The sequence below is a fragment of the Amycolatopsis pretoriensis genome (assembly GCF_900107925.1).
Lineage (GTDB): Bacteria > Actinomycetota > Actinomycetes > Mycobacteriales > Pseudonocardiaceae > Amycolatopsis > Amycolatopsis pretoriensis.
This window is the reverse complement of the sequence record NZ_FNUJ01000002.1, coordinates 796,040-911,382: the sequence shown is the minus strand read 5'-3', so window position 1 is coordinate 911,382 and position 115,343 is coordinate 796,040. Positions and strand designations below refer to the sequence as shown.

The 115,343-nt window shown below is 69.7% G+C and carries 98 protein-coding genes and 3 pseudogenes (2 of these 101 running past the window's edge); 51 read left to right on the top strand and 50 right to left on the bottom strand.

Annotated elements, in window-relative coordinates; translation table 11 throughout:
- The 17 genes from BLV96_RS10905 to BLV96_RS50565 form a co-directional block, all read left to right on the top strand.
- Positions 1-769, top strand: partial view of an amino acid--tRNA ligase-related protein gene (locus tag BLV96_RS10905; protein ID WP_244180156.1) — the 3' portion only. 269 nt of this gene lie to the left of the window's left edge; the window shows 769 of its 1,038 coding nt (coding positions 270-1,038); its start codon lies beyond the left edge, outside the window; its stop codon occupies positions 767-769.
- 22 nt (positions 770-791) lie between these two features.
- Entirely contained in the window at positions 792-1,823 is a 1,032-nt protein-coding gene (locus tag BLV96_RS10900) for a TauD/TfdA family dioxygenase (protein ID WP_086676940.1), read from the top strand.
- Entirely contained in the window at positions 1,820-5,368 is a 3,549-nt protein-coding gene (locus tag BLV96_RS10895; protein ID WP_086676939.1) for an AMP-binding protein, read from the top strand. The genes BLV96_RS10900 and BLV96_RS10895 overlap by 4 nt, the downstream gene beginning before the upstream one ends.
- 27 nt (positions 5,369-5,395) lie before the next feature.
- Positions 5,396-11,896, top strand: coding sequence for a non-ribosomal peptide synthetase (locus BLV96_RS10890; RefSeq protein WP_086676938.1), 6,501 nt, complete (start codon positions 5,396-5,398; stop codon positions 11,894-11,896).
- Positions 11,893-18,957, top strand: coding sequence for an amino acid adenylation domain-containing protein (locus BLV96_RS10885; protein WP_086676937.1), 7,065 nt, complete (start codon positions 11,893-11,895; stop codon positions 18,955-18,957). The genes BLV96_RS10890 and BLV96_RS10885 overlap by 4 nt, the downstream gene beginning before the upstream one ends.
- A gap of 18 nt (positions 18,958-18,975) precedes the next feature.
- Complete coding sequence (locus tag BLV96_RS10880; protein WP_244180155.1) at positions 18,976-20,250, top strand: MFS transporter; 1,275 nt, start codon at positions 18,976-18,978, stop codon at positions 20,248-20,250.
- Positions 20,251-20,278: 28 nt separating this feature from the next.
- Positions 20,279-20,536, top strand: a complete 258-nt coding sequence (locus BLV96_RS10875) for an MbtH family protein (protein ID WP_086676936.1) — start codon at positions 20,279-20,281, stop codon at positions 20,534-20,536.
- Between the two features lie 16 nt (positions 20,537-20,552).
- Positions 20,553-21,491 (top strand): LLM class flavin-dependent oxidoreductase, encoded by a 939-nt coding sequence (locus tag BLV96_RS10870; RefSeq protein WP_086676935.1) that lies wholly within the window; start codon positions 20,553-20,555, stop codon positions 21,489-21,491.
- Between the two features lie 31 nt (positions 21,492-21,522).
- Complete coding sequence (locus tag BLV96_RS10865) at positions 21,523-22,875, top strand: DUF6002 family protein (protein ID WP_086676934.1); 1,353 nt, start codon at positions 21,523-21,525, stop codon at positions 22,873-22,875.
- 28 nt (positions 22,876-22,903) lie between these two features.
- Positions 22,904-24,037 carry a hypothetical protein gene (locus BLV96_RS10860; RefSeq protein ID WP_143050943.1) on the top strand — a complete coding sequence of 378 codons (1,134 nt, stop codon included), beginning with the start codon at positions 22,904-22,906 and terminating at the stop codon, positions 24,035-24,037.
- A 47-nt stretch (positions 24,038-24,084) separates the two neighbouring features.
- Complete coding sequence (gene asnB / locus BLV96_RS10855) at positions 24,085-25,905, top strand: asparagine synthase (glutamine-hydrolyzing) (RefSeq protein WP_086677016.1); 1,821 nt, start codon at positions 24,085-24,087, stop codon at positions 25,903-25,905.
- Positions 25,906-25,925: 20 nt separating this feature from the next.
- On the top strand, positions 25,926-27,566 hold the full coding sequence (locus BLV96_RS10850; RefSeq protein WP_244180191.1) for a DUF885 family protein: 1,641 nt from the start codon (positions 25,926-25,928) through the stop codon (positions 27,564-27,566).
- Between the two features lie 91 nt (positions 27,567-27,657).
- Positions 27,658-28,512 carry an aspartyl/asparaginyl beta-hydroxylase domain-containing protein gene (locus BLV96_RS10845; protein WP_086676931.1) on the top strand — a complete coding sequence of 285 codons (855 nt, stop codon included), beginning with the start codon at positions 27,658-27,660 and terminating at the stop codon, positions 28,510-28,512.
- A 125-nt stretch (positions 28,513-28,637) separates the two neighbouring features.
- Positions 28,638-29,144 carry a cobalamin B12-binding domain-containing protein gene (locus BLV96_RS10840; RefSeq protein WP_208608195.1) on the top strand — a complete coding sequence of 169 codons (507 nt, stop codon included), beginning with the start codon at positions 28,638-28,640 and terminating at the stop codon, positions 29,142-29,144.
- Positions 29,141-30,514 (top strand): methylaspartate mutase, encoded by a 1,374-nt coding sequence (locus tag BLV96_RS10835; protein ID WP_086676929.1) that lies wholly within the window; start codon positions 29,141-29,143, stop codon positions 30,512-30,514. Before BLV96_RS10840 ends, BLV96_RS10835 begins: the two co-directional genes overlap by 4 nt.
- A gap of 301 nt (positions 30,515-30,815) precedes the next feature.
- Positions 30,816-33,110 (top strand): S9 family peptidase, encoded by a 2,295-nt coding sequence (locus tag BLV96_RS10830; RefSeq protein ID WP_244180154.1) that lies wholly within the window; start codon positions 30,816-30,818, stop codon positions 33,108-33,110.
- A gap of 111 nt (positions 33,111-33,221) precedes the next feature.
- Complete coding sequence (locus tag BLV96_RS50565; RefSeq protein ID WP_244180153.1) at positions 33,222-33,998, top strand: helix-turn-helix domain-containing protein; 777 nt, start codon at positions 33,222-33,224, stop codon at positions 33,996-33,998.
- Positions 33,999-34,275: 277 nt separating this feature from the next.
- On the opposite strand, the gene BLV96_RS10820 is transcribed toward BLV96_RS50565, so the two are convergent.
- From BLV96_RS10820 to BLV96_RS10775, 9 genes and pseudogenes are all read right to left on the bottom strand, one after another.
- Positions 34,276-35,169, bottom strand: a complete 894-nt coding sequence (locus BLV96_RS10820) for a hypothetical protein (RefSeq protein WP_208608194.1) — start codon at positions 35,167-35,169, stop codon at positions 34,276-34,278.
- Positions 35,170-36,731: 1,562 nt separating this feature from the next.
- Positions 36,732-37,046 carry a 3-oxoacyl-[acyl-carrier-protein] synthase III C-terminal domain-containing protein gene (locus BLV96_RS10810; RefSeq protein ID WP_086676925.1) on the bottom strand — a complete coding sequence of 105 codons (315 nt, stop codon included), beginning with the start codon at positions 37,044-37,046 and terminating at the stop codon, positions 36,732-36,734.
- A gap of 3 nt (positions 37,047-37,049) precedes the next feature.
- On the bottom strand, positions 37,050-37,835 hold the full coding sequence (locus tag BLV96_RS10805; RefSeq protein ID WP_086676924.1) for a hypothetical protein: 786 nt from the start codon (positions 37,833-37,835) through the stop codon (positions 37,050-37,052).
- Positions 37,835-38,020 carry a hypothetical protein gene (locus BLV96_RS10800; RefSeq protein ID WP_086676923.1) on the bottom strand — a complete coding sequence of 62 codons (186 nt, stop codon included), beginning with the start codon at positions 38,018-38,020 and terminating at the stop codon, positions 37,835-37,837. Before BLV96_RS10800 ends, BLV96_RS10805 begins: the two co-directional genes overlap by 1 nt.
- A gap of 108 nt (positions 38,021-38,128) precedes the next feature.
- Positions 38,129-38,602 (bottom strand): cupin domain-containing protein, encoded by a 474-nt coding sequence (locus BLV96_RS10795; protein WP_086676922.1) that lies wholly within the window; start codon positions 38,600-38,602, stop codon positions 38,129-38,131.
- A gap of 22 nt (positions 38,603-38,624) precedes the next feature.
- A complete protein-coding gene (locus BLV96_RS10790) occupies positions 38,625-39,734 on the bottom strand; it encodes a hypothetical protein (RefSeq protein WP_091389027.1) in 1,110 nt (369 codons plus the stop codon).
- 152 nt (positions 39,735-39,886) lie between these two features.
- Entirely contained in the window at positions 39,887-40,636 is a 750-nt protein-coding gene (locus tag BLV96_RS10785) for a hypothetical protein (protein WP_091389025.1), read from the bottom strand.
- 34 nt (positions 40,637-40,670) lie between these two features.
- The gene (locus BLV96_RS10780) at positions 40,671-41,540 is read right to left on the bottom strand and encodes a L,D-transpeptidase family protein (protein ID WP_244180152.1); all 870 of its coding nucleotides are present in this window, start codon (positions 41,538-41,540) and stop codon (positions 40,671-40,673) included.
- 84 nt (positions 41,541-41,624) lie between these two features.
- A pseudogene (locus BLV96_RS10775) lies at positions 41,625-43,274 on the bottom strand (S53 family peptidase); the annotation flags it as partial.
- Between the two features lie 29 nt (positions 43,275-43,303).
- Here BLV96_RS10775 and BLV96_RS10770 point away from each other — a divergent pair.
- The 5 genes from BLV96_RS10770 (at position 43,304) to BLV96_RS50560 (ending at position 45,735) form a co-directional block, all read left to right on the top strand.
- Entirely contained in the window at positions 43,304-43,573 is a 270-nt protein-coding gene (locus BLV96_RS10770; protein ID WP_143050942.1) for a hypothetical protein, read from the top strand.
- On the top strand, positions 43,570-43,956 hold the full coding sequence (locus tag BLV96_RS10765; protein WP_244180151.1) for a hypothetical protein: 387 nt from the start codon (positions 43,570-43,572) through the stop codon (positions 43,954-43,956). The genes BLV96_RS10770 and BLV96_RS10765 overlap by 4 nt, the downstream gene beginning before the upstream one ends.
- A 251-nt stretch (positions 43,957-44,207) precedes the next feature.
- A complete protein-coding gene (locus BLV96_RS51530; protein ID WP_208608193.1) occupies positions 44,208-44,441 on the top strand; it encodes a colicin E3/pyocin S6 family cytotoxin in 234 nt (77 codons plus the stop codon).
- A complete protein-coding gene (locus tag BLV96_RS10755) occupies positions 44,438-45,016 on the top strand; it encodes a hypothetical protein (RefSeq protein WP_086678463.1) in 579 nt (192 codons plus the stop codon). The genes BLV96_RS51530 and BLV96_RS10755 overlap by 4 nt, the downstream gene beginning before the upstream one ends.
- Positions 45,017-45,066: 50 nt before the next feature.
- The gene (locus BLV96_RS50560) at positions 45,067-45,735 is read left to right on the top strand and encodes a barstar family protein (protein WP_244180150.1); all 669 of its coding nucleotides are present in this window, start codon (positions 45,067-45,069) and stop codon (positions 45,733-45,735) included.
- Between the two features lie 255 nt (positions 45,736-45,990).
- Here BLV96_RS50560 and BLV96_RS10745 read toward each other — a convergent pair whose 3' ends face one another.
- Complete coding sequence (locus BLV96_RS10745) at positions 45,991-46,461, bottom strand: hypothetical protein (RefSeq protein ID WP_086678464.1); 471 nt, start codon at positions 46,459-46,461, stop codon at positions 45,991-45,993.
- Positions 46,404-46,535, bottom strand: a complete 132-nt coding sequence (locus tag BLV96_RS51525; RefSeq protein WP_425266174.1) for a hypothetical protein — start codon at positions 46,533-46,535, stop codon at positions 46,404-46,406. The genes BLV96_RS10745 and BLV96_RS51525 overlap by 58 nt, the downstream gene beginning before the upstream one ends.
- 1,906 nt (positions 46,536-48,441) lie before the next feature.
- On the opposite strand from BLV96_RS51525, the gene BLV96_RS10730 reads away from it, so the two are divergent.
- Complete coding sequence (locus BLV96_RS10730; protein WP_086678465.1) at positions 48,442-48,789, top strand: helix-turn-helix domain-containing protein; 348 nt, start codon at positions 48,442-48,444, stop codon at positions 48,787-48,789.
- Positions 48,790-48,955: 166 nt separating this feature from the next.
- On the opposite strand, the gene BLV96_RS10725 is transcribed toward BLV96_RS10730, so the two are convergent.
- From BLV96_RS10725 to BLV96_RS10715, 3 genes are all read right to left on the bottom strand, one after another.
- On the bottom strand, positions 48,956-49,432 hold the full coding sequence (locus BLV96_RS10725) for a DivIVA domain-containing protein (RefSeq protein ID WP_244180149.1): 477 nt from the start codon (positions 49,430-49,432) through the stop codon (positions 48,956-48,958).
- The gene (locus BLV96_RS10720) at positions 49,429-49,857 is read right to left on the bottom strand and encodes a DUF6292 family protein (RefSeq protein WP_086678466.1); all 429 of its coding nucleotides are present in this window, start codon (positions 49,855-49,857) and stop codon (positions 49,429-49,431) included. Before BLV96_RS10720 ends, BLV96_RS10725 begins: the two co-directional genes overlap by 4 nt.
- A gap of 91 nt (positions 49,858-49,948) precedes the next feature.
- Positions 49,949-50,389 (bottom strand): Hsp20/alpha crystallin family protein, encoded by a 441-nt coding sequence (locus tag BLV96_RS10715; protein ID WP_086678467.1) that lies wholly within the window; start codon positions 50,387-50,389, stop codon positions 49,949-49,951.
- Between the two features lie 102 nt (positions 50,390-50,491).
- Between BLV96_RS10715 and BLV96_RS10710 the strand changes: the two genes are divergently transcribed.
- On the top strand, positions 50,492-51,103 hold the full coding sequence (locus tag BLV96_RS10710) for an HSP18 transcriptional regulator (protein ID WP_086678468.1): 612 nt from the start codon (positions 50,492-50,494) through the stop codon (positions 51,101-51,103).
- A 150-nt stretch (positions 51,104-51,253) separates the two neighbouring features.
- On the opposite strand, the gene BLV96_RS49765 is transcribed toward BLV96_RS10710, so the two are convergent.
- Together BLV96_RS49765 and BLV96_RS49760 are read right to left on the bottom strand one after the other, a co-directional pair.
- On the bottom strand, positions 51,254-51,442 hold the full coding sequence (locus BLV96_RS49765) for a hypothetical protein (protein WP_167379556.1): 189 nt from the start codon (positions 51,440-51,442) through the stop codon (positions 51,254-51,256).
- A 27-nt stretch (positions 51,443-51,469) separates the two neighbouring features.
- On the bottom strand, positions 51,470-51,790 hold the full coding sequence (locus BLV96_RS49760; protein WP_167379555.1) for a hypothetical protein: 321 nt from the start codon (positions 51,788-51,790) through the stop codon (positions 51,470-51,472).
- Positions 51,791-51,851: 61 nt separating this feature from the next.
- Between BLV96_RS49760 and BLV96_RS51205 the strand changes: the two genes are divergently transcribed.
- The gene (locus BLV96_RS51205) at positions 51,852-52,469 is read left to right on the top strand and encodes a TraR/DksA family transcriptional regulator (RefSeq protein ID WP_341866085.1); all 618 of its coding nucleotides are present in this window, start codon (positions 51,852-51,854) and stop codon (positions 52,467-52,469) included.
- Between the two features lie 173 nt (positions 52,470-52,642).
- On the opposite strand, the gene BLV96_RS10700 is transcribed toward BLV96_RS51205, so the two are convergent.
- From BLV96_RS10700 to BLV96_RS10635, 14 genes are all read right to left on the bottom strand, one after another.
- The gene (locus BLV96_RS10700) at positions 52,643-52,882 is read right to left on the bottom strand and encodes a hypothetical protein (RefSeq protein WP_086677721.1); all 240 of its coding nucleotides are present in this window, start codon (positions 52,880-52,882) and stop codon (positions 52,643-52,645) included.
- A 119-nt stretch (positions 52,883-53,001) separates the two neighbouring features.
- Positions 53,002-53,394 carry an STAS domain-containing protein gene (locus BLV96_RS10695; RefSeq protein WP_158104157.1) on the bottom strand — a complete coding sequence of 131 codons (393 nt, stop codon included), beginning with the start codon at positions 53,392-53,394 and terminating at the stop codon, positions 53,002-53,004.
- A 164-nt stretch (positions 53,395-53,558) separates the two neighbouring features.
- Complete coding sequence (locus BLV96_RS10690; protein WP_086677725.1) at positions 53,559-54,491, bottom strand: PrsW family intramembrane metalloprotease; 933 nt, start codon at positions 54,489-54,491, stop codon at positions 53,559-53,561.
- Positions 54,488-55,018 carry an STAS domain-containing protein gene (locus tag BLV96_RS10685; protein WP_086677727.1) on the bottom strand — a complete coding sequence of 177 codons (531 nt, stop codon included), beginning with the start codon at positions 55,016-55,018 and terminating at the stop codon, positions 54,488-54,490. Before BLV96_RS10685 ends, BLV96_RS10690 begins: the two co-directional genes overlap by 4 nt.
- Entirely contained in the window at positions 55,015-56,685 is a 1,671-nt protein-coding gene (locus BLV96_RS10680) for an FAD-dependent oxidoreductase (RefSeq protein WP_086677729.1), read from the bottom strand. Before BLV96_RS10680 ends, BLV96_RS10685 begins: the two co-directional genes overlap by 4 nt.
- Positions 56,682-56,945, bottom strand: coding sequence for a ubiquitin carboxyl-terminal hydrolase 14 (locus BLV96_RS10675; RefSeq protein ID WP_086677731.1), 264 nt, complete (start codon positions 56,943-56,945; stop codon positions 56,682-56,684). The genes BLV96_RS10680 and BLV96_RS10675 overlap by 4 nt, the downstream gene beginning before the upstream one ends.
- Positions 56,942-57,388: a thioredoxin gene (gene trxA / locus BLV96_RS10670; protein ID WP_086677733.1), complete on the bottom strand. Its 447-nt coding sequence runs from the start codon at positions 57,386-57,388 to the stop codon at positions 56,942-56,944. Before trxA ends, BLV96_RS10675 begins: the two co-directional genes overlap by 4 nt.
- Positions 57,385-60,015: an ATP-dependent chaperone ClpB gene (gene clpB / locus BLV96_RS10665; RefSeq protein ID WP_086677735.1), complete on the bottom strand. Its 2,631-nt coding sequence runs from the start codon at positions 60,013-60,015 to the stop codon at positions 57,385-57,387. The genes trxA and clpB overlap by 4 nt, the downstream gene beginning before the upstream one ends.
- A complete protein-coding gene (locus BLV96_RS10660) occupies positions 60,006-60,302 on the bottom strand; it encodes a chaperone modulator CbpM (RefSeq protein WP_086677737.1) in 297 nt (98 codons plus the stop codon). The genes clpB and BLV96_RS10660 overlap by 10 nt, the downstream gene beginning before the upstream one ends.
- Positions 60,302-61,207 (bottom strand): DnaJ C-terminal domain-containing protein, encoded by a 906-nt coding sequence (locus tag BLV96_RS10655; RefSeq protein ID WP_086677739.1) that lies wholly within the window; start codon positions 61,205-61,207, stop codon positions 60,302-60,304. The genes BLV96_RS10660 and BLV96_RS10655 overlap by 1 nt, the downstream gene beginning before the upstream one ends.
- A 6-nt stretch (positions 61,208-61,213) precedes the next feature.
- On the bottom strand, positions 61,214-61,771 hold the full coding sequence (locus tag BLV96_RS10650) for a nucleotide exchange factor GrpE (RefSeq protein ID WP_244180148.1): 558 nt from the start codon (positions 61,769-61,771) through the stop codon (positions 61,214-61,216).
- A 7-nt stretch (positions 61,772-61,778) separates the two neighbouring features.
- Positions 61,779-63,644 carry a molecular chaperone DnaK gene (gene dnaK / locus BLV96_RS10645; protein ID WP_086677743.1) on the bottom strand — a complete coding sequence of 622 codons (1,866 nt, stop codon included), beginning with the start codon at positions 63,642-63,644 and terminating at the stop codon, positions 61,779-61,781.
- Positions 63,644-64,153, bottom strand: coding sequence for a YflT domain-containing protein (locus BLV96_RS10640; RefSeq protein ID WP_086677745.1), 510 nt, complete (start codon positions 64,151-64,153; stop codon positions 63,644-63,646). The genes dnaK and BLV96_RS10640 overlap by 1 nt, the downstream gene beginning before the upstream one ends.
- Positions 64,154-64,163: 10 nt before the next feature.
- The gene (locus BLV96_RS10635) at positions 64,164-64,634 is read right to left on the bottom strand and encodes an Hsp20/alpha crystallin family protein (protein WP_086677747.1); all 471 of its coding nucleotides are present in this window, start codon (positions 64,632-64,634) and stop codon (positions 64,164-64,166) included.
- A 272-nt stretch (positions 64,635-64,906) separates the two neighbouring features.
- Here BLV96_RS10635 and BLV96_RS10630 point away from each other — a divergent pair, with 272 nt between their 5' ends.
- The 4 genes from BLV96_RS10630 (at position 64,907) to BLV96_RS49080 (ending at position 67,875) form a co-directional block, all read left to right on the top strand.
- Positions 64,907-66,595: a PucR family transcriptional regulator gene (locus BLV96_RS10630; RefSeq protein WP_086677749.1), complete on the top strand. Its 1,689-nt coding sequence runs from the start codon at positions 64,907-64,909 to the stop codon at positions 66,593-66,595.
- A gap of 6 nt (positions 66,596-66,601) precedes the next feature.
- Complete coding sequence (locus BLV96_RS49755) at positions 66,602-66,757, top strand: hypothetical protein (RefSeq protein ID WP_158104158.1); 156 nt, start codon at positions 66,602-66,604, stop codon at positions 66,755-66,757.
- Between the two features lie 99 nt (positions 66,758-66,856).
- Positions 66,857-67,075: a hypothetical protein gene (locus BLV96_RS49085; protein ID WP_143050941.1), complete on the top strand. Its 219-nt coding sequence runs from the start codon at positions 66,857-66,859 to the stop codon at positions 67,073-67,075.
- An 80-nt stretch (positions 67,076-67,155) separates the two neighbouring features.
- Positions 67,156-67,875 carry a DUF2267 domain-containing protein gene (locus BLV96_RS49080; RefSeq protein WP_143050940.1) on the top strand — a complete coding sequence of 240 codons (720 nt, stop codon included), beginning with the start codon at positions 67,156-67,158 and terminating at the stop codon, positions 67,873-67,875.
- Between the two features lie 47 nt (positions 67,876-67,922).
- Here BLV96_RS49080 and BLV96_RS49075 read toward each other — a convergent pair.
- Together BLV96_RS49075 and BLV96_RS10615 are read right to left on the bottom strand one after the other, a co-directional pair.
- Positions 67,923-68,000 (bottom strand): annotated as a pseudogene (locus BLV96_RS49075) (hypothetical protein); the annotation flags it as partial.
- A gap of 21 nt (positions 68,001-68,021) precedes the next feature.
- Positions 68,022-68,309, bottom strand: a complete 288-nt coding sequence (locus BLV96_RS10615; RefSeq protein ID WP_086678557.1) for a hypothetical protein — start codon at positions 68,307-68,309, stop codon at positions 68,022-68,024.
- Positions 68,310-68,439: 130 nt separating this feature from the next.
- Here BLV96_RS10615 and BLV96_RS10610 point away from each other — a divergent pair, with 130 nt between their 5' ends.
- Complete coding sequence (locus BLV96_RS10610) at positions 68,440-69,561, top strand: UbiA family prenyltransferase (RefSeq protein ID WP_086678558.1); 1,122 nt, start codon at positions 68,440-68,442, stop codon at positions 69,559-69,561.
- A gap of 54 nt (positions 69,562-69,615) precedes the next feature.
- On the opposite strand, the gene BLV96_RS10605 is transcribed toward BLV96_RS10610, so the two are convergent.
- Together BLV96_RS10605 and BLV96_RS10600 are read right to left on the bottom strand one after the other, a co-directional pair.
- The gene (locus BLV96_RS10605) at positions 69,616-70,791 is read right to left on the bottom strand and encodes a zinc-dependent alcohol dehydrogenase (protein ID WP_086678559.1); all 1,176 of its coding nucleotides are present in this window, start codon (positions 70,789-70,791) and stop codon (positions 69,616-69,618) included.
- The gene (locus BLV96_RS10600) at positions 70,788-71,777 is read right to left on the bottom strand and encodes an SRPBCC family protein (protein WP_244180147.1); all 990 of its coding nucleotides are present in this window, start codon (positions 71,775-71,777) and stop codon (positions 70,788-70,790) included. The genes BLV96_RS10605 and BLV96_RS10600 overlap by 4 nt, the downstream gene beginning before the upstream one ends.
- A gap of 141 nt (positions 71,778-71,918) precedes the next feature.
- Between BLV96_RS10600 and BLV96_RS10595 the strand changes: the two genes are divergently transcribed.
- Together BLV96_RS10595 and BLV96_RS10590 are read left to right on the top strand one after the other, a co-directional pair.
- Positions 71,919-73,073 carry a glutathione-independent formaldehyde dehydrogenase gene (locus BLV96_RS10595; protein WP_086678561.1) on the top strand — a complete coding sequence of 385 codons (1,155 nt, stop codon included), beginning with the start codon at positions 71,919-71,921 and terminating at the stop codon, positions 73,071-73,073.
- A gap of 1 nt (position 73,074) precedes the next feature.
- Positions 73,075-73,617 (top strand): type 1 glutamine amidotransferase domain-containing protein, encoded by a 543-nt coding sequence (locus BLV96_RS10590; RefSeq protein WP_086678562.1) that lies wholly within the window; start codon positions 73,075-73,077, stop codon positions 73,615-73,617.
- A 138-nt stretch (positions 73,618-73,755) separates the two neighbouring features.
- On the opposite strand, the gene BLV96_RS50280 is transcribed toward BLV96_RS10590, so the two are convergent.
- On the bottom strand, positions 73,756-74,052 hold the full coding sequence (locus tag BLV96_RS50280) for a hypothetical protein (RefSeq protein ID WP_208608192.1): 297 nt from the start codon (positions 74,050-74,052) through the stop codon (positions 73,756-73,758).
- A 611-nt stretch (positions 74,053-74,663) separates the two neighbouring features.
- Between BLV96_RS50280 and BLV96_RS50275 the strand changes: the two genes are divergently transcribed.
- Entirely contained in the window at positions 74,664-75,434 is a 771-nt protein-coding gene (locus BLV96_RS50275) for an Ltp family lipoprotein (RefSeq protein ID WP_208608191.1), read from the top strand.
- A 220-nt stretch (positions 75,435-75,654) separates the two neighbouring features.
- Here the strand turns inward: BLV96_RS50275 and BLV96_RS49750 are convergent, their stop codons facing one another.
- Entirely contained in the window at positions 75,655-75,798 is a 144-nt protein-coding gene (locus tag BLV96_RS49750; RefSeq protein ID WP_158104179.1) for a hypothetical protein, read from the bottom strand.
- 84 nt (positions 75,799-75,882) lie between these two features.
- Positions 75,883-76,716 (bottom strand): flavin monoamine oxidase family protein, encoded by an 834-nt coding sequence (locus BLV96_RS10575; RefSeq protein ID WP_244180146.1) that lies wholly within the window; start codon positions 76,714-76,716, stop codon positions 75,883-75,885.
- Between the two features lie 152 nt (positions 76,717-76,868).
- Here BLV96_RS10575 and BLV96_RS51200 point away from each other — a divergent pair, with 152 nt between their 5' ends.
- Entirely contained in the window at positions 76,869-76,991 is a 123-nt protein-coding gene (locus BLV96_RS51200) for a hypothetical protein (RefSeq protein ID WP_249026685.1), read from the top strand.
- A 197-nt stretch (positions 76,992-77,188) separates the two neighbouring features.
- Here BLV96_RS51200 and BLV96_RS10565 read toward each other — a convergent pair whose 3' ends face one another.
- Positions 77,189-77,767, bottom strand: a complete 579-nt coding sequence (locus BLV96_RS10565) for a TetR/AcrR family transcriptional regulator (RefSeq protein WP_086678564.1) — start codon at positions 77,765-77,767, stop codon at positions 77,189-77,191.
- Positions 77,768-77,871: 104 nt separating this feature from the next.
- On the opposite strand from BLV96_RS10565, the gene BLV96_RS10560 reads away from it, so the two are divergent.
- Positions 77,872-78,249, top strand: coding sequence for a VOC family protein (locus BLV96_RS10560; RefSeq protein WP_086678565.1), 378 nt, complete (start codon positions 77,872-77,874; stop codon positions 78,247-78,249).
- Positions 78,250-78,923: 674 nt separating this feature from the next.
- Here the strand turns inward: BLV96_RS10560 and BLV96_RS10555 are convergent.
- The 6 genes from BLV96_RS10555 to BLV96_RS10525 all read right to left on the bottom strand — a co-directional run bounded on the left by BLV96_RS10555 (position 78,924) and on the right by BLV96_RS10525 (position 85,363).
- Positions 78,924-79,103, bottom strand: coding sequence for a hypothetical protein (locus BLV96_RS10555; RefSeq protein WP_086678582.1), 180 nt, complete (start codon positions 79,101-79,103; stop codon positions 78,924-78,926).
- Positions 79,104-79,602: 499 nt separating this feature from the next.
- Complete coding sequence (locus BLV96_RS10545; RefSeq protein WP_086678583.1) at positions 79,603-81,126, bottom strand: cation:proton antiporter domain-containing protein; 1,524 nt, start codon at positions 81,124-81,126, stop codon at positions 79,603-79,605.
- Between the two features lie 90 nt (positions 81,127-81,216).
- A complete protein-coding gene (locus tag BLV96_RS10540) occupies positions 81,217-82,587 on the bottom strand; it encodes an NAD-dependent succinate-semialdehyde dehydrogenase (protein WP_086678566.1) in 1,371 nt (456 codons plus the stop codon).
- A 74-nt stretch (positions 82,588-82,661) separates the two neighbouring features.
- Complete coding sequence (locus tag BLV96_RS10535; protein ID WP_086678567.1) at positions 82,662-83,480, bottom strand: family 1 encapsulin nanocompartment shell protein; 819 nt, start codon at positions 83,478-83,480, stop codon at positions 82,662-82,664.
- Position 83,481: 1 nt separating this feature from the next.
- Positions 83,482-84,033: a hemerythrin domain-containing protein gene (locus BLV96_RS10530; protein WP_086678568.1), complete on the bottom strand. Its 552-nt coding sequence runs from the start codon at positions 84,031-84,033 to the stop codon at positions 83,482-83,484.
- A 172-nt stretch (positions 84,034-84,205) separates the two neighbouring features.
- Positions 84,206-85,363, bottom strand: coding sequence for a permease (locus tag BLV96_RS10525; protein ID WP_244180145.1), 1,158 nt, complete (start codon positions 85,361-85,363; stop codon positions 84,206-84,208).
- A 59-nt stretch (positions 85,364-85,422) separates the two neighbouring features.
- Here BLV96_RS10525 and BLV96_RS10520 point away from each other — a divergent pair, with 59 nt between their 5' ends.
- Together BLV96_RS10520 and BLV96_RS10515 are read left to right on the top strand one after the other, a co-directional pair.
- Positions 85,423-85,791: a DUF5313 family protein gene (locus tag BLV96_RS10520; RefSeq protein WP_244180144.1), complete on the top strand. Its 369-nt coding sequence runs from the start codon at positions 85,423-85,425 to the stop codon at positions 85,789-85,791.
- A gap of 494 nt (positions 85,792-86,285) precedes the next feature.
- A complete protein-coding gene (locus BLV96_RS10515) occupies positions 86,286-86,837 on the top strand; it encodes a hypothetical protein (RefSeq protein ID WP_143050939.1) in 552 nt (183 codons plus the stop codon).
- On the opposite strand, the gene BLV96_RS49070 is transcribed toward BLV96_RS10515, so the two are convergent.
- Positions 86,831-87,217 (bottom strand): hypothetical protein, encoded by a 387-nt coding sequence (locus BLV96_RS49070; RefSeq protein ID WP_143050938.1) that lies wholly within the window; start codon positions 87,215-87,217, stop codon positions 86,831-86,833. The two genes, BLV96_RS10515 and BLV96_RS49070, sit on opposite strands and share 7 nt — an antisense overlap.
- Positions 87,218-87,327: 110 nt before the next feature.
- Between BLV96_RS49070 and BLV96_RS10510 the strand changes: the two genes are divergently transcribed.
- Positions 87,328-88,317: a hypothetical protein gene (locus BLV96_RS10510; RefSeq protein ID WP_143050937.1), complete on the top strand. Its 990-nt coding sequence runs from the start codon at positions 87,328-87,330 to the stop codon at positions 88,315-88,317.
- 110 nt (positions 88,318-88,427) lie between these two features.
- Here the strand turns inward: BLV96_RS10510 and BLV96_RS10505 are convergent, their stop codons facing one another.
- Complete coding sequence (locus BLV96_RS10505; RefSeq protein WP_086678572.1) at positions 88,428-89,483, bottom strand: hypothetical protein; 1,056 nt, start codon at positions 89,481-89,483, stop codon at positions 88,428-88,430.
- A gap of 252 nt (positions 89,484-89,735) precedes the next feature.
- On the opposite strand from BLV96_RS10505, the gene BLV96_RS10500 reads away from it, so the two are divergent.
- Together BLV96_RS10500 and BLV96_RS51195 are read left to right on the top strand one after the other, a co-directional pair.
- Complete coding sequence (locus BLV96_RS10500) at positions 89,736-90,527, top strand: hypothetical protein (protein ID WP_086678573.1); 792 nt, start codon at positions 89,736-89,738, stop codon at positions 90,525-90,527.
- Between the two features lie 180 nt (positions 90,528-90,707).
- Positions 90,708-90,836 (top strand): hypothetical protein, encoded by a 129-nt coding sequence (locus BLV96_RS51195; RefSeq protein WP_279627531.1) that lies wholly within the window; start codon positions 90,708-90,710, stop codon positions 90,834-90,836.
- Between the two features lie 141 nt (positions 90,837-90,977).
- On the opposite strand, the gene BLV96_RS10490 is transcribed toward BLV96_RS51195, so the two are convergent.
- Positions 90,978-91,658, bottom strand: a complete 681-nt coding sequence (locus BLV96_RS10490) for a TetR/AcrR family transcriptional regulator (RefSeq protein WP_244180143.1) — start codon at positions 91,656-91,658, stop codon at positions 90,978-90,980.
- A gap of 142 nt (positions 91,659-91,800) precedes the next feature.
- On the opposite strand from BLV96_RS10490, the gene BLV96_RS10485 reads away from it, so the two are divergent.
- The 9 genes and pseudogenes from BLV96_RS10485 to BLV96_RS10445 all read left to right on the top strand — a co-directional run bounded on the left by BLV96_RS10485 (position 91,801) and on the right by BLV96_RS10445 (position 106,608).
- On the top strand, positions 91,801-93,027 hold the full coding sequence (locus BLV96_RS10485) for an oxygenase MpaB family protein (RefSeq protein WP_086678574.1): 1,227 nt from the start codon (positions 91,801-91,803) through the stop codon (positions 93,025-93,027).
- Between the two features lie 8 nt (positions 93,028-93,035).
- A complete protein-coding gene (locus tag BLV96_RS10480) occupies positions 93,036-93,386 on the top strand; it encodes a group I truncated hemoglobin (RefSeq protein ID WP_086678575.1) in 351 nt (116 codons plus the stop codon).
- A gap of 37 nt (positions 93,387-93,423) precedes the next feature.
- Positions 93,424-94,634 (top strand): annotated as a pseudogene (locus BLV96_RS10475) (oxygenase MpaB family protein).
- Between the two features lie 17 nt (positions 94,635-94,651).
- Positions 94,652-96,910, top strand: a complete 2,259-nt coding sequence (locus BLV96_RS10470; protein ID WP_086678576.1) for a molybdopterin cofactor-binding domain-containing protein — start codon at positions 94,652-94,654, stop codon at positions 96,908-96,910.
- Between the two features lie 15 nt (positions 96,911-96,925).
- Positions 96,926-97,414, top strand: coding sequence for a (2Fe-2S)-binding protein (locus BLV96_RS10465; RefSeq protein ID WP_086678577.1), 489 nt, complete (start codon positions 96,926-96,928; stop codon positions 97,412-97,414).
- Between the two features lie 394 nt (positions 97,415-97,808).
- A complete protein-coding gene (locus BLV96_RS10460) occupies positions 97,809-98,252 on the top strand; it encodes a CBS domain-containing protein (RefSeq protein ID WP_086678578.1) in 444 nt (147 codons plus the stop codon).
- A gap of 16 nt (positions 98,253-98,268) precedes the next feature.
- Positions 98,269-99,561 carry an ArsB/NhaD family transporter gene (locus BLV96_RS10455; protein ID WP_086678579.1) on the top strand — a complete coding sequence of 431 codons (1,293 nt, stop codon included), beginning with the start codon at positions 98,269-98,271 and terminating at the stop codon, positions 99,559-99,561.
- Between the two features lie 269 nt (positions 99,562-99,830).
- Positions 99,831-100,268: an SRPBCC family protein gene (locus BLV96_RS10450; protein ID WP_208608189.1), complete on the top strand. Its 438-nt coding sequence runs from the start codon at positions 99,831-99,833 to the stop codon at positions 100,266-100,268.
- Positions 100,269-100,308: 40 nt separating this feature from the next.
- Complete coding sequence (locus tag BLV96_RS10445) at positions 100,309-106,608, top strand: SDR family NAD(P)-dependent oxidoreductase (RefSeq protein ID WP_091389015.1); 6,300 nt, start codon at positions 100,309-100,311, stop codon at positions 106,606-106,608.
- Positions 106,609-106,853: 245 nt separating this feature from the next.
- Here the strand turns inward: BLV96_RS10445 and BLV96_RS10440 are convergent, their stop codons facing one another.
- Positions 106,854-109,301 carry a glycoside hydrolase family 3 N-terminal domain-containing protein gene (locus BLV96_RS10440; protein WP_086670641.1) on the bottom strand — a complete coding sequence of 816 codons (2,448 nt, stop codon included), beginning with the start codon at positions 109,299-109,301 and terminating at the stop codon, positions 106,854-106,856.
- A gap of 187 nt (positions 109,302-109,488) precedes the next feature.
- Between BLV96_RS10440 and BLV96_RS10435 the strand changes: the two genes are divergently transcribed.
- Complete coding sequence (locus BLV96_RS10435; protein ID WP_086670639.1) at positions 109,489-110,517, top strand: helix-turn-helix domain-containing protein; 1,029 nt, start codon at positions 109,489-109,491, stop codon at positions 110,515-110,517.
- Here BLV96_RS10435 and BLV96_RS10430 read toward each other — a convergent pair.
- The gene (locus BLV96_RS10430; protein WP_086670638.1) at positions 110,510-114,178 is read right to left on the bottom strand and encodes a S8 family serine peptidase; all 3,669 of its coding nucleotides are present in this window, start codon (positions 114,176-114,178) and stop codon (positions 110,510-110,512) included. The genes BLV96_RS10435 and BLV96_RS10430 overlap by 8 nt on opposite strands.
- A 75-nt stretch (positions 114,179-114,253) precedes the next feature.
- Positions 114,254-114,673: a MarR family winged helix-turn-helix transcriptional regulator gene (locus BLV96_RS10425; protein ID WP_086670636.1), complete on the bottom strand. Its 420-nt coding sequence runs from the start codon at positions 114,671-114,673 to the stop codon at positions 114,254-114,256.
- 45 nt (positions 114,674-114,718) lie between these two features.
- Here BLV96_RS10425 and BLV96_RS10420 point away from each other — a divergent pair, with 45 nt between their 5' ends.
- Positions 114,719-115,343, top strand: partial view of a class I SAM-dependent methyltransferase gene (locus BLV96_RS10420; RefSeq protein ID WP_086670634.1) — the 5' portion only. 62 nt of this gene lie beyond the right edge of the window; only the first 625 of its 687 coding nucleotides appear in the window; it begins with the start codon at positions 114,719-114,721; its stop codon lies off the right edge, out of view.

Sequence of the window (115,343 nt, the reverse complement as noted above, 5' to 3'; positions counted from 1 at the left end):
GCAGTTCGCCCTGGAGTACGGCTGCCGGGTCGCGCCCGGTGGGTGCTACACGATCATGCCGTCGTTCCGCGGCGAAGACCCCGACGAGACCCACCTCGGCCAGTACACGCACAGTGAGGCCGAGCTCCCCGGTGACCTGGATGCCCTGATCGAGTACGTGACCGGCTACGTCCGGGCGCTGGCCGCGGCGATCCTCGACCAGGCCGGCGACCGGCTCGCGGCGACGCGTGGTGACGTCTCCCACCTCGTCCGGATGGTGGAGACACCGGGGAAGTTCGCGGAGATGTCGTTCGACGAGGCCGTTCGCGCCGTCTCCGACGTGGCGGGAACCGTTCGCGACGAAGGGGATTGGCGCACGCTCACCCGGAAAGGCGAGCAGGTGCTGATGCGCCGGGTCGGCGAGTTCGTCTGGGTGCACCACTTCGACAGCCTGGCCGTGCCCTTCTACCAGGCGTTCGGTGACGAGTCCCGCACCACGGCCAAGAGCGCCGACCTGTACTTCGGGATGGGGGAGGTCGTGGGGTCCGGTGAACGCCACACCGGCGCGGAGGAGCTGCGGAAGTCCATGGCGCTGCACGGGGTCGACGAGCGGGAGTACGCGTGGTACGTCCGCATGAAAGAGGATTTCCCGATGCTGACGTCCGGGTTCGGGATGGGCGTCGACCGGTTCCTGATGTGGGTGCTGAAGCACGACGACATCCGCGACATGCCGTTGATCTCGCGCACGGGCGAACCGAAGCCGTGGCCCGCGTCCGTCACCCGCCCGTGACCAGCTGATCTCGAGGAGCGACATGACCACCCCAGCACCGCTGAACTCACCGGCCGCGCGGCGGCGCGTGGCCGTCTCCGCCAAGGATCTGGTGACGGTCGAACTCGCCGGCGGCGGTGTTCCGGCCGTCGCCCGCCCCACCGTGCCGACGGTCGGCCTGGCCGCGTGGGTGCGGGACAACAAGCCGCGGATCCAGGAGGTCCTGAACGAGCGCGGAGCCCTGCTGTTCCGCGGGTTCCCGATCCGGGAACCCGCGGACTTCCAGGCGGTCGTCCGGGCGTGGTCGCCGGTTCTGCTCGGCTACACCTACGGTTCGACACCGCGCAGGTCCACCGTGGAGGGTGTCTACACGTCGACCGACTACCCGGCGGACCAGACGATCCCGCAGCACAACGAACTGTCCTACGCCAGGGTCTGGCCCAGGTACCTGTGGTTCTACTGCGAGACCCCGGCACAGGCCGGGGGCGCGACCCCGCTGGCCGGCAACCAGGGGATCAGCGAGCGCCTGGACCCGGCGTTGTTCGAGTCGTTCGCGGCCAGGGGCGTCCGGTACGTGCGCAACTACGGCAGTGGGCTGGGCGTCACCTGGCAGCAGGCGTTCGAAACCGAGGACCCGGACGAGGTCGAAGGGTTCTGCGAGACCTGGGAGATCGACTTCGCCTGGCGGGGGACCGACCGGTTGTGGACGTCCCAGAAGTGCCAGGCGGTGGTCGAGCACCCGGGCACCGGTGCCGAACTCTGGTTCAACCAGGCACACCTCTTCCACACCTCGGCATTGCCCGCGGACGTCCAGGCCTCCCTGCGCGACCTCGATCCCGGCCAGCTTCCCCGGCAGGCCTCCTACGGCGACGGCGAACCGATCGAAGACTCCACTTTGGACGAAGTGCGGGCGGCGCTCGAGGCCGAGACCGTCCGAGAGCCGTGGGAACGCGGCGACGTCCTGCTGATCGACAACATGCTCGTTACGCACGGAAGGGACCCGTACGAGGGACCGCGCCGAGTCCTGGTGGCCATGACCGACGAGCACGACGGACGCCTCGGAGTCACGCGATGACCGCGCTCGAGCCGGAAGTGACCGGTTACCAGCTGTCCCCGCAACAACAGGCCCTGTACCGCCGGCACGGCGGAGCCGGCCGGGTGTCCCGGCGGGTCCGGACGGACGGCACGATCGGCGTCGACGAGATCGCCGGCCGGTTGTCGGCGGTGGTGGCGGCGCACGAGGCGCTGCGCACCCGGTACGTCGACGTGGCCGGGTTGAGCTTGCCGGTCCAGGTGGTCGACGAACCGGACGGCGTCGCGGTCGAACCGCTTCCCGGGGGCGGCGCCATCGTGCGCGCCGGCGCGGTCTCGGTCGAGTACGTTCCCACCGCCGACGGCACCGACCTCGTCGTGGAACTGCCCCGGCTGAGCACGGATCCGGCGTCCTGGGAACTGCTCGTCGACACGCTGACGGGTGCGCCGGACGCGCCGGGCGAGGTGCTCCAGTACGCGGATGTGGCTGTCTGGCTGCAAGAACAACTGGTCGACGTGGTGTCGGCGGCGGCGACGGCGCGGTCGTACCTCCCGTTCGTGACGGCCGGCGGCAGCGTCTCGGAGTCGTCGTCGACCATCCCCGCCACGACGGTCCGACGGGTCCGCGAGGTCGCCGAAGAACTGGCGGTGGACGAGGCCGCCGTGGTGCTCGCGGCGTGGGAAAGCGTTTACGTGCGCTACACGCGCACCGAGGAGCAGCACGCGGTGGTCGTCACGGACGGACGTTCCGCGCCCGGCCTCCGGAATCTCGTCGGCCCGCTCGAACGGCCGGTGCCGCTGTCGTTCGAGATCGGCCAGGAGACGTCGTTCGCCGACGCCGTGAAGGCGGCGGACGCGGCGCTGACGGACGCGAAAGCTACCGAGAACGAGTTCGATCCGGTCGAGGTCGCCCAGCGGGCCACCGCCTTCGCGTTCCGGTACCGGAAGAACGGCCTGGCCGAGCCGCCGGACGTCCTGGCCGACCTGCACGTGGACTGCCTGTCCGGCCCCGAGGGCCTGCTGGTCACCGTGACGGCGAAGGGTGCGAACGCCGAGGATCTCGGTTCGCTCACCGAGGCGTTCGGTCATTTCCTGGCCGACGCGGTGACCGAGCCGGCGCGGCAGATCGGCGTCGTTCGCCTGGCGCCACAACCGGAGCGGGCACCGGAGCCGGTCAGCCGGCCGGAAACGGTCCTGCGCCGCATCCTCGCCCGTGCGGACGAGCGGCCGGACGCGCCCGCGATCGTCGGCGGCGCGGCCGCCGTGACGTACCGGGAGCTGGTCGACCGGGCTGGTTCGTTCGCCGATGTGCTGCGGGAAAACGGTGTCCGCCCCGGTGCGCTGGTGCCCGTGCTGGCCGAGACGGCGGTGGAGACCGTCGTGGCGATGGTCGGGATCTGGCTGGCCGAAGCCGCCTTCGTCCCGCTCGACCCGGCCTGGCCGCAGGCCCGGCTGGACACCGTCGTCCGCGACGTCACCGCCCCGGTGATCGTCACGCGCGGTCTTGCGATCCTGGACACCGAGCCGCAGCCGGAGCCCACGACCAGAGCGGGCGTGGCCTACGTCATCTACACCTCGGGAACCTCCGGGGCCGCCAAGGGCGTGGTCATCGGCCACGAGCAACTCGCGCACTACGTCGCCGGAAGCAGCGAGGTGTTCCGCATCGACCGCGGCACGCGGTCCGCCGCGATGACCACGTTGGCCGCGGACCTGGCGTACACGGCCATCTTTCCGGTACTGGCGAACGGTGGCTGTGTCCACCTGATCGACGGCGATGTGGCCACCGATCCGGCCGCGCTCGCGCGACGGCTGCGCCGGCACCCGGTCGACCTCATGAAACTCGTGCCGTCGCACCTGACCGCCTTGCTCGCCGCGGCGGACGACCCGGCCGCGGTGCTGCCGCGGGAAGCCCTCGTCCTGGGTGGTGAGTTCCTCCCGCCGTCGCTCGCGGACCGGCTCCAGGCGCTGGCACCGGACCTCCGCGTGTACAACCACTACGGAGCGACCGAGACGGCCATCGGAGCGACGTGCCATCTGGTCGGGACGGCTCGCGACGAACGGCTGAAGTCCGTTCCGGTCGGGACGGGTTTCGGCGGCAATTCCATCACCGTCGTCGACAGCGCGGGCGCGCTCCTGCCCTTGTGGTGTCCCGGCGAGGTCCTGATCAGCGGACCCAACGTGGGACTCGGCTATCTGACCGGCGGGCCCGGCGGCTTCGCCGGTCGGCGGTACCGGATCGGCGACGCCGGCCGGCGCGTGCCCGACGGCGGGGTCGAAGTTCTCGGCCGCCTCGACGACCAGGTCAAACTGCGGGGGCATCGGATCAGCCTCGGTGAGATCGAGGTGTCCGTGCGGCGTCTGTCCGGGGTGGTGGCGGCCGCCGTGGTCGCCCGGGAGGATGAGAACGGGCTGATCGGTCACCTCGACGCGTACGTGGTCCTCGACGGCGCCGCCACGGCCGCGGACGTCGAAGAGCTGCTGCGGCGCGACCTGCCGCCCGCGTGGGTGCCGGCCAGGTGGCAAGTGGTGGCGGAGCTTCCGCTCACCAGCAACGGCAAACTCGACCGGTCGGCGCTCACTCCGGTCGAGCCGCGGCGCACCCGGCCGGCGCGACCGGCCGACTCCGTCGAACAGCGCCTGCTGGTCATCTGGGAGGAGGTCGTCGACACCGTCGACATCTCCCGCGATGACGACTTCTTCGACCTCGGCGCCAACTCGCTGCACGCGATCAAGCTGATCGCACGGGTCAACCGGGCGTTCGGCACCAACCTGCCCATGGCGTCGATCATGCGGGCCCGGACCGTCGCCGCCACCGCGGACCTGATCCGCGGCGGGGAGTTCCACGACTCGAACCTCGTGCCACTGCGACAAGGAACCGCCACCTCACCGGTGTTCTGCTTCCACCCCGGTGGCGGAACGACGCTCTGCTACTGGGATCTCGCGCGGACGCTGCCGGCGGAGCACGAGGTGGTGGGCGTGGAGGCGCTCGGCCTGCACGGCAGTCCGCCGCACGACGACTTCGCCGTCATGACCGAGGACTACGCCGCGGCCGTCGCCGCCGGTGGTTACGGTCCGCCGGTGCTGGTCGGCTGGTGTTTCGGCGGGCTGGTCGCGCGCGGGACCGCGGACGCGCTCCGGCGCGCCGGGCACGACGTGGCGCTGCTCGTCCTGATCGACTGCCCGGCCCCGGGGTTCGACGACACCTCCGACGAAGCGCTCCAGGAGGCGCACCTGCTGACCGAGTCGAAGCTCGCCGGCAAGTTCGCGTGGCACTTCGAGCCCGACCTGCCGGCGGGCACGAGCGGGGACGAAGTGAAGAAGATCTTCGACGTCTACGCGGCGAACTCCCGGGCGTGGGAGGAGTACGCCGCCGGAGGCGTCGCCCAGGGCGCCGACTACCCGGTGCTGCTCGTGCGAGCCGAGGCGGACGGCGCCCTCGCCGGCACGGACCGCACGTGGGGCTGGGGTTCGCTGATCGGCCCGGACCTGCGGTTCGCGTCGGTCACCGCGGACCACCACAGCATCATGCGGCCGCCGGCGGTCGCGGAGCTGGCAGCCGTGATCACCCGGACCCGCAACGCCCAGTAGGCCTCTCTCCCGGAAGGTTGGTGCACCTTGACGGCCGAGTACGCCGCGCGACCCGAGCTCGTCCCGGCTCCGCGGCCGGAGCGTGTCCCGCTCTCGTTCGCGCAGCGACGGCTGTGGTTCCTCCAGCGCCACGGCGACGTCGGAGCCGCCTACAACGTGCCGTACCTGTGGCGGTTGACGGGATCCGTGGACGAGCACGCCCTGGACTCGGCGCTGCGGGACGTCGTCGCACGGCACGAGAGCCTGCGCACTGTGTTCCCCGAAACCGACGGCGAACCGGAACAGCGGGTACTGGACCCGGATTCCCGCGGATCACTGCTGACGACCGAGCGGGTTCCGGCCGGCTCGGTGCCGAGCAGGGTCCACGACCTGGTCTGGCAGGAGTTCGACCTGCCCGCGACACCGCCGATCCGGGCTCACCTCCTGATCGACGGTCCCGGTGAACGGACGCTCCTGGTCGTCGTGCACCAGATCGTGTGCGACGGGTGGTCGCTCGAACGGTTCGCGCGCGATCTCAGTACCGCGTACGCGGCCCGCGTGCGGGACGTAGCTCCGGACTGGGGTCCGTTGCCCGTGCAGTACGCGGACTACGCCCTGTGGCAGCGGAACCTGCTCGGCGAGGACGGGCACCCCAGCGCGCTCGCCGCCGAGCAGGCCGAGTTCTGGCAGCGGACCCTGCGCGGGGCGCCCGAGCAGCTGTCCCTGCCACTGGACCGTCCTCGCCCCGCCGCGTTCACCTACCGCGGCGAGGCCGTCGAGGTGGCGATCCCGGCGGATCTGCACCGGCGGTCACGAGCACTCGCCCGGTCCGCGGGCTGCACGTTGTTCATGGTCCTGCACGCGGCGCTGGCCGTGACGCTCTCGGCGTACGGAGCCGGCAAGGACATCCCGCTCGGCACCGCGTTCGCCGGCCGCACCGAGGAAGCGCTGGACGACCTGGTCGGGTTCTTCGTCGACACCCTGGTGCTGCGGACCGACGTGTCCGGCGATCCGGCCTTCACCGCGTTGCTCGACCGGATCCGCGACGTCGCCCTGGACGCCTACTCGCACCAGGACCTGCCGTTCGACCGGGTGGTGGAGGCGCTCAACCCGGAGCGCTCGCCCGCGTACCACCCATTGTTCCAGGTGTTCGTCGCGCTCGACGACGGCTCCGCGGCGGACCGCTTGCGGCTGCCGGGAGTGCGCGTGCGGATGCTGCCGCAGCCCGTGACCGCGGCCAGGTTCGACCTGGCGGTGAACTTCGTCGAGACCCGGGACGATGCCGGGGACCCCGCCGGGATCCGGGCGGTCCTGGAGTACGCCACCGACCTGTTCGACCAGGCCACCGTCCGCCGGCTCGCGGACGGACTGACCGCGGTCCTGTTCGCGGCCACGGAGAACCCCGCGCGGCCGGTCTCGGCGCTCACCGCGTTGTCGCCGGCCGAACGCGACCGGCAGCTGGTCGAGTGGACCGGGCCGGCGCGCGCGGAAGAGCCGCTGGACCTCGTCGCCTGGATGCGCCGGCGTGCCGGCGAGGACCCGGCGGCGGTCGCGGTGTCCTGGGCGGACGAGACCCTCGGCTACCCGGAACTCGCCACGCGGAGCGCCCGGGTCGCGCGCGCGGTGAACCTCGCCGGCTCCGGCACGGACGACCTGGTGGCGGTGCTCTCGGAACGCAACGGCTGGTACGTCTCGGCGATCCTGGGCGTGCTCGGCGCGGACGCCGGTTTCCTGCCGATCGACGCCGGCACACCCGTGCACCGGGCCGCCGAGATGCTCGCGGACGGCAACGTGCGGCTCCTGCTGGCCGACCCAGCGCTCCGGGAACGTGCCGACGAGATCGTCAAGGCCGCGTCCCACGAGGTGACGGTGGTCGACGTCGGCGACGACGACCGCCCGGTGCCGGCCCGCGGGCTCTCCGGCTCCGCCGCGTACGCCGTGTTCACGTCCGGCTCGACCGGACGCCCCAAGTGTGTCGTGGTCCCTCGTCGTGGACTCGCGAACCACCTGCACGTCGTGAGTGAGCTCCTCGGCCAGGACGAACACGACGTCCTGGCGTTCAACGCGCCGCTGACCTTCGACACCTCGGTCTGGCAGGCGCTGACCATGCTCGCCTCCGGCGGGCGCGTGCACGCGATGGACGACGACACCGCGCGTGACCCGGCCGTCCTGCTGCGCTGCTGCGGCGACCAGGGCATCACCATGCTGCAGATCGTGCCGTCGCTGTTGCGTGCGGTGCTCGACCTCGTGGAGGAGGCGCCCGAGCACCTCGCCCACCTGCGCAGCCTCCGGATGGTGATGGCGCACGGCGAGGCACTGCCGCCGGAGCTCATCACCCGGTGGTACCAGCACCTTCCCGACGTTCCGCTGCTGAACATGTACGGTCCGGCCGAATGCTCCGACGATGTGTCCATCGCCTGGATCGGCCCGGAGCGAGCCGACCGGGGCGCGGCCTCGATCGGCTCGCCGATCGCCAACACCCGCACGCTCGTGCTCGACCGCCGGCTGGGGCTCGTGCCGCAAGGGGTCGCGGGGGAGCTGTACGTCGCCGGCCCCGGGCTGGCGCGGGGGTACGCGGGGCGGCCGGGACTGACCTCCGAACGGTTCGTGGCGAACCCGTTCGGCCCCGCCGGCGAGCGCATGTACCGGACCGGCGACCTGGTTCGGTGGACACCCGAAGGGGAACTCGAGTTCCTCGGCCGAGCCGACAGCCAGGTGAAGATCCGCGGGCACCGCGTCGAACCGGCCGAGATCGAACGGATCGTCGCCGCCGTCCCCGGCGTCGGCCAGGTCGTGGTGGTGGCACGCGAGGATCGCCCCGATGACAAGCGTCTCGTCGCGTACTACGTCCTCGAGGACGCGGAGGTCGACGTGGCCGCCCTGCGGACCGCCGCGGAAGCCGCCCTGCCGAACTACATGGTGCCGTCCGCGTTCGTCCGCATCGACACGGTTCCCCTCACCCCCAACGGAAAGCTCGACCGCAATGCCCTGCCCGCGCCCGTGTTCGCGGCCGGCGAGCGCGGCCGCCCGCCGCGTACGCCGGAGGAAAGCCGGCTGGCCGAGCTGTTCGCCGAGGTCCTCGGGACCGCCCCCGTGGGCATCGACGAGAGCTTCTTCGACCTCGGTGGCCACTCCTTGCTCGCCACCCGGCTGATCAGCCGGATCCGCGCGGTCATCCGGGTCGAAGTGTCCACTCGGGACATCTTCAACCACCCGACGGTCGCCGGGCTCGCCACCGCGATGGCGGCGGCCGAACGGACCGCGGCGCGGCCGCCCGTGCGCGCGGTCGACCGTCCCGCCCGCCTCCCGCTTTCCTTCGCGCAGCAACGGCTTTGGTATATCGACCGGTACGAGCGGACCGGGGCGGCCTACAACGTCCCCCTCGTCTGGCACATCACCGGTCCACTCGATCCGCGCGCGCTCGCGCAAGCGTGCACGGACGTGGTCGTCCGGCACGAAAGCCTGCGCACGGTGTTCCCCGAGGTGGGCGGGGAGCCCGAGCAGCTGATCATCCCGGCCGGCGACATCGCCACCCCGCTGACCGTGACCGAGACGGCGCCCGGTGCTGTGGAACCGGCCGTCCGGGAGGTGGTGGGCCGCACCTTCGACCTCGCCGAGGACATCCCGATCCGCGCGGAACTCCTCGTCACCGGGCCGGAGCGGGCCACGCTCGTCGTGGTGCTGCACCACATCGCCGCGGACGGGTGGTCGATGCGCCCGCTGGCCGACGACCTGTCGCGGGCCTACGAGGCCCGTGTCCGCGGCACCGTTCCGCCCTGGCCGCCCCTTCCGGTGCAGTACGCCGACTACGGTCTCTGGCACCAGCGGTTGCTCGGGTCCGAGGACGATCCGGACAGCCACCGCAACGTGCAGTTCGCGTTCTGGCGGGACACCCTCGCCGGCGCGCCCCAGCGGCTGGAGATGCCCACCGACCGGCCGCGCCCGCCGGTGGCCGGCCACCAGGGCGAGGTCGTCGAGTTCACGATCGACCCGGGACTGCACGGCGAGCTCGCCCAGCTGGCCCAGTCCGAGGACGCCACGCTGTTCATGGTCCTGCACGCGGCGTTCGCGGTCGTCCTGACCGCGGTCGGCGCCGGTGAGGACCTTCCGCTGGGCACGGTCGTGGCCGGCCGCGGCGACGAGGCACTGGACGATCTCATCGGCTTCTTCGTCAACACGCTGGTGCTGCGGACCGACACGTCCGGCGACCCGGCCTTCCGCGAGCTGCTCGCCCGGGTCCGGGCCACCGACCTGGCCGCCTACGCCCACCAGGACGTGCCGTTCGAGCAGATCGTCGAACGCCTGAACCCCGAGCGTTCCCTCGCCCACCACCCGTTGTTCCAGATCTTCATCGCGCTCGACGACGGCTACGGGTCCGGCGCCCAAGCACTCCGCCTCGGCGGTGCGGCGATCACCGGCCGGCCCGACGCGACGGGCACCGCGAAGTTCGACCTCTCCGTCGACTTCTCCGTCCGGCACGACGAGCGGGGCCGACCAGGCGGGGTCGACGTCGTCATGGAGTACGCCACCGAGCTGTTCGACCGGCGGACCGTCGAAGCTCTGGCCACCCGGCTGGTGACCGTGTTCCGCACCGTGGTCGCCGACCCGGACCGCTCGCTGCGGCGCATCGACGTCCTCACCGAGCAGGAGCGGCACCGGCAGCTCGTGTCGTGGAACGGCCCGCGTCGCGCGGAACGACCGCTCGACCTGCCCGCGGCCGTCGCGGCGTGGGCTGCCCGGCGGCCCGGTGCCGTCGCGGCTTCGTCGCCGCTCGGTGGCCTCACCTACGCCGAGCTGGCGCGGGACGCGGCCGGTGTCGCCGGTTCGCTGGCGGCCGCGGGGGTTGCGCCCGACGATCTGGTGGCGGTGCTCTCGGAACGCAGTGCCTGGTACGTCTCGGCGGTCTTGGGCGTCCTGGGTGCGGGCGCGGGGTACATGCCCGTGGACGCCACCACGCCGGTGTCCCGCGTGGAGCGGATGCTCGCCGACGGGCGGGTGCGCTTCCTGGTCGCGTCCTCGGGCCTGCGTGCCCGTGCGGCGGAGATCGCGGCGGCGGCCGGGCACGACGTCCAGGTCGTCGACCTCGCGGTCGGCGGGCCGTCTTCGTTCCGGCAGCCGGATCAGGACCTCGTCGCCTACGCCGTGTTCACCTCGGGGTCGACCGGACGTCCCAAGGGCGTGCTGGTGCCCCATCGCGGGCTGGCCAATCACCTGCACGCGGTGATCGACCTGTACGGCCTGGACGAGCGGGACGTCATGGCGTTCAACGCGCCCCTGACTTTCGATGTCTCGATCTGGCAGACGCTGACCATGCTCGCCGCCGGCGGACGCGTGCACGCCATGGACGACGACACCGCGCGCGACCCGGCCGCCCTGCTGCGATGTTGCCGTGCCGAGGGGATCACGGTGCTGCAGATCGTGCCATCGCTGTTGCGCGCTGTGCTCGACCTCGTCGAGGCCGCACCGGACTTCCGCGAAAGCCTGGAGGGCCTGCGGCTGATGCTGGTGCACGGCGAGGAGCTGCCGCCGGAGCTGATCACCCGCTGGTACCAGCACGTTCCCGGCGTGGTCCTGATGAACGTCTACGGTCCCGCGGAATGCTCCGACGACGTGTCCATCGCCGCGCTCGCCCCGGTCGCGACCGGCCGGGCGTCGATCGGGAAGCCGCTGGTCAACACCGAGGTGTACGTGCTGGACGCGTACCTGCGGATCGTGCCGCCGGGGAGCGTCGGCGAGCTGTACGTGGCCGGTGCGGGCGTGGCGCGGGGTTACGCGGGCCGGCCGGCGTTGACCGCCGAACGGTTCGTGGCGAATCCGTTCGGCGAGCCCGGGGCGCGGATGTACCGCACCGGTGATCTGGTGCGGTGGAACGCCGACGGGGAACTGGAGTTCGCCGGCCGGGCCGACGACCAGGTGAAGATCCGCGGGTTCCGGATCGAACCCGCCGAGGTCGCCCGCGTGCTGGAAACCGTGCCCGGCGTGCGGGAGGCGGTCGTGGTCGTGCGCGAGGACCGGCCGGGGGACCGGAACCTGGTCGCCTACTACGTCAGTGACGGCCGGGCACCGGTCGACGAGAACTTTCTCAGGGCGGCCGCGGTCCGCGACCTGGCCCACTACCTGGTGCCGTCGGCCTTCGTGGAGATCGACGCGGTTCCGTTGACCCCCAACGGGAAACTGAACTCGAAGGGCCTGCCCGCGCCGGAGCTCGTCGTCGCCGACGAGGGCCGGAAGCCGCGTACTCCCCGGGAACAACAGCTGTGTGAGCTGTACGCGGAGATCCTGGCCCTGCCCGAGGTCGGCATCGACGACGGCTTCTTCGACCTCGGCGGCCACTCGCTGCTCGCCGCCCGGCTGCTGGCCCGGATCCGGGCGGTGCTGAACGTCGAGGTGTCGGTTCGCGATCTGTTCGACTACCCCACCGTGGCCGGGCTGACCACGTGCGTGGACTTCGAGGCCGACGTCTCCCGGCCGGCGCTGCGGCGCCGCACTCGTGAAGGACAGCTCCTGACCACCCCGAACTCCGCCGCAGCCGAAGGAGCACGGTCGTGATCCCGCTTTCGTTCGCCCAACGGGGACTCTGGTTCCTCCACCAGCTGGACCCGAAGGACACCGCGTACCACGTCCCGATGGTGTGGCGGTTCTCCGCTCCGCTCGACGAACCGGCGCTCGCCGCGGCACTGCACGACGTCGTCCTCCGGCACGAAAGCCTGCGCACCCTCTTTCCTTCCGTGCAGGGAGAACCCGGCCAGCACGTCGTGCCCGCCGCGGAGCTGACCCCGATCCTGACCTCCGTGCACGCCCCGGTGGCCGATCCGATCGTGCGTGATTTCGTGGAGCGCCCGTTCGACCTGACCACGGACATCCCGCTGCGTGCCAAGCTCGTCTGGACCGGCGCCGACGAGGGCGTGTTCGTCCTGGCGGCACACCACATCGCTTTCGACGGCTGGTCCGAGGACGTGTTCTGGCGCGACCTCGGCACCGCCTACGCGGCCCGCGCGGCAGGCGAAGTGCCGTCCTGGCCGGAATTGCCCGTGCAATACGCCGACTACACGTTGTGGCAGCACGAGCTGCTGGGCGACGGTGAAGAACCGGGCAGCGTCCTGGCGAAGCAGCTGGACCACTGGCGTGCCACCCTGGCCGACGCGTCCCGGGAAGCCGGCCTGCCGCTCGATCACCGGTCGCGGGACAACACCGCTCGTGAAGTCGCCTTCGAGATCGGACCGGCCGTACACCGGGCTCTGCTCGAGCTGGCATCGCGCACCGGCACCACGATGTTCATGATCACCCACGCCGCGATCGCGGCGCTGGTGACCCGGCTGGGCGGGCGCACCGACCTCTCGCTCGGCACCGTCGTTTCCGGCCGGTCGGACGAGGCACTGCACGATCTGGTCGGCTACTTCACGAACACCCTGGTGCTCCGCACCGACACGTCGGGTGACCTCACCTTCACCGGCCTGCTCAAGCAGGTCCGCGAAGTCGACCTGTCCGCGTTCGCGAACCAGGACGTGCCGTTCGAGAAGGTCGTCGAAGCCGTCAACCCGGTTCGGCTGCAGGACAGCACACCACTGTTCGAGATCTTCTTCCAGTTCGGCTCACCGCACCTGCCGAGCATCGACCTGGGCGGGATCGAGCTGCACGAGATTCCGTTCGAGAACGAAACCGCGACGTTCGACCTGAACATCTGCCTCAACGAGGAACCAACCGCGAACGGAGAGCCGGGAAGGATTCTGGGCACGATCACGTATCGGGCCGATCTGTTCGACGGCAGCACGATCACCACCATGGCGAAAGGACTCGTGCGGACGCTGGAGTCGGCGGCGGCGGACCCCGGTGTACGGATCCGCGCGATCGATGTGGTCGATCCCCGGGAACGTCACCGCTTACTGGAGGAATGGAACGACACGGCACGGCCACGCGGGGACTCGTCGGTGGCCGAACTCGTCGAGGCGCAGGTCGGGCGGACTCCGGAAGCCCCGGCCGTGGAGGACGATGGTGTCCTGCTGACCTACCGGGAGCTGAACGAGCGTGCCAACCAGCTCGCCGATGAGCTGATCCGGAGGGGAGCCGGGCCGGAGCGGATCGTCGCGGTGCTGGCGAATCGTTCGGCGGAACTGGTGGCCGCCGTGCTGGCCGTTCTCAAGGTCGGCGCGGCGTACCTGCCGATAGATCCGGCCTATCCGGCCGAGCGGATCGCGACCATGTTCGCCGATGCCGCGCCCGCGTTGGTGTTGACCACGACCGACGCCGCGGGAGACCTGCGCATCCCCTGCGCTCGTCTGCTGCTGGACAGGACCGCGACGGCCTCCGGCGCCGAGGGGAACCCGACGGATGCGCAGCGAGTGACACCACTCCTCGCCGAGCACCCGGCCTACGTGATCTACACCTCGGGTTCCACCGGTACTCCCAAGGGCGTCGTGATGACGCACGGCGCGTTGGTGAACCTCCTGACCTGGCGCTGTGCCGGAGCGTCGACCGGTCCGGAGCTACGTACCGCGATGTTCACGATGATCAGCTTCGACGTGTCCATCGTCGAGATCCTCGCCACGCTGCTGTGCGGCGGTTGCCTGGTGATACCGGACGACGACACTCGTCGCGACATGAGGCTGCTCACCCAGTGGCTCGATGCCCGCGAAATCACCGAATTCAATGCGCCGGCTCCGGTCATCGACGCTGTCTGTGAAGCTTCGATCAGTGCCGGTCTCGAACTGTCAGCACTGACGAACATCGTCCAGGCAGGCGAAGAATTCACGCTCTCCCGGTCGATAGACCGGGTTTGGCGATCGCGGCCCGGCCGGCGGTTGAGCAGCGAGTACGGCCCTTCGGAGACGCATGCGGCCACGCGGTTCATCCTGGATCCGGCAGGTGAACCACTCGTTTCCGTGCCGATCGGCCGGTCGGTGGACAACTCGCGTGCGTACGTTCTGGACACACGACTCTGCTTGGTCCCGGTCGGAGTCGTCGGTGAGGTGTACATCGCGGGCGCCAACGTCGGGCGGGGGTACCTGAACCGGCCGGGTCTGACCGCACAGAGGTTCGTCGCCAATCCGTTCAGCACTGCCGGTGAGGTGATGTACCGGAGCGGGGACCTGGCCCGGCGCGACGCCGATGGCCGGTTGTGGTTCAGCGGCCGCGCCGACAACCAAGTGAAGATCCGGGGTATCCGGATCGAGCCGGGCGAGGTCGAGGCCTCGCTCGCGCGGCATCCGGGCGTCGCCCAGGCGAGAGTCGTCGCACACGATGACCGGTTCGGCGGCAAGCGCCTGGTCGCGTACGTGGTGGGCGATGCCGACCCGGTCGAGCTGCGCCGATTCGCGGCCCGGACCCTGCCGCACCACATGGTGCCGGCCGCGGTGGTCACGCTGGACGAGCTTCCGCTGACCCGGAACGGGAAGCTGGACCGGCGGGCGTTGCCCGCTCCTGATCTCAGCGGCTCCGGGTCGTCCCGCAGGCCTCACGATGCGCGCGAGGAGATCCTGTGCGGGTTGTTCGCCGAGGTCCTGGGCGCGGGCGGAGTGGGTGTTGACGACAGCTTTTTCGAGCTCGGCGGGCATTCGCTGCTGGCGACTCGCCTGGTGAGCCGGATCCGCTCGGTGCTGGGCGCCGAAGTGGCTGTCCGGACCGTGTTCGAAGCACCGACCGTCGCGGCCTTGGCGCAGCGACTGGACGACGGCGCGGCCGTCCGGACTCCGCTGACGGTGGCGAACCGGCCCGAGCGGGCTCCGTTGTCGTTCGCCCAGCAACGGCTGTGGTTCCTGAGCAAGGTGGGGGAAAGTGCGTCCTACCACCTCCCGTTCGCGGTGCAGTTGTCCGGCGCGGTCGACATTCCCGCGCTCGAGGTGGCGCTGAGGGAGGTCGTCAACCGGCACGAGAGCCTGCGGACCGTTTTCCCGGAGCAGGACGGGCAAGCGTGGCAGAACGTGATTCCCGCCCAGGCCGTGCGCCTCGAACTGCCGGTGGTCGACACCACCGAAGCCAGCCTGAGCAAGGAACTGGCGGCCATGACGTCGCGGGAGTTCGATCTTTCCGCCGACCTTCCGCTGCGAGCGGGTCTGTTCACGGTGGCGTCCGACGAGTTCGTCCTCCTGCTGGTAGTGCACCACATCGCGTGTGACGGGTGGTCGATGAGCCCGATGCTGCGAGATCTGGCCACGGCGTACGAGCAAGGGCGGAAAGGGGGGGAACCGAAGTTCCCGCCGCTTCCGGTTCAGTACATCGACTACACACTGTGGCACCGCCGGTTGCTCGGCGACGAGCACGATCCGGACAGTGCGTTCGTCAAGCAGCTGGCCTACTGGCGGGAGCAGCTCGCGGGCCTGCCCGCTCGGCTCGAGCTGCCCTTCGATCACCCGGGTGCGACGACCGAGTCCGCCGGGGCACTGGTTTCGACCTCGTTACCACCGGCCGTTGCCGCGGGACTCGCCGAGATCGCCCGGAGCAACAACGCCACCCTGTTCATGGTGTTGCAGGCCGCCGTGGCGGTGCTGCTGTCACACCTGGGCTGCGGCACGGACATTCCGCTGGGAAGCCCGATCGCCGGTCGAACCGATGACGCTCTCGACAAGATGATCGGGTTCTTCATCAACACGGTCGTGCTGCGGACGGATGTCTCGGGAAATCCGCGTTTCTCGGAGCTGGTCCGCCGGGTGCGGGAGACCGACCTCGCTGCTTACGCGCACCAGGACGTTCCGTTCGAAGCGGTGGTCGAGGCGCTCAACCCGAGCCGGACCCGAGGTGTCACACCCCTGTTCCAGGTCATGATGAGCCTGCAGAACAACACCCACGCGGACTGGGAGCTCGCCGGGCTGCGGACCGAGTCCGTGAAAGCGGATTCCGATACCGCGCAGGCGAAATTCGATCTGACCTTCACCTTGTCCGAGCTTTTCGACACGGCGGGCGGGAACGCCGGCCTCGACGTCGAGGTGGAGTACCGAACCGCGCTGTTCGACCGGCCTGCTGTCGAAGGGTTTCTGGCCCGGCTTGAACGGGTGTTCGAAGCGGTCCTCGCCGACCCCGGCGTTCGGGTGGGGAACATCGATGTCGTCGGTCCCGCCGAACGTCACCGGTTGCTGGTGGAATGGAACGGCACCCGGAGCGTGCTGCCGGACGTGACCTTGACGGAACTGTTCGCCGATCAGGTTGCGCGGACTCCCGACGCGCCGGCCGTGTCCGGTGGCGACCTGGCGTTGACCTACGCCGAACTGGACGCGCGGGCGAACCGGGTCGCCCACGAGCTGATCCGTCACGGCGTCGGGCACGAGTCCGCTGTCGTCGTGTTGATGGAGCGTTCCGTCGACCTGGTGGTCGCGTTGGTGGCCATCGCCAAATCCGGTGGGTTCTACGTCCCCCTCTCGACGGCCTTCCCGGTCTCGCGGATGACGATGGCCCAGGCGGACACCGGCGCCCGGGTGGTGCTGGTGGACGAGTCGCTGAGCTCGCACGGCTTCGTCGCCGAGGCGCTGGCCGGCGGTGCGACCGTGCTGAGGACGGACCAGGTCGTCGGCGGTGCCGTTGCTCCCGGGCGCGCCCGCGATGCCAGGCAGCCGGCCTACGTCATGTACACGTCGGGCTCGACCGGGAAGCCCAAGGGGGTCGCGGTCACGGACGCGAACGTGGCGGCTTTCGTGCGGGAGGGCGTCGGCCGGGTCGAGGCCGGTGACCGGGTGCTCTTCCACTCGCCGCACGTGTTCGACACGTCGATCTACGAAATGTGGTCGCCGTTGCTCAACGGCGCGCACGTCGTGGTGGCGCCGGCCGGTGACCCTTCGCTCGGAGCGTTGAAGGAACAGATCGCCGACCGCGGAATCACCCATTTGATGATGACCGCCGGCCTGTTCGGCGTCGCCGCCGAGGAGCACCCGGAAATGTTCGCCGGTGTGCGTCAGGTGGAGACCGGCGGTGATGTGGCGTCGCCGGGGGCGGTCGCGAGGGTTCTCGACGTGTGCCCGGGAACTGTGGTGGTCAACGGCTATGGGCCGACCGAAACGACAATCATAGCAACCGCCGGTGCCTATCGGGGAGCCGATGGGATATCCGGTGTGGTGCCGATTGGCCGGCCGTTGGACAACGTGAGCGTCTACGTGCTGGATGAGCGGCTGTCTCCGGTTCCGGTCGGCGTTGTCGGCGAGTTGTACATCGCCGGAGCCGGCGTTGCGCGGGGCTACGTGAATCAGCCGGGCCGGACGGCGGAGAGGTTCGTGGCCGACCCATTCGGCTCGCCCGGCGGGGTGATGTATCGGTCCGGAGATTTGGTACGTTGGAACGTCGATGGCCGGTTGCGATTCGTTGGGCGCGTCGACGGCCAGGTGAAGATCCGGGGTTTCCGCATCGAGGTGGGGGAGGTCGAGGCGGCGTTGGTGCGGTGTCCGGGCGTGAGCCGGGCCGTGGTGGTCGCCCGGCAGGACCGGCCCGGCGAAAAGCGCCTCGTCGCGTACGTGGTGGGCGATGTCGATCCGGTCGAGGTGCGTCGTTTCGCGGGTGAAGTGCTGCCGGACTACATGGTGCCCGCCGCGGTGGTGATGCTGGGCGCGTTGCCGCTGACCTCGAACGGAAAGCTGGACCGGCGGGCGTTGCCGGCTCCGGATTCCGGTGGTTCGAGCCTGTCGCGGGCGCCGCGGAACCCCCGCGAGGAGATCCTTTGCGAGCTGTTCGCCGAAGTGCTGGCTGTCGGCGGCATAGGCATCGACGACGGGTTTTTCGACCTGGGTGGGCATTCTCTGCTGGCCATTCGCCTGGTGAGCCGGATTCGCTCCGCGCTGGGTGCCGAAGTGGGGGTCAGAACCCTGTTCGAAGCGCCCACCGTCGCGGACCTGGCGCCGCGGCTCGATGCCGGCCAGTCCGATTCGCTGGCCACGGTGCTGCCACTGAGGGCGGCTGGAGACCGCACTCCGGTGTTCATCGTCCACCCGGCCGGCGGACTGAGCTGGTGCTACTCGCGGCTGCTTCCGCACGTGCCCGGGAACCATCCGGTCTACGGCCTGCAATCCAGCGGGTACCTCGAACGCGCGGAGCGCCCCGGCTCGCTCGGCGAAATCGCCCAGGACTACCTCGCGCACATCCGGGAGATCCAACCGCACGGCCCCTACCTGCTGGCCGGGTGGTCCTTCGGTGGGGTGGTCGCCCAAGAGATGGCGGTAGTACTCGAGAACCTCGGCGAGGAGGTACCGGTTCTCATCCTGTTCGACGCCGCCCCCGCCGAGCGCGGGAACGGGCAGCCCGCGGAGGAACTGCCGGAAGATCTGCTCCAGCTGATCGAGCAATCGATCCGTGGCGCCGCCGAGGGCGTACCGGCCGAGCTGTCCGGCGACGAGGTGACCGAACTGTCGGCGATGACCAAGCACTGCATCCGGCTCCTCGACACCCATCAATCACAGCCGTGTCGCGGAAGAATCGTCAGCATCGAGGCGGCCGAGTCGCGGCGCGCCGAGGACGAACACCGAACGGGCTGGACCGATCTCGCTCAGGGAGGCGTGGAGTCTCACTCGATCGACTGTGCACACGACGACATGATGGACGCCCAGCCCATGCTGAGCATCGGAAGAATCGTGTCCGAGGTGTTCGCGCGGCTGTCCTGGCAGGAAGCAGCAGCAGAGCAACCTATTTCCCGTGTCTGACCGGAGGAATTTCTGAAAGTGCGTACAAAGGAACCTGGCAACTCGAAGGTGAAACTGGGCGGGCGCTTCCATCGGCTCTTTGCCGCTACGCTCGTGTCGGCCACCGGCACCGGTATGCACGCGGCCGCGTTGCCTCTGCTGGTCCTCCAAATCACCAACAGCCCCCTGGCATTGAGCCTGGTCGTCGTGGCTGTCGAGATTCCCTGGGTGCTGGTTTCGCTGTACGCCGGTGTCGTGGTCGATCGACTGGACCGTCGGCAGGTGATGGTGTGGGCGGACATCGTCCGTTTCGCGATCCTGATCGTTCTCGTCGTGCTGATCCTGACTGCGTGGGTGAACCTGGCTTGGCTGGTGCTCACCGCATTCGTCCTCGGTGTCGGGCAGGTCTTCTTCGACCTCGCGGCCCAGTCGGCCGTTCCCGATTTCGTGTCACGAGATCCACGGCAGCTGTCGGTGGCGAACGGGCGGATCGCCGCAGCGGAAATCAACGGTGAGGACTTCGTGGGACCGCCGCTGGGCTCCGCGTTGTTCGGTGTGTGGCACGTCCTGCCGTTCGCGGGGAACGCCTTGTCCTTCGCGGCCAGCGGCATGTTGATCCGGTCGATCCGGCCGGACACCGCGACCAAGGCGACGTCCGACGCTCCCCGCAAGAGCGCGCGAGCGGAAATCGTCGAGGGTATCCGGTGGTTGCTCGGTAATCGCACCCTCAAGGCGCTGGCCGCGATCAGCTGCCTCAGCAACATCGTCGCCTCGGCGCAGTTCGCGATGCTGGCGTTGCTGGCCAAGCAAGCTCTCGGGCTCCCGGACATCGGGTTCGGCTTGCTGCTGACCGCGACGGCGGTGGGAGCGACGGCCGGCGGATTGGCAGCCTCGGCCATCGGCAAGCGATTCGGCTCCGGCACGGTACTGCTCGCGGGGAAGGCCGGCGTGGGGGTGGCCGTTCTGGTGCTGGGGCTCGTCGCCAATGTCTGGGTCGCGGCTCTCATGATGCTGGCGACCGGCGCGCTGACGACTGCGCAGAATGTCGTGGTCAGTACGCTCCGCCAGCAGATTGTGCCCCGCAATCTCTTGGGCAGGGTGCTCTCGTCGAGTAGGATGGTGGTAATGATCGGAGGGCCGGTGGGTGCGGCACTCGGAGGCCTTCTCGCCGATTCGTTCGGTGTCCAGATCCCGTATGTGGCGGCAGGGATTTTTCTCATCCTGGTGACACTGGTTTTCTATCCCAGGCTGAACAACCGCGCGCTGGCCAGCGCAACGGTTGAGTCAGATGTGCTGGCGGAAGAATCCAAATAGGATCTCCGCTGGTGGAAGGACGGTAGTCGTGGAAAACCCTTTTGATGATCCTGACGGTCGATTCCTCGTACTGGTGAACCGCGAAGAGCAGCACTCGCTGTGGCCCGCCTTCGCCGAGGTCCCGGGCGGTTGGTCGGTTCGGCTCCCGGAGACTGATCGGCAAACCTGCCTCGACTACATCGAGAGTCATTGGATCGACATGAGACCGCGGAGTCTTGTCGAAAAGATGAGCATCCCGGCCGGCGAGGACGAGCCAGGGGCGACGCCGGCAAGTCGGTCGGCGTAAGCCAGGAGACGCGGGCGTGGCGAGCGTGCGGTTGGGTGCGGTGGTGCTTCCCGAGTACGAATGGGCTCGAACCCGGCGGATCTGGACCGGCCTGGAGCGGATGGGCCTCGACCACGCTTGGGTGTTCGATCACCATTCGTGGCGGAACCTGCGTGACGGAGCTTGGCACGATTCCCTCACGGTCTTGACCGCGGTGGCCGCCATTACCGATCGGATCAGGATCGGGACCATGGTGACGACACCGAACTTCCGCCACCCCGTGGTGCTTGCCAAGCAAGTGATGACTTTGGACGAGGTTTCGGGAGGGCGGTTCGTGTTCGGTGTGGGCGCGGGCGCGCTCGGCCCGGACGCACTGCTGCTCGGTGGCCCAGAACTGTCCGGGCGGGAGCGCGCGAACAGATTCGCGGAGTTCGTCGAGCTATCGGACATGCTGCTGCGCAACCAAGTGACCACTTACGCCGGCAAACACTTCACCGCGGTGGACGCTCGGATGATTCCTGGTTGCGTCCAACACCCTCGAGTGCCGTTCGCCGTTGCTGCCTCGGGGTCGCGCGGTATGGCTGTCGTCGCCCGGTACGCCGATGTGTGGGTCACTATCGGCGACACACGACAACCGGGGGCTCGGCCGGAGCCGGACAGCTGGGAGTTGCTCGGCAAGCAGATGCGCCGGCTGGAGCACGTCTGCGAGGAGGAGGGGCGTGACGTCCGCGAGCTGGCCAAGCTGGTCAACGTGAGTCGTGTGGTCTCCGAGCCGTACGAGTCGGTCGAGCGGTTCGCTGATACCGTCGGTCGCTGTCGCGAACTCGGTTTCACCGATGTCGTCGTGAACTATCCTCGGGCGGCCGGAGTGTTCAAAGGAACCGAAATGGCATTTGAAAACGCAGTATCGGCCGCAGTGGCCAGGGGGGAGGCAGTGCGTTACGGAAGCGCTGATTCGGCCGGTTCCCGCGAGTAGTCGTGCAACGCACTTGATTAGGAGTGATCCAATGACGTCGGCTGCGGACCAGACAGGCGCGGTCAATATCGTGCAGAATGCGCTCAGCAGGTACCACGAGCACATCCGGGCCGTCGCTCGCGTCGTGACTGCCGCTCGGGGCGGTGACCTGGCGATCCCGCTGGAGCCGCTGGAGGTCTTCGAAGAGTTCACCGACGTCACCGACATCGGGCTGAGCCAGGTCGGCGAGAACATGTTTCTCTTCGACCTGATGCGCAATCCCGGCGCAAGGACGACCAAGACGATGGCGTCGCTGCTGATGGTCTCGCGTGCGGTCAGCCACATTCGGCGTACCGGTGAGCGGATCCTGGTCTTCACGCCCACGTCGGGCAACAAGGGTACGGCCTTGCGCGACGCAATCGCGCGGGCGTACGAGTGCGGTCTGGTCACCCCCGAGCAACTGCGCATGGTGATGCTCGTCCCGGAAAGCTCGCGGGTGAAGCTGCGCGACTGTGCGCTCACCTGGGAAGGCGCCCTGCACTCGGTCAATCCGGTCGCCATGGTGAACGTCGACCAGCCCGCTGATGTCAAGCAACTGTCGGCGAAGGTCGTCGCCGCGCAGGCGGCGGAGATCATGGACACCACGGGTTTCCGGGTCTGGTACACCCTCGATCTCGACAACTACCGCATCGCCGACGCGGCGCGGGCCTTTGTCGAGGCCGAGTTGCTCCCGGTCACCGAGGACTCGCCTCCGCGGTTCCACGCACACGCCGTGTCCAGTGCGTTCGGCCTGCTCGGCTACCACCTCGGCTTCGAGGCGCTCGCAACGGGACTTCCGGGCCTGAGTGTGCCGGCGAACCATCCCGGCTTTTTCCTGGTCCAGCAATTGGCCACGCCAGACATGGTGACCAGCCTCCTCGGTACCAAGGTGCCCGACTACGAGTACGACTCGGCGGCGGGACTTTGGCGGCAGGGAGCCGCTCTCGAGTTCCCCGCGGTGACCGATGCTCCGGAAGAGACGATCGACGCCACCTTCTACACCAAGTCCCCGGCGACGTCCGCGCAGGTCAACGCGATCGTCGGCAGGTATGGCGGAGGCGGGGTCGTGGTGTCCAAGCGGGAATGCCTGGATCGCTTCGACCGAGTCCGTGCTGTGGCGTCGAACGCGGGTATCGAGATCGGCGCGGACCCGGCGTCGATCCGCGAGTGGTCACTGATCAAGGTACTGACAGGCGTGCTGGTAGCCAGGGAACGCGGACTGATCGCCGCGGACACCGACGTGGTCGTACACGGCTCCGGCTGCTACGACGACTCGTCGCTCCCTCCGATGCGGGATGAGCACATAACCCGCGTCAGCACCTTGGCGGAACTCGCCGCACTCGTCCGAGATACAGCGTCCGCGTGATCAGAGGACACGAGATGGAGGTCGTGCGGTGCTGACGAACTGGCGCTACGCATGGAACAACAGTGCCGACCCGCGGATCGTTCGTGCGCATTCCCTGGTCGATGCCGCAGTCGAGCTGCGTCCGGCTGTGGTGCGCTCCGCCGGTTCGCCGGATGCTCCGGTGTTCGCGTACGGCGGCCTGTCTCGTGGAGTGGTTCACGTACTCGACTTCCTCGAACAGCGACGAGGAGGCGTCTCCGCACGCACCGAGCGTCGCAGCACCTGGCCGGAGCTGGTGCACGCCGAGGCCGTCCCGGACACCGACATTCTGGCAGTGGGCTTGCCGGTGCGCCGGATCCCGGCGCGGCTGCCGGCCCGCAGTGTGCTCGCACCGCTGCGGATAACTCTCTCCGTCCCCGTCGGCCGGGATTTCGAGACGGTGCTCGGACGGATCTCGCGCAAAGCCCGCCAGCAGTACGCCAGGGAACTGGTCGCGCGGGAACGTACTCTTGAGGTCGCTTCGAGCGCGGTGGATTTCGACCACTTCTACGACGGCATGCACCGTCCTACGATGGCTGTTCGGCACGGCGCCGCGGCGCGATCGGAGTCCCGTCGTACGGCGTGGGCCTGTCTGTTTCGCAGGGGCGTGCTGTTCTTCCTGTGCGAGTCAGGCCGGCGGACCGCCGGGATGCTGTGCAGACTCGACGGCCGGACCCTGGTGATCCGGTTGGCCGGTGTCGAGGGTGGCGGTTCGAAAGCCTACGAATCAGCCACCTACCTGGCGCTCTACATCATGATCTTCCGGTGGGCTGCCGGCCACGGAGTCACGCGGGTGGATCTGTCCGGCTGCGAGCCGTTCCTCAGCAAGGGACTGTTCCAGTTCAAACGCAAGATGCATCCGGAGGTCACGCTCCCGGCCAACCACTTCGGCGAACAACGGCTGCTGCTGCGCGTGGTGCGCGACCGGCCAGCGGTCCGTGACTTCCTGGTGGCCAATCCGATGCTGACCATGTCCTCCGAGGATGGCTTCGAAGCCGTGTACTTCCACGACGAGCAACGGCCTGCCCGGTCCGATTTGCGATGGGAATGCCCGGGGGTGACCGGGAAACGTCTCGTTCACCTCGACGAGTTCCTCGCCGGCCGGTCGGCGGTGGGCCGGCAGCCACGCGTGTCACTGCGCTGAGCGGCCCGCATCCGTGAATCCACGTCTGTCTGCCGAAGGGGAAAATGATGTGCGGCATCACCGGCTGGGTCGACTTCACCCGGGACTTGACCCTCGAGCGGAAGACGCTGGCGGCCATGACCGAGACCCTGCGCCCTCGTGGCCCGGACGCGGCCGGGTTGTGGCTCGCCTCGCACGTCGGGCTCGGTCACCGCAGGCTCGCGGTCGTCGACGTCGAGGGCGGCGTGCAACCGATGCTGGCGCGGCGGGGCGGACCGGAAACCGCCACGGTGCTGACTTACAGCGGTGAGCTCTACAACTTTCGCGAGTTGCGAACACTGCTGAGCACACTCGGCCATCGGTTCAGCACTTCCTCCGACACCGAAGTCGTGCTCTCCGCGTACCTGGAATGGGGAGCGGGGTTCGTCGACCGGCTGCGGGGGATCTACGCGCTCGCCATCTGGGATGCCACCCGCGAGGAACTGGTCCTGGTGCGGGACAGGCTCGGCGTGAAGCCCCTGTACTACTACGCGTATGACGGTGGCATCCTGTTCGCCTCCGAACCCAAGGCGATACTGGCGAACCCGTTGTTCACACCGCGGATGAGCGTGGACAAGCTGCCCATTCTGTTCAACCCACGGCTCACCATGCCTTGGGAGACGCCGTTCACGGACTTGCGCCAGCTGCAACCGGGGCATCTGGCCAGGGTGGACCGGTCCGGCACGCACGAGACTCCGTACTGGCGCCTCGTCAGTCGTGAGCACCATGACGACTACGCCACCACCGTGAGCGCTGTCAGGGAGATACTCGACGACGTCGTCGTTCATCAGCTGGTCGCCGATGTGCCGTTGTGCACGCTCCTTTCCGGCGGTCTGGATTCCAGTGCCGTCACCGCGCTCGCCGCACTGCGGTCGTATCGCGATCTGCAGTCGTATTCCGTTGATTTCGCCGGCGCCGACGCCGATTTCACGGCCACCGCGCTGCGTCCGGACCGTGACACGCCGTTCGCGTTGGCCGCGGCCCGGCACATCGGTGTGGGCCACACACCGATCGTCGTGGACCCGTCGGCGTTGTCCGAGGTCACGCCCACGACGCTGGCCGCCCGTGACCTGCCCAGCCTGGGGCAGTTCGACGCTTCGATGTACCTGCTCTTCGAGCAGATCCGCGCGCGGTCCACGGTGGCGTTGTCGGGCGAAGGTGCCGATGAGGTGTTCGGCGGGTACCCCTGGTTCTTTGACCGGTCGACCGTCTGGGGCGACACCTTTCCCTGGCTCGGCTCGGCGCCGAGACTCACCGACTGCCTGGCCCCCGACGTGCTGGCCAGTGTCCGTCCCCACGACGACGAGCGTGACCGCTACCGGACGTTGCTGGCACGGGTTCCCCGGTTGGCGGGTGAATCCGGTCTGGCAGCCCGGATGCGCGAGGTGCTCTACCTCAGCCTGCAAGGGCCGTTGTTGTACCTGCTCGACCGCAAGGACCGGATGAGCATGGCGCTGGGACTGGAGGTCCGGGTTCCGTTCTGTGACCACGTGCTGCTCGAGTACGTGTGGAACGTGCCTTGGCAGATGAAGGTTGCCGATGGCCGGGAGAAGAGCCTGCTGCGGGCAGCGGTGAGCGATCTCCTGCCGCCCGAAGTGCTGTGGAGGGCCAAAAGTGCCTATCCGGCGACATTTTCCTCCGACCACGCCAAGGTCGTGCGAGCCGATCTGGCCGCTGTGCTGAACGACGGTGCGTCCCCGCTGCGGGAGTTGCTGGACGTGGACAAGGTAAAGGATGCTGCCGACGGCCAGCGGGAGATGATGACCATGGCGAACAACCTGCAGTTCGTGCTGCCCGTCGTCGAGGTCGATCGCTGGCTGCGCACGTACGACGTCAGCATCACCTCTTGAGGGGCCCGCTGGTGACCGCGATGAACAAGTTGTCCGAAGAGTTCTGGCTGTGGCGCGAGGCCACGCAGCCCGACTCCTTCGACGACGTCTGCCGGGTGCAGCGTCCGCCGGGGTGGCTGCCGGAATGGTCGGCGGCGGCGGTCGAGGACCGGCGCCGGGTCCTGGCCGCGTTCGCCGGACGCTACAGCGCTCTCGAGGATCGCGGCGCGCCGGTGGCCGACCAAGTCGACCGGCGGCTCGTCGGCTCCGCTCTCGCGCGGGTGCACTGGGAGCTGAACCTGCTGCGGGACTGGCAGCGCAACCCCGGCTTCTACCTCGATCAAAGTCTTGGCCCGGTGGCCAACCTGCTGCTTGCCCCACCGCCGTTCACCGAGGTTCGCGCACAGTCGCTCGTAGACTGCCTTCATCGTGTGCCCGCGGTGCTCGCGGCCGCGGAGGAGAATCTGGCCGGCCACGCTGCCGCGCCCTTCGCACGGTGTGCGTTGCTGCTACTGGAGAAGGCGAGCGAGCAGCTGGCGACCGCGATGGCCGCCCTCGCTTCTTCGTTGCCCGCTGCCCAGCAGCGGGTCCTGCCGGAGAGGACGACCGCCGCCTGCGTCGCTCTGACGAGCTTTCGAACCTGGCTCGGCGACCGGCTCTCGACGTTCACGACCACGACGAGTGCCGGGGCCGAAGCGTTCAACTTCTTCCTGCACCGGGTGGCGTTGCTGCCTTACTCCGTCGAACACCTTCGCTGGATGGGCCGTCAGGAGTACCAACGCAGCACGGCCGCCGAATTGATCGCGCGTGCCCGCCACCGTCGAAGTGCCCCGGCACCGTTGATCGCCGACGTGGCACAGCAGATCTCTCGTCAGCGTGAGGAGGAACAAGGTGTTCGCGCATTCTGCCGCCAACGAGGCTTGGTCGACCTTCCCGACGACCTGCCCCACTACCGCAACGCCGCCATGCCCGCCTATCTGGAGCCGCTTGGCTGGCTGAGCGTTCCGCACCACTTCCCCCCGCCCGGCTGTCCCGCCGGCGACGCACTGCGTTACATCCGCGCCCCACGAGAGGATCTGCCCTACTTCGAGCTTGCGGAGGCACGTGACCCCCGCGTCGGCATCGCGCACGAAGGCGTGCATGCCTGGCAGGCGGCACTGTCCTCCCGCAACACCAACCCGGTACGCCGCCACTACTACGATTCCGCGGCGAACGAAGGAATTGCCTTCGCCAACGAAGAGTCACTGCTCACGGCTGGGTTGTTCGACAACCATCCTGACAGCTCGCTGTTCGTCCTGAACGCCATGCGGCTTCGGTCGCTGCGCGTCGAGATCGACATCGGGCTGGCTCTCGGCGAGCTCACGATCGAGACGGCCGCCGACCGACTCGCTGGCTTGGTTGGGATGGACCGTCAAACGGCGTGGGCGGAGGCAGTCTACTTTGCCGGGCACCCAGGGCAGGGGCTCAGCTATCAGACGGGCAAGCAGCAGGTACTGGACCTGATGACAGCCTGTGCGAGTGATCGACCGGACACATTCGACCTCGCCGGTTTCCACACTGATCTGTGGTCCAACGGCAACGTACCGCTTTCCCTTCGACGTTGGGAGCTGCTCGGTTTGTCCGATCATGTCGATCGTGCGCGAACGCTCGGCGCGGGCGAGGGGCCGCCGGTGCCCGCTTGACCGTGCGGTGGGCTTCGAAGCCGCTGCCGGCACGTCGTATGAACGGCTGGACTTTACTCGACCTACTCGCTGACAAAGTCGAAAGGAAGCCATGCAGACGCGCTTGCTCGGAACATTTGAGATCGACCACCAAAAACTTTCCCAAGATCTCGATGTCATCTCGCACTTCGATTTCGACGAACCATACATCGAGTTCAGCTGCGGTTACCCGTGGAAGAGCGCCATGGTGTGGACCAGTGGTGGAGTCCTCGGCGACGGCGTGCTTTCCAGGTACGACAACAGGCAGCCCTGCCTGCCGACCGCGAACGGCCGGAAGCTCGCCTACGTGCGGGAGATCATCCAGAACTTCTTCGTGGTTGAGCACCTGCTCTTCGCGCGGGTGGTCGTGATGTCGAACAACGTCCTGGTCCCGCATCGCGATTTTCTGGAGCTCGAGGACAAATCCAAGGATGAAAAGGTGGCTCACCGGTTGCAGGTTCCTCTCGCCACCAGCGAGGACGCCCTCTTCATGGAGGAGAATGTCATCTACCGCATGCGGGTCGGCGAGGTGTGGTCTCTTGATGCGACGCGTTTGCACAGTGCGGCGGCGTTGACGGACCACAAGCGCGTTCACCTGATACTGGACTTCGCCGATACCGGCAAGGAGACAAGGCTCGTCAAGTTCGGCGAAGACCGGTCTGCCGGCATTCCGGACACCAACCTGGCCAAGCGACCGGCGCTGTCCGCTGGCGATCGCGACGCGATCCTGGGGATGTCCAAAGTCATCGACATGGACAACTTCAAAGACATCCTGGGAATCATCATCAAGAAGCATTATCGAAACGACGCCGGTGAAGGATTCGTCTGGGAAACTATGCGAGAAATCAGCAGGTTGAGCGGCGATCCGGAGATCGAGGCGCACGCCAATAACCTCTACGAACACTACGTACTCAGTCGAACCGATTGATTCATCAGAGGCGCTGGGGAATGCCCTTATAGACGGCCCCCAGTCCGACTGTCGCCCGAGTAATCTCCGTAACGGAGGGTGTGATGAGACGAATGGGGGTGCTTCCCCGGAAGATCTTGACGTCCATGGAATTCGAGTCCTGGCGCTACTGCAGAGCCACTGCGAATTCCGCGAGTGCGCCTGTCACGGATGGCTCTGCTCCGGCCGGTCTGCGTGTGGTCGTCACCAGCACGGCCTCGGACTCGCACACCTGGAACCTGATCTACCTGCAGTTGCTCCTGGAGGAGCTCGGAAACCATGTGATCAACTTCGGACCTTGCGTGCCGGATCAGGTGCTGGTCGACCGATGCCGGGCGCTGCGTCCGGATCTGATCGTGATGAGCAGCGTGAACGGGCACGGAGTTCAGGACGGCATCGGTGCCATCTCGCTGATCAGGAGCGCGCCCGAACTGACGTCGACCCCAGTCGTGATCGGTGGCAAACTCGGAGTGGCCGGCCCGGACGGCGGAGAAAGCGCGCGGCGGCTGGCGGCCGCGGGCTTCGATGCCGTGTTCCACGATGGCGATGACATCGCTGTCTTCCGCGCCTTCGTCGACGCGCTGCCCGCGCCTCGCAGGGAACTGCGTAGGTGAACGAACAAGCAGGCCGCGAGCCGGCCGGTCGAGCCGGATCCGAGGACAACTTCGGCTCCTTCGTCCAGAAGGCCCAAGCGCTGGGACAGCTGGTAGTGCAGCCCCGGATGGGATTCAGCGATCCATCGGCGATGCGGGCCGGGTTGATCGCGACCCGGCATGCGGCAGCGACCACCGTCGGCACGATCACGCTGGACAGCTACACCCGCACCAACCAGCACGCGGCCGCGCGAGCCGCTTTGGCCGACGGGACGCCGCTCAACGGATACCCCATTACGACGTTCGCAGCGGACATGACTCGCCGCATTCTCGATGGAGTACAAGACGCCGACTTTCCCATCCAGGTGCGGCACGGGTCCGCAGCGCCCCAGCGAGTCTTCGCCGCACTGGTCCGCACGGGTCTGGCCGCGAGCGAGGGTGGCCCGGTTTCTTACTGCTTGCCGTACGGCCCGATCCCGCTGCAAGAGTCGGTACGGAACTGGGAGGAGAGCTGCGCTCTCATTTCCGGCTTGCGCACTGTCGGAATCGAACCTCACCTGGAATCATTCGGCGGCTGCATGATGGGGCAGCTCTGCCCGCCGAGTCTGCTGGTCGCCCTCAGCGTCCTCGAGGCACTGTTCTTTCGCCAGCACGGGGTGCACAGCGTCTCCCTGAGCTATGCGCAGCAGACCCATCCGGAGCAGGACGAGGAGGCCGTGGCGGCACTTCGGCGGCTGGCGCGGGAACTGTTGGGCTCCGCCGGTTGGCACGTCGTGATCTACGAGTACATGGGCGTCTATCCGAAGACGCCCGCAGGGAGCATGTTGCTGGGCGAAGCGGCCGCTCGGCTCGCCATCCGTACCGGAGCCGCCCGACTCGTGGTGAAGACCGCCGCGGAGGCCGTGCGCCTACCCACCATCAATGAGAATGTCGAGGCACTTGAGCGTGCGAGCGCGGCAGCGGACGGCGAGAGGAGGCAGAATCTTCCCCTCACCACGCAAGTTTCGGCCGACAGCCAGACGTATGCGGAGGCCAAGTCTCTGGTCACAGCTACGCTGCGGCTTTCTGAGGACATCGGCCAGGCGCTCGTTCAGGCGTTCGCGCAAGGGCTACTGGACGTACCTTTCTGTCTTCATGCCGACAACGCGGGCCGGGCACGCAGCTACATTGCCTCGTCCGGACGATTGAGCTGGAGCGATATCGGGGCCATGCCTCTACGCGGCGTGGCTGATGTCAACGACGACGGCGAGCTGACCTCCGCGGGCCTGCTCGACGCCTTGAACTACGTGTCGCGAAGTTTCGACGAACGAGCTGTGGAGCATCCGGTCCAGCGACGGGTGGCGAGGGCCGGAACGGATCCTCTTTTCACTGTTGACCTTTCGTCGGAGTAGGCACCGACTCTGCCCTGGCGGCTTTGCCTTGTTCAAGCCGCACTGTTTCAACGTCGCCTCGTTACCTTCGGGCCGTGGTTGGCGGTCGGTGTGCTACCCGGCGGCGATGTTTCGCCCACCACCGTGTCGACGACCTCGTGTTGGCCTCGGACGCACCAATGGTGTCCGGGGCGTGGGCCCGGTCGGTTTCCGCCACGAGCGTCCACACTCGCCGTTCGCTCCAGCTGAGCGGATCTCGCTGTGCCGAAGGCCCGGGTTCTGGATTCTCCATCGCCGCCACCACAGGAGACCAGCCATCCAGATGTCGCCTCCGATCGCAGCCGGACACCGCGACGGCGCGCTGGTGGGTCGCTGGTTCAAGGTCCACTACGTCACCGCCAAAGCGCTGGTCAATGATTCGGCGCTGGTGATGGGCATTGCGTCGTTGCTGATGAGCACGGGAAAGCCAACCAGGCCGCGCTCTGCGCCGACTCGTCAGGCGCGGGCCGGGATCGGTGCGAGGTGCCGCCGATTGCCTACTGACGCGGCGTTCCTGTGCACTCGCCGCGCCCCAGCTCGGGGCGCCGTCGCTGCAGGAGACTATCGCGTCGGCGTGGTGCGCCCGTCGGTGCGGCTACACGCTTTCGTGCGGGCGTGTCGAACGTGGTGGCTCGTCCAACTGGTGTGGGAACGTCGGCACACTGACCACATGACAGGTTTGACCGCCGAACTCGTGGTCGACGGGCGCGTCCCGCAGACACCGACTCTCGCTCCGAACGGACATCTGCTCTGCTACGTCCTCGCACCCACCAGCCGAATCGGTGACCACCTCGACACCGCACTCTGGCTGGCTGACATCAACGGCGACGGTGTGTGGAGCCGGGTGACCGCCGACACCGCAACGGAGTCCCGACCCCGCTGGTCCGTGGACTCGCGTACGCTGTACTTTCTGTCCGATCGCGCTGAGCGTGGTACTCCGCAGCTGCACCGGCTCATGCCTGCAGACGGAACAGTGATCGCGATGACCCGCTGGCGCGCCGGCATCGCAGACCACTTGCCGCTCGCCGATCCCAACCTGATCGCTCTGCTCGCCGAGGACGAACCCACCGACCAAGACCTACGCGGCGCCCAGGACCGCGACGACGCCATCGTTGTCGGCGAACGCGAAACTCGTGCCCGGCTGCGCCTGCTCGACCTGCGTACCGGCCACGTCACAACGCCAAGCGTGTTCGACGGCCGACACGTCGTGGAACTGCGGCAACGACCCGACGGTGGCCCGCTCGCTGTGCTCACCCGGGCTAGCGCCGATAAGGACTACGGCCCCCGCACCGGCCAGCTGCACCTGTTCGACCCCGCCACAGGGACTGCGGAAGACCTCGGATCGGTCGAGGTCGACGCACAGTTCTTGGCTTGGTGGCCGGCTGACGATGGTTGGCACCTCGGTTACGTCGCCCTCACCCCGCCGGTCCTGCACGCCGGCACCGCCGTGTTCGACCTAGCTATGGGAAGCCGCGTCCGCCGCAACCGCACCGCCGAGTTGCCGATGTGCCCCATGGAACTGTGTCAGACCGACGCTGCTCCGCTGGTGGTCTTCGCCGACGGCCTGAACACGACCCTGACACGGCTCGACCCCATCGGTCCCACGCCACTGTCGCAGCACCCCGGTGATCTCGAGGCCCTCGCCACCACCCCAGACGGCACGACGGTCGCGGCACTGACCGGCACCCGTTACCAACCCACGAACGTCTACGTCGGGCCACCGACCGGGCCACTGCGGAAGATCACGGACACCCGCCCCGAATTGGACGGCATCGCATTCGGTATCCAGCGACCGCTGGCCTATCGAGCGGCCGACGGCCTCGATCTAGATGGTCTGCTCATACTGCCGGCCGGGAAATCCGCTTCGGACGGCCCGTTCCCGCTCGTCACGATCGTGCACGGAGGCCCCGACGACCGGTACGCCGATCGCCTCCAGTTGTTCTCGTTCCACGATGCACGGCCACAGTGGCTGGCCACCGCCGGATACGCGGTGTTCCTGCCCAACCCGCGGGGCGGGCAGGGCCACGGTCACGAGTTCGCGGCCGGCGTCGTGGGCAGGGTCGGCCGGGAGGAGTGGTCCGACATCCTGACCGGCATCGACCTGCTCATCGCCGACGGCATCGCCGACCCCGATCGGCTGGGTATCGCCGGTGGGAGCCACGGCGGGTTCATGGCCGCCTGGGCGATCGGGCAGACAAACCGATTTCGCGCCGCGCTGGTCGAAGCGGGTATCACCGACTGGGGGATGCTGGCCGCGACCGGGGAGCACGGCCAGCTCGACGGCGCGCTCAGCGGCAGCATCGGCTGGGAGGGAATCGGCCCACACCCGCATGATGCGGTCAGCCCGGTCTCGTTTGCCAGCCGCGTACGCACCCCGGTCCTCATCCTGCACGGCGCCGAGGACACCAACGTTCCGCTCGGCCAAGCCGTGTACTTCCACCGGGCACTGCGCCATTTCGGCGTTGAGCACGAATTCGTGATCTACCCCCGAGAGGGCCACTCGATACAAGAACGCAACCACCAACTCGACGTCCTGCGTCGCACCCGGGCCTGGTTCGACCGCTGGCTTCAGCCCTGACCGGAGTCGAGGAAGTCGCCGAGTCCGCAGCCCACTTGGAGGCGATACTGAGGTGCAGCGCAACGGTAGCGAGATCGCGAATTCGGGCGGCGCGGTGGGCGGGGCCTGGACGTGGGCAAGCGTTGCCCTCGGGAGGCGGGTCAGCTGCTGTCGGCGACGACGCACGAATCCGTGCTCGACCGGCGGTCGACCATCATTTGCGGCTATCTCGATCGCCTGGCCGAGCGCCTCGAACGCGTAACCATAGCTCCAGCGACACGAGCAAATGGACGACAGTCACGGCGGTTTTCCCGGCCGAGCCGGCGGCCCGCCGTCCTGACCATCGGCTTGTCCCGGTTCACCTCGGCCCGGGCGAGCCGCAGCGGCTTCGGCGCGGCCATCGACAGGCGGCATCGCCGCTATGGCATCCGCTGGTCCGACGGTCGCGCCGCACTGCGCGGCAAATGCTCGGAGGCGGCAAGGAACAGGAATGAGGCGGATTTCGGCGTCATAATCGACGGGACGCCAAGGAGGTCAGCGATGCCTGGGAGTGCCACGTTCGGCGGCGAGCTTCGCAGATTTCGGAACGACGCGGGCTTGTCGCTTGCCATGCTGGCCGATCGTGTCCACTACTCCAAGGACTACCTGAGCAAGGTCGAGAACGGGGTCGCATCGCCAAACGAGACGCTCGCCGCGTCGTGTGACGACGTAAGGAGCGCCGCCGCTGCAGCGCTCAACGTCGACGACGTCGATCAAGCTGTGCTGGTGCTGGAGCAGGGGCGGGCCATCCAGATCGGTCGTGCGCTGGACACGAGCGCTGCCCTGAACAGGCTGCGAGACGATCACCCCGAACTCGCCCAGGAGTTCGACCGTCTCCGTCGCCTTCTTGACCATGAGGAGCGCATATGATTTCGGGCAACTCCTTCCCCGAGCGGTTTGAGGACCTCCTCGTGAGAATGTGGCCCGATCAGAGAGGTTCCCAGTACCCCGCAGTGCGTAGTTGAGGGGGACGATGTGTGCGACGGCTGCCTCGGCTACCGCCATGTCAGGGCGCGGAACCGCGCCCTGACATCCACGCCGAGCCGGATGTCAGCTGAGATCCTGATCAGGCGCCCGTTGAAGTGGACCGATTGCCGGCCGGTTGCCGCGCGCCACCCAAGTGCCGTTGCAGTACTAGCGCGTGTTGTCACGCGAAGAGAACGTGGCGATGGTTCCAGGCAAGGTGGAGGGCCGCCGCTGCGCCCGGCGAGAGCCGGCCTTCTTCGCGTAGGTAGCGAAAGGTGTTTTCTTCGAACGGCAGAGCGCGGGCCGGGACGGTTCCTTCGGAGTTGGTGTTGACGGCGTCGGCGAAGAGGTGGTCGTAGAGGTCGGGTGCGATGACAGCGGCGGTGAGGATGTCTCCGCAGAGGGTCAGGGCGTCGAGGGTGACTCCGAGGCACCAGATCTGGATGTCGCCGGCGTCGAGTGCGCGGTCGAGGGTGGCGAAGGGCTCGAGGTCGTTGTAGGCGATCGGGTGGCCGCTGCCGTCGTATTCGTCGTGGCCGAGGAGTTCTTCGGCGAGTTCGCGCTGGATGTTGCGCCAGAGGGAGAAGTCCGCGGCGATGGCTGCCGGGAGAACGCTGGAGGGCTGGAAGATCCCGGCGAGGAGGAGATGGGTCATGCCTCCGCCGCCGGCGATCTTGTTGCCGTCACGCTGATGCAGGACCACGCTGGGAGAGTCGCCTCCGCGGATGGTCAAGGTTCCGACTGCGCCCATCAGCGGGCGGCGGCTGAGGTCGAACGGGTCTCCGATGAGGGTTCTGAAGGGTAGTCGCCGCCACGACGGTTTCATGGTGGAAAGCTCGTCGTTGTGGTCGCGCATCAAGTGCCGCAGAGCGGTTTCGTGCGCGAGAGCTTCGTTGGTGTCCATGGAGTCGAAGAAACCCATGTGTCCGAAGTGCATCCCGATTTGTGGAGTTGTGTAATCGAGGTGCTTCAGGCGGAAGCACAGTCGGTTCTCGAACAGCTTCGGTGGGGTGAGATCGCGGATGACGTCGTGGTAGCGGCGGTAGCGATGGCCCGGCGTGGACCAGGGACGCACTGCCGCGGTCGCGGCCTCGCCCCCGGTTATCTCCGGCGGTGGGGTGTCGGGGGCAAGAGTCAGCGTGATGTCCTGGAGTGACGCCGGGGATTGAGGAATCCAGCTCTGATGGGCGATGACTCCGGTGTTGTGCGGTCTTGAATCTCAGGCTGTGGTTGATGGCGAATTGGCGTCTGTCGCGCTGATGCTGTGACCACAGTCTGAAGGGGTTCGCTTGGCCGAGGCTGGGGGTGTACGGAGTGGGGGAAGTTAATTCTGTGTTGGGATTTCTCGTTGTACCTTCAGTTAACATGAATGCGTCGCAGTCTGTCTCCCCTCCGGTGTACTGGTGCACACGTTTCAGGATGCCCAGCTTGAGAGCGGCATCTCGTGCGCGCCGCACAGTCTTGGGATCGAGGTTGGCGCTCTCGGCCCAGTGGCGAATCGAGATTGATCCCCGTGTCGTGAGGACGGCGTGCGCGAATGCGTCAAGAGCTGCGCGCAAGCTACTGATCCGTACGCCTGCGATCGTGGCGGTGCGTACGGGCGTGCTGGCTCCGCGCGTCAGCTGGCTGTCCACGGCCGCTTGGAGCTCGGCACGGACGTGTCGGAGCTGACGAGCTGACGGTTCGTTTTGGTGGTCGCTGGCTTGAGGTGGTTCCAGGCGTCGTCGTCGGGGTCTAGGTTCGGCCGCCTCGCGAAGTGCGAATAGCCAGCGGTTGTGGCGCCAGGCGTCTCTCCCGACGTGGGCGGCTTGCGTCGGGGACGCTTGGTGGAAGAGGTCCCACGCCTGCTGCTCGGTGAGGCCGCGTTCGGCGGCGGCGATCGTGGTGGCGGGTGCCCAGAACCAGCGTCGCCAGGCTTGCCGTCCGATCTCGCGGGCCTTGGTGCCGGCGAGGTTGGCGAATGCCCAGGCGTGCGCTGTGGTGTGGCCGGCGCGGGCGAGCGCGAGGGCGTGGCCGTATTCGCTTTCGGACCTGCTGACGTTCGAGGCTCCGCGGCGACGCGCCGGTCGTATAACCCGCGGGGCCCTCGACGTGACGAGCTCTGGCACGTCGCTTGTCCTCAGCGTGCAGCTCAGGATCGGGCTGGGCAGCCGGTGTCGGTGTGGTGAGGAGGTGAGCCGGATCGTTGACCGGACGGTGGCGGAGACGTTGTGCCTGGTGGCGACCGCGTAGACGACGCGCTGCAGTTCTTGACGAAGGCATGCCGGTGTCTTGATGAGGAGGTGGGTGTGCCCTGGGCGGCCGGAAGCGCGCCGGAGGCAAGGCAGGCCGTAGCGATCGGCCCACAGGAGTAGCTGTTCGGCGACGGCCTCGCCCGCGTCGGCATGTGCGCCGGTGTCTTCGGGGTCGATGTCGATGGCAAGGAGGGGCGGGCGGAGGGTGCCCACGATTGCTCGGGCCGCGTCGTCGGTGTTGAGGATCGTGGCGGCGTCGTCGAGGCGGCGGGTGATCGTGTGTGCGTGATTGTCTGCGTCGATGATGATGAAGGGGGCGCTGAAGACGGCCTGGTCGAGGCGCGACGGCAGGTAGGTGTCTGGCATCGGGAGTCCTCGGGAACTTGGCGTGTCGGGCCGGTGATTAGCGCTGCGGGTCGGCTGGGGTGCGCCAGGGCCAGCGCAGGGGCGGGGCGAGGACACTGAGGCTGGGCGGCACCGCGTCGATGCGGAGAATCGCGGCGGTCCATGTCATGCCGATACCGATGCCGAGCAAGGCGACGTGGTCGCCGGGGACGACGGCGCCGCGCGTGATCAGGTGGGTGAGGTCGATGATCTGGTCGTTGGGTCCGATGTGGCCCCATTGGTCGCCGGCGTGGCACAACGTGCGGTCGGCGGTGATGCCGAGCGGTTGCAGGCAGTGGGTGTCGAGCAGGTGCCGTCCGTAGTGCGGCAGCACGACCTAGCGCAGCTGGTCGAGCTGCCGGCCGGCGTCGTGGAGCGCTTCGTCGATGACGGCGCGGACGCCGTCGTGATTGCGGCGGGTGATCGAGTCCGCGCCGACGGCGTCTGTGTACTGGCGTTTCCGCTCGCGGATCCGTTCTATCCCGAGTTCGGTGGTGCCGGCGGGGAGGAACCGATCGTTGCCGCGGTGGAGTTGTTCGAGGGTGGGGTCGGTGTAGGAGCTGGTGGCGACGACGCGGGCGAGGCCGGGCTGGCGGCCGAGGATGAGGGCGGAGCCGCCGTCGCCGTAGGCGATGCCGTGGTCGGCGGTGAGGTGGTCGAAGGCGGGTGGGCCGAAGGTTTCGCCGCCGGTGAGCAGGACGGTGTCGAGGTCGGGGCTGCCGGCGAGGACGCGTGCGGAGATGTCGATGCCGCCGACGAGGCTGTTGCTCATGGCGTTGAGCTCGGTGGCGATACCGCGGCCGGCGGGCAGGCCGAGGCGGGAGCGGACGTAGGCGGCGCGGGACCAGAAGTCGATGCCGCGGCTGCCGCGCCAGATCGCGGCGTGGAAGTGCAGGTCGGGGACGGGCAGGGCGCCGGTGGTGGTGATGGCCATGCTGGCGAGGGCGTTGCGCCCGGCACGCACGGCCAGATCCATCCCGGTGCTGCCGTGCGCGATCGACACCGCGCGCTGGCTGGTCACTCCGCGCAGCGTCGACTCGGTTTCGAGGTCCTCCACGGCCACGAGCTCGCCGAGTGCGGCGCCGACGCCGCGCAGGTGGAGGTTCTTCCAACGCATCGTCATCACCGCCCCCTCTGGCTCGGGCGTGCGGGGATGTCGGCGACGATGGCCTCGACCGAGCTGTAGTAGGCCCGGAGGTGGTGGGTGGTGATGCTGGCGCAGGCGGCGATCTCGTCGAGTGTGAGCGGTCCGCCGGGTGGCGGGTGGTCGAGTAGGTCGCGGGCGGTGTCGGTGATCCAGGTGCGCATGACGTCTTCCTGATCGAGCCGGTCGTTGTGGCACGCCAGGTGACGGGGAGGAGCCGAACGGGGCTGGTCGGCGGGTGGCGTGGTGCTGGGCGGAGGGTGGGAGCGGGTTCAGGTGCGGCGGGCGCGGCCGCTGCGCCGAGTGAGGAGTGCCTTGTGGTGGGCGCGGCGCAGGTCGGGGATCTGGTCGCAGACGGCCTGGTCGAGTTCGGGCATGCGATGCACGTCGGTGTCGAAGCCGGGGTCGGTCCGGAAGACCAACGCGAGGACGGAGGCGTTGTTGCTGAGGTTCACGACCGCGTACGGCAGGGTCGCCGGGATGTAGATCATGTCCCCGGCCTGCGGGTGGAAGGGCTGCATGGCGTTGCCGGAGAGGATCGCGACGTGGCCGCTGATGATCGCGATCGCGGTCTCGGTGGTGTCATGACGTTGCGGGGCGAGAGTGGTAGCCCCGGGCAAGTGCATCCGGCCGCCCGATAGCGCCCGAGTGAGCACGATCCCGGTGCGCAGGATCGGCTTCAGTGCCTCCTCTTCGCTGGCCAGATTCCCGGCCGCGGACGGCATCGGCGTGGTCGTGGCGTCCATAACGGCAGTCCTCTCCATTGGGTCAGCGGGCCGGGGTGTCGGTGGTGTGATGGGCGAGTTCGCACGCGAGTGCGGCGTTGGCGACCGCGGCGGGAACCAGTCGACGGCCGTAGCCGCAGGCGGCGGCGACCGCGAGCACCGGTCGGTCCAGTTCGGTCTCGACCAGCCCGAGCGCAGTGCCGGAAGCCTCCGGGTGGGTTTCATCGACGAGGCCGGCGATAACGTCGATATCCCGGCGCAGGTGCCGCAGCGCCCGGTAGAACCGCGGATCCGTGGACGGGGCCTGGGCGCCGGTGCACATCGGGATGTGCACCGCCGGCATCGGGATCCGCAGCCGTCGCAGCTGCTTGTGCAGGGCGTTGAGGAACTGCACGGCGGGCACGAGGTCGGAGAGTTCGAACAGGGGCTGGTGGCCGAGGTCGCCGTGGCAGAGGTGGATCCGCCACGTCGCCTCGCGGGGGCCGTCGGCGAAGACGCGGGCGACCTGCTTTGCCAGCGCCCGTACTGCGGCGGGCCAGAGCGGCCGTGGGGTGCGGTCCAGCGTGGCGAGGACGGCGGGGGTTTCGAGCTGGAAGACGACCTGGTTGCCGTGTAGGCGGTGGATGGTGTGGACGTCGTCGAGCACGGCCTGGCGGAACACCGGAAGATGAGTGACCGCGGCAGCGGGGCTGCCGAAGGTGAACAGCGACAGGTCGTACGGGTTGGGGATCGACACTTGGTGCGGCGGGAAGTCGCGGTCGTCGTGCAGCTGGGCGCGGGCGGCCATGACGGCGTCGGTGTGGGCGGCGCGGCCGAGGGACAGGTCCTCGGATTCCAGCCAGCGGTCGCGCTTGAGGCGGTAGGTCGGCATGTCGTCGTAGTCGGCGGAGGCGCCGGTGCGGACGGGTTCGAGGGCGTCGACGGCGGCGAGGCCGTCGAGCCAGTCGATGATCCACCGCGGGTCCGGATCGCACGGCAGCCCGGTCAGCGAGGTGTCGGTGCTGTGGTCGAGGAACCACTGCATGGTTTCGCGGTGGTCGCCGGTCAGGACGGCGGGCAGCGAGCCGATGAAGTGCACGGCCCGGTCGTCGTCGGAGGGCGTGGAGGTGTCGGGGTAGTCGGTGCTGGCGTGGCTGAAAACGAGTGTGGACATGAGGATCTCCCCGGTTCGGCGGGTCGGCTGGGTTGAGTGGTGGTGCGGGCGTGGGGAGGGGCGCCCGGCGGGGACGTGGGAGCGGACGGGGTGCGCGGGCCCGCGCTGGAGGGGGGTTGAGGTGGGGGCGCGGGCCCGCGCGGTCTGGAGGGTCAGCCGGTGACGGCGACGTGGCCGGGCTTGGGCTGCGGCTTGGGCGCGGTCCGGTCACCCGGGTTGTCGCCCTGCTGGTGCCGCTGGCCCGGCACACCCGGCCGCGACGTCCCCGGTGCCCCGGGCTTGTGCGTCGGGGCCGGGCGGGTGCCGGCGGGCGGGTTGCCGGTCGGCGGCGGGGTACCGACACCGCAGCTGACCGTCGCCACGGTCACCGTGATCGCCGGGCCCGCGGTCGGCTTCGTCGACGTCGGTCCGCCGGATCCAGTGGTGCGGGTAGGGGCGGTGCCGGTGGTGACGGTGATGACCCCGGCCGTGCCACGGCCGCCGCCGGTGACCTTGAGGTTGCCGCTGCCGCCCTTCGGGGCGCTGGTGGTGATGGCGCCGTTGCGGCACGTCGCGACGAACGGCCCGACCGTGGTTCCGCCGACCCGCACCGACGTAACACGGGCTTCGCCGAATCCGGCGCCGGCCTGCAGGCTGATGCCGCTGGCCACGACCGCGCCGCTGGGACTGGACACCGAGCCGCCGGCGGACTTGATCGCGCCGCTGCTGGACACACTGGGACTGGCCGAGAGGTGCTCGCCGCCGGAGACCGAGATCCCCGTCGCCGTCGACGTCGCGGCGGCTGCTGAGAGGGCGGGCGGCGCCGCGGTCGCGGGGGTGCAGCTGGAAGCGAGGGTGGTGAGGGTGCCGATGAGCAGCGCACCGGCTCCGGCGGCGGCGAGGGCACTACGAGTGGTGTTCATGGCTGGTTTCTCCAGAAGTGTTGGCGTAGTTGGGTCAGCGGATGAGAACCGGGGTGCCGATGGGCACCGGATCTGCCGGATTCGTGAACGTGGCGAGAGCGTCAGCGGGGACGCGGATGCATCCGTCGCTGGACGGGCGGCCGAACACGTCGGTGGTCGGCCAGCCGTGGATTCCCGTGGTCCCCGGGCCGCCGCCGTAGGTGGTGAACGTCGCCGAGTGGATCCCGAGCGGGAAGATCACCGGGCTGAATTTCTGTTTCGCGTCGGTCATCGAGGCCAGGACAAAGGTCCGCCCGGTCGGGGTCGGCGCGGCCGGCATGCCGACGCCGACGCTCCAGGTGCCGATCTGCTGGTGATCGCGATAGAGAGTGAGTCGGAACGCGGCCCGGTCGATGACGATCTGGTCGGTGGTTGATCGGCTGTCGAGAGTGTTGTCCTGGGTGGACAGCCAGCCGGTGGAGCCGTTGGGCCGCGACGGCAGCAGCACCTGCACCCAGCCCGGTTCCTCTTCGATCACCGGCACCCACATGTCGGACCCGAGCTGGGTGATCGGCAGGACCGCGATGGCCGTACCCCCGGGCTGGTCGAACACCGGCACCGGCTCGGTCGGGTGCACGAGCTGCCCGTCCGGTACTTCATCGGTCATCGCGTCCTGCGGGGCGCCCGGAATGGTGCCGAAGGTGCTCGCCTCAGGCAGCCCGCTCAGAGTAGGAACCGCCCGGGCGGCCACGACCGGGGCGCTGAGCTCGACTCCCAGCTCGACGGGGTCGGCCCCGCGAGCGGTGTCGGGTGTGGTCGGTGACGGCGCCAGCAGCACGCCTGCGGTACCGACGAGCGCGATCCCGGCCAGCCAGAGCGCGAGCACCCGCCACCGGTTCGGGGCCGGCTGTGGCATCTCGGACATGGAACAGTCCTTCCTTCAGAGTCGATGAAGGCCGCGGCACGCCCGCCCGCTGCCGAACGGGCCTGCCGCGAGAAGAAGTTGTGGTTACTGGGAAAGCGCGGAGATGAAGCCGTCGGCGGGGGTGCCGAGGCCGGTGACGTTGTCCCAGCCGGGGCCGCTTTGCAGGTTCTGCGGGCGGGCGTCGAAGTCGATGAGGTAGCTGCCCTGTCCGCCGGGGACGGCGACGCCGCCGAAGGCGTGCATGATCGGCGTCCACACCCCGGCCTTCTGCGGCGTGACGTCCGCGATCGCGCTCGATCCGCGCAGGCTGTAGAGGACCGGGGTGAGTAGCCCGGCTCGGGCGTTGCCGGAGCGGGCCTGCTGGGCGTCGGCGACGAGCCCGGCGATCAGCGGCGAGGCGAGTGAGGTGCCGCCGTAGGAGCCGATTCCGAACTGGCCCTTGATGGTTTGCCCGACCAGCATCCCGGTGTAGGAGTCGGCCAAAGCGGCGATGTCCGGCACCGCCCGCTTCCCACCTGCGCCGGAGACGACACCGGCCTGCCAGTCCGGAGCGTCATACAGCGCGGAAGTCCCGCCCCCGGCGCCGGAGGCGAACGGCCCGTCAGCATCGCGCTGCGGCGCCCACGCGTTGCCGGACTGGGTGTTGCCGCTGTTCTCCCACCCGGTCAGCACCTTCGGCTGGTTGTTCTGGTCCAGGCCGACGCTGGTGCCGCCGACGGCCACGACCCAGGGACTCGAGGAGGGGAAGCTGGCGGTCGGGTGGCCGACGGCGCCGGAGTTGTTGCCGGCGTCGCCGGTGGACACGGTGATGGTCTGGCCCTGGATCGCCGCCTGGAGCGCCATGCTGTTGAACTGGTCCCGTGCCGCCTGCGGCAAGGATGTTTCGCCGTCGGCGTTGCCGTAGCTGTTGCTGATCACGTCCACGGCGTTGTCGGTGACGGCCTGGTTGAACGCGTCGTAGATGCCGGTGCCCTGGCAGGTCTTCCCGGCGTAGTAGCGGATCTTCGCGCTCGGGGCGATGGTGTGCGAGGCCTGGACATCGAGGGTCTGTTCGGCGTTCCAGCCCTCGGCAGCGCATTCTTGCGCGTTGGTGAACCCGCCCTGCGGCAGGACCGTGGAGTACTGGTCGGACGCCAGTGGCGGGACGCCGAGCTGGGCGGCGGCCTGGTTGGTGTCGGCCACGACGGTGTCGGAGTTGTAGGCGCCGACGACGCCGATCGTCGTGCCGGCGCCGGTGTTTCCGTTGCCTAGCTTGTACATCGCGCGGACCTGCGTGCCGGTGTAGCCGCAGAGGGAGTTGGACTGGAAACCGGCCGGGTACTTCTGCGGGACGTCGGTGTTGTTCTGCTCGCCCCACCACTGCGCGCAGTGCTGCTCCGCCGCCGCGGCCGGGCGTGTGTGCTGGGGCTTGAGCAGGGCGGCGCTGTCGTCCAGGCCCAGCACCGCGGTGATCGAGGCGCGCAGCGAGGTCGGCACGGTGACGGGCGCGGCCGGGGCGGTGAGTGTTCGGGTGACACCGTCGACGCGGGTGCGGAATGTGGCGATCCTCGTCCCGAACGCGGTCTCCAGGGCTGCGGTCGGGGCTTCGGCATCGACAAAGTGGCGGTTGGCGCTGACTCCGGTCATGTGCAGGCCCTGCGTGGCCAGCCACTGCGACACCTGGTCGACGGCGTCTTGCGTCGGGGCGAATCGGTCGAGGAACTCCGTCGAGGACAGGAACTTTCCGTGCTCGGCGCTGCCCGGTGTGCACTGACGAGGAGCGCATGGAAGACGCGGCCGACATCGCCGCGGGGCACGCGAACAACAAACATGCCTCCGAGTTCCCCGGGGTCTCCTCCGAGGGCCTCGGGCGACTGACCCAGGACGTCATGGAGAATCCGTCACGTATGAAGGAACTGGGCGGCGGTCGGAAGGCCTTCCTCGGGAAGGACGGTTCGACGATCGTCATCCATGACCCCACGCACCCCGACGGCGGAACGATCTTCCGAAGGGATTCGAGCAAGGTGGACGACTATTGGGAGGAGCTGAATTGAATCCGTTGACCCCGGGTGACTTGCTCGCCTCGGACGAGATCGCGCTGCTGGACCGGGCGCTGCTGGAGTGGGGTGGTCCCGCCCGGTGCAGTGACGAGCTGGCGGTCGGCATGGGGTTCGCGAGTCTCGATGACCTGGTCACCCAGTGCGAACGGCTGCGAGCCGCGCTGAGGACGGGGAATCCGTTGGCCCCGGTCGACTGGGCTCGGGTGCTGATCGCGGCGGAGATCGTCTTCGTCAGCGATCTGGCGGGCACGGGGTTCGAGTGGCCGACGACGACCGGGCTCGACGACGTGGTGACGCTTCGGACTTTGCGTGGGATCCAGCGGAAGCTGGGGAAGGTAGTTCGCGCGTATTACGGGAAGCGGCCGAGCGAGGCGTGACCGAAGAGCCAGTGGCTGATGGGCAGGGGTGGGAGCGTCTGGTGGATATCTCGGCGGCGGGCCGGTTCCCCGATCGTGGCGACCGGCGGTCGCCCGTTCTGGGTACCTTCCCGCGCAGTTGGGCGGATGTGGAGGACCTCCACGCGGGCGATGACCTGCTGATGGCAAGCAGAGCCGCGTGACGGTATAGGCGATCCGTGAGCTGACTCGGCCGGTGCTGGTTCGCAACCTGACCGTGCACGCGGACCTGTTTGTTACGTGACTGCGGTTGCCACGGATGTTCTGCTGCACAAGCGTCGAGGGGTGGAGGCGACAACTGCCGATACACGTCGGCACCCAAATCGATTCCGGGCGTTCCGGGCCTGTCGCCTGCCAAGCCGAAGACGAGCGTCCAGGGTGGCGGCGGGCTCCGCAAGCGGCGGAAGGACAGCAAGGGCAATATCGCCGGCAGGGGCCCGGTGCCGGAAAGGACGGTGGAGCCGTGAGTTGGCCGGGCGAGGCCTTTCGGGAGGACGACGAGACTCTCGAGTGGGAGGTGGAACTGCGGCCGGCGGCTCGCGAGGATTTGGAACGAGCGCTGAGCGTGCCGGACCTGTCCGTTCCAGCGTCCTACCTGTTGAGCGTCGGGCAAGTGGTGGTCGCGTGGGGTTTAGCCGACACGACGATCGACCCGAAGCCGGATCTGGATCCGCGCCGGCTGGCCTTCTACCTCAGCGAGGTGGCTGATGAGGGGCCGGCTGCGGCAAGTCGCGAGGCTGCGCGGGACCTGGACCGTCCGGACAGCGACCGTACGGTCTGGGGGCACACGAATACTTTCGGCCTTTTTGCGTGTGACGCGCTCGCCGGCGGGCTTGGCATCGTCGGCGCGGAGCTGTCCGCGCGGGCGGTGGTCGATGCGGTCGACGAGGAGTTCAGGTCGTTCACCGAACCGGACGGCCGGAAGCTGCTCGCGCACATCGACGACGCGGTCGAGCCGGGTGCGGGCTGCTGGTGGACGAGGGTTCCGGTCGGCGGTCCGGCACGCCGGGAGATGGACACGATCGTGAGGAACCTGAGCTGAGCAGTGGAGGTGCCGCCCTGTACCGGTTGGTCGATGGGAGCCGGGCGATCGTGCTCGTCGAGGCCGAAGAGCTGGAGGGGTTCTTCGCCTCTCCGGGTGACGATGCCCCGGAAGTCGTCTTCCGCCGGGCGAAGTTGAGTGAGGAGCGGCCGCGGCAGGTCGAGGATGCGGTTCTCGAGATAGTGAATGCGCGGCGGGACAAGGTAGGCGAGTACCTCGTCGGACGGGTGATCTTCGGTGACTTCGACCCGAAGCGAGTTACGTTCCGTTTTTTCGGTGACCGGTGTGAATTTCCTGAAGCGGCCACGATCTGGCGACGTTGGGCGTCGGGGCCGCCGCTGCGAGCCGGAGAGTGGCTTCGGCTTCCGGTCCGCCACCACCCGGCGTGGCTGCACGTCGTGCAGAACTCGTGGTTCGCCACCGGGCACGGTTCTGGTGGTTGCGCGGACGCGGAGGTGATGACACTGAACGGCGCCTCGGTCGTGACGAAGGCCGGCTTCTACTGTGCGCTGGGTGAGGCGGCCAGGGGCCCGGGCGGCTACTTCGGGTCGAACCTCGACGCACTCGTCGACTGTCTCCGCTCCGGTCCGGCCGGTAAACGGCCGGCCACGCTGTTGTGGAACGACTTCTTCTCGTCCGAAGAGGCGTTGGGTGCGGAGTTCCTCGATGCTGTCACGGCCGTTCTGGACGAGTTCGGCGTGATCGTCGAGGCTCGGTGAACGGTCCGGGCCGAGCAACCAGTTCGGCGCGGAGACGTTGGTGCTTTTGGACCGGGGGTATTCGAGCGGCCCGGTCCGGCCTGGCGCAGTGACGAGCTAACTGTCGACTATGAGCTTTCGTCCGCTATGAAGACGACCAGCTCCCGGTAGCCGAAACCGCACGTGCGAGTTTTTCAAGTATTCCTTTGAGCGCGCAGGTGTGGGAAATCTTCCGCTCAGGGGCGGGTCACTCAAGCTGCACCCGCGGAGAGGCCGTCACGTTGACGGCCTCTTTTTCGTGGTCGAACCGCAGGTCAAGCCGCAAGTCCGGTAGAGCTGAGCCAGCCGGCCCGGCTGTCCGTCGGCCAGCGCCGCTCCGATGTTGCCGAGCGAGTCGATCATTGCGTAGACCTCGGCCTCGCCGAGTCCGGCAGGCTCGTTGGCCGCCATCAGTTCCGCCTGAGCGGCTGCCCGATCGGCTTGTGCCCGGTTGATGCCCTCGACAACGGCTGACGGGTCCACGCCGGCGGAGATGGCGTTCTGGAATCGCTGCAGCCTGGCTTCCGCGTCCTCCAGTAGCTTCCGTGCTGGCCCGTCATCCGCCGTCTTCGGTGTCGGCTGAGCTTGAACCAGTTGCTCGACGGTCCGTGCGATGTTCTGCCGGTCGAACAGGCCGCCGATCCACTCGTTCAGCGCGTCCCGCAGCGGCTCTTCTTTGAGGTAGATCGTCGGTGGGTGCGTGCGCAAGGCCGGCGACCCGGCGTGAGCGTCCGGGCCGGGCAGCGGTAGTACATGCCGTGCTTTCGCAGGCTGCCTTCCATCTTCCGTCCGCAGGCAGCGCACCGAATGAGTCCGCGGAACAGGTAGGCGTGCTTGACCGTTCGGCCGGCGCGCTCGGTCTTGCGTGCGGTTCGCAGACCACCCGCCGCTTTGGCTCGCCGTATCAGCTGCGTTTGCGTGAAGTCCTGGACAGACACGATCTCGGGGTGCGCAGGCTTGCGTGATCGAACCACTCGATCCGGCTTGGCACGCCGGAACCGCACAACGTTTCCGGCCGCCACGTCGTCTGGAACGAGCAGCATTTCTTGCCGCGCCCACCGACCGAAGAGCTTCGCGGAAGGCCACTCCCCATGCCGAGCGTCGCGCCGGAGGTTGACTAGCTAAGGGCGTTCCGTTGGGTCCTTCAGCTCACTCGGCGGGGTGTCTGTTGAGCGGGGGACGGTTGGGCGCAGGAACTCGAGGAGCGGCCTCAAGGTCGCACGGGCGTCCTCGCGGCGTGCTTTCGACCTCGGCAGGCTGCTCGTAACAACCAGCAGCGTGACGATCCCGAGAAGCCAGTAGGCTACAACGGATGCCGTTCCTGGCAGTTGTGTCGAGACATAAATGCGGCGCCGAGGGTGCCGGATCTGCCCAGCCAGGCTGCGATTTCGTTGGCGGCTCAGCGGGCATTTGTGGCTGGTCATGACCGTGAGCAGGCGGGTGATCGCGAAGAGCGTTGACAAATGCCCACACCGTCGAGATGAAGCCGAAGCTCCACTCGCCCAGCGCTCGACGCCGAGCACGACGAAGGACGCCGGGATGCCAATGAGCCACGCCACGTAGCGGGGTCTCCAGGCAATGGTCACTTTCGGCGGGCCGAGCCACACGGCGTCGACCCGGTAAACCTCATCATCAGCTGTGGATTGACGCTCCCAGTCTAGCGGCGGCCGGAAGTGACCAAGTCGCATCCAGGAGGTCCCCGCCAGCTGGGGAGCCGAACTTCACTCTCACTTGCATAACTGCTGGTCAGAGTCAGTTGGGACGACAGATCGAACGTCGCCGGTTCCAGGGGCGGGTGGGCGGCGATGTCATGCCGGCGTACCTCATACCCGTCGTCGGCCTGCAGTCATGACGGGTCGATGTGCCGAGTGCGGCCAGCCTCCAGTCCCGGCTGCGGGGGATGAACTGGAGCTGACAGTGGTAGCAGGCGACGGCCCCAGGTAGCCGGAAGCAGGTCCAGGAAGTCGAGCACCTCGACGTCGCGCCCGGTCAGTCGGTCCGCCAGTGCGTGGGCGGCTCCGTTGTGGTCGGCGCTGACGGGCGCCGAGACTGAGTGGCGTCGTCACTCGTGGTCGTGCCCTCCTCCTCGTTTTCCATCGGCGCGCAGAGAAAATCTATGCCGCTGGGAGTAGACATTCGATGACGGGTGTGTGTAAGGTTCTGTTCATACGGAGAGAGACAACGTCAAGCAGGCGCGGGAGAGGACGTAACTACCCGCGAGGTGAGACAAGAGGGTCAGGCAGCACGGAGCCGATCAAGGAACAAGGTTTCGGCTGGTGGCCAGGATTTGCAGGACCGGTCAGGTGGCCGGAGCCGATCGGTGAACAGGGCTTCGGGCAGTGACCAGTGGTGTCAGCGTGCTGGGACCGATCAGTGAAGGGGTTCCAGCAGTGACGTTCGCAGCAAGTGAAGTGGTAGTACGCAGCAAGAGAAAACCCAGGAAGGAAGGGAACGGAGCCATCATTGGATCGCCCGCAGCGGCCGGGTAGCGCCGCGCGGGTGCCGCAGTCCCATCGAGTTCGGAGGTGGTGCTCGGTCACGAGTAAGCGATCCCCGCACAATTCGGCCTCGCGCCGGACGCGGGTGCAGGGAGCCGGCGGTCGCGCCGGTTGACAATGGTGAAACCCAACCCTTGAAGACCCCGGGTGCCGCAATGGCACCCGGGGTCCTTTATGGCGCGGAGGTGGAATGATTCCTGACCAAGAAGGACCCGGCACGCCCAGCGGAGCCGACAAGTTCGACGACGAGCATTACCCCGCCTACACGATGGGCCGGGCCGCGGACATGCTCAGCACGACGCAAGGATTCCTGCGCAGTCTCGACGAAGCCGGCCTGATCACGCCGCAGCGTTCCGCCGGCGGGCATCGCCGCTATTCCCGGCACCAGTTGCGCCTGGCCGCCCGGGTCCGCGAGATGGTCGATCAGGGCACGGCCATCGACGCCGCGTGCCGCATCGTCACCCTCGAAGACCAGCTCCACGAAGCCCGGCAACAGAACCGGTCGCACCGTGATGCCGAAGGCAGCACGGTCGACTGAGGTGCTGCGGCACCGATGCGTGGCCTTGAGCGGTGGAGCGCGCGTGCCGTTCGGCCGGTGGCGGTCACGGCATCTGTGTCGGTGAGCGCGACGTCCGCTGCGAAGATCTCTTCGGCCGCGGCGCGCACGGGGTCGTGCATCGTCGTCTTCCCGGGACGTTATGGATTTACGCGGCCGTGAGCCCCGCTCGGCGAAGAGCGGGCTGCCGCGGTTCTTCGGCCAGGATGTCTTCGGCGCGGGCCAAGACGTCGTCGATCGCGCGCAGGCGCGCCGCGGTACGTCGTTCGGCTTCGGTTGCCCTGTCCCGCACGGCCGCGGCGCGCCGGTGTGCCGTCGAGACGATGGCGTCGGCTTCGGCGCGGGCGAGTTCGAGCATGAGCCGGACGCGCTCGCCGAGCGCGTCCGGCTCGGCGGGGGCGCTGGCGAGCCGGTTCAGGCGGACGCGCAGATCGGCGGCCTCCGCGCGGGCGGATTCGAGGTGCCGCAGCAGGGTTTCGGCCTTGGCGACGGCGGCGTCACGGTCGAGGGTCAGCAGCCGGATCTCGTCATGCAGGTCAGCCAGGTGCTCGTCGACCTGTTCGCGGTCGTAGCCGCGCACGGCGAGGGCGAAGGACACCGGCAGCGGCAGTGCATCGGGGGTCACGTCGTGCTCCGGTCGCGCAGTGCGATGTCGAGTCCGGCGAGGCCGGTGGCGGTGCGTAGGGCCGGCGGATCAAGCCGGCCGACGCGGTGGTCGTCCTCGCGCAGCGCGGTGACGAACCGGGCGACGTGCTCGGGTGCCGGGGCGATGGTGGGTCCGCCGAGATAACGCACGACGATGAGGTCTTCTCCGGAGTGGGTTTCGACGGCGGCGGCCCAGCCGCGGACTTCGTCCCACAGTAGTGCGACGTCGCGGCCGGGGTAGCCGGGCAGGCGCTCGTCGAGGGCGACGTAGGCGGAGACCGGGGTGTCGTGGTCGACGGTGCAGGATTCGGGGCCGATGCCGAGTGCGGCGGTGACGTCGGCGAGGTAGGCCCACAGTGCGGGGAGGGCCGGGTGGCCGGTCGGGGTGTGCAGCGATGCGGTCACGGGTACGGATGCCTTCCGGGACAGTGCTTTCCGGGGAGCGGAGCCGGCGCGGGACCGGGTCGGGGTGTCCGGTCCCGCGCCGGACGACTTGTCAGGCCCGGATTTCCTTGCGGTCGCCGGTGGTGCCGGCGATGTCGATGCGCCGGGGTTTGGCCTTCTCGGCGATCGGGATGCGCAGGGTCAGCACGCCTGCTTCGTAACCGGCGGCGATGTGGTCGGTGTCGAGAGTGTCGCCGAGGAACAGCTGGCGGGAGAACACGCCGAGGGGTCGTTCGGAGACCTGCATCTGGACGTCGCCGCCGGGCAGGGGCCGTCGTTCGGCCTTGACGGTGAGGACGTTGCGTTCGATGTCGAGCTCGATGGCCTCGGGGGTGACGCCGGGCAGGTCGAAGCAGACGACGAACTCGTCGCCGTCGCGGTAGGCGTCCATCGGCATCGCGGCGGGCTTGGACCAGGTACCGGCGGTGGTGGCGCCGAGCATCTGCTGGGCGACGCGGTCGAGTTCGCGGAACGGATCGGTGCGCATCAACATGGGTTCCACCTCCTGAGTTCGATGATCTGGTGTCAACACGCCCCACTGTTCTAACATGTCATCGAAATGATGACAAGTGGAAGGTCGTCGAGAGGATGACGAATGGTGGACGTGGATCCGGTTCGTGCCGTGCAGGACTTGCGGAGCGTGGTGCTCGCGGCTGATCGCGGCGAGGTGTCGCCCGACCGGCTGCTGGCCGCGCTGGCCTCGCTGCGGTCGCTGCGCGAGAAGCTCGCCGGGTGGGAGCCGCAGCTGATCGCCGCGGCGCGGTCCGAGGGGACCAGCTGGGCGGCTCTCGCACCGGCGCTGGGGGTGGCGAGCAGGCAGGCCGCGGAACGGCGGTTCCTGCGGCTGCGGCCGTCGGCGACCGGAGAGCCGACGGGCGAAGCGCGGGTCGAGGCCGAGCGGGGCCGGCGTGCGGGTGATCGCGCGGTGGCGGAGTGGGCACGCCGCAACGCCGCGGTGCTGCGGCAGCTGGCCGGTCAGGTCACCGCACTGGAAGACCTGGACGGCGAGGCTCGTGCGTATGCCGATCGACTCGGCGCGGCACTCGGCAAGGACGACGTCACCAGTCTCCTGCCGCCACTGACGGCGGTTCGAGGCCACCTGGAACGCGATCACACAGGCCTGGCCGGCCGGCTCGGGACCATCGAAAACGACGCCGACCTGGTGCGCCGCGACGCCACCGGGCACCGCCGCGATCGCACCAGCTGACAATCCGTGCGACACGAGGCAGAACCAGGTTGACGGCGACCGAACCGAGCGCCGCTGTCGGCAGCCAACCGGGTTTCGCCGGACCGGCAGGGGAAGCCCCGGGATCACCGGATGAAGGAAGGTGGTCCCACGCCCGAGCCCACGGCAGCCCTACGACCCGCCGCAGGACACCGGCGCGCCGGTGTCCGTGGAGACCGGTCCGGCCGCCCTGAACGTGGCCGGGACCTGGGCGAGGACCGGCTCCGCGTCGATCCGCTCGAGCAGGGCACGGACCCGCCCGAGCACCTTCGTCGCGGTCCCGACGAACATCAGGGAGTCACCGCCGGGTACCTCGCACATCGGTGGTCCTTCCTGGTCGAAGGGGGCTCAGCTGAGCTGGGGGACGGCGCCGAGACGCCGCCGGAGTTCCGGCACGAATTCCGGATCCGTCCGGGCGAGCGTTTCCAGGTCGGATTCCGGCGGCAGCGAAAGATCGGCTCGCAGCACGCCGTCCAGGATCAGCCCGGCCGCCGCCAAAGCCAGGCCGGCGTCGTCGTTCGGGGACAAGTCGGCGAACGCGGGTGACCAGCGGGGCAGCACGAGGTCGAACGTGCCGGCCGGGCCGCCGCGGCAGCAGTACCGCACCCGGTATCGGTCGTCGTCGACGAGCCGTACCTGCCAGACCGTGCACGCCGTGCTGAGGGCCATGACCCCACGTACCCGGCCCGGCCACGGACAAACTCATCGGACACCGGTACAGCTCACGGTCGTGGTGGTTTCGGCCGTCTTCCTGCTCGGGTTCGTCCCGGGCGTCACGACGGACTACGACCAGCTCAGCTTCGCCGGCCGCGACTCGATGGCCGCCGAAAAGTCCCGAGCCCTCGACTCGCGGCGCCCGGTGATCGCGGGGCGAGATTTGCCAGGGCAGGGCTGTATCGTTCCGTTGTCGGCGATGGGATCCGGCCCGCGGTTCGACAGTGGTTCTTTCGGTGATGAAGGGCGTTTGTGGAGGTCGTGGCGAGGGATCTGGTCGTCCGTCGTGGATGAGCGTGCAGCGGCCGAGCGCATCAAGAGGGCACAGGCCGAGACTGAGCGATTGGCTGCGGCCCTGAAACGTCAGCGGGATGAGATCGTGGCGGCGTCGGAGTTCACCAGTGGCGATGACGAGCACGACCCGGAGGGCGCGACCATCGCCTTCGAACGAGCGCAGGTTCAGGCGCTGCTGGTTCAAGCCCAAGACGAACTCGTGGCGCTCGGACAAGCCGCTCAGCGGGTGCTGGCCGGCGTCTACGAGGTCTGCGAACGCTGCGGAGGTCCAATCGGCGAAGGCCGGCTGATGGCTCTGCCGGCGACCCGGATCTGCATCGACTGCGCAAACCGGATCTGACAGCACCGGTGCTTGGTGGTCGCTCGACCGGCGTTTCGGTCATGACAGCCAGCCGTTTCCGTGCCGCAGCCGGGGTAGTCCTTCGGCAGCCAGCCGCTCGCGGACCGCGACTGGGTCGCGGTCCTGGTTCACCGAAACCACCAGCGCCAACGCCGGGTTGTCTCGGTGCCCGGTCAAAGCGGCGTGGGCTTGGTGGATGCCCGGGTACTTCCGCAGCTCGGCCACGAACGGGGCGACCGCCGCGTCGGCGGCCGGCGGGCCAGCTGGGCCAGGATCCAGCGCAGCGCCGGCAAGCCCAGCAGCACGGCCACCGCGGCGGCCGCGTACAGCACCCACGTCGGTGGTCCGGCCGTGCCGGGCACCAGTGCGCTCGCGGGGTCGACGACGCGCAACCGGCCGAAGTGGGTCGCCACCGCGAACCCGCCGGCGCTGCGGTGTTCTCGTCGGAGAGCCCAGTCTCGTAGACGATGCCGGCGAGAGCAAACGGAACGACGGCGGCTGTCTGCCGATCCGGTGACAGGGACGTTTCCGCTCAACGGTCCGGCGTCGGTTTGCCGCAGAGCCAGGTGCGGGCGTCGGCGACGGTGTGCTTGATGGTCAAGTCGCGGTCCAGTCCCGTCAGCTGTAGATGTCGGAGCACCGTGCGTTGGGCACTGACGAGGCAGAACGCGACACCGGCGGAGTTCGCCGCGTGGGCGAAGATCTGGAGTGCCGCGAGCCCGGAGGAAGAGAGGAAGGCGACTTCTTCGAGATCGGTGATCACCGCGTTCGGCGGTCCGGCGAGGGTCGATTCGAGGTGCTGGGCGAAAGCGCGTGCCGTGGCGAGGTCGATCTCACCGGACACGGTCGCGAGTACCACGCCGGCCTTGCGGGTGCTGGACAGACCGAGTCTGCGTCGTCCGTCGTTCCCGCCGAAACGGCTCACCGCGCCATCGTGGAAGCAATCCTGCATCACCGTGCTCCTTCCGGTTTTTCACCTGTTGTTCGTAAAAGCGACTCGCAGTCGCGGTGCGGCTCCGGGCGGTCGTCGGCGAAGGACGCAAAGTACGAAGAACCACGCTCTTTTTCAGGCGGCTACCGGACCACCGGTCAGTACTGTCCGGCCGCCGGCATGCGCGTGGCCGGGACCCGATACGTCCAGTGGGGTTCGCGGCGTTTCCGCCGCGACCGCCGGAGCAGGACCAGCAGCCACAGCACTCCTGTCACCGCGATGACGCCCTGGCCCGTCCAGGTCGTCACGGTGTACACCGTCGTCACGTCCGCAGGCGGCGCGACGAGGCCGCGCGAGTCGAACTGCGCCACCTGTCCGGTCAGTACCAGGGTGATCACCAGCGCGATGGCCGACATCGAGTCCCATAGCGCGTGCAGCAGCGCGACGCCGAGGAACGCCAGCGCCAGGCGGAGGCTCAGCACGAAGTGCTCGCGCGTGCTCCACGCGAACAGCAGCCCGCCCAGGATGGCGGTCCACAATCCGTGTCCGACCGGCGCGAGCAATCCGCGCAGCAGCTCGGTCGTGACCAGGTCGGAAAGCGACAGGCCCTGGGCGGTGAACAACGACGTGAGCGCGTAGCCCGCGGATTCGAATGCGGAGAAGCCGAAGCCGACCGTCGCACCGAGGATGATCCCGTCCCGCATGGACTTCTGGGCCAGCCCGCGGGTCAGCAGGGCGAGCGCGATCAGCTTGACCGCCTCCTCGATGAGCCCTACCCCCACGTACAGCCACATCGACGGGTACAGCAGGTAAGTCTCCAGCACCGAGGCGCCGAGAACGCCGAGCACCCCGCCGACGAAGAAGGTCCGGAAGACCAGCTCGGCGGTGATCTCGCCGGAGTCACGACGTTCGAACGCCCACGCCACGAACGTCACTGGTACCAGGAAGCTGCCGAGCAGCACGAGCGTCGGCAGCAGGTTGGGGTTGCCGGTCGCGTAGGTCACGATGACCGACAGCACCCACAGGAGCAGGCCCACCGCGAAGATCCGCAGCCACGCCCGCCGGTGGGGACGGCGGCTCACCGTGGTCATCGGCGCCTCCCGAACCGCTCGCCGCGCCCGGTGGCCGCGGTGTCGACGAACGCGCGGAACCGCGCGGGGGAGCCGGGTTCGGCGACGCCGTCGAACCCCTGCGGACAGCGCAGCGCCGCCCACCGCCGCCGGCCGCCTTCGGAATCGACGCGGTACAGCGTGAAAACCTCGGCGAGCGGCTCGTCGTCCAGCTCGTACAGCACTGGCGGCGTCAGGCCGGTCAGCTCCAGTTCGCCGCCGGCCGTCGTCAGCCAGTCGCCGAAGCGGCGCAGCAGGCGGAGGAAGTCGTCGCCGGGCCGCTCCACCCGGGACAGGTCGATGAGGAAGTTCCGGGAGCCCGCGTGCACCAGTCCGGCCAGGTATCCCGCGAGGGTCCGCGACGCCGCCGTGTCCGCCCGTCCGGCGATCGTGACGACGGTGTAGCGCCCGGGGTGCAGGGTCGAGCTGAGGGTGAGTTCGTGCGGGGGCGTCGCGTGGCTGATCAGCCGGTCCAGTTCCGCGAGCGCGAGGGAAAGCCTGGTGGTCATGGGAGTCCTCCCGGTTGTGCGAGTTGTTGTGCGAGGCGCTCATGCACCAGCCGGACGGCCATGGCACCTTCGCCCGCCGCCGAGGCCACACGCTTCACCGAGCCGTGGCGGACGTCGCCGACGGCGAACACGCCGGGGCTGCTCGTCTCCAGCGGCAACGGCGTGTTCGAGCCTCCCGCGTCCGCGCCGGTGAGCACGAACCCGTCCTCGTCGAGCGCGATGTGGCCGGACAGCCAGCGCGTGTGGGGAGCCGCGCCGATGAAGACGAACAACGCGCGGGCGGCGAGCCGGCGCCGCTCGCCGGTGCGGTTGTCTTCGACCTGGACGCCCGACATCGTCTTGCCGTCCTCGACGACCTCGCGGACTTCGGTGTGCAGGTGGACCCGGATCCGCGGGTGCCGCTGGACCTGGTCGACCAGGTAACGCGACATGTCCGCGCCGAGATCGCCGCCGCGCACCAGCAGGTGGACCACGGGCGAGCCCTGCGCGAGGAACACCGCGGCCTGTCCCGCGGAGTTGCCGCCGCCGACCACGGCGACCGGATCGGCCTGGCACTGCCGGGCTTCCTGCGGGGTCGCGGCGTAGTAGAGGCAGGTGCCTTCCAGATGTTCGAGCCGGGGGAGGGGCAGCCGCCGGTACCGGGCGCCGGTCGCGATGATCACCGTCCGAGTGACGATCTCGGTGCCGTCGACGAAGCCCACCGCGTACAGCCCGCCCTGCGGGGTGAGCGTGCGTGCCTGGCCGGGAACGGCGACCCGGACCCCGAACTTGTCCGCCTGGATCACCGACCGCTCGGCCAGTTCCGCTCCCGAAATCCCGGACGGGAAGCCGAGGTAGTTCTCGATCCGCGACGTCGTGCCCGCCTGCCCGCCCGCGGCGACGGCGTCGAACGCCGACGTCGCCAGTCCTTCGGAGGCCGCGTAGACGGCGGCCGCGAGCCCACCGGGCCCGGCGCCGACCACGAGCAGGTCACGCACACCCACCGGGGATTCCTCGTGCCGGAGCCCCATCGCGCAGGCCAGTTCGGTGGTGCTGGGATTGCGCAGCACACCGGCCCCGGGCAGCACCACCACCGGGGTTTCCTCGACGGTGACGCCGAGCCGGCGCAGCAGCGCCTCGGCCCCGCGGTCCTTGTCGAGGTCCGCCAGCCGGTACGGCAGGCGGTTGCGGGCCACGAACTCCAGCAGCCGCCGGGTGTCCGGCGAGTAGCACGATCCGACGATCCGCAGCCCGTCGCCCGAGCCGATGACGACCGTGCGACGGACGAAGTAGGCGTGCAGGATCACGTCGCCGAGGACCGGGTCGCCGAGGACCAGCCGCTTCAGCTCGTCCACTCCGACGACGAGCACCTCGCCGGGTTCCGCGGCGACGGCGGTGAAGAACGACAGCTGCCCCTCGAGCAGGCCCAGCTCGCCGAGGAACCGCGCCGGCCCGTGCACCCGCACGGTTCGGGTCTCGTCCCCTTCGCGGTGCTGGATGGCGACCTTGCCACTCAGGACGACGTACCAGTCCGTCGTCCGTTCCCCTTGCGCGTAGAGCACGTCCCCCGGCCGCACCGGCCGGCGTTTGCCCGCGGCGGAGAGCGTCTCGAGCTGCTCGCGGGTCAGCCGGGGGAACGCGCCGTGCGGATCCGGGGTCTCGACGAGGTCCTGCGCCGCGACCGTCATACGAAGGCCTCGTGCACGTAGCACCAGCGCCAGTTCTCCCCGGGCTCGAACGAGCGCACGATCGGGTGGCCGATGGCGTGGGCGTGCCGGCTCGCGTGCTTCATCGGTGACGAGTCGCAGCAGCCGACGTGTCCGCAGGTCAGACACAGCCGCAAGTGCACCCACGAGGTCCCGGCGGTGAGACATTCCTGGCAGCCCTGGGGAGTCCGGGGCACCACGTCTCGGACGAGAGCCAGGTGCGGGTCGATGACGGTGGTCATTTCTTCGCCTCCTCCGGCGACTTCAGTGCTTGGTCGAGCCAGTCGCGCAGCACGTTTTCCGGTGCCGCGCCGGCCTGCCGCCGGACGACCTCGCCGCCGCGGAGCACCAGGAGGGTCGGCACGGCCATGACGTCGAACCGGCGTGCCACCCCCGGCGCCCGGTCGATGTCGACCTTGACGAGCTTCACCTTCCCGGCCCGGGCGCGGGCGAGCCGGTCCAGTGCCGGGCTCACCGATCGGCATGGTCCGCACCACTCGGCCCAGAGGTCGACGAGCACCGGGAGGCCGGCCCGCTCGGCGATCGGCGCGAAGTCGGCGTCGCCCGCGTCGACCACCCACGGCAGCGGCCGGTGGCAATTGCCGCACTTCGGCGATCCGTCCGCGGCGGCGGGAATCCAGTTGGTCTTCCCGCAGTGTTCGCAGGTGACGGTGACGGTCCTCATGCGGCGGCCTCCTCGCCGGTGGAGCGGAAGTCGACGGTCAGGTCACCGCCGGCCGCGTCGACCACGATCACCAGCCCCTCGGTCAGCTCGCCGCGCAGCAGCGCGCGTCCGATCCGGGTCTCGACCTCGTGGGAGATGTAGCGGCGCAACGGCCGGGCGCCGTACACCGGGTCGAACGCGCGCTCGGCGATGAACCGCCGCGCGTTTTCGGTCAGCCGGATCGTGACGCCCTGCTCGGCCAGCCGGCGGCGCAGCTGGTCGAACTGCAGCTCCACGATCCGTTCGATCTCCGGCAGCCCCAGCGGGGTGAACAGCACGATGTCGTCGAGGCGGTTGAGGAACTCGGGCCGGAAGTGGTGCCGCAGCTCCGCCAGCACCGCCTCCCGCGCTTCCGCCTTGATCTCCCCGGACGACGTGACACCGTCGAGCAGGTGCTGCGAGCCGATGTTGGACGTCATGATGATCACGGTGTTGCGGAAGTCGACCAGCCTGCCCTGCGCGTCGGTGATCCGGCCGTCGTCGAGCACCTGCAGCAGGGTGTTGAACACGTCCGGGTGCGCCTTCTCGATTTCGTCGAACAGCACCACCGAGTACGGCTTGCGCCGCACGGCTTCGGTGAGCTGCCCGCCCTCGTCGTAGCCGACGTACCCCGGCGGCGCGCCGAGCAGCCGGGAGACCGTGTGCCGCTCCTGGTATTCGCTCATGTCGAGCCGGATCATGTTGTCTTCGCTGTCGAACAGCGCGGCGGCGAGGGTCTTCGCCAGCTCCGTCTTCCCGACCCCGGTCGGGCCGAGGAAGAGGAACGACCCGATCGGCTTGCGCGGGTCGCGGATCCCGGACCGGGCGCGGATGATCGCGTCGGCGACCAGCCGGACGGCCTCGTCCTGGCCGATGACCCGCTCGTGCAGGATCTCGTCCAGCCGCAGCAGCTTTTCGCGCTCGCCCTCCTGCAGGCGTGACACCGGGATGCCGGTCCACTGCGAGACGATCTCGGCGATCTCGTCCTCGGTGACGACCTCGCGCAGCAGCCGCTTCTCGCCCTGCTTCTGCGCCAGCCGTTCCTCCGCGCCCTCGAGCTGGCGCTCCAGCTCGCGGATCTCGCCGTAGCGCAGTTCGGCGGCGCGGTTGAGGTCGTAGTTCCGTTCCGCCTCTTCGGCATCGCGGCGCAGTCCCTCCAGTTCGGACCGCAGCTCCTGCACGCGCCGGATCGCCTGGCGTTCGGCGTCCCATTGCGCCTTCTTGGCGTCGGTTTCGGCCCGCAGGTCCGCCAATTCCTTGCGAAGCTCCGCCAAGCGCGCCTTGCTCGCCTTGTCGGTTTCCTTGGCCAGCGCGGCTTCCTCGATCTCCAGCCGCGTCAGCCGCCGGGTGAGTTCGTCGAGTTCGGCGGGCATCGAATCGATTTCCGTGCGCAGGCGCGCGCACGCTTCGTCGACGAGGTCGATCGCCTTGTCCGGCAGGAACCGGTCGCTGATGTAGCGGTGCGACAACACGGCCGCGGCCACGAGCGCACCGTCCTGGATCTTGACGCCGTGGAACACCTCGAGCCGTTCGCGCAGCCCGCGCAGGATGGAGATGGTGTCCTCGACGGCCGGTTCGGGCACGACAACCGGCTGGAACCGCCGTTCCAGCGCGGCGTCCTTTTCGATGTGCTTGCGGTACTCGTCCAGGGTGGTCGCGCCGATCATGTGCAGCTCGCCGCGGGCGAGCATGGGCTTGAGCATGTTGCCCGCGTCCATGGCGCCTTCGGTGGCGCCCGCGCCGACGATCGTGTGCAGCTCGTCGACGAACAGGATGATCCGGCCTTCGGCGGCCTTGACCTCGCCGAGCACGGCCTTGAGCCGTTCCTCGAATTCGCCGCGGTACTTGGCTCCGGCCACCAGCGCGCTCATGTCGAGCGAGAAGATCGTCCGGTCCCGCAGACCTTCTGGCACGTCGCCGCGCACGATCCGCTGCGCGAGCCCTTCCACGATCGCGGTCTTGCCGACGCCGGGATCGCCGACGAGCACAGGGTTGTTCTTCGTCTTGCGCGAGAGGATCTGGACGACGCGGCGGATCTCGGTGTCCCGCCCGATCACGGGGTCCAGTTTGCCGGCGCGCCCGTCGGCGACCAGGTCGCGGCCGTACTTCTCCAGCGCCTCGTAAGCACCCTCGGGCGTCGCCGATGTGACGCGCTGGTTGCCGCGGACCTTCGTCAGCGCGGTCAGGAAGGAGTCCCGGGTCACGCCGTGGTCGCGCAGGATCCGCCCGGCCGCCGACGCCGTCCCCTCTTCGGCCAGCGCCAGGACCAGGTGCTCGACGGAGACGTACTCGTCCTTGAGCCGCCGCGCTTCCCGCTCCGCCGCGTCGAGCAGCCCGGCGAGCCGCCGGGTGACGTAGACCTGCCCCGGCGAGGCGCCGGGCCCGGTCACCTTCGGCCGGCGGCCGAGCTCGGTCTCGACCGCGGCGCGGAGTGCGTCGACGTCCGCGCCGGTCTGCGCCAGCAACCGCGGTACGAGCCCCTCGGGCTGGTCGAGCAGCGCGAGCAGCAGGTGCTCGCCGTCGGTTTCGGTGTGGCCGAGGCGTCCGGCGACGCTCTGGGCCTCCTGCAGTGCTTCCTGGGACTTCTGGGTCAGCTTGCTCATGTCCATCGCCGGTGGCTCCTCACGCGGGCTTCGAGGACGTCGATGCGGTCGAGCAGGTCGAGCACCAGCCCGATCGCGGCGTAGTTGACCGACAGCGTGGTGCGCAACCGCTGGATCCGCGCCAGTCTGGCCACAGTGGACGGTGGGAAGCACGGACGCCCGTTCGCGTCCGGAGTCGATTCCACCAGGCCGAGTGCCGCGAACCGGCGGAGCAGCTCGGGGTGCAGCCCGGTGCGCGCGGCCACGGTTTCGAGGTCGAGCCGCGCCGGGCGGACGAGCACGTACCGTGCCATCAGGTCCTCCTGGGATCGAAGTCGGACACCGCGGCGAGCTGTTCGAACAGCTCGCGCTCACGCTTGCTCGGGCGCTTCGGCACCATGATCCGGACCTCGGCGTAGAGATCGCCGGGCTTGCCCTTCGGGTTCGGCATGCCCTCGCCGCGCAGCCGCAGCCGCCGCCCGCTGGACGACCCGGCCGCGACGCGCGCCTTCACCTCGCCGCCGGGAGTGGGGACCGGGACCGTCGCCCCGAGCGCGGCCTCCGACGGCGTCACCGGGAGCGTCACGTGGATGTCGCGCCCTTCCAGGCGGTACCGGCGGTCCGGCCGGATGCGGACGACGAGGTAGAGGTCCCCGGGGGCGGCGTTGCCGGAACCCTGCCCGCCCTGCCCGGCCAGCCGGATGCGCTGCCCGTCGAGCACGCCCGGCGGGATCTTCACGTCGTACTCGCGGTCGCCGCCGAAGTTCAGGTGCCGCCGCCCGCCGCGGTAGGCCTCCTCGACGGTCAGCTCGAGCTCGGCTTCCTGGTCCGCGCCCGGGACCGGGCCGCCACGCCCCTGGCCGCGGAAGAGGCCGCCGAGGAGGTCCTCGATGTCGACGCCCTCGAACCCTTCGAACCCACCGCCGGAGGTGCTGTAGCGGACCCGGCCGCCGCGCGGTCCGGCGCCGGCGCCCACGCGCTGCTCCCAGTCGTCGGGCACCTGCCGGAAGTCCGCGCCGAACCGGTCGTACTTGCGCCGCTGCTCCGGGTCGGACAGGACCTGGTACGCCTCGCTGACCTCTTTGAACCGTTCTTCGGCCTTCGGGTCCTTGTTGACGTCCGGGTGGTTCTCGCGGGCGAGTTTCCGGTACGCCCGCTGGATTTCGTCGGTGCCGGCGTCCCGGCCGACCCCGAGCGCGGCGTAGAAGTCCCGTGCCACGCGCGCTCACCCCCGTGGTTTGGCCACGGTGACCGCGGCCGGCCGCAGCTGCCCGCCACCGGTTCCGTATCCCGGCCGGACCACCCGGGTCACCGTGTTCGGCTCGGTGCCCGGCTCGTCGACGACCGCGACCACCTCGTGGCGGGCCGGGTCGAACGGGACGCCGCTCTCGGCGTCCCGTTCGTACCCGAGGCCGGCCAGCAGCTGCACGGCCTGGTCGCGGATCGCCAGCACGCCCTGCACGACCGCGGTGGGATCGCCTTCGGCGTGCGCGAGCGCCAGTTCCAGGTTGTCGAGGACGGGGAGGAACGCCGCGGCGACCCGGGCCCGTTCGGCCGCGCGCTCGGCGCGCAGTTCGGCCGCGTGCCGCTTGCGGAGGTTGTCGGCGTCGGCCAGCGCCCGGCGCCAGCGGTCCTCGCATTCGGCCGCCTTGGTCTCGAGCTCCTGGAGCCGGTCCGGCCCCACCGCCGGGACGGGCGCGTCCTGGGGGCCGGACTCGGCACCCGTCCCGGCGGCGTCCACGGAGGATGTCCCCAGCTCCGTGGATTTCCCTGTGGTGGCCATGGTCTCCTCACGCCCGATCGAAGTCGGCGTCGATCACGTCGTCGTCCTCGGCCGGCTCTCGCTGCGGCGGTGGACCGCCGTCCGCGCCCGGCCGGGCCGCGGTGAGCCCGGCCAGCACCTGCTGCAGTTCCGAGGTCAGCTCGCGCACCCGGTCCAGCGGCGCGTTCGACTGGACGGCTTCGCGTGCGTCGGTGACCAGCATCTCCGCGCGCGCCTTCTCGTGCGCCGGCGTCTGCTCGGTGATCGCCTTCTCGGCTTGGTAGGCCACGCTGTCCAGCAGGTTGCGCGCCTCGACCTCCTCACGCAGGCGCTCGTCGTCGGCGCGGTTGCGCTCGGCCTCGGTGACCATCCGCTCGATCTCGGACTTGTCGAGGTTCGAGCTCTCGGTGATCGTGATGCCCTGCTCGGCGCCGGTGTCCTTGTCGCGTGCGGTGACGTTGACGATGCCGTTCGCGTCGACGTCGAAGGTCACCTCGATCTGCGGCTCGCCGCGCGGTGCGGGTCGGATGTCCTTGAGCTGGAACCGCCCGAGCACCCGGTTGTCGGCCGCGCGCTCGCGCTCGCCCTGCAGCACCACGACGTCGACCGCGGGCTGGTTGTCCTCCGCGGTGGAGAACACCTCCGTGCGCCGGGCCGGGATCGTCGTGTTCCGCTCGATGATCTTCGTCATCACCCCGCCGCGGGTTTCGACCCCCAGGGACAGCGGCGTGACGTCGAGCAGCAGGACGTCCTTGACCTCGCCCTTGAGCACCCCGGCCTGCACGGCGGCGCCGAGCGCGACGACCTCGTCCGGGTTGACGCTCATGTTCGGGTCCTTGCCGCCGGTGAGCCGGCGGACCAGGCTCTGCACGGCCGGGATCCGGGTCGAGCCGCCGACGAGGATGACCTCGTCGATATCGTCGGCGCTCACCTTGGCGTCGGTCATCGCCTGCCGCACCGGGCCGAGGCAGCGCTCGACCAGGTCGGCGGTGATCTGCTCGAACTCCGACCGCCGGATCGTCGTGGTCAGGTGCTTGGGCCCGCCCGCGTCGGCGGTGATGAACGGCAGGTTGACGCTGGTCTGGCTGACCGAGGACAGCTCGACCTTGGCCTTCTCCGCCGCTTCGAACAGCCGCTGCAGGGCCTGCGCGTCCTGCCGCAGGTCGATGCCGTTGTCGGAGGAGAACCGGTCGGCGAGGAAGTCCACGATCCGGCGGTCGAAGTCGTCGCCGCCGAGGTGGCTGTCGCCCGCGGTGGAGCGCACCTCGACCACGCCGTCGCCGACGTCGAGCAGGCTCACGTCGAACGTGCCGCCGCCGAGGTCGAAGACCAGCACGGTCTCCTGCTGCTGGGAGTCCAGCCCGTAGGCCAGCGCGGCCGCGGTCGGCTCGTTGATGATCCGCAGGACGGTCAGCCCGGCGATCTTCCCGGCGTCCTTGGTCGCCTGCCGCTGCGCGTCGTTGAAGTACGCGGGCACGGTGATGACGGCCTCGGTCACCCGCTCGCCGAGGTTCTTGCCCGCGTCGTCGGCCAGCTTGCGCAGCACCTGCGCGCTGATCTCCTCCGGCGAGTAGAGCTTGCCGCGGATGTCGAAGCGGACGACGCCGCCCTCTCCCTCGACGACGTCGAACCCGACCGCCTTGGCCTCGTCGGACACCTCGTCGAACTTGCGGCCGATGAACCGCTTCGCCGAGTAGATGGTGCCCTTCGGGTTGAGGATCGCCTGGCGGCGGGCGAGCTGTCCGACCAACCGTTCACCGCTTTCGGTGAACCCGACGACCGACGGGGTCGTCCGGGCACCCTCCGTGTTGGGAATGACCCTCGGTTCACCCCCTTCCCAGACGGCGATCACCGAGTTGGTGGTGCCGAGGTCGATCCCGACCGCCCTGGCCATCACGCACCCCCGGACACGGGGGACAGCTGCGCCAGCAGCGCGCGGGCCTCGTCGGCGACTTCGGCGTCGGCGACGACCTCGTAGCGGGTGGGCGTCATCGCGCGGACCGACGCGAAGTCCCGGCGGCCGCGCTGCAGCGCGTGCGCGACCAGCCCGAAGACCGCCCCGATGACCGCGCCGAAGACCAGCCCGTAGAGCGCGAGCGTGAGCGTGGCGAGAACCGGGGTGAACCAGTTGAACAACGCGAACAGCCAGCCGATCAGGAGTCCGGTCAGCGCGCCGGAGCCGGCGCCGCGCAGCGCGGCGCCGCCGTGGTTCAGGCGCCCGATGACCTGCTCGACCAGCTGCACGTCGCGGCCGATGATGGCGGTCCGCTGCACCGGGAACCCCTGGTCGGAGAGGTAGTCGACGGCACGCTCGGCGTCGCGGTAGTCGTCGTACGAAGCGATCGGCACCCGGTCGGGGGCGTGACGTGGAGAAGGCGCGGTCGCGCCCGGCTGTGCGGTCATGGCTCGCCTCCTAGGCGTTCGCGTGTTCTTCGGCGCGGGCAGGCTGACCCGTGCGGTCGTCGGTGAGCTGCCGCCGCTCGTCACTGCTCCCGATTTCGACCCGGCGAGGCTTGCTCGACTCGGCCACCGGGATCCGCAGCGTCAGCACGCCGCGCTCGAAGTCGGCCGCCAGCCGGGAGGTGTCCAGGTTGTCCCCGAGGAACAGCTGGCGGCTGAAGTCACCCTGCGGCCGCTCGTCGATGATCAGCTCGGCGTCCTCGTCGCGGGCCGGCCGGCGGGTCGCCCGCACCGTGACGACATTGCGTTCGACGGACACGTCGACGTCGCCCGGGTCGATGCCCGGCAGGTCGAGCGCGACAAAGAATTCGTCACCGCGGCGGAACGCTTCCATCGGCATCGCACGGGGCGCCGTGCGCCCGCTCAATACCTGTTCGCTCAAGCGTTCCCAATCACGGAAGGGATCGAAACGCAGCAAGGTCATGGCCTAGTCCCAATCCGGGACGGATCGTCCTACCGGGAGCGTCCGATCCGCACCGATTTTGCGTTGGTTTGCCCGGCGGGCAGGCTTTCCCGCACCTCACGCCCGGCACCTGGTGAGGGGTGCGCCTGTCCGATGTGGTCAACGGTGGCAAAAGGTGCCCACCGCCCGCGTGCGCCCCGCAGGCCGAATTTCCGGGAGCCCCATCGGCCCAGCAGAACAGGTACCGGCGGCGTAGGGTGCGAAACACCAGGTCGATGTCGGGGAGGCCGGAAATGACGCCCGAGGGCGATGCCGTCTCGCGAGGCCGGGAAACGAAAACGGACAGCTGGTGGCGTGCCCAGCTGTCGGATCTCTACGGCCTCTTCGCGATTTCGATGATGATGTTCGACGGACGCGAAGCGGCGGACATAATGCGGCTCGCCGCGTCCTCGGTGTCGTCGCTGAGTGGTTGCATAACCGATGCGACATACCTCGTCGACGAGGACGGTGCGACCATTCAGCAGAACGATGCGGAGGCTCCTCCCGGCCTCGGCGCGGAAGTCGGCAAGCTCGGCGGGCAGAGCGGGCGGATCGAGCTGGCCGACGGCTACTGGCGCTGGTGCCACGCGCTGCGCGGGCTCGGCGGCCTGACGGGCTACCTCGTGGTCCGGGCCGAGCAGCCCCCCTCCCGTGACGAAGTCTTCCTGCTCGACTCCCTCTGCCAGCAGACCGCCGCGGCGCTGGCCAACTCCGCACTGATCAAGCGCGAGCGGCGGCAGTCGGTGGCACTGCGGGAGCTCAACGAACGGCTGTCCACGTCGCTGGAGCGGCTCAAGCAGCAGACGCAGGTGCACGACGTGCTGTCCACGATCTCTGCTTCCGGGGCCGGCGAGCCGGGCATCGCGCACGCGCTGCACCAGCTGACCGCGCTGCCGGTAGCGATCGAGGATCGGTTCGGCAACCTGCGCGCGTGGGGCGGACCCGGCCGGCCGGACCCGTACCCCAAGGTCGGCGTGCACCGGCGGGAGGAGCTGCTCCGGCGCGCCGCGACCCGACCCGAACCGGTCCGCGTGAAGAACCGGCTCGTCTCCTTGGTGAAGCCGCGGCACGAGGTGCTCGGCGTGCTCTCCCTGATCGACCCCGGCCGAACCGCCGGCACGGACGAGGTGTTCGCCCTCCAGTACGGCTCGACCGTGCTGGCGCTGGAACTCTCGCACCAGCGCAGCCTGGCCGAGGTCGAGCTGCGCCTGCGCCGCGACCTCGTTGACGACCTCGTCGCCGGCACCGACGACGGGAGCGCATACGCGCGTGCCGAGGCGATCGGGCACGATCTCCGCCGCCCGCACCACGTGGTCGTGCTGCAGTGGTCCGGCGACTTCGCCGAGGACGTGGTCGCCGAGGCCACCGGACGCGCCGTGACGGCGCTCGGGCTCGCCTCGCTCGTGTCGCGCCACTCGGGCGCGGTCGTGCTGCTCGTCGCCGGGCTGCTGGACAGCGCGGAGCTGTACGCCTCGCTGTCGGAGAGCCTCGGTGCCGACGGGGCGATCGGCGTCGGCAGCCGCTGCGACACGCCGGGGCGGTTGCCCAAGTCCTACGGGGAAGCGGTGCGGGCGGTCCAGATCCGGCGCACCTCGAACACCCCGAACGGGGTCACGAGCTTCGAACAGCTGGGGATCTACCGCATCCTCGATACCGGGCAGAACCACGGCGACGTCGTCGAGTTCGTCCGCGAGTGGCTCGGAAGACTGCTCGACTACGACACACGCCGCAACGCCGACCTGGTCGCGACGCTCGCGCAGTACCTCGAGTGCGGCGGCAGCTACGACGACACCGCCGCCGCGCTCATGATCCACCGGAGCACGCTCCGCTACCGGCTCGGCCGGATCCGGGAGATCACGGAGCTCGACCTCAACGATGTGGACAGCAGGCTGAACCTGCACCTCGCCACCCGGGTGTGGCAGGTGCTGCGTGGACAACCGTGACCGGAGGTGACGACGAACCGGACGGATCGGACCGATCACGCGGTGACCCTCGGCGGTGCCGCGCCGGCGCCGGGTGACCACATCGGCGTCTTCCACCGGGGAAGAGCCGAGCGGGACCGCCTCCTGGTCCCGTTCCTCGCCGAGGGCCCGCTGGGCGGGTGACGCCGTGAACGGCTGGCCCACGCCGGCGACCTCGCGCTGACCGAGCCGGACTGCGGCCATCTCTGAGACGGTGAGTACGCGCCCGACGCGCTCTTCGCGATGCTGGACGGCTGGTCGCGGCGCAAGCTCGGCGCCGGCGATCATCCGTTCGGGCGGATCGTCGGCGTCTTGATCGTCCCGTTGGTCAAGTGCATGTACGACATCTCGCGGTACCGCGAGAACATCGTGTTCGACCTGATCAAGACGCATCCGCAGGTGCTGATGTGCGGAGTGCTGATGGAGAACCCCTACTACCTGTCCCCGGCGTCCCTCGCGTAGCCCTCCGCTGTTCTTCTTCGTGTGAAAGGAGAATCGGCGGGTACGCGACCCCGAAAGCACCTTCGGGAAGGGAGCCTGCCGTGGTACAGCACGAAGAGTGGCTGACCGCCGTCGAAGACGTCGCCGAGCTGGACGACCCGGATGCCGCGAGGGCCGTGCTCGCCGCGGTGCTCGCTACGCTCGCCCGGTGCCTGCCGGACACCGGCCGCGAGTGGCTGGCCGACCGGCTGCCCAGTCCCGAAGCCGGGCCGGTGCGCGATCCCGGGCCGGCGAACCTGGAGTCGGGCACCGACGTCGAAGCGGCGGTGGCCCGGCGGCTGCGGACCACGCCCGAGCGGGGCCGCTACCTGACCCAGGCGGTTCTGACCGCGCTCACCCGGACCGACCCGGGACTCGCCGAGGAGCTTCGCAGCCGGCTCCCGCGTGCGGTCGTCGAGACACTCGCTCCCGCGGGTGAGTCGCCTCGCGACGCCGCGAGCCACCAGCCGGGGGTCCCGACGCGGCTGACGGACGAAGAGGTGGTCCGCGGCCTGCGTCACCTGACCGGGTGGTCCGGGGGCCGGGACGGGATCGAGCGCACCGTGCAGCTGCCCGCCGAACGCATCACGCCGCTGGTCGAGCGCGTCCGGCGCGAGGCGCGGGCGATGAACGACCACGCCCACGTCGAGCGGGCCGACGGCGGGGTGACGTTCCGGCTGTGCACCGGCCGCGAGGGAGTCGTCACCGAACCGGATCTGTGGCTGGCCGCGCGGATCGACGAAGCCGTCGCCGCCGTGGGGTCCGGGGGACGACCCGGTTGAGCGCGGCCGGGGCGGCTACCCGGATGCCATGGACTACTGATGTCGTAGCCGCCGTCGCGGCGCGGCGACGGGTGGCACGGGTTCAGCCAGATGGTGTCCACCCCGAGCCGGCCGAGGTAGTCCAGCCGGAGGGCCCGGGGACGAACTCAGTCATGTGCCCGCGCGAGGTGCTGGCCGCGGAGGATGGCGTAGAGGTGGTCCGGGTCGTGGGGGAAGGGGAAGCCCATTGCGCAGGCCCGTTCCGCGTCCTGCCGGATGCCGCGCAGCGCACCGGGGGACAGCTCCCGGACGCCCGGGCCCTCGGAGCGCAGCCAGTCGAGCAGGTCGTCCCAACCGGACCAGTCGCCGGCGTCCAGCGCCGTCTCCACCGCGGCGCGGCCGAATTCTTCGGCGCGCAGGTCGTTTTCGGTCGTCGTGTCGTCCTTTTCGGTCATGAAGGGGCCGTACCCGGTGCTCCGGAGGGCAAACTCCCGGCCGGGCACCGGAGCAGGCGAATCCGTTTGCCGGTGCGCAAGCCGGGAACCCGGAGAGTTCCGCTTCGAAGACCCGAGGAGAGGCTCGAGGATGACCGCCCAGCGTGCGCCGGAGGCCCTGGTGGTGGGGTTGCTGACCGATGACGGGTTGCCCGGGCAGCTCGCCCGGAGAATCGCGGACGGCCTGCCCGGCCGCCTGGCTCGTGACCTCGGCGAAGAGAAGACCTGGCGTGTCGAGCACGAGACGCAGTCCCTCCCGTTGAACGACGAGGGTGAGATCCCCATGCTGGCCCTGGCGGAGGAGCGACGGGCCGAACACGGCTGGGACTTGCTGGTACTGATCACCGACCTCCCGCGGCGATCCGGCACGGCGCCGATCGCGTCGGACTACAACGTCGACCACGGCGTGGCGATGGTGTCCCTGCCCGCGCTCGGCGCCCTTCGGCTGCGGGGCCGGGCGTCCCGGCTGGTCATCCACCTGGTCCGGCACCTCGTGGCCCACCGCTCGGCGAAGGAGGCCGATCCGCCGCAAGGGCTCCTCGACCGGCTGCGGGAGCTGGTGGCGCCGACGCGGCACATTCACGGCCGCGGGTCCGCCGACGAGCACCTGGCCCTGGTCGGGGTGCGCGGACGGGTGCGGCTGCTCGCCGGGATGATCCGGGACAACCGGCCGTGGCGGCTGGTGCCCAACCTCGCCGGAGCGACCGCGGCCGCGGCGGCCACCGCCGCCTACGGCATCATCACGACCTCGTTCTGGAAGCTCGCGGAGGCCCTGCCCACGCTGCGGCTGGCCGGGATCACGCTGCTGGCGATCGCGCTCATGGCGGGCTGGCTGATGGTGCACAACCACCTGTGGGACTCGCCGTCCGGGCACCTCGACCGGCGGAAAGCGGTGTTGTACAACGCTTCGACCGCGCTGACGTTGTCGATCGGCGTCGCCTGCATGTACGCCATCCTCTTCGTGCTGGCGCTGCTGGCGTCGATCGTGCTGATCGAAGGCACCTACTTCGGGCAGACTCTCGGCCATCCGGCCGGGCCGGCGTCGTACCTGAAGCTGGTGTGGCTGGCGACTTCCGTGGGCATCGTCGCCGGGGCGATGGGCTCGAACCTCGAAGACGAGGAACGCGTCCGCCGGGCGACCTACAGCCGGCGTGAGCAGGAACGGCAACAGCGCAACCGCGAGCACGCCGACGAAGCCGACGATGCCGACTGAGTGACCACCGCATCCGGCCACCGGGCGCGCCGATGGCCGGATGCGGCTTGCTCGTCAGGGCTTGAGGACGACCTTCTCGCAGTGGTCCTTCTTGTTCTTGAACAGCTCGAAGCCGCGGTCGGCTTCCTCCAGCGGCAGGGTGTGGGTGATGATCCGGGTCGGATCGAGTTCGCCGCGTTCGATGCGCCGCAACAGCGGCTCCATGTAGCGCTGCACGTGGCACTGCCCGGTCCGCAAGGTCAGTGACCGGTTCATCCACGCACCGGCGGGAAACTTGTCGAGCAGGCCGCCGTACACGCCGATCACCGAAACGACGCCGCCGCTGCGGCAGGACATGATCGCTTGGCGCAGCGCGTGCGGGCGTTCGGTCTCCGAGCGCACGGCCTGCTTGACCCGGTCGTAGGCGGCGACGTGCGCGCTGCCGTGGCTGGCTTCCAGACCGACCGCGTCGATGCACTTGTCGGGGCCGCGGCCACCGGTCAGCTCCAGCAGCCGGGACCGGACGTCGACCTCCTCGAAGTTGACGGGGATGTGGCCTGCCTGCTCCGCCAGCTGCAGCCGGTAGGGCTCCTTGTCGATGGCGATGACCTTGGCGGCGCCCAAGAGCCGCGCGCTGTCCATGGCGAACTGGCCGACCGGGCCGGCGCCCCAGACCGCGACCACGTCGCTGGAGCGGATGTCGCACATCTCGGCGCCCATGTAGCCGGTCGGCAGGATGTCGGAGAGGAACAGCACCTGCTCATCGGTCAGGTCCGACTCGATCTTGATCGGGCCGACGTCGGCGAACGGCACGCGTGCGTACTGCGCCTGGCCGCCCGCGAAACCGCCGGTCAGGTGCGAGTAGCCGAAGATCCCGGCGACCGGGTGGCCGAACATCTTCTCCGCGATCCCGGCGTTGGGGTTGGTGTTCTCGCAACAGGAGTACAGCTTGGCGGCGCAGGCGGCGCATGCCCCGCAGGCGATCGGGAACGGCACGACGACCCGGTCCCCGACCCGCAGTTTGCCCGAGTCGACGGCCGATCCGACCTCGACGACCTCGCCCATGAACTCGTGGCCGAGGACGTCGCCGTCCTGCATGGTGGGGATGTACCCGTCGACCAGGTGCAGGTCCGAGCCGCAGATGGCGGTGGAGGTGATCCGGACGATGGCGTCGCGGTGGTTGAGGATCTTCGGGTCCGGGACGTCGCGGACCTCGACCTTGTTGCGGCCCGCCCAGGTGTTGGCCCTCATGCGTCCGCTCCCTTCTCCAGTTCGGCGTCCGACAGCGGTTGTGCCGGACGCTGGGGGAATTCCTTGCGCGCCCGTTTGCCCCACGGGGCGCCGTCGGACCGGACGACTTCGCCGGTTTCGAGGACCTGCTTGAGCCGGCGCAGGTCGTCGTCGAGCTGCTGGTGCGGTTCTTCGCCGTAGTACTTGGCGACCGCCTTGCCGAGCGCGCCGCCGGGGATCTCGTAGGCCAGGACGACGTTGACCTCGGTGCTCTCCCCGTCGGGAGCGGGAGTGAACCAGACGGTGCCGGCGTTGGGCACGGCGGCTTTCCCGGTCGAGCGCCACGCGATCCGCTCGCCCGGCGTCTCTTCGGTGATTTCCGCGTCCCATTCGACGTCCTGGCCGAACGGGGCACCGGCGGTCCAGTGGCTGGTCCGGTCGCCGGTCGTGCGGACCTGCTCGAGGTGCGCCATGAACGCCGGGAGGTTCTCCAGGTCGCGCCAGAACGCGAAGACCTCCGGCCGTGGTTTGCGGATGGTTGTCGCTGCGGTCAGTTCCACGGAATCTCCTTTGTGTGTGCCCCGCGCGGGGCCGGTGTGTTCCGCGCGGGTGGCCCGGACGGCGGTCAGGAGGTCCAGTGCCGTGATCCCGGCGATGGCGCCGGTGACTCCGGCGAGCCGCCGCCGCCGGTCCCCGCCGCGGTGGGCGAGGGCGATGCCGAGCGCGGTCAGGTCCATCGCGTCACCTGCCACCCGGGTCCACGCCCAGACGCCCTTCCGCCTGCTCGCCAGGAGCCCGACCGCGTGGACCAGCTCCCGCACGCCGACGGCGGGCACCACCGCCCGCGAGGTCGCCGAGTCGTCGACGCCGCTGATCCGCCGCACGGTGTGCGGGGCCGTCAGTTGTGCCAGGCCCAGACCCAAGCTCAGCCAGCCCAGCCGCCGGCCTTGCCGCTGCACCTCCTGCTGCCTGGTTCGTTCCGCTGTCGGGCTCACCGAGCGCGCCATGGTCCACCTCCGTGTCCGATCGGAGGCGGCTACCCCTCGGCGATCCGGCTAACCCACCGACCCGTTCGAGCGGCCGCGGTTTATCGCGATTCCCGAAGGAAATCCGCCGCCCGAGAGGTCATCCACGAGAAGGAGGAAGCCGTGAAAGCAGTGGTTTACGACGGGCCGCGGCAGGTCAGCGTCAAGGACGTGCCGGACGCGAAGATCGAGCGGCCGACCGATGTCCTGGTGCGGATCACGTCGGCGAACATCTGTGGCTCGGACCTGCACATGTACGAGGGCCGCACCGACTTCGAAACCGGCCGCTGGTTCGGCCACGAGAACCTGGGCGAGGTGGTCGAGGTCGGCTCCGGGGTCGACAAGGTTCAGGTGGGCGACTGGGTCGTCATGCCGTTCAACATCGCCTGCGGGCATTGCAAGAACTGCGAACGTCAGCTGACGAACTACTGCCTGACCGCCCAGCCCGAGCCGAAGATGGCCGGTGCCGCCTACGGTTTCGCCGACATGGGACCGTACGCCGGGGGACAGGCCGAGCTGTTGCGCGTGCCCTGGGGTGACTTCAACTGCCTGCGGCTGGGCGAGGACGCCGAGCAGCGCCAGACCGATTACGTGATGCTCGCCGACATCTTCCCGACCGGCTACCACGCCACCGAAATGGCCGGTGTGCGTCCCGGCGACCAGACGGTCATCTACGGCGCGGGCCCGGTCGGGCTGATGGCCGCTCTCTCGGCGACCATCCGCGGGGCGAGCAAGGTGATGGTGGTCGACCGGCACTCCGACCGGCTGCGGCTGGCCGAGTCGATCGGCGCGATCGCCATCGACGACTCGAAGGTCGACCCGGTGCAGGCCGTGCTCGACGAAACGATGGGGCTGGGCGCGGACAACGGCTGTGAGTGCGTCGGCTACCAGGCGCACGAGCCCGACGGCCAGGAGCGGGCCAACCTGACGATGAACCGGCTGGTCGCCTCGGTGCGGTTCACCGGGAAGATCGGCAACGTCGGCGTCTTCGTGCCCCAGGACCCCGGTGCCCAGGACGAGCTGGCCAAGCAGGGCAAACTCGCCTTCGACTACGGCATGTTCTGGTTCAAGGGCCAGCACGTCGGCACGGGCCAGGCGCCGGTCAAGAAGTACAACCGGCAGCTGCGCGACCTGATCGCCGCGGGCAAGGCCGAACCGTCGTTCATCGTCAGCCACGAGCTGCCCCTCGACCGCGCACCGGATGCCTACGAGCACTTCGACAAGCGGGACGACGGCTGGACGAAGGTCGTCCTCCACCCCGCGATGGCGGGTGCCTGAGATGGCCGGAGAGCTGAACGGACGCCGGATCGCCATCCTCGCGGCCGACGGAGTGGAGCGGGTCGAGCTGGAACAGCCGCGGCAAGCGCTCGACGACGCCGGCGCCCGCACCAGCGTGGTCTCCATCGCCGGCGGCGAGATCCGGGCGCGCGACCACGACCTCGAAGACTCCGGCACCTTCGCGGTCGACCAGCTGGTCGGCGACGTGTCGGTCGACGACTACGAGGCGCTGCTCCTGCCAGGCGGGACGGTGAACCCGGACAAGCTGCGCATGGAACCCGCCGCGGTGCAGTTCGTCCGCGACTTCGTCCAGTCGGGCAAACCGGTGGCCTCGATCTGCCACGGCCCGTGGAACCTCGTCGAGGCCGACGTGGCACGAGGCCGCCGGCTGACTTCGTGGCCTAGCATGCGCACCGACCTGCGCAACGCCGGAGCCGAGGTGGTCGACGAGCCGGTCGTCACCGACGGCAACATCACGACGAGCCGATCGCCCGACGATTTGCCGGCCTTCTGCGAGCGCATCGTGCAGGAATTCGCCTCGTAGATCGCGGCCGGTCGGTCTTCCGGCTGGTGCCAGGACGTGGGCGTCGGAATGTGGCCCGAGTAGACGGTGACCGTGACGGTTTCCCAAACAGGGGAGGAACCCTAGGTGTTCGAGTCCAGCTGCAGGGGCGATCGCAGCTTAGCTCGAATCGATCTCCTGCAGTCGCCATCCGGCGTGGTCATAGACGATGATCTTGCTTGAGTCGCGCAGAGCAGTGGCCACGCGCCTGTGCCGTTGTTGGTCAAGCTCCGGTGCGGCGTGGCCGTCCTTGCCTCCTTCTCCGAGTCGGATGCAGATCGCCTCGACGAGGTAGTCCTCGCGGATGTAAAGCGTCTTCGGCCGGTGCTGACCGGCGCGCTGGGTGCTGGTATGGCCGTGGCGGCAGCGGTAAGTCGCACGTCCGTGGTTCAGTGCGTGTCCAGCCGCCGGTCGCACACGCCGCAGTGGATCAAACCGGCGAGCGCGAACCGTGGGACTTGCCCGTCGCGGTCTTGATGGCGGGTGGTCGAGGTCCGGCCGTAGCAGGCGAACCGCAAACCACTGCCGTGGTCGGGGCGGGCAGTAGTGGTTGTCGGCTTCTTACCGTTCATCCACTGCGCCAGCAGGTCGGCCGTGCCGGCGGGTGGTGCGGTCACGTAACGCGGGGGCGGGTGCGGTGGGATCACGCTGGACGGATGTCGCGGCCGTTGGGTCATGACGGCGCGCTCTGAGCGGTTCATCCGATGAGCGCACTCAACGCGTCATCTAGCCCGCGGCGCTCCCGACGCACGCGTTTCCGCAGCTCCGAAGGTGAGGGTGGGTCCCACGTCTCCCCTTGCTCCGAACGAGTGAATTTGAAGTTTCAATTTATTACCCTAGGTAACGGCGGTGAGTCAGTCGCTCACTGCGGTCACCAGCGGAAATGATCGTGAACATCGTCGGCTGAGTCCTTTTCGTGACCGGAGGCGGCTTTCGGGCACTGTTACACGCGGGATGCGGATGTCGACGAATGCCACAGAGCGTGACGCGTTCCGTTGCGTCGCCGCTGGACTGAAAGAGGCAGCCCCGTGTCTTACGCCCCCATGCCGCCGTCGGTGCCGATGCCGGTGGCGAACCAGCCCAAGAACGGCCTTGGCACGGCCGGGTTCGTGCTTGGCCTGATCGGGTTGATCTTCGCGTTCATCCCGATCATCGGGATCGTCGCGTGGCCGCTGACGATCCTCGGGCTGATCTTCGGCATCGTCGGGACGCTGCGCGCCAACCGGGGCCAGGCGAGCAACAAGGGGCTGGCCATCACCGCCGTCGTGCTGTCGGCGATCGGGCTGGTCATCTGCGTGCTCTGGACCGCGGCCTTCGGCAAGGCGGTCAACGACGCCGCCAACGGGATGCCCGCCGCTGCCCTGACCAGCTCGGTCGCCGCGCCCGACCACGTTCAGACCACCGGCCCCAGCCTGAACGACGCCGCCGCCTCGGCCACTGCTCCGGTCGAGCCGCCGGCACCCACCACGAGCGAAGCACCCAAGTTCCCGCCGCAGGTCGAGCAGGCCCGCGCCTCCGCCCAGAACTACCTGAGCTTCACCGCGTTCTCGCGCAACGGCCTGATCCGGCAGCTGTCCTCGTCGGCCGGCGACGGGTTCCCGAAGGATGTGGCGACCCAGGCCGTCGACAGCCTGTCGGTGGACTGGAACGCGCAGGCGGTCAAGTCGGCGGAGAACTACTTGAGCTTCACGTCGTTCTCTTGCTCGGGGTTGAAGCAGCAGCTGTCATCGTCGGCGGGTGACGGCTTCACGAAGGCCCAGGCCGCTTATGGGGCCGGCCAGACTGCAGCCTGCAAGTAGATCCGCCGCAACCAGCGGGAGTAACGGATGTCCTCACCCAGACGACCTGTCGCGGAATTGGTCCCCGATCGTCGCCGAGCACGGGAAGTCGAGCGTCTCGCGCCGAGAAGCGGGTAAGGCGTTCCAGCAACGCGGCCGGCGTCTTCCATGGGGGCGCGTCGCGTTGACCATCGCCTGATGCGTAGCCGGAAAATGCGAAACGGGCAACGGAATCTGTGCTTCAGATGCTGCGGTGGGTGCTGACAGCGGCCGCCAGCCAGCCGGTGATCATGTAGGCGACCGCGAACGCGTCCCAGACGAGCAGGAGCCCGACCGCCGCCCCCATGCGGAGCAGCACGACCAGCCAGGCAACGCCGAAGACCAACTCCAGGGTCCAGAGCAGCTTGTATTTCGCCTGGTCATCGTCCTTCCGGCCGGGACGTGCCGCGAATCCGGCGGCGGCGGGGTACTAGCCGAGCGTCAGGCTCGTCAGCACCTTTTCCGCGACCTGCTGACCCGAGTTGGCCGCGTCGGCCAGTGAGGGCACGTCGAGCTGGTAGTCGCCGGCCAGGTGGACGGGGCCGAGGTTCTCGCGCAGGGTCGCCAGCGAGGCCCGTCCGCCGGGCGCCCAGAACGGTACGACCCGCGGGTGCCGGCGCAGGATGCCTTCGCTCAGCTTCCCCTTCAGCTCGGGATAGAGCTTCAGGAGGTCCGCGGTGAAGCGGGCGACGATTTCCTCGTCGCCGAGCTCGAACAGGTTGTCGGCCTCGGCCCCACCCGCGAAGCACGCCAGAGCGCCGCCGCGGTTGCGCGTGTTCCCGCGACGCAAAGCGGCCGCGTTGTTGAACACCGCCTGGAACGACAGCTCCGGCGTCGACACGGCCAAGTAGTCGTCCCAGCGCTGCGGACCCTCTTCATCGGTGAATAAGCCCACCACGACGTACCGGCCGTAGCGGATGTCGGCGAACGCTTGACGGTACTCCCGCGGCAGGTCGCGGATGATCCTCGACGCGATTTCGGCGGGCACCGCGACGATGGCGCGCCGGGCGTTCAAGCGCGCGGGTCCGTCCGGGCCGTCGTACTCCACGACCACGCCGTCTGCGGTCCGGGTCAGGGACGTCACCGGCGAGTTGAGCCTGATCCGCTCGCCGAGGTCCTTGCTCAGGATGTCGGTCAGCGTCTGGTTGCCGCCTTCGGGGAGCGAGAGGTTCGGGACCTTGCCGGGGTCGGTCAGCAGGATGCCCATCGAGTAGACGAACTGCGTGGCGGCGGTTTCCTCCGGCTCGAAGACGGGTGGTACCACATCGTCGACCGCGCCAAGGGTCTCATCATCCGCGGCGGGTTCAACGTCTATCCCCGCGAATCGAAGAGGTCCTGCTGACCCACCCCGAGATCTCACTCACCGCCGGGGCCTCGGCCACCCCCGAGGAGCTTGTCGCGTGGAGCAAGAACGCGATGGCCGCGTACAAGTACCCCCGGCTGGTCGAGGTCGTCGACGAGCTCCCGATGACCGCCACCAGCAAGATCCTCAAGCGCGACCTGCGGCAGCGGCACAACTCCGCGACCGGAAGGAACTGATCCGGACGCGCCGATCCGTCTTGTCTCCCTGCCTCGTCAACTGATGCGTGGGAATCCGCCACCGCGCGACAAACCTGGGAGAACTTGTGTCACCTGGGGCACTTCGAGCCGCGGGGCGGAGCGAGTCGCGGCTGACGCTCGCCGCGATCGGAGCGGCCGAGACCCGCCACGGCGGCCGCCCATCAGGACGAACGGGTTCAGACGCCGAGATGGCCGAGGGCGTCCTCGACCACGTGCGCGACAAACGCGGCGTCGAGCGGCTCGCGGGAGAACCAGCGACGGTAGAACAGCGGACCGGCGACGGCGGCGGTGACGTCGGACGGCCCGCGATCCTCGGCCAGCTCACCGCGAGCTCGCGCGCGTTCGGTCACCACACCGAACGGAGCCATCAACCGGGCGTGCAGATCCGCATGGAGCCCGGCCAGCTCGGGCTCGCGCTCGGCCGCGTCCACGATGGAGGGCAAGACCGCCGCCCAGCGGGCGCTCCGCAGCTGCTCGGCCAACGTCTCGGTCAAGGCGACGAGATCCCCGCCGAAGCTGCCCGTGTCGGGCACCGGAGGCGCCGACCCGATCGTCGAGCACGCCTCGACCAGCAGTGCGGCCCGCGACGGCCAGTGCCGGTAGATCGTGGTCTTGGACACGCCCGAGCGTCGCGACACCTCGTCGATGCTGACACCGCCGATGCCGCCCGCTGAAAGCAACTCGTACGTCTGGGCGAGCACCGCCGTCTTGGACCGCTGGACTCGGACGTCGACGAAGTCCCCGGATCGAGCCACGGTGTGAGCTCCGTTCTTCTCCTTCGAGAAACAGTACGGTACTGTACCGTACTGTTTCGTGGAGCCGGACAGTCCGGCTCGCCGGAAGCAGCCAGGAGAACGCCGTGAAGCTCGCCTCAGTACGCCTCGTCACCGATGACCTGCCCGCTCTGACCGCTTTCTACTCCACGCTCACGAACACCGAGCCGGTGACCCCCTTCGGGCCCGGCGACTACGCCGAACTGCACACCGAAGGCAGCATCATCGCGCTAGCCAACAGTGCGGCGGTCAAGCGTTTCAACAACAACGCCGCCGTGGCCGCCGCCAACCGGTCCGCCATCATCGAATTCGAGGTCGACGACGTCGACGCCGAACGCGCCCGCCTGGACGACCAGGTCACCGCCTGGGTCCAGGAACCCACCAACCAGCCGTGGGGAAACCGGTCGATGCTCTTGCGCGACCCCGACGGCAACCTCATCAACATCTACTCCACCGGACACTGAACGGCACTGGCAGACGAAAATCGGCGGCAACACCACCTTCATTGCAGGTGCCACACACTCCTGCGACCTGGCCGGCGCTTTGGCGGGAAGTAGTCAGGTGCCCTTCGACGCCGTCGAGCAGCGCGGGCTCGGCATTCGCGGCCAGAAGCCCCAACGTTGCGGCAAGCACCGAAGCTCGGTAGCTGATACAGGTTCGCGACGGCGGCCGAGCGAGCCGGGTGCTCGATGTCGGCGCCACGCCGTGCGGCCCGAACCGAACGGTCTTGCGACCTGCTTCAGCGGCATTCCGGACGGGTTTGCGAGAAGGGCTCTCGCTGGACGGGGCAGGCACCGGCAGCGAGCCACCGCTCCCGCAAGCCTGCCGGGGGTAGCCCGGCTGCCGCGCCTTTTCGGGTTTCCTGCACCCGCTGATTGGCGGGAGGGAAATGCGCGGCTAGCGCCATCCGGGGAGGATCGGGCCACGAATCAGTGACGGCCTCGGTTACATTCCGTCGACTAACTCGAAGTGAGCCTGTCGGGCGCTTCGGAAACTTCACGCCCGAATGGAACGATCAGGCTTCGTCGATCGGCTACATCGGTTGCCCGTAGCACTGGACGAGGGGATCCCGTCAGTCAAGCCGGCCGGTGAGACGTCGGCTGCGGTGGCTCGCACGCCGGCGCTCACCCTGGCTCGATCACAGGCCCAGGTAGTTGCCCTGGTCGCCGACCTGCGGGTTCCGCACGACGTCGTCCTGGCGGGCTTGGCGCAGCCCACCGGCGATCCGCTTGCCCCCGCGACCGCGATCCCGTAGGTCGACGACCAACGCCACCGCCAGCACGGCCACGAGCACGATTCCCGCGACGATCCACCCCATGCCGACCCCCTTCATCTTTTCCGACGGTAACGCCGCGGGCTTCGAACCGTACCGGCGCTTGACGAAGATTTAGGGAATTCGGCTACCTACTCGGCCTTGGCGGCAAAGCCGAGATCGCAGGCCCGGCGTTCGCCGACGCCCACTACGGCCTTGCCGTGGGAAAGACCACCACGAACTGGCCGACATCCTCGAGCGCAGCTACCAGAACGGCCGCTACAAGTCGGCTTGGCCCTTTTCGGTCAGCGAAAACACCGCGTGGCAAGGCTGGTCGAGGCAACCGGCGCTGACGGCGGGTCACCGGGGGCGTGCCGGCAGCGATCGCCCGCCAATGCCCCACCGGGTTCGCGGTCAGGTGCGGGCGAGCACTTCTCCGTGCGCTTGGGCCGCGGCTCTTTGGAGGTCGCCGACCCGAACCCCGGGAAATCCTTGTCCGTGTCGTGGACATCCTGCTCGCGGAGGAAGGCGGGTTACCCCAGTGGCCAAGGGAATCTGACTGAAATCAGCCGGCGCAGCCTTCGGGGGATTCGGATCCCTCACCTGCCACTCCGCGGCGGCTTGCGCGTCCGGTGAAGAGCGCTGCGGGGTCCGTTTCGGCGTCCGGGTCGGTCAGTACCAGCACTTCGTCGTCCTCGCCGAGGGTCAGGTCGGCTCGGACCCGCAGCTGCCTGCCCTTGCGGACGACCAGGCTGATCCAGAGGTCGTCACCAAGGTGGAGCTCTTCGACGGTGCGCCCGGCCGCCGGTGCCCCCGCGGTGATCCGGAACCGCCGGGCTCCTTCCGGTTCCCGGTCGGTGCGGATCCCCAGGGCCCAGGGCCGCGGCGGGAGCTCGCGCATGGTGATCCCGCACCGGGCGGCGACCACGGGCAGCAGGCCACCCTGGACGACGACCGAGAAGAGCACGACGACGAAGATGATCTCGTAGGCCAGGACGTCCTGACCCTGGTCGGAGGCGAGGATGTACGTGCCGAGGAGGATCGGGACGGCGCCCTTGAGCCCGGACCACATGACGAACGCCCTTTCGCCGCGGGACATGCGGGCGGCCGCCAGCAGCGGTGCGACCACGAGCGGCCGGACCACGAAGGTGAGCAGCACGGCGAGCGCCAGCCCGATCCACCACGCGTCGGTGGTGACCAGTGCGGACAGCGAGACGGTGAGACCGAGGACCACGAACGTGGTGATCTCGGCGAGGCTGGCCAGCGAGGAGTGGAACCGTTCGATCTCGCGCTTGAACGGGGCCGCGGCGTCGCCGACGAGCACACCCGCGATGAACACCGCGAGGAAGCCGGAGCCATGGGCGACGGTGGCCGCGCCGTAGAGCACGAAGGACACCGCGAGGGTGCGTAGTGGGTAGAGCCCCTCGGCCGGCATCTCGACCCGGCGGACCAGCTGCACCAGCAACCAGCCACCCACCAGGCCGACGGCCGCGCCGATGCCCATTTCGAGCGCGAACTGGCCCAGCACACCGAGGGTGGCGTCGCCGAACCCGGTGCCGGCGGCGATGCCGGCCAGGCTCAGCAGCAGGGCGATGCCCACCGGGTCGTTCGCCCCGGACTCGCCCTGGATCACCGTGCCCGCCCGGCCGGTGATCTCGCGGTTGCCGAGCACGGAGAACACGACGGCCGGGTCGGTGGGCGCGAGGGCGGCGCCGAGCAGCAGGGCCAGCAGCCACGGCAGGCCGAACAGCAGGTGGGCGGCGAGGGCGAGCGCACCGGCGGTGAGGAACGTGCCGAACACGCCGGTGGAGAGCACCGAGCCGAGGACCGACCGCAGTTTGCGGACACCGATGGTCATGCCGCCGTCGAAGAGGATCACCACCAAGGCGACGGTGACGACGTTCTCCACCACGCCGAGCGACACTTCCCGCAGGGACGGCACCAGGTCCGACGCCGCGGCCGCGGCGACGAGGAAGAACGCGGGTGCGGGCACCTTGAGGGCGGCGCTGATCCGGTTGGACAGCAGGGCCACCGAAACCACCAGTGCCGCGATCAGCAGCGTCAGGCCGAACGACTCGATGCCGTCCACGTTGTCCTCCTCGGCCGGCGGGTGACGTCCGAAAGCGGACCGCGCCGGTCGCGGCCTCGGCGTGGTGCCGGTCGCGCCCGGGGTGCCGGCTCAGGCGATCCACACGGTCTTGGCGTTGACGAAGGCACGCGGCCCGAACCCGGCCAGCTCGCGGCCGTACCCGGAGTTCTTGATCCCGCCGAAGGGGACCTCCGGGGTCGATTCCGTAAACTTGTTGATGTAGATCATCCCGGTTTCGACCTCGGTGACGAACCGCTGCTGTTCGGCCTCGTCCCGGGTCCAGGCGCTGCCGCCGAGGCCGAACGACGAGTCGTTGGCGATGCGGATGGCGTCGTCGGCATCGCGGGCCGTCCAGACCAGGGCGACGGGGCCGAAGAACTCTTCGCGGTGGCCGGGGGACCCGTCGGGGATGCCGGTCAGCACGGTGGGTTCGAAGTAGTTGCCGGGGCGGTCGATCGGGTGGCCGCCCGTTCGCAGGCGGGCGCCCGCGGCGACGGTGTCGGAGACTTGCTTGGCCAGGGTTTCGACGGCGTCGGGGGAGGACAGCGGGCCGAGGTCGGTGTCGTCGTCCATCGGGTCGCCGATGCGCAGTCCCTCCATCTTGGCCACGAGGCGGCGGGTGAACTCCTCGGCGACCCGCTCGTGGACGATGAAGCGCTTGGCGTTGATGCACGACTGCGCGTTGTTGAGCATCCGCGACGCGACGGCGTTGTCGACCGCCTCGGCCAGGTCGGCCGAGGGCATGACGATGAAGGCGTCGCTGCCGCCCAGTTCCAGCACGCTGGGCTTGACGTTCTGCCCGGCGCGGGCGCCGACCTGCCGGCCGGCGGGTTCGCTGCCGGTGAGGGTGACGGCGCGGACGCGGTCGTCGTCGATGATCGATTCGATCTTGCCGGAGCCGACGAGCAGGGTCTGGAAGACGCCTTCGGCGAATCCGGCGCGCCGCAAGACGTCTTCGATGGCCAGCGCCACCTGGGGCACGTTGGAGGCGTGTTTGAGCAGGCCGACGTTGCCGGCCATCAGGGCGGGGCAGGCGAACCGGAACACCTGCCAGTAGGGGAAGTTCCACGGCATGACCGCGAGCACCGGGCCGAGTGGTTCGTAGCGGGTGAAGACGTTCGCGCTGGTGTCGCCGACGTCGTGCGGTTGGTCGACGAGCAGGGCTTCGGTGTGCTCGGCGTACCAGCGGCAGCCCTTGGCGCACTTGGCGACCTCGGCTTTCGCCGACGCGAGGGTCTTGCCCATTTCCAGGGTCGCCAGGCGCGCGAGGTCGTCGGTCTCGGCTTCGAGGATGTCCGCGGCGCGCCGCATCCGTTCGGCCCGTTCGGCGAACGATGTGCGGCGGTGTTCGTGGAACGCGGTCACCGCCCGCGCGATCTTGCGGTCGATTTCGTCGCCGGTGAGCTCGTCGAAGGTGCGCAAGGTTTCCCCGGTCGCGGGGTTGGTGGTCGCGATGGCCACGGAGGCTCCTCGAGTTCGGGTGCGGCTGCTGCCCCCGGGGCTGGTACCCCGTCCGGGCACCGGCAAACGGCAGGTCAGCTGGTCAGGGTGACGGCGGCGTCGGGCTCGACGACCCGGAAGCTGAAACTTTCTTCCAGGTACAGCGTCACGTTCTCGGCGTCGTGGTGGCTGTAGCCGACCGCGAGGTCCTGGCCGAGCTCGAGGGAGAAGTCACCGCCGTCGAGGCTGACGATCAGCGCGCCGTCCAGCCCGGGCGCGCGGACCACCTTCCCGCCGCCCAGCACGCGCCGGAGGTGGTCGAACAGCAGGTGACCGCCGTGTTCGGTGCTCTCCACGATGCGGGTGTAGCCCTCCGGGGCGATCGCGAGCCCGTACGGGCCTTTGATGCCGGCTTGGCGCAGCGTGTCGACCGCGCGAGCGACGACGCCGGGGTAGGCGTCGGGGTCGTCGCCCAGCGATGGCGTGTCGTACGGGCACGTTTCGGTGATGCCGGTGATGCCGGCCGCGGCCCAGCCGTGGAAGACGGCGCGGTTTTCGATCATCGCGATCTGCTTCGCCGCCCGGTCGAGGTCGTCGAACTCCAGGTCGTCGGCACCGCGCTCGGCGTCGTCCAGCTCTTCGCGCGACACCGTGAACGGCACGCGCACCTCGGCGAGCGGCAGGACGCGGCGTTGCCGGACCACCGCGCCCTCACCGATGTCGGCCAGGGTCGCCGAGGCGAGCGTCGCGGTGCGGCCGAGATCGGTGGCGGAGTGGCGCCAGCCGTGCGGGCCGGCCACGTCGACCAGGCGGCGAGCGGCGAGGTGGGTCTGCAGGCGTTCCTTGGCCTCGGCGTCGACCTCCGCCCAGCCCGCGTCGGTGATCGGGGCCAGGTTGCGCATCAGGTGGTTCATGTCAGTCCTGTTCCTTGAGGCTGCCGATGCCGAGCGAAGCGTCGGCGGGACGGTCGCCGAGCTTCTCCTCGACGTACTCCTGGGGATCGAGGTCGCTGACGTCGAGGTCGCGTGCGCCTTCGTGCTGCCGCTTGAACTCGAGGAACCGGCGGCCGAGCTCTTCACGCAGGCCGGGGTCGGCGTGCCGGCGGAAGTCGGCGAGCCCTTCGTCCTCTTCCTCGGCCATGTGCTCGCTGTTGGCGAAGCGGGCCTTGTTCACCGCGGCCTGCCACGCGGTGCTGCCGATGGGGTGCAGAGCGGCCTCGTGCACGCCGTCGCGGATGTCGTTGTGGTCGCCGATGGCGTCGAGCGTCTCGTCCTCGGCGTCTTCGCCGCGGCGCAGCAGGTGGGGGTAGAAGATCTCCTCCTCGGCGCGGGCGTGCACGTCGAGCAGGTCGGCCAGGGGCTGCCAGACCTCGGCCAGGTCGGCAGCGTCGGTGAGGTCGTCGAGCCGGGCGAACTGGCGCCGGAACCAGTCGTGGTCGTCGAGGATGAGGCTGGTGATGTCGGCCATGCCGCTCTCGTACCCCGGACGGCGGGTCCGGGAAACCCGGACACCCGGTTGGTCCGGACGGGTCCGGTTACCCGAGTCGGAATTCCTCCGATGGGAGTGACCGTTGGCTGCCCAGCCTGCCGAGGGCGTGGACGGGCGCCGGCGCAGGGTTTCGGCCCCGGCACGCTGTTCGTCACCGTCGCTCGCGGGCCGGCTCGTCGGGTGTCCCGTTCATCATCCGCAGCATGGGCACGCCGCCGGTGCGGACGAACCGGACGACCAGAACTGCGGCGAGCACGAGGAACGCGATGTCGAGCCACGTCGTGTAGTTCCAGGAGATCCCGCTCTCCAGCACCGCGGCGTCCCGTTCTCGGGGGATCAGCCCGGCGACCCCGAAGAGCAGCTCGACCAGATAGCCGGCGGCCACCATCGCGGCGTAGAAGGTGCCGAGCAGCACGAGCGCCATCCTCACGCCGTAGTACTTCCGGTAGATGTTCAGGATCGGCAAGATCAGCAGGTCCGCGAAGAGGAACGCGATGACGCCGCCGAAGCTGATCCCGCCGTTCCACAGCACCGCCGCCAGTGGGACGTTGCCGACCGAGCAAACGAACGACAGGATCGCCACGACGGGCCCGATGAGCGGCCCCCACACCGCGGACAGCACCGGATCGCCGGTGAAGAACAAGGCGTGCCACCACGAGTCGGGCACCCAGGCACCGACCGCGCCCGCGATCAGCAGCCCGATGAGGACGTCCCGCAGGATGGCCGCCCACTCCATGACGAACACGTGCGCGACTGCGGTGAACCCGTCTCCGGAGAGCAGCCGTGTCGCGAAGGAGCCCTCCCGGCGGACGGACATGTCCATCGCGGCGTGACCTTCCATCGACCCGGCCACGCCCCGTTCGGCCTGCCGCCGGGCCGCGTCGAGCAGCCGGCCGCGGACGAACAGGCGGAACAGCACGGCCAGCACGACGATCATGATCGGCCCGCCGACGAATTCCGCGGCGGTGAACTGCCAGCCCAGCAGCAGCGCGAGGATGACACCGAGCTCGACGACCAGGTTGGTCGAGCCGATCTCGAACGCCATCGCCGCCGTGAAGTGCGCGCCTTTGCGGAACAGCGACCGGGCCAGCGCGACCGCGGCGTAGGAACACGACGACGAGGCCGCGCCGAGGCCGGATGCCACGGCCAACGTGCGAGGCCGGTCGTCGCCGAGCAGCCGCACCACGGTCGACTTGCGCACCACCGCCTGCACGACCGCGGACAACGCGAACCCGAGGATCAGGGCCCACAGGATCTCCCACAGCATCGAGCCGGCCATCGCCAGCGCCCGGCCGATCGCGAGCCACACCTTCGCCCACCTCCGACGTCTCCGCGGTTCCGGTCCCCACCGGCGGGTACCCAGCGAGGATGGAGATGCACCGACCTGGTCCTTGGCGGTGGATTCGCTACGTCTACGGTGCCCGGCTGCCGGAGCGCTACCGCGAGTGGGTCCTCCACGACGCGACCGCGAGCACCTGGCTTCTGCGTTTCGCGGTCCGCGTGTGTTTCGAGTCGCTGCCGTGGCTGGCCGCCGCGTTCGTCTTGCTGGTGACCGTGACGCCGTTACCGGTCCCCGCGGTGCTGGCCGCGCTCGTCCTGAGCCTGGTGCTGAGCCTGTTCTTCACCATGACCAGCGCCGACGAGCTCGCCGAAGTCCGCCTGGTGAAGCACGGGTTCCCGCGCGGCACCGGCAAGCAGGTCCGTGCCGAGCACGGACGCGCGGCCACGTGGCCCTGATCCGGAAACGCCACCCCGGCAGCACCGAGGAAAGACGGTGTGCCGGAACTCCGCACCCATCGCTGTGGAACCGATGGCTACGGCATTCTCGTGGCTACGGCATTCTCGCCGGAGTTCGGAGGCACAGGATGGGTGACCGGCACCGCCGGCTGCACCGGATCCGGAGCCGATCCAGGCAGCGCCGCCTGCCGGTCCCTGGATCGATGTGCGACGCGGCCGCAGCTGCGATCCGGCACGCCACCGCTGCGCTGGTGCACGCCGACCTGGTGGCGGGGTCGCCGGCTGGGGCGTTCGAGGGGGCCATCCAGTTCTGCCGACCCAGCCGCACTTGGTGCGCTCGCCGACGTTCTGCCCCTCGTACGGCAGTTCGAGGACGATGCCGGCGAGCGACAAGGACACCCTCTGTGCTCGTAATGTGGTTGGCACCCAGGAAAACCGGGTACGGACAGAGGCGTGTGATCAGCTTCGATCGGACGTCACCTGGAGGGAACCCCGTGAATTTCACCTACCGCCGCTCGCACCGAAGACTTGCCGGCGCGGCTGCGCTCGTAGCGACCGCAACCACCGTGCTGCTGCCCGCGGCGGCGCCGGCATCGGCTGCGACCGGTTCGCCGACGTACAGCTACACCAGCGAGGTCGGCGACTACCTCGGTCAGGGAAACGCTGAGCACTACAGCCCTGCGACCGCGGATTTCGTGCTGGAAAACTACTGGGGCAACACGGCCGTTCGCTTCAACGTGCTCGAACCCCGCCACGGCGGGCCGTACGCCGGCACGTATTGGGTGGTCTACCTGAGCCCGCCCAGCGGGCAGCGGCTGCACACCGGCCACTACACCGGGGCAACCAGCTACCCCGGGGCCACCGCGACCGCCCCCGGACTGAGGGTCGAGGGGGAAGGCCGCGGCTGCGGGACGACCTATGGCGAGTTCACCGTTCGCAACATCAGTTTCGATGCTGCTGGTGAGCCGACGCACCTCGACGCCACGGTGATCGCCCGCTGCGACTCGACGAGCGCACCGGCCTACACCGCTACGCTGCACTACTGAACACGGGCACACCCTGCGGGCGCACTTCCGCCCGCAGGGTGCCTGACCACCATCGGGCGGTACGCCTGATCTGAAGGCGCGTTCGGCGGGACTCGTGCCGTGCATCGGTCGGCCTTGTCGGAGGTCGCAGCACCTTGCAGAGGCTCGCACCTCGGAGCCCGACCAACTTCCTGGAAGTACTCGGCGAGTTCGGCCTCGGTCGACGCTGTCGCGCGCAGCGGGTTGAGCCAGGTTCCGGCGGGGAGATCGGTGCCGGTGCGGCAGGCGCCGGAAGTGGTGATGGTGCCGTCGCCGTTGTCCACGGCGGTGAAGCCGCAGTGGCCGGCGAAGGTGGTGACTTCGGCGGAATTGCTGCCTGTCCACTTGAGCGCCTGGACCACCTGCCCATCGGAGCAGTGCTGGCCGGACAGCACGGCGGATGGGCTCAACCGAATGACGTGGCAAGGCGTGTTCCGGCCGAATTGCGAACCGAGAGGGAACCATGAGACGCATGAAGAGGGCAGCCCTTGCCGCCACAGCCGCCCTGGTGCTGACGCTTTTGATCACGCCGGGCGTCGCCGAGGCGCGTGATGCCGCCGCATGCACGTGGACGCAGGCCACGCTGCCACCGCCTGCCGGGTTGGCCTGGGGATACGTCACGGCCGCCGCGAACGGCGGCTGGGTCGCGGGGGGCGGCTCAACGGGCGGCGGGATCCGGTGGCACAACGGCGTCGCCGAAGACCTCGGACGCGTTTCCGGCCTGCAGGTCGATCTGCACGACATCAATTCCGCGGGCACTGCGGTCGGCGCGACCCTCGCGGACAGCTTCGAACGAGACGCGGTCATCTACCGGGACGGCCGGTTCACCGCTCTTCCCGTGCCGCCGGGCCGCCGGTCGGCCCGGGCCCTCGCCATCAACGACGCCGGCGACGTCGTCGGCACCGCACTCGGTCTCGGCGACAACTTCACCCTGACGCTTTGGCCGGCCACCGCACCCGGCACGGTGCTGACGATCAATCCCGATCCCGCCGTTTACGGCTACGTCAGCCCGGTCGGGATCGACGAGCAAGGGCGCATCCTGATTCGCGCCGAGGGCCCGCAGACCGACTTCTTCGTGCGATACCCGGACGGGACGATGACCAAGCTCGCGCTGGGCACCGAGTACGTGAGCGGGTTCCGGAACGGCCGCATCGCGGGCGAAAAGTACGAGAACGACCAGTTCACGACGGTCGAATGGGACCTGAGCGGCGCGGTCGTCCGCACGCTGGACACGTGGGCGATCGAACCTGTCGTCGACTCCGGGACACGCACCGCCGGCACCTACCTGACGGCCGACGGCGGCGAGGCGCTCGGTGTCTGGGAAAGCGGAACCCGCACCGACACCCTCGCCACCAGTCCGAGCTCCGGCAGGCTCAGCGGGCCAGTGATCACCGACGACGGCATCATCGCCACCACGATCGGCGCCACGCCGACGACCTTCCGCTACAGCTGTCCTGCATGACCCGCCGACAGGAAGTCGAGCTCCCCGCTGGGCCGAGCAAGGCTGGGTAGGGCTGCACCCCGGGGTGTCCACGCGACACGGTTACCACGTCGACGTTCCTTGACGAGGGACTAGCTCGCCCCCGTGGACCACCTGACCGCGTGGATGTGACCGTCCGCTGTGGTCGCGTAGCCCGCTGCCTGTCCGTTGTCGTTGACGGAGTAGGCGTTGGCGTCCTTGCCGTCGGCGAGCGGAGCGAGGCCCGAGACCGTGCCGTCGGCGTCCCACCGCGCGGCGTGGGCGGGGCTGCCCGAGGTGAACGACCTGCCGACCATCACCCCGGACGCCGTGATGTCCGACGCCCAGCTGGTGACATCCCCCGGCAACGGGTTCGGCAGGGTGATGACACCGCTCGCGTCCCAGCGCGCGACGCGAGTGGTGTCCGTCGTCTCGTAGCCGGCGACCGCGCCGTCGTTGGTGATCGCGGTGGCGATGCTGGTCGACGAGGCGGAGCCGATGCCCAGCGTGACGATGGTGCCGTCCGGGGTCCACCGCACGGCCCTGGTGCCGGGGCAGCAACCGTAGGAGTAGCCGACGATCGCGCCTGCGTCGTTGATCGCGTTCGCCTGGCTGCTGCTCTGGCCGGGAAGGGTGCCGAGGTTGTCGATGGTGCCGTCGACGTTCCACCGGACCGCGTGCCGGACGCCGTCCGGCTGCTGGGAGTAGCCGACGATGACGCCGGCGGAGTTGATCCCGCGTGCCTCGCTGGCGATGTCGCCGGGCAGCGTGCCCAGGTCGTCGATGGTGCCGTCGAGGTTCCAGCGCACGGCGTGGGTGTGGAAGTCGTGCGCGGCATCGCGCATGCTGCCACTGCCGGCGACGACACCGGCGTCGTTGATGGCGTTCGCCGTGCTGTCCACTCCGGTGGGCAGGACGCCGAGGTCGTCGATGGTGCCGTCCGGGTTCCAGCGCGCGGCGTGGTTGGGAAGGCCGACCGAGGAGTCGCCCACGACGGTTCCGCTCGAGTTGATCGCGACGGCGAAGCTGGAGCTGCCGCCCGGCAGAGCGCCGAGATCGGTGACCTGCGTGGTGGCCGTGGCCGGCGCCGGAAAGGTGCCCACCAGTAGCGTGACGAGGCCGCCGACGGCCAGGATGCCGACGCGCGAAAGTGCTCGTGGACGTGCCATGGATGATCCCCCCGGATGTGACGCGTGTCGGTTGTCCGCACGCGGTGGCGTTGCCCACCCAGTCAAACGGTAACCAACCGCTGCGGCAATCCGTCATTCGCCGTAACGGTGATCTTGTGCGCTGCCACCGGGAGCCGTCCCGGTCATCGAGAGGGGTGCGCCGACGCTAGCGCGCAGCCTGCTCCGGAGCGGGCAGGATGTGGTGCGGGGAGTCGTGCTTGCCGAACGCGCGACCCGAGGATTGGACGCGAAATGGGACGCTCGTCGGTGTTCACCTTCCAGTACATCGCCATCGATACCGAGGCTGGTGTTACGTCGGAAGAGTTCGAGACCTTCGTGCGTGGTGAAGGCGTTCACCTGCCCTTGTACCCGGGGTGGCGGTGGACTCTGCTGCGCGGCTTGCGGGGAGAGCGGACCGGGCAGTACCTGATGTTGTACGAGATCGAGAGCGCCGAGCAGCGCGATCGCTACATCACGGCCCGGGGTGAGCAGACCGAGCAGGCACGGCAGTTCTGGGCGCGGCACCCGGAGGCGGAGGCGGTGCTGGCGCGGTGGCGGCGGCTGGGCACGTTCGCCGAGCTGCCGACGTTGTTCACCGACTACCGGCTGCTGGCCGACAATCCGCGGAGCACGGTCATGCCCGGACCCCGCTACCGCGACCGCCCGGGGGAGGAGCCCGTCGCCCGGGTCGTCGGGATCCACAACTTGGCGTTGCGCGCCGGGGTGACCGAGGAGGTGTTCGACCGCTTCATCGCCGAGAACCACCACCGGATCGACGACTACCCGGACTGGCGGTTCCACGTGCTCAAGGGCGAGCGGGGCAACCGTCTCGACCAGTACGTGATGATGATGGAGATCGCGAGCCTGGAGGCGCTGGACGTCTTCTACCCCGAGCCCGACATCGCCACCGGCGAGGCCGCGGAGTTCGCGGCCGCCCACCGCGACACCAAGCAGATGTACGAGGAGTGGAAGCAGCTGGCCTCGTTCTCCGGCTCACCGCAGATCTACACGGACTACCTCGCCGTCGCGGAGAACCCGGCTTAGCCCCGCACGACCGGGACGGGCCCGGGCGGAGGCGGTGGTAAGTGCGGAGCCGGTCGAGCACCGCGGTGGCGATCTCGGCGCGGGTGGTCGCAGGGTTGCGGTAGAGCGGGTTGGCTGGGGGCCGGCGTCGACGGCGGTCTGCGGCTGACCGTCGAGCCCGGCAGCGCGGTCGTCACCATCGTGCGGCTGTACGAAACGATGCTCGAGCGAGCGATCCTCGACGAGCTGCCGGACACGGCCGACAGCAGCTACCTGACCCAGGTACTGCCCCGCTTGCTGACCGCTCTGATCGCGCCGGTCGACGGGTGACGGCGGAGATCGCCACCCGGACGGCCGTCGCCGTCCTGCTCGACCCGGTTGCACCACGCCGCTCTTCCGCGGGGGAAGTTCCGTTCGGTGCTGGTCGACACCGCGCCGGCGTCGAACGCGAGCAGATCCGGGCGGCGAGGGTCAGCTCGTGTGTGCCTGGGAACGCAGCATGGGGACGAGGAACCTGCGTGCGACGTCGGCGAGCTGCTTGTCGTCGTCGAGGTCGACCAGTGCGCTGGGGATCGTCAGGAACGACGCGGAGACCCGGACCATCATTTCGGCGACGAGGTCCGTGTCGAGATCACCGGATACATGACCGGCGCGCTGCTCCTCGCGTAGCTGCCCGGCCACGAACTGCCGCACGACGGCCAGCGTTCCTCCTCCGTCGCCGGTCAGCGCGGACACCAGCAGGTTCGATTCCACCTCCATCAGCCCGCCGATCAGCGGGTTGCTCCGGAACGCGCGCAACGAGCTCACGAACCCGACGACCAGCCGGTCCGCTACGGTCTCGGCCGCGCGGATGTCGATCAGGAAGCGGTCGAAGTAGCGGCGGAACTCCCGTTGCACCACTTGCTGCACCAGCAGTTCCTTCGTGGCGAAGCGGCGGTACACCGTGATTCGCGAGACGCCGGCGCGGCGTGCCACGTCCTCCATCGTGGAGCGCTGGATGCCCATTCGGCAGAACTGCTCGAACGCCCCGTCGAGCACCCTTGCGCGTACGTCGTCCGACTCGTCGACCTGCTCCGTGGCGTCCGCGTAGGCGCGCTCCAGCAACGATTCCGAGCCGGTGTACAGCAGGGAAGGAGACTGCTCAGGTTCCACGCGCACTTCCTCGCCACGACCGGTCACCGACGACTCTCACCTTAGGTCTTGTGGTCGGCACCGCGCTGTGCTGTCATGATGATACGCAGATATGGATTCTGTATCTCAATGTCATGGCTTTCCGGCAAGGAGGCTAGGGAGCATGAGCGAGATCAACCGTCGACACATCCTGAGGACCGGTGGAGCGCTGGGCGCGCTGGGGGCGGTGAGCCTCGCCTCGCCCGCGCAGGCGGCCCAATCCCTCTGGACGTGGTCACCGACCGGATCGGTGGCCGCCACCGGGTCCGGCGCCGACCCGCGGTACGTGTGGGATCCGGAAGCGGATCCGGTCGCGGCCGCGGTGCTCGACAGCGGCGACGTCGCCCACGTCAACGCGCTGCTGCGCACCTGGACCCGCAACGACCAGCCCCTGCCCACCGGGCTGCCCGCGAACGTCCGCGACTTCATGGAAAGCGCACGGCGACTGCCGGGCTGGACCGACCAGGGCAAGCTGGCGAAAGCGTTCGACTTCAACAAGAAACGGGGCATCTACCTCGGCGTGCTCTACGGGTTCGCCAGCGGCATGATCTCGACGGTCATCCCGCACGAAGCCCGCGCGGTGTACCACTCCAAGGGCGGCGCGAACCTAAAGGACCGCATCTCCAAGACCGCCAAGCTCGGCTACGACATGACGCAGCGCAACGGCTTCCAGCCCGACGGGCAGCTGATCGTCACCTGCGTCAAGACCCGCCTCGTGCACGCGGCGGTGCGGCACCTGCTGCCGCAGTCTCCACAGTGGACGACCGGCTCGGACCAGGACATCCCGATCAGCCAGCGGGACCTGCTGGTGACCTGGCACAGCCTGCCCACGACCGTGATGCAGAAGCTGACCGGCTGGGGCGTGCCGATCGCGGCCGACGAGTCGGCCGCCTTCCTGCACTCCTGGCAGCTGTGCGGGCACCTGCTCGGCATCCAGGACGAGTACCTGCCGGCGTCGTGGGCCGAGGCCGACTCGCAGGCCAAGCAGGTGCTCGACCCGATCCTCGGGCCGACGCCCGAGGGCAAGAACCTCGCGAACATCCTGCTCAACCTCGGATCCACGATCGACGGCGGCATCCTCACCACGCACATCCTCGGTGCGCTGACCCGTTTCATCCTCGGCAACCAGGTCGCCGGCTGGCTCGACATCCCGCGCGAGCCGGTGTGGGACCCGCTGCTGCAGACCGCGTGGCCGCCGTTCATCGCCGTCCGCGAAGGCCTCTTGCCCTTCCCGCTCGCCCCGGCGGCCTACTGGACCCTGGAGGAGATCATCCGCCAGATCGCGCTGCTGTTCCTCTCCGAAGGGCAGACCATCAGCATCGAAATCCCGGACACCAACCGGCCCTCCTGAGCACCGCGGTGACCACCGTTTACGAGCAGATCGGCGGCGGGGAAGCGCTTTCGGCCGTCGTCGACGACTTCTACGACCGGGTGCTGGCCGATGCCGAGCTGGCGGTGTTCTTCAAGGGCACCAACACATCCCGGTTGAAGGGGATGCAGGTCGAGTTCTTCAGCGCGGCGCTCGGCGGACCGGACGAGTACCGGGGCCGGTCCATGAAGGAGGTGCACCGGGGGCGGGGCATCGGCCGGCACCACTTCGACCTCGTCGCGAAGCACCTGACGGACGCGCTGCTGGCCGCGGGCGTGCCGGGGGAGACGGTGCGCACGATCATCGGCGTCGTCGCGCCACTGGCGTCGGACATCACCTGAACCGAACCCTCTCCTCCAGAGGTGAAAGGAAGCCGCCATGGCGGAAATGAGCAGGCGGAAGATGCTGGTCTCGGGCGGTGCACTGGGTGCGCTGGGCGCCTTGAGCATCGCGTCGCCCGCGCAAGCACTCGCTTGGACCTGGGCTCCGAGCGGGTCCGTCGCGGGCAACGGCGTCGGCGCCGACCCGCGGTGGGTGTGGGACGAGCAGGCCGATCCGGTGTCGGCGGCGCTGCTCGACCGCGGTGAGGTACCGGCCGTCAACGAGCTGCTGCGCACCTGGACCCGCAACGACCAGCCGCTTCCCGAGGGGCTGCCGGGCGACCTGCGGGACTTCATGGAGCAGGCGCGGCAACTGCCGGCCTGGGCCGACCACGACAAGCTCGAGACCGCCGCGCGGTTCACCAAATCGCGGGGCCTGTACCTGAACCTGCTCAACGGCCTGGGCGGCGGGATGCTGTCCACCGCGATCGTCAAGGAGGCCCGCTCGGTCTACTACTCCAAGGGCGGAGCGGACATGGAGGACCGCGTCGCGAAGACCAGCATGCTCGGCTTCGCCGTCGGCGCCCTGGACGCCTACCGGCCGGAGGGTACGTGCGTCGTGCAGGCGGTGAAGACACGGCTGGTGCACGCGGCGGTGCGGCACCTGCTGCCGCAGTCCCCCACTGGACCGGTGACGTGCCGATCAGCCAGAGCGACATCCTGGTCACCTGGCACACGCTCCCCACCTACGCGATGCGCAAGCTGCGCGAGTGGAAGGTCCCGATGTCCCGCGCCGAGTCCGAGGCGTACCTGCACGTGTGGCAGGTGACCGTGCACATGCTGGGTGTCCGCGACGAGTACATCCCCGCGACCTGGGACGCGGCGAACGCCCAATCGGACCAGCTGCTGCCCTCGGCCATGGCGCCGACCCGGGAAGGCGTCGAACTGACCGACATCCTGCTCGACCAGCTCGCCGAGCAGACCAGCCCGGGCCGCATCGACCGGCCGGTGGTCAACGCGCTCGCCCGGTACCTCGTCGGCGACCAGGTCGCCGACTGGGACGCGATCCCGCGCGAGCCGCTGTGGGGTCCGCTCGTCGGCACGGCCTGGCCGGCGCTCGTCGCGTTCCGGGAGGGTCTGATGCCGTTGCCGCTGGTGCCCGACGCCGCGTGGCTCCTGGACGAGGCGGTGCGCCAGTACATCCTGCTCTTCCTCACCAAGGGGCAGGGTGCGGTCATCGACATCCCGACCGTCAACCGGCCGAACTGAACGGGGATGTCGGCGAGATGGGTGCAGATTTCGGCAGGCGCCGGTTCCTGGGATACGTTCTCGCGGCGCCGACGCTGGTGGCCGCGGCGGACATCCGGCCGGCGGACGGCGTCCCGTCGCCGCAGCCGGCGAAGCTCCTCGACCTGAACGCGGTGATGACAGCGGCCGCGTTGCCGACCGCGGGGTTGATCACCGTCGACGTCAACGCCGACGGGACGGTGTCGTTCGCGTTGCCGCGGGCCGAAGTGGGACAGGGCATCACCACCTCGACGGCGATGGTGATCGCCGAGGAGATGGCCATCCCGGTCGAACGGGTTCGCGTGACGCTGGCGGGCGCGCGCCCGGAACTGGTGTTCAACCAGCTCACCGGCGCGTCGAACACGACGGTCTCGACGTTCACCCCGATCCGCGTCGCCGCGGCCACGGCCAGGCTGCGGCTGCTGCAGGCGGCGTCCGCGGAGTTCGGAACACCGGTGGCCGAGCTGAGCCTGAAGGCGGGCGTGATCAGCGATCGCGCCGGCCGGCGGGTCGACATCGGCGCGGTCGCGGAACGGGCCGCGAGCTCGCGGACCCTGCAGGTGCCGGTGACGCTGAACCCGCCCGCGCGGTTCAGCGTCATCGGCACCCCGCACAACCGGATCGACGCGCGCGACGCGGTCACCGGACGCAAGACGTTCACGATGGACCTGCCGGTCGACGGCGCGAAACCGACGATGGTGTGCCGGCCCCCGACGATCAACGGCACGGTCCGCTCGGTGGCCAACCTGGCGGAGGTTCGCGCGATGCCCGGCGTGACCGATGTCGTCGTCATCTCCACCGGGGTCGCGGTCCGGGCCGAAACGTTCGGTCAGTGCATCGACGGCGTGCGCGCCCTGCGCGTGACGTGGAAACCCGGGACCGCGGAAGGGAAATCGGACGACACGGTGCTGCGTGAGCTGGCGCTCGCCGAGCTGCCGTTCGGGCCGCCGCCACTGGCGTCCACTGTGGAGGGCAAGTTCACGTTCCGGTTCCGGGGCAACAGCGCACTGGAGACCAACTGCGCGATCGCCGACGTCCGGCCCGGGCGCGCGGAGATCTGGTCGGCGCTGAAGTCGCCGATCGTCGCGCGGGAAACTCTCGCGGCGAAGCTCGGCTTGCCGGTCGCCGCGGTGACCGTGCACGTAGTCGAGGGCGGCGGATCCTTCGGCCGCAAGCTCTTCTTCGACGCCGCCGTGGAGGCGGCCGAAACGTCCCAGCTGATCGGCAAACCGGTCAAGCTCATGTGGCACCGCGCCGACGACGTCCGGCAGGGACGAGTACACCCGATGGCGACCTCACGGGTGCGCATCGCCCACCTCGGCGCCACCGTGCTGGGCTACGAACAGCGCCACACCAGCGTTTCCACGGACCTCGGGCACGGGTTCGGGGAGATCGTCACCGCTCTCGCGGCGCAACTGCCGGTCGTCGACCTCGGCTTCTCCGAAGTGTTCTTCGTGCTGAGCCAGACAGTGCCCTACGACTTCGGAGCCGTGAGCCAGCTGCTGAGCGAGACCGACAAGGGCTTCAACACCGGCAGCATGCGCAACGTCTATTCCCCCGACGTCACCTGTGCGCGCGAACTGGTGGTCGACAAGCTCGCGGCGAAGCTGCGCCGGGACCCCTACGAGTTCCGGCGCGACGCGCTCGGCGACGATCGGACCCGAGCCGCGCTGGCGGCGGTCGCCACGGCCGGAAACTGGGGCCGGCCGATGGAAACGGGGACGGCACAAGGCATCGCGGTGCACAGTGAGTACCACTCCACCAGCGCGGCGCTGGTGGAAATCGACTGCCGGCCCGCCACCGTCAACCGGCCTGTCCGCGACGGCGTCGCCGGGCCTCGGGTGACGAAGGTGGTGTTCGCGGTGGACGTGGGGCTCACCGTGAACCCGCGTGGCCTCGAAGCCCAGGTGATGGGCGCGGTCATGGACGGCATCGCCCAGACCCTGACCTCGAGCCTGCACCTGCGCGACGGCTACTTCCTCGAAGCCAGCTGGGACAACTACTTCTACACCCGCCAGTGGAACACCCCGCCGGAGCTCGAGATCATCATCCTGCCGAACTCCTCGGACCACCCCGGCGGGGCGGGCGAACTCGGCGTCGCCGCGTCGATGGCCGCGGTCGCCTGCGCCTACGGCCGCGCCACAGGCGTGACGCCGACCGAGTTCCCGATCAACCACGGCACGGTGTCGTTCGTGCCGAAACCGACCGTTCCGCCGGTTCCCGCGTCGCCGGTGGACGGGATCGGCCGAGCGATGTGAGATCAGGAGGACGCTTTGCCCGAGCGCAGATTCCGTGTCAACGGCGAGGAGGTCGTGGTCGATGTGCCCGATGACGTGCGGCTGTTGTGGGTCCTGCGGGACGTCCTCGGCGTCACCGGACCGAAGTACGGGTGCGGGATCAACGTCTGCAAGGCGTGCACCAGTCACCTCAACGGCAAGGCGGTGAACCCCTGCGCCATCCCGGTCGGGGAGCTGGGGCCGGCCGACGAAGTCACCACGATCGAAGGGCTGCCGGCCACCGCCGGCGCCGAATTGCATCCGATGCAGCAGGCCTGGCTCGACCGGGACGTGGCCCAGTGCGGTTACTGCCAGCCGGGGCAGATCATGGCCGCGGTCGCCTTGGTCCGCCGCGTCCGCGAGGAAGGACGTGAGGTCACCGACGAAGACCTCGACGGACTGCGCAACATCTGCCGCTGCGGCACCTACGTCCGGATCCGCGAGGCGATCAGAGCCGGGGCGCGCGCGATGCAGGGTACAGGGTGACGCGCCTGACCGACACATCGAGCGCGATCTCCTTGTCGCTGACGCCCACGACAGGGTCGTCAGCCAGCGCGAACGTCGCGCTGCCCTGCCTGCGCTTCGCTGACGTTTTCGGGCGCCGGCCGGACGCGGGGACACCGCGAGTTTCTCGAGGAGCACCTGCTCGGCCTCGGCGACCACGAGGGACCGAAGCCGCCGGTTTGCCCCGGGCGGATCTTTGCGGCATCTTTACGCGTGGTGTGCCGGGAAGTCTGGTCGGCCCTTCGCCCGTGGCGGGCGGAGGAGGCGACTCGAGGACGGATTTTCATGGCGCTCGCACCGGCTCCCACCGACGCCCGGCCGTCGGGACACCGTCAGGAGTGCCGCGCGCCCGGCCGGTCGGCCGTACGCTGGGTGGATGCACGCTGTGGAGATGGCCGAGGACTACCCGGTCGTGGACCTGGACTCCGACGCGCTCGCCGCGGCGAAGCTGCTGGCCGAGCGGCGCCTGCCGGGCATCGTGGTGACCGACGCCTCGGGGTGCCCGTGTTCGATCCTGCCGGCGTCGCAGGTCGTGCAGTTCCTGGTGCCGCGGTACGTGCAGGACGACCCGTCGCTGGCCGGGGTGCTGGACGAGTCGATGGCCGACCGGGTCGCGGACAAGCTGGGGGGCAAGACCGTCCGGTCGCTGCTGCCCGAGAAGCCATCGGAACTGCCTCGGGTGCAGGGCGACGACACGATCGTGGAGGTCGCGGCGATCATGGCCCGCCTGCGCTGCCCGCTGGTCGCGGTCATGGAGGACAAGCGGCTGCTCGGGGTGATCTCGGCGTCGCGGTTGCTGGAGCTGGCGCTCACGCGCTGACCACCGGAGCGGCCCGGTGAGTGCGGTCATCGCGGTCGCGGTGTTCGCGGTCGCCTACGTCTTCATCGCCACCGAGAAGATCCCCAAGATGGTGGCCGCCCTGGCCGGCGCCGGGGTCGTGCTCGCGCTCGGGGTGACCGGCGCGGAGGACGCGTTCTACTCCCACGACACCGGCATCGACTGGGACGTCGTCTTCCTGCTTCTGGGCATGATGATCATCGTCGGCGTGCTGCGGCGGACCGGCGTGTTCGAGTTCCTGGCGATCTGGGCGGCCAAGCGCGCCAAGGGCTCGCCGCTGCGGATCATGGTGCTGCTGGTGCTGATCACGGCGGTCGCGTCGGCGTTCCTGGACAACGTCACGACCGTGCTGCTGATCGCGCCGGTGACCCTGCTGGTCTGCGACCGGCTCGACATCAAGCCGACGCCGTTCCTCATCGCCGAGGTGCTGGCCTCGAACATCGGTGGCACGGCGACGCTGATCGGCGATCCGCCGAACATCATCATCGGCAGCCGGGCGGGGCTGTCGTTCAACGACTTCCTGCTCAACCTGGCCCCGGTCGTCGCGATCGAGCTGCTGGCCTTCGTCCTCGCGCTGCGCTGGGTGTTCCGCGGGTCGTTCGCGGTCGACCCGGCGCGGGTGGCCGACGTGATGCGGCTGAACGAGCGGGAGGCGATCCGCGACCGCGGGCTGCTGGTCAAGTCGGGAGTCGTGCTGCTCGCGGTGTTCACCGGCTTCGTGGGTCACTCGGTGTTCCACCTCGAGCCGTCGGTGGTGGCGTTGCTCGGCGCCGGGGTGCTGGTCCTGATTTCGCGGGCCGAGCCGAAGGACTACCTGGCCGGGGTCGAGTGGGAGACGCTGCTGTTCTTCGCCGGGCTGTTCGTGATGATCGGCGCGCTGGTCAAGACCGGCGTCATCGGCGACCTGGCGAAGCTGGCCGCGGACGCCACCGGCGGCGACGCGCTCTTCGCGGTGATGCTGATCCTCGTGGTCTCGACGCTGCTGTCCGGGGTCATCGACAACATCCCGTACGTCGCGACGATGAGCCCGCTCGTCCTCGCGCTCACCCAGGACATCCCGGATCCGGCGCACTCGGAGGCGCTGTGGTGGTCACTGGCCCTGGGCGCGGACTTCGGCGGCAACATGACGGCGATCGGCGCGAGTGCCAACGTGGTGATGCTCGGCATCGCGGCGCGGTCGGGCAGCCCGATCTCGTTCTGGGAGTTCACTCGCAAGGGCGCCCAGGTGACGCTGCTGACCGTGCTGATCGCGGCGCCGTACCTGTGGTTGCGCTACTTCGTGCTCGGCTGACGGTCACGTGGCTGCCGCCGGCTCCGGTCCGGTTCCACATCGGATCAGTGCGCGCAGCAGATACGGACGCGCGGTCTTGCGGCCGGGCTGCACGCCACCGCGGTCGAGGCCAGTGCCGCGGTCAGGAGAACAACTGTCCGGTGAGCCATGTCCGCACGCTAGGACGGTCACGACCGAACCGCGTCAGCGCTGTGTCCGGGTTCGGTAAGGCGTGTAGGACGGCCCGGTCCGGGTAACCGGACGCCGAGATCGAGGAAGGGACCGCGCCCGTGACCACTGTTTCCCGTACGTTCGCCGTCGACCCCGCTCCGGACGTCGTCGTCCCCTACCTGGCGGACTTCGGCCACGCCGAGCAGTGGGACCCGGGCACGCAGCGTTGCGTCCGCGAGGATCCGGGCCCGGTCCGGGTCGGCTCGTCGTGGCACAACACGTCGAAGATCGCGGGGATCGGCACCGAGCTGACCTACACGCTGGAGCAGCTCACCGACGACCGGGTCGTGCTGGTGGGGCGCAACGACACCGCCACGTCCACCGAGACGATCGAGGTCGTGCCGAGCGGGACCGGGTCGAGCATCACCTACACCAACGAGCTCGAGTTCAAGGGCGTGGCGAAGCTCGCGGCCCCGCTGGGCAAAGTGGTGTTCGAAAAGCTGGGCGACGACACCGAACGGCAGCTGACCGAGGTGCTCAACGGCTTGACCCGCTGAGCCCCCCCACAGCCGGCGTGATTGCGGTATACCCGGTTCAGTGGAGGAAATCCGGACCGAGCTCATCCGCCCGCTGACGGCGGCACTGCTGTCGCACCCCGCCGAGCGGCTCGCGTATTCCGACGATCAGCGAACCCTGACCTACGGGCAGCTCGCGAGCGCCAGCTGCGATCTGGCCGCCGGGCTCGGGGTGACGCGCGGGGATCGGGTGCTGGTCCTCGTCGGCAGCCGGGTGGAGTTCGCCGTCGCGCTGGTCGCGGTGCTGCGGGCCGCGGCCGTCGGGGTGCCGGTGAGCGTCCGCTCGACCGAGGCCGAACTCGCGCACCTCGTCGAGGACTCCGGTGCGACGGTCGTCGTCACCGAAGCCCGCTACGCCGATCTCGTCGCCCGGCTCGGCCTGCGCGTCCTGCTCGTCGAAGACCCGCCACGGGCAGACGCGGGAACCCTGCGGGACGACCTCGGCCTCGACGAAGCGGCCTGGCTGCTCTACACCTCCGGCACCACCGGCCGGCCGAAGGGCGTGCTGCTCTCGCAGCGCGCGATGCTGTGGTCGACGGCCGCCGCCTATGCCCCGATCTTCGGGATCGGCCGCGACGACACGCTGCTGTGGCCGTTGCCGACACACCACGCCTACGCCCTCTCGCTCGCCTTCGTGGCGACCATCGCGCTCGGCTCGCACACCCGGCTCGCCGACGGCCTCGCCCCGGACCTGATCACGCGGTACCCGGGCTGCGTGGTCGGCGGCGTTCCCGCTGTCTACCTGCGGCTCCGCCAGGAGGTCGACGGCCGGATCGGAGCGGCGCGGTTGTGCCTGTCCGGGGGAGCGCCGTGCACGCCGGCGACCCGGGCGGCGGTCCAGGACCTGTTCGGCGTCCCGGTCGTCGACGGCTACGGCAGCACCGAGACGGGCGGGAAGGTCGCCGTCGAGGTCCCCGGTGCGCCGGGACTGGTGCCGGTACCCGGCATGGACGTCCGGATCGACGACGGTGAGGTGCTCGTCCGCGGTCCGGGCCTGATGCTCGGCTACCACGGCCGGGCCGGGTCGCCACTGCGCGACGGCTGGTACCGCACGGGAGACGCCGGCCGGTTCGCCCGCGGCAAGCTCGTGCTCGACGGCCGGGTCGACGACGTGATCGTCTGCGGTGGCCAGAACGTCCACCCGACCGAGATCGAGGCCGTGCTGCAGGAGTCGCCGTCCGTGCGGGACGTGCTGGTCACCGGGCGGCCCGACGACGTCGTCGGCGAGGTGCCGGTGGCGTTCGTCGTGCCCGGCCCGGACGGGTTCGACGCCGGGGAGCTGCGCCACCGGTGCCTGAGCCGGCTTTCCCTGCACAAGGTGCCCGTGGCCTACCTCGAGATCGGCGAGGTACCGCGGACGGCGTCGGGCAAGCCGCGGCGGAAAGCCCTGGCGGACGCGCCCGGGCAGCCCGACCTGACCGCGCTGGTGCGGGCCGAGCTGGTCACCTTGTGCGGGCACGACGGCGGCGACGGCTGGCGCGATCGGCCGTTCAGCGACCTCGGGCTGTCCTCGCTGGCCGGCGTGCAGTTCCGGTACCGGATCACCGCCCTGACCGGGGTACCCGTTCCGGCTTCGCTGATCTACGACTTCCCGACACCGGGCGCGGTGATCGCCGAACTGACGCGCCTCACCTCGGGCGGCCCGGAGGCGCCACCGCGAGCGAACCCGGCGCCGGCCGCCGAACCGATCGCCATCGTCGCGATGGCCTGCCGGTTCCCCGGCGGGGTGCGCTCCCCGGAGGACCTGTGGCGGCTCGTCGCCGGCCGGGTGGACGCGACGAGCGAGTTCCCGGCCGACCGGGGCTGGGACGTCGCCGGGCTGTACGACCCGGACCCGGACCGGATCGGGACGTCGGTGACCCGGCGAGGCGGGTTCCTCGACGGCGCCGGCGAGTTCGACGCCGGCCTGTTCGGCATCTCGCCGCGGGAGGCGCTCGCGACCGATCCGCAGCAGCGGCTGCTGCTGGAGACGTCGTGGGAAGCGTTCGAGCGGGCGGGGATCGACGTGACGGCGCTGCGCGGCAGCGATACCGGCGTGTTCGTCGGGGTGATGAACGAGGACTACGCGAGCCGGTTCACCGCCGCGCACGAATTCGAGGCGTGGCTGGGCATCGGGTCTTCGCACGCGGTGGCCTCGGGCCGGATCTCCTACACGTTCGGCCTGACCGGGCCGGCGCTCACGGTCGACACGGCTTGTTCGTCGTCGCTCGTCGCGCTGCACCTGGCCGCGAAAGCCCTGCGCGCCGGGGAATGCTCGCTCGCGGTGGCCGGCGGGGCGACGGTGATGGCGACCCCGCGCACGTTCCTGGCCTTCAGCCGCCAGCGCGGCCTGTCCCCGGACGGGCGGTGCCGGTCCTACGCCGCCGGAGCGGACGGCACGGCATGGTCCGAAGGCGCCGGCGTCCTCCTGCTGGAGCGGCTGTCCGACGCCCGCCGGAACGGGCACCCCGTCCTGGCGCTGCTGCGCGGCACGGCCGTGAACGCCGACGGCGCGTCCAACGGGCTGACCGCGCCGAACGGGCGCGCGCAGCAGGCGCTGATCGCGACGGCGCTCGCGGACGCGGGGCTGGCCGCGGCCGACGTCGACGCCGTGGAAGGCCACGGGACCGGGACCGCGCTGGGCGATCCGATCGAGGCGGAGGCGTTGATCGCGGCGTACGGCCGCGGCCGGGCCGAGCCGCTGCGGCTGGGCTCGGTGAAAGCCAACATCGGACACACGCAAGCCGCCGCCGGGGTCGCGGGCGTGATCAAGATGGTGGCGGCCCTGCGGCACGAGGAACTGCCGCCGTCGTTGTACGCCGACGAGCCGAGCCCGCACGTCGGCTGGGCGGCCGGCGGGGTGGAGCTGCTGGCCGAGGCCCGGCCGTGGCCGCGCGCGGACCGCGTCCGGCGGGCCGGGGTGTCGGCGTTCGGGATCGGCGGCACCAACGCCCACGTGATCCTCGAGGAGGCAGCAGTCCCCGAAGTGCCGGTGCGGCCGGGGTTTCCGGCCGCGCCGTGGTTGCTCAGCGCGGCCGACGACGAAGCGCTGCGGCAGGTCGCGGCCGGTTTGGCGGAGACGCCTGACCACGTCGACGTGGCCTACACCCTCGCGAGCCGGACGCCGCTCGCGCACCGCGTGCTGGTGCCCGCGGGCAATCCCGGGGCTCTGCGGGCCGTCGCCGAGGGGCGGGTCCCCGGCCGGACGGTCCGCGGCGCACCGCGGCTGGCGCTGCTGTTCAGCGGGCAAGGTGCGCAGCGGGCCGGAATGGGGGAGGAGCTGGCCGAACGGTTCCCCGTGTTCGCCGAGGCGTTCGACGAGGCGCTCAAGGCGCTCGGCGACGTCGACCTGGGCGGTGCGCTGGACCGCACCGAGCACGCGCAACCCGCGTTGTTCGCCTTCGAGGTCGCGCAGTACCGGCTGGTCGAGTCGTGGGGGCTGCGACCGGACGTCCTGATCGGGCATTCGGTCGGCGAGATCGCCGCCGCGCACGTCGCCGGGGTGCTGTCGCTCGAGGACGCGGCGACGCTCGTCTCGGCGCGGGGACGGCTCATGGCCGCGTTGCCCGACGGCGGGGTGATGATCGCCGTCGAGGCCGCTGAGGCGGACGTGGCGCCCTGGACGGGCGACGGCGTCGCGATCGCCGCGGTCAACGGCCCGCGTTCGGTCGTCCTCTCCGGTGAGGAGGCGGCGACGACGGCGCTCGCCGCCCGCTTCGGCGGCGGGACGCGCCTGCGTGTCAGCCACGCGTTCCATTCGCCGCTGCTGGAACCGATGCTCGACGAGTTCCACGAGATCGCCGCCGGGCTGCGCCACCACCGGCCGAACCTCCCGCTCATTTCGTGCGTCACCGGGCGTCCGGTGGAGGAGATCGATCCGGGCCACTGGCGGCGGCACGCCCGGACGACCGTCCGGTTCGCCGACGCGCTCGCCACCGCCGTCGCGGCCGGGCCCGCGGTCGGGCTGGAGATCGGCCCGGCTCCGGTGCTCGGCCGCACCGACGTCCTGCCGGTGGTGCCGGGCTCGATGACGGGCGCGGGCGTGCTGGACGCGGCGGGCGCGCTGCACACCGCGGGGGTCCGCGTCGACTGGTCCGCCGCGTTCGCGGGCAGCGGCGCCCGGATCACGGCCTTGCCGACGTACCCGTTCAAGCGCACCCGGTACTGGCTCGACGCGCCGGCCCCGGAACCGGCCGGCGGCGACCACGCCGTGCTCGGCCCGGCGCTGGCCGCACCCGACTCGCCGCGGGTCGTGTTCGGCGGCTCGCTCGGGATCCGCGGCCGGCGGTGGCTCGCCGACCACGTCGTCGGCGGAGCGGTCCTGGCGCCCGGGACGGCGTTCGTCGAGCTGGCCCTGCACGCCGGCGGGGCCGCCGTCGACGAGCTCACGATCGAAGCGCCGCTGCGCCTGGACGCGGAAGACGTGCACGTCCAGGTCGTCGTGGACGAGCCACGGATCGACGTCTACGCCCGGCGTCCCGCCGACGACGGCTGGCTGAAGCACGCCAGTGGACGGCTGCGCCCCCGTGGTCCCGTCCCGGCCGCGTGGGTGGGGGAGTGGCCGCCGGCCGGCGTGACGGAAACCGACGTCACTTATCGCGCGCATTCCTACGGGCCGGCTTTCCAGGCGGTGCAACGGTTGTGGCGGCGTGACGACGAGTTCTTCGCGGAGGTGGAGCTGCGGCCGGACGTCGGCGGACGGTTCGCGCTGCACCCGGTCCTGCTGGACGCGGCCGTGCACGCGGCCGCGCTCGCCGACGGGCCGGCCGAACCGCGCGTGCCGTTCCTCTGGAGCGGCGTCGAGGTATACACGCCCGGAGCCCGCCGAGTACGTGTGCACGGTGCCCGCCTCGGTGCCGGAGCCATCCGCGTCGCGCTGTTCGACGACGACGGGAAGCCCGTGGCCCGCGTCGAATCGTTGACGACGCGGCCGATGGCGCCGCGGGACACGATGCTTTACCGTCCACAGTGGATTCCGGCCGCGCCGGTGCCGGGGCCGGCGGACCTGGTCGAAGTCGATACCACGGACGGCGACGTGCGGACGGCGGTGAACCGGGCACTCGCGGTGCTGCAAGAGCATGCGGGCGAGCGGCTGATCCTCGTCACGAGGAACGCGACCGGCCCGGTGCCCGACCTGGCCGCCGCGGCCGTCTGGGGCCTGGGCTGCGCGGCCGCCGCGGAACACCCCGGCCGGTTCGGCCTGGTCGACCTGGAACCGGGCTTCCCGCTGACCCGGGTGACGGACCTGGCCGGCGGCAGCGCGGAGCCGCAGATCGCCGTCCGCGACGGCGTGCCGCACGTCCTGCGGATCACGCGGGCGGCGCCGTCGGACGCGCGGCCGTTCGACCCGGCCGGCACGGTGCTGATCACCGGCGGCACCAGCGGAATCGGTGCGGCGCTCGCGCGGCACCTCGTGACCGAGCACGGTGTCCGGCACCTGCTGCTGGCGAGCCGGCGCGGCCCGGCGGCGCCCGGCGCGGACCACCTGCGGTCGACGCTCGCCGAGCTGGGCGCGGACGTGCGGATCGTCGCGGCCGACGTCGCCGATCGGTCCAGTGTGGACAGTCTGGTCGCCTGCGACCCGCCGCTGACGGCGGTCGTGCACAGCGCGGCCGTGGTCGACGACGGCGTCCTGGCGGCCCAGACACCGGACCGCCTGGACACCGTGTTGCGCCCGAAAGCGGACGCGGCGCTGGTGCTCGACGAGGCGACCCGGCACCTGCCGCTGACGGCGTTCGTCCTGTTCTCCTCGGTCGCGGGGGTGTTCGGCAAGGCCGGGCAGGCGAACTACGCGGCGGCCAACCGGTTCCTGGACGCCTTGGCGTGCCGGCGCCGGGCGGCGGGACTGCCCGCGCTGTCGCTGGCGTGGGGCCTGTGGGAGCTGGGCACCGGCCTCGGCGACCGGATCTCGGAGACGGCCCGGCGGCGGATGCGCGCGTCCGGCGTCGAGGGACTGAACGAGGAGCAGGGACTGGCCTTGTTCGACGCGGCCCTCGGATCGGCGGAACCCGTCCTGGTCCCGGTCCGGTTCGACCCGACGGCGGCGCTGGCCCCGCCGACCGGCGGGCGAGCCTTTGCCGCGCGGCCCCAGTGGCCGGCGAACCCGAGCGGCGCCGAGCTGCGCGAGCTGGTGCGCGCGGAGGTCGCGGCCGTCCTGGGGCACCCGGACCCGGCCGTGATCGCCGACGACCGGCCGTTCCCGGAGCTGGGGTTCGATTCGCTGACGGTGGTCGAGCTGCGCACCCGGCTGGCCGGCTCATCGGGCGTCGACCTGCCGGCGGCGGTGATCTTCGACGCGCCGACAGTGGCGGAACTGGCGCGGTACCTGGAATCCTCCGGGTGATTCCTTCGTCCGTGAGCGCCGGCCGGCACGTCGATGAGTTCGATGCGGTCGGGCTCGGCCGCCACCGCGAGACAGACGACTGGCTGCGACCCACGAGTTGATCAGCACGACCACCCTCACGCCGAGAAGCGGCCGGCGTCTTTGGACCGGCGCCTTCGCGGCGCAGCGGACACCTCACCGGTGGCGGTGGAAACTCCGACACCGGTCGTGCGGGGCGGCGCACCGGCGCCGCCCCGCGACGGCACCTACCGGATCGAGAACGGCGCCGACACGTCCACCGCATACGGTGTCGTGCTGTTCTTGTTCAGCTGCAGCACATAACTCCCCGGCACCACGACCGGCGGACCCGACGCGTTGATGTCCCCCGCGCTCGAGGCCAGCGCCGACGCCGGGAACGACACGCGGACCACCTGGGACCGGCCCGGGTCGAGCGTTACCCGGGCGAAGCCGACCAGCCGTTGCGGTGGGACGACCACCGGGCTCACCGGCTGGGCCACGTACACCGGCACGATGTCGGTACCCGTGCGGGTTCCGGTGTTGGTGACGGTGAACGTCGCTGTGGCGGTGCCGTCGCGCGCGAGCTTCGGTGTCACCGCCAGGTTCGTGTGGGTGAACGTCGTGTACGACAGGCCGTACCCGAACGGGTATTGCGGGTTGTACGCGTTGCCCGGGCCGGACGCGGTGCTGGGCAGCTGGTCGAAGAACTTCGGCTGGTCGCCCAGCGGGGACGGGGCCGTGCCGGCGAAGTCGGCACCGACCGCCGGTGCGTCGGACGGCCAGCTGATCGGCAGCTTGCCCGCCGGGTTCGCCTTGCCGAACAGCACGTCCGCCACCGCCGTGCCGGTTTCCGTGCTGCCCTGGTAGGCCATCAGCACCGCGTTCGCCTTCTCCGCCGGGCCCAGCCCGACCGGCCGGCCCGCGACGACCACGACGATCACCGGTTTGCCGGTCGCCTCCAGTGCCGAGATGAGGGCCTGCTGGTCGGGCGCCAGCGCGGGAGCCGGGTTGTCACCCAACCCTTCCGCGTAGGCCTTTTCCCCCACGACCGCCACGTAGGCGCTGGTGCCGGCCGCGGCCGCGACGGCGCTGGCCTGGTCCGGCGCGTAGACCGCGGCCGGGTTCGCGGCCTGGATGCCGCCCAGCACCGTGGTGCCCGGCGGGATCTGGTTCTCGGGGCCCATGCAGCACACGTGCCCGGCGCCCGCCACGCCCTGCCAGCTCACGCTCCAGCCGCCGAGCTGGTTGGTCATCGAGTCCGCGCTCGGGCCGGTCACCACGACCTTCGCGCCCGACGGCAACGGCAGGGCGTTGTTTTCGTTGCGCAGCAACGTGATCGATTCCCGCGCGGCCTTCAGCGTCTGGTCGCGGCCCGCGGTGACGGCGGCGTCGGCGGCGTTCGCGTCGACGCACGGTTTCGCCGGGTCGGCCACGCACGGCTGGTCGAACAGTCCGAGCTGGAACTTAAGCGTGAGGATGCGGCGCACGGCCTGGTCGATCCGCGCGCGCGAGATCTTGCCGGTGTCCACGGCCTGCAGGATCGCGGCCTGCCACCCAGCCGCGTCGGAGACCTGCATGCTCATGTCGACGCCCGCGTTCACGGCGGCGGCGATGGCGCCCGGGAGGTCCGCCGCGACGTGGTAGGCGGTCTGCAAAGCGGTGACGTCCTGGTAGTCGCTGATCACGACGCCCTGGAAGCGCATCTGGCCGCGCAGGACGTCGGTCAGCAGGTAGTGCGACGCGGTGGCCGGAACGCCGTTGATCGAACCGGAGTTGACCATCACCGTCCCGGCGCCCGCGTCGATCCCGGCCGCGTACGGCGGCAGGATCGTCGTCTGGAGGTAGTTCATCGGCAGCAGGGCCTCGGCCCGGTCGTGCCCGTTGACCGACTGCGAGTAGCCGGCGAAGTGCTTGACCGTCGCGCTGACGTTCAGCTCGCCGCGCTTGCCGGGCGTCTGCATGCCCTTGATGTTCGCGGCGCCCAGCGCGGCCGCCAAGGCCGGCTGCTCGGCCCACGTCTCGTAGGTGCGGCCCCACCGGTTGTCGCGCGCGATGTCCTGGACCGGGGCGAAGTTCCAGGTCCAGCCGGTGGCGCGCAGGGCGTCCGCGGTCGCCTTGCCGCCGGCCTGGGCGAGCGCGGGGTCCCAGGTCGCGCCCATGCCGATGGACTGCGGGTACAGCGGCGCCTGCCACGGGTGGCCGAAGCCGTGCACCGCGTCGACGCCGAACACCACCGGCAGGTGCAGGCGCGAGTTCTTGATCGCGAACTGCTGGATGGTGTTGTACTCGGTGGCCCAGTCGTAGCCGGTGTTGCCCACGCCGCCCTTGCCCGTGGTGTCGACCGGGTTTTCGGTGCCGCCCGCGAGGATCGAGCCGACTTTGGCGTCGACCAGGATCTTGCGCATGCATTCGGGGTTGGGCAGGTTGAAACCGTTGTTCCCGCACGTCGCGCCGTTGGCGTCGGTCAGCGTGGTGACCAGCTGCTGGTCCATCTGGCCGACTTTCTCGGGCAGCGTCATCGCGTGCAGCAGCGCCTCCACCCTCGCCGGCACCGGGCGATGGGTGTCCAGCCAGGGCGCGGCGCCCGGATCGACGGCGGCGCTGCTGCTGGCGGTGAACGCGGAAACCGCGAGTGACACCGCCGCCGCGAACACCGTGACGGTGGCGCGGGTACTGCGTCTGTGGTTGTGGAACACCTGACCTCCTTCAGCCGTGGTCGGCACGGACCGGCCGCGTGGATGCGAGCGCACCGTAGGCACCTTCCGCGGGGCTGTAAAGCGCCGAACGGCGGCCGAGCGCGATCCGGCCCGCACCCGCGTTGTACGTTGTCGACGAGCCGTCAACGCCGATGGAAGCCCGTCGGTCGCGTGGCTGGGAGGCAGTGTGCTGGAAGCGCTGGGCATGACCCCGGAGGAAGAACGGGTCTACCGCGTGATCGTCGGCGGGTACCGGACCGCGCCCGAGGAGATCGCGGACCGGCTCGGCGTGGGCCGCGGCGAGGTGGCGCCGATCCTGGAGGCGCTGCTGGCGAAGGGGCTCGTCAGCAGGATCGACGGGCACTACGTGTCCGCGCCGCCGGACGTCTCCCTCGGCCCGCTGCTCGTGCACGGCCAGGAGAAGCTGGAGGCCGCCCGGGCCGCGGTGTCCCAGCTCGCCGAAGAGTACCGCGGCAGCGTGCGGCGGCGTGATTCCGCCCAGCTCGTCGAGGTCATCACCGGGGTGGACGCGATCCGGCGGCAGGCGCTCGCCATCCAGCGCGGCGCCCGCGAAGAGTCGCTGTGGTTCTGCTTGGCGGGCAACGTCGCGATGGCGGCGTCGGAGAACGTCGAGGAGGCGCTGGCGCAGGCCCGCGGCGTGCAGTACCGGGTGATCTACGAGACCGGCCTGCTCGAAGAACCCGGCCGGATCGTCAACGTCCTGGAGGGGATCGAAGGTGGCGAGATCGCCCGCTCGATCTCGAAACTGCCGGTGCGCCTGGCCATCTCCGACCGCTCGGTGGCGCTGTGCCCGCTGGTCAGCCACGACAGCACGGGCGAGCCCACCGCCGCGCTCGTCCGGGAGAGCAGCCTGCTGTCGGCGCTGGTCGCGTTGTTCGAGGTCTACTGGGAACGCGCGTCGCCGCTGCGGATCGGCGACACCGCGCCCACCAGCCACCTCGACCCCGACGAGCGACGGCTGTTGTCCCTGCTCATCGGCGGGGTCAGCGACAAGTCGATCGCGACCCAGCTCAATGTCAGCTACCGGACCGTCCAGCGGCGCCTGCAGGACCTCATGCGCCGGGTGAACGCCCGCACCCGGATGCAGCTGGCCTGGCAGGCCAGCAAGCTCGGCTGGCTGGACGAGCCGAGCCCCGGGCACCTCCTGCCGCGTGACGGCGGAAGGCACCCGGAGCCCGTCCGCGACGTTATTTGAGCCCGTACGCCCGCAGCACCGTCTGGTCGACGGCGTTGCCCGCGCGGTCGGTGGCCCGCACCCGCAACGCGACGTAGGAGTTCGTGGCGCCGAGCGACGGGTGGTCGATCGTGGCCGCGTAGGACTTCCCGGTGCGCCTGACGTCGACGGCGCGCCAGGTCCTGCCGTCGTCGTAGGACGCCCAGGCCTGCACCGACCGCATGTCCGGCGCGGCCATCCCGTCCTGGAAGCGGGCGGTCAGCCCGACCTGGGCCCGGCGACCGGCCGGGAGCCGGTTGCCGGCGTCCGCGTCGACCGCGTAGTCCAGCTGCAGCAACGGAAGCGGCGCCGGGGCCGCCGACCGGGCCGAGCGGAACGTCCACGACGTCTGTGTGCCGGTGCCGAACAGCCACTCCGGCGAATCACGCCGCACCGACAGGTCGAGCCGGTAGGTCGCCGGGTCCGCGCCGGCGGGGAAGGTGCCGAACGCGTACGGCTGTTCCGACACGAGCTTGCCGTCGCGGAACAGCTTCGCCGACGTCGTGGCCGGCCCGGCCTGGTCGTCGCCTTCGTTGAAGCCGTAGTGTCCGGCCTGGCTGTCGGCGAACTCCGGGATGCGGATCCGGAGGCTGTCGCCTTCGCGGGTCGAGTCCATGCCCGGCACGCCCCGCGGGATGGCGGGCCGCACGACCGGCGCGAACCAGTCCTCGGTGATGTTCTCCCTGCCCGTGTAGGTGCGCGGCGCCGCCGTCATGCCGCCCTGGAGCGGGGACATCTCGTTCCAGATCAGACCGTGCTTGACCCGGTGCTGCCACAGGACGTCGCCGGAGCTGACGTACTCCTCGCGGGTCGACGGCGTCGCCACGAGCCGCTGGTACTCGTTGACGGCGAAGTCCTGCCACGGCTTCCACGCGAACCGCTGTTCCTTGGCCTCACCGCCGCTGCCGGTCTGGCGGTAGTGGGTGGTGACGGTCGCGGTGTTCGCCGCGGTGACCCGGTGGACGGGCTTGTCCGGGATCCGGTCGCGCTCGGTCTGCACGACGTCGTAGAGGTACGGGCTGACCGCGATCCCCTGCAGGCTCAGGAACGTGGGGAAGCGCTTGATCTTCGTCAGCAGCGCGAGACCCTCGTCCCGGTCGAGCTGGACGGTCGGGATTTTCAGGAACGGCGCCGCGCTGATCGACGGTACCGACGCGGTGCCCCAGCCGTCCGGCACGACGATGAAGACGATCGCCGCCCCGGCGTCCGCGGCGGCGCGGGAGACGTCGTCGCGGTTGTAGTCCGCCGGGTCGGGGTCGACGATCGCGGCCTTCCCGCGCACGTTCTTGAAGTCCGCCGGCTTGCCGTGACCCGCGGAGACGGCCGGCAGCAGCTTCCAGCCGTCCAGTTTGGGGGAGCCGGCGAGGTAGCGGTTCGTCAGCGCGTCACGGCCGCCCAGGACGTTCACCGTCAACGGCGGTGCGATCCTCGACCAGCGGGAGCCGAACTCGAAGGCACCGGTCGTCACCTTCGGCGTCGGGGTGACCCGGAGTTCGCGGGTGTAGTCGAATTGCATGGCGTAGTTCGCGATCTTGCGCGGGCCGAGTTCCCGGTAGGTGTAGTAGCTCCAGATCCCGGCCTGCTCGGACGGTTGCGGGGTCTGGATCTCCACCTTCACGGCCTTGCGCGCGTCGAGCACGACGGTCGTGTCGCCGGTGACCCGGATCTCCGGCTGGACGACCTGGAACGCGGTGAGGCCGTCCTCGGTGCCGTTGACCTGGGCGGTCAGGTAGTACACGCCCGCGCCGACCTCGACCGTGAGGCTGCCGCCGCCCAGCCAGGTGTTGACGTCGTAGCGGTAGTCCTCGCCGTACATCAGCAGCCAGGGCGCCATGGTCGGCTTGCCCTGCAGGTCGAGCGCGGTGAGGGTGACCTTGTGCTTGGGCGCGGTCTTGTCCGCGCCGAGCGCGGTGTGCACGACCACACCGTCCGCGGTCGCGGTGAGCCGGCCGCTGTAGGTGCCCGGCGCCAGTTTCGCCGGGTCACCGGTGATCGTGACGGTCGCCCGGCCGCCGGCCGGAACGTCCACAGTGGACTTTCCGAGCCGGATCCCGTCCCCGGCGGGGACACCGGCGAGGGACTTGGCGTCGAGCGCGAGCTTCAGCGAGACCGGCGTGGTCCCGGCGTTGGTGTAGGTGACCTCTTCGGCCACCGGCGCCTTGCCGTCCTCGACCGCGCCGAGGTCGAGCGTGCCGGTGGCGAAGACCGGCTGCTTCACCGCGCGTGCCACGTCGACCCGGCCACCGCCCTGCTCGAACACCGAGAGGCCGTTCGCGGTCCGGGAGGTGCTGGCCAGCGCGTCCTTGAGCTGCCGGCCCGTCCAGTCCGGGTGCTGCTGGGCGAGGATCGCCACCGCGCCGGCGACGTGCGGCGTGGCCATCGAGGTGCCGGAGGCGGCGGTGTAGTGGTCGTCGACGACGTCGCCCATGGCGGTCCCCGCGGCGCGGGCGGCGACGATGCCGACGCCGGGCGCGGTGATGTCGGGCTTGACGGCGTTGTCGCCCAACCGCGGCCCGCGGCTGGAGAACGACGCCAGGCTCTCGTCACGGCCGACCGCGCCGACGGTCAGCGCGGCTTCGGCGGTGCCCGGCGAGCCGACCGTGTAGGCGCCCTGTTCACCGTCGTTGCCGGCGGCCACCACGAAGAGCGTGCCGGTCTGCTCGCTCAGCGCGTCGAGGCCGACGCTGAGCGCGTCGGTGCCGTCGGTCGGGCCGCCGCCGAGGCTCATGTTGACCGCCTTGGCGCCGGAGTGCGCCGCCCACTCCATCCCGGCGAGGACCCAGGACTCGTACCCGAAACCGTCGTCGTCGAGCACCTTGCCGACGAGCAGTTTCGCGCCCGGCGCGGCGCCCTTGAGCCGGCCGCCCGAGGCGGCGCCGGAACCCGTGATCGTCGAGGCGACGTGCGTGCCGTGACCGAAGTGGTCGGTCGTGTCGGGGCTGGTCGTGAAGTTGACCGCCTCGTGGACGCGGCCGGCCAGGTCGGGGTGCGTGGGGTCGTAGCCGGTGTCGAGGACGGCGACGGTGGTGCCGGTGCCGTCGTAGCCCGCGGCCCACGCCTCGGGGGCGCCGATCTGCGGGACGCTGCGATCGAGGGAGGCGCGGACCTTGCGGTCCAGGGAGATCCGTTCGATGTTCCCCGACGAGGCCCAGAACGCGGCGGCGTTCGCCTTAGCGGCCCGCGCGGAGCGGGCGTTGACGCTGGTCAGCGTCGCACCGAGCTCGGCGTTCGCGGTGGTTTTCCGGAGGTCCGTGCCCTTGCCGTAGGTGAGGATCAGCGGAAGGGTCGCCGACTGCTCGTCGGCGTACCCCTCGGCGATCAGCTCGGTGACGTCGAAGAGGGTCCGGTCGACCTGCTTCGAGCCCAGCCGCGCGGTGACGTCCTCGGGGAAGACGCTGAGGTGGCCGTCGACCTCCTGCTGGTGGAACCGGATCTTCTCCCGGCCCGGCGCGGGCCGGACGGTGGCGGCCTGCTTGCTGCCGGGCTGCCGTTCGACCTGGACGACGTCGCCGGTGAGCAGGGTGACCGAATGACGTTCGAGGCCCGCGGGTGACGGCGCCGCTTGCGCGTTCGCGACTCCGGCGGGGCCTGCGACCAGGGTGGCGGCGCAGGCCACGACCAGAACAGATGATCTCCAGTGCATCGCACCAGGCTCGCGCCGCCGTCGTCATCCGTCACTAGGGCGGCGGCGTCCGAATCACGACACGTCGCATCTTCGTCAGCTCCCGCACGCCGCGATCAGGAGCCTCCGGAGCTCGCTCCGACCGCGGTCGTCGAGCCCGGCCAGGACCCGGTCCTCGGCCTCGGCCACCTCGGGGTCGAGGCGCGCGAGCAAGGTCAGGCCCTCGCGCGTCGGCGTGGCGGGCAACGACCGCCCGGACGAGACGGTGGCGGGCCGCGTCACCAGGCCGCGCTCCTGCAGCTCGCGCACCACCTTGTTCATCGCCTGCGGTGACACCTGGGCCTCGCGGGCGAGCTCGGCGTTGGACTTGGGCGCGCGCGCCAGCATCCGCAGGCAGAGGTACGCGGGCGCGGCCAGGTCGGCGGGCCCGAGCACGGTGGCGGCCACCTCGGCGCGCAAGGCCGCGGTGACCCGGTGCAGCAGGTAGCCGAGCGGTTCGTCCCGGAGACTGTCCATGTCAACCATGTTGACATATATCAACCCGGTTGACACTCTGGGTGCATGACGAGCTCATCCAGCGACGCGCTGTTCGAATCCGCCTACCGTGGCGAGGCTCCCGAAATGGGGAAGGGGTTCCGCCCGCCGTGGAGCATCGGCGAACCGCAACCCGAGATCGCCGCGCTCATCGACGCGGGCGCGTTCCACGGCGAGGTCCTCGACGCCGGCTGCGGCGAGGGCGCGACGTCGGTCCGCCTCGCCGAGCGGGGCTTCACGACGGTCGGTCTGGACCAGTCGCCCACCGCGATCGAGCTGGCGCGCGCGGAAGCCGCCCGGCGCGGCTTGACCGGCGCCACGTTCTCGGTCGCCGACATCAGCACGTTCACCGGCTACGACGGCCGGTTCGGCACCATTGTCGACAGCACGTTGTTCCACTCGATGCCGGTCGAACTGCGCGAGGGGTACCAGGAGTCGATCGTGCGGGCTGCGGCGCCCGGCGCGTCCTACTTCGTGCTGGTGTTCGACAGTGCGACCGTGCCCTCGGGCCCGGTCAACCCGGTCTCCGCGGACGAGCTGCGGGAGGTGGTGGGCGCGTACTGGACGATCGACGAGATCCGGCCGGCCCGCATCCACGCCAACGTCTCCGAAGCTTTCCCGGGCTTCGGGGCCTTCGCGGGCAGTGACGTCC

Bases quoted from the DNA above. Each gene is read 5' to 3' on its own strand.
- BLV96_RS10650 (WP_244180148.1), bottom strand. From the start codon at position 61,771: ATGGCCACCACAGGGAAATCCACGGAGCTGGGGACATCCTCCGTGGAC.
- BLV96_RS10795 (WP_086676922.1), bottom strand. From the start codon at position 38,602: ATGGACGCCACGACCACGCCGATGCCGTCCGCGGCCGGGAATCTGGCC.
- BLV96_RS10900 (WP_086676940.1), top strand. From the start codon at position 792: ATGACCACCCCAGCACCGCTGAACTCACCGGCCGCGCGGCGGCGCGTG.
- BLV96_RS10850 (WP_244180191.1), top strand. From the start codon at position 25,926: ATGAACAAGTTGTCCGAAGAGTTCTGGCTGTGGCGCGAGGCCACGCAG.
- BLV96_RS10845 (WP_086676931.1), top strand. From the start codon at position 27,658: ATGCAGACGCGCTTGCTCGGAACATTTGAGATCGACCACCAAAAACTT.
- BLV96_RS10685 (WP_086677727.1), bottom strand. From the start codon at position 55,018: ATGACCACCAGGCTTTCCCTCGCGCTCGCGGAACTGGACCGGCTGATC.
- BLV96_RS10660 (WP_086677737.1), bottom strand. From the start codon at position 60,302: ATGGCACGGTACGTGCTCGTCCGCCCGGCGCGGCTCGACCTCGAAACC.
- BLV96_RS10535 (WP_086678567.1), bottom strand. From the start codon at position 83,480: ATGAACCACCTGATGCGCAACCTGGCCCCGATCACCGACGCGGGCTGG.
- trxA (WP_086677733.1), bottom strand. From the start codon at position 57,388: ATGAGGACCGTCACCGTCACCTGCGAACACTGCGGGAAGACCAACTGG.
- BLV96_RS10610 (WP_086678558.1), top strand. From the start codon at position 68,440: ATGACCGCCCAGCGTGCGCCGGAGGCCCTGGTGGTGGGGTTGCTGACC.
- BLV96_RS10840 (WP_208608195.1), top strand. From the start codon at position 28,638: ATGGAATTCGAGTCCTGGCGCTACTGCAGAGCCACTGCGAATTCCGCG.
- BLV96_RS10800 (WP_086676923.1), bottom strand. From the start codon at position 38,020: ATGCGCACCTGGATCACCGACACCGCCCGCGACCTACTCGACCACCCG.
- BLV96_RS10780 (WP_244180152.1), bottom strand. From the start codon at position 41,540: ATGTCCGAGATGCCACAGCCGGCCCCGAACCGGTGGCGGGTGCTCGCG.
- BLV96_RS10470 (WP_086678576.1), top strand. From the start codon at position 94,652: ATGGGTGCAGATTTCGGCAGGCGCCGGTTCCTGGGATACGTTCTCGCG.
- BLV96_RS10430 (WP_086670638.1), bottom strand. From the start codon at position 114,178: ATGCACTGGAGATCATCTGTTCTGGTCGTGGCCTGCGCCGCCACCCTG.
- BLV96_RS10590 (WP_086678562.1), top strand. From the start codon at position 73,075: ATGGCCGGAGAGCTGAACGGACGCCGGATCGCCATCCTCGCGGCCGAC.
- BLV96_RS10770 (WP_143050942.1), top strand. From the start codon at position 43,304: ATGGAAGACGCGGCCGACATCGCCGCGGGGCACGCGAACAACAAACAT.
- BLV96_RS10615 (WP_086678557.1), bottom strand. From the start codon at position 68,309: ATGACCGAAAAGGACGACACGACGACCGAAAACGACCTGCGCGCCGAA.
- BLV96_RS10460 (WP_086678578.1), top strand. From the start codon at position 97,809: ATGCACGCTGTGGAGATGGCCGAGGACTACCCGGTCGTGGACCTGGAC.
- BLV96_RS51200 (WP_249026685.1), top strand. From the start codon at position 76,869: ATGGCCGCGTACAAGTACCCCCGGCTGGTCGAGGTCGTCGACGAGCTC.
- BLV96_RS51525 (WP_425266174.1), bottom strand. From the start codon at position 46,535: ATGGAAGGCAGCCTGCGAAAGCACGGCATGTACTACCGCTGCCCGGCC.
- BLV96_RS10520 (WP_244180144.1), top strand. From the start codon at position 85,423: ATGGAGATGCACCGACCTGGTCCTTGGCGGTGGATTCGCTACGTCTAC.
- BLV96_RS10505 (WP_086678572.1), bottom strand. From the start codon at position 89,483: ATGGCACGTCCACGAGCACTTTCGCGCGTCGGCATCCTGGCCGTCGGC.
- BLV96_RS10635 (WP_086677747.1), bottom strand. From the start codon at position 64,634: ATGACCTTGCTGCGTTTCGATCCCTTCCGTGATTGGGAACGCTTGAGC.
- BLV96_RS10785 (WP_091389025.1), bottom strand. From the start codon at position 40,636: ATGAACACCACTCGTAGTGCCCTCGCCGCCGCCGGAGCCGGTGCGCTG.
- BLV96_RS10630 (WP_086677749.1), top strand. From the start codon at position 64,907: ATGACGCCCGAGGGCGATGCCGTCTCGCGAGGCCGGGAAACGAAAACG.
- clpB (WP_086677735.1), bottom strand. From the start codon at position 60,015: ATGGACATGAGCAAGCTGACCCAGAAGTCCCAGGAAGCACTGCAGGAG.
- asnB (WP_086677016.1), top strand. From the start codon at position 24,085: ATGTGCGGCATCACCGGCTGGGTCGACTTCACCCGGGACTTGACCCTC.
- BLV96_RS10865 (WP_086676934.1), top strand. From the start codon at position 21,523: ATGACGTCGGCTGCGGACCAGACAGGCGCGGTCAATATCGTGCAGAAT.
- BLV96_RS10715 (WP_086678467.1), bottom strand. From the start codon at position 50,389: ATGTTGATGCGCACCGATCCGTTCCGCGAACTCGACCGCGTCGCCCAG.
- BLV96_RS49085 (WP_143050941.1), top strand. From the start codon at position 66,857: ATGCTGGACGGCTGGTCGCGGCGCAAGCTCGGCGCCGGCGATCATCCG.
- BLV96_RS49760 (WP_167379555.1), bottom strand. From the start codon at position 51,790: ATGGCCCTCAGCACGGCGTGCACGGTCTGGCAGGTACGGCTCGTCGAC.
- BLV96_RS49765 (WP_167379556.1), bottom strand. From the start codon at position 51,442: ATGTGCGAGGTACCCGGCGGTGACTCCCTGATGTTCGTCGGGACCGCG.
- BLV96_RS10425 (WP_086670636.1), bottom strand. From the start codon at position 114,673: ATGGACAGTCTCCGGGACGAACCGCTCGGCTACCTGCTGCACCGGGTC.
- BLV96_RS10500 (WP_086678573.1), top strand. From the start codon at position 89,736: ATGGGACGCTCGTCGGTGTTCACCTTCCAGTACATCGCCATCGATACC.
- dnaK (WP_086677743.1), bottom strand. From the start codon at position 63,644: ATGGCCAGGGCGGTCGGGATCGACCTCGGCACCACCAACTCGGTGATC.
- BLV96_RS10805 (WP_086676924.1), bottom strand. From the start codon at position 37,835: ATGACGATGCGTTGGAAGAACCTCCACCTGCGCGGCGTCGGCGCCGCA.
- BLV96_RS10680 (WP_086677729.1), bottom strand. From the start codon at position 56,685: ATGACGGTCGCGGCGCAGGACCTCGTCGAGACCCCGGATCCGCACGGC.
- BLV96_RS10485 (WP_086678574.1), top strand. From the start codon at position 91,801: ATGAGCGAGATCAACCGTCGACACATCCTGAGGACCGGTGGAGCGCTG.
- BLV96_RS10640 (WP_086677745.1), bottom strand. From the start codon at position 64,153: ATGACCGCACAGCCGGGCGCGACCGCGCCTTCTCCACGTCACGCCCCC.
- BLV96_RS10730 (WP_086678465.1), top strand. From the start codon at position 48,442: ATGATTCCTGACCAAGAAGGACCCGGCACGCCCAGCGGAGCCGACAAG.
- BLV96_RS10510 (WP_143050937.1), top strand. From the start codon at position 87,328: ATGAAGAGGGCAGCCCTTGCCGCCACAGCCGCCCTGGTGCTGACGCTT.
- BLV96_RS10530 (WP_086678568.1), bottom strand. From the start codon at position 84,033: ATGGCCGACATCACCAGCCTCATCCTCGACGACCACGACTGGTTCCGG.
- BLV96_RS10790 (WP_091389027.1), bottom strand. From the start codon at position 39,734: ATGTCCACACTCGTTTTCAGCCACGCCAGCACCGACTACCCCGACACC.
- BLV96_RS10690 (WP_086677725.1), bottom strand. From the start codon at position 54,491: ATGACCACGGTGAGCCGCCGTCCCCACCGGCGGGCGTGGCTGCGGATC.
- BLV96_RS10555 (WP_086678582.1), bottom strand. From the start codon at position 79,103: ATGGGGTGGATCGTCGCGGGAATCGTGCTCGTGGCCGTGCTGGCGGTG.
- BLV96_RS10600 (WP_244180147.1), bottom strand. From the start codon at position 71,777: ATGGCGCGCTCGGTGAGCCCGACAGCGGAACGAACCAGGCAGCAGGAG.
- BLV96_RS10830 (WP_244180154.1), top strand. From the start codon at position 30,816: ATGTCGCCTCCGATCGCAGCCGGACACCGCGACGGCGCGCTGGTGGGT.
- BLV96_RS10710 (WP_086678468.1), top strand. From the start codon at position 50,492: ATGGTGGACGTGGATCCGGTTCGTGCCGTGCAGGACTTGCGGAGCGTG.
- BLV96_RS10895 (WP_086676939.1), top strand. From the start codon at position 1,820: ATGACCGCGCTCGAGCCGGAAGTGACCGGTTACCAGCTGTCCCCGCAA.
- BLV96_RS10675 (WP_086677731.1), bottom strand. From the start codon at position 56,945: ATGACCACCGTCATCGACCCGCACCTGGCTCTCGTCCGAGACGTGGTG.
- BLV96_RS10605 (WP_086678559.1), bottom strand. From the start codon at position 70,791: ATGAGGGCCAACACCTGGGCGGGCCGCAACAAGGTCGAGGTCCGCGAC.